Raw genomic sequence first — 115,343 nt, forward strand, 5'->3', positions numbered from 1 at the left:
TAGGCCATAAAATTTGTCCGGTTATAAAGTTAACCGGACAACAGTGAAATAAATTCAGKMTKANGMTYRMTWWAGYWGARYGYTTWTWAAAAAAAGAGAGTGAGATTATTGTTTTAATCTCACTCTCTTTCTTTTATAAGCACTCAACTTTATTACTTTTCTTAAAAATGCTAAACAATTCATTTATTCCCCATAAATTTTGTTTAACATTTTCGTTATTTTCATAAATAAAATAAAAAAACAACAGAACATTCCTCTCTAACTATTGTTATACAAGCAACAACTCTTGTGTAATTATGAAAATTGCTTATATATCTTCCTATCCACCCCGTGAATGTGGCATTGCTACTTTCAACAACAATCTACTTAAAGCGATCGGTTCCAATAAAAAAACAGTATCGGAAGACAGCTTTGTGGTAGCGATGAATGATTCAGATTCTTTAGATGAATATGAATACCCTAAAGACGTTAAATATGTAATAAGACAAGAAAACCAGAAAGATTATATCCGTGCCGCTGATTACATAAACACCAGTATTGCTGACGTTTGTATTTTAGAGCATGAATATGGCATTTACGGGGGGGAAAGTGGAGTTTATATTCTGCCACTCATCGCAAGGCTTCAAAAACCGCTTATCACTATTTTCCACACCATATTAAAAGACCCTAATTATATGCAGCTTACTGTTTTGCGCGAGATCGCAAAACACTCTTCCAGAATTATAGTAATGAGCCATAGAGCTGTAGGCTTTTTAACCAGCATTTACGGAATTCCTTTTGATAAAATTCAATTAATTGAGCATGGTGTTCCTGATTTGGAACCTAAAGATGTTAATCCTGTAAAAAATACCCTGGCATTTAAAAACAAAAAGGTTCTATTCACTTTCGGCTTGATCAGCAGAAATAAAGGTTTGGAAACGGTTATTGAAGCATTACCAAAAATAGTAGCTAAAAATCCGGATGTGATGTATGTTATTTTAGGAACAACCCATCCTGGCGTGATACGTAACTCTGGAGAAGAATATCGTGATGGGCTAAAAAAACTCGCGAGAAAGCTTAATGTTGAAGACAACCTTACCTTCATTAACAAATTTGTATCAGAAGAAGAGCTGTTCGACTATCTAACGGCCTGTGACATGTATATTACGCCCTATTTAAATGAAGCACAAATTACCAGCGGAACACTTTCATATGCTGTTGGAGCAGGTACAGCTGTACTATCAACTCCTTACTGGCATGCACAGGAATTACTTGCTGATCACCGTGGAAGATTGTTCGACTTTAAAGATACCGATGGCCTTGCAGAAATTGTAAATGAATTATTTGAAAGTGATGAAAAACTCAATCAGTTAAGGGCTAACGCATATGAATACGGCTTACACCTACGCTGGCCTACAACGGGGGAAGTTTTTGTTGATGTGCTCACAGAAGCCATTTCTAAATTTCTTTCAGACAAAGAAACTGGCAACAAACCTATTATAGATCCAGACATGATGCCTGCTTTTAGCTTGGCACACGTACAACGTTTAACGGATGATACTGGAATTGTGCAGCATGCCAAATATGGAATACCAAATCTTAAAGAAGGGTATTGTTTAGATGACAACTCCAGGGCTTTGATTTTAACCATCCTGGCCTATCAGCAAAACAAGAGTAAGGCTGCTTTAGATTTATTGCCTATTTATTTGAGCTACATTCAATACATGCAATGCGATGATGGAAACTTCAGAAATTTTTTAAGTTTTAAAAGGGAATACCTGGATGAAGTTGGTACAGAAGATTCGTTTGGACGAACAATTTGGTCCTTAGGATATTTAATTAACAATGCACCTAACAATTCCTACCGTGAATTTGCGAAAGAATTATTCCTGAAATCTATTCCTCATTTTAAAAATCTGACGCATTTAAGAGGAATTGCCAACACGATGATTGGCTTAACTCATTTTATAAATGCCCATCCTTATGATGAGCACATTAAAAGTCAGTTAGATCAGCTTGCGGAACCTTTGAAAGCTGCCTACCGTGCGAATAAGGAAGGTCATTGGAATTGGTTTGAGAGCAAATTAACCTACGACAATGCCATACTTCCACTTGCCTTGATGTATCATTACGAGATCAGCAAAGATCCTGAATCAAGGGAAATTGCTTTTGAAAGCTTGGAATATCTGACCCAAAAAACGCTGATAAAAGGTTATTTAAATCCGGTTGGGAACGATGGCTGGCTTTATAAGGATGGCGGAGAAATGGCCATATATGATCAGCAGGCCATCGAAACTATGGGGATGGTAATGGTATATTTTAAAGCTTACGAGATTACCCGAGACTTAACCTATATTAAACAGATGTACTTAAGTTACCAGTGGTTTTTGGGAGAAAACTCCTTACACATTCCATTGTATGACTATGAAACCAAGGGTTGCGCAGATGGTTTGCAAACTTATGGTGTAAATAGGAATCAGGGTGCTGAAAGTACATTGGCTTATTGGATTTCACATCTCATTGTACTTAAAGCATTGGAATCGGAATACGAGTTTATTCAAAGCAGCGACCTTACTGCGGCTCAAAAACAAACTTTTTAAGTTATGAGGATAGCGGTTCTGGCACCCGTAGCCTGGAGGACTCCGCCCAGGCACTACGGGCCATGGGAACAAATGGCATCTAATTTAACAGAAGGATTGGTAAAATCCGGCATAGAAGTAACCTTGTTTGCTACTGCCGACTCAATTACTGCCGCTAAGTTAGATGCTGTAATTAACGAAGGATATGAGGAAGATAAAACCTTAGATGCTAAGGTTACCGAGTGCCTGCATATCAGCAACCTTATGGAAAAGGCCGATCAGTTTGACCTTATTCATAATCATTTTGATTTTTTGCCCCTTACCTATTCGGGGCTCATAAAAACACCTTTAATTACTACTATTCATGGCTTCTCTTCGGAGAAGATCTTGTCTGTATATAAAAAGTATAATGCTTCGGGTCATTATGTTTCTATAAGCAACGCCAACAGGCATGTTTCTTTAAAATACCTGGCTACCGTATACAATGGCATTCAAACTGATAATTTTGATTTCAATGCCAATCCAGAGGACTACTTATTATTTTTCGGGCGAATACATCCCGACAAAGGGCTCTCCGAAGCTATACAAATTGCAATAAAGACAAAGCGCAGGTTAATTATTGCAGGCATTATACAAGACCAGAATTATTACAAAGAAAAGATTGAACCTTTTTTAAGCGACAATATTAAATTCATTGGCTCTGCCGGTCCGGAAAAAAGAAATAATTTGTTACGAAAAGCATATGCACTTCTGCATCCAATTAGCTTTGAAGAACCTTTTGGCCTGAGTGTTGCAGAGGCTATGCTTTGTGGAACGCCAGTTATTGCTTTTCGTAGAGGAGCAATGCCTGAATTGATAAAAGATCGGGAGACAGGTTTCCTGGTAAAAAATATTGATGAAGCAATTGAAGCTGTTTCAGAATTATCCATCATTGATCGCACAAAATGCCATAACTGGGCCATTGAAAACTTTTCTCAGGAAAAGATGGTGGCCGATTACATCAGCCTTTACCATCAGATTTTATAACACTCTACTATTATTTAGAGCCCTTAAGTTTGTTTAGTAAAATATCTATTTTGACGCCCGCAAATGAAGAACAATAGTCGGACAAACCATAAGGAATGATCAGCTCTCCATTATGGATGATAGAACCGCACGAATAAAGTACATTGGGCACATAGCCTTCGCGCTCGTCATTATTAGGAATTACCAACGGTTCTTTCAGCCTTCCAATTTCTATAGATGGATCGTCTAAATCGAAAAGACTTGCCCCTAAGCAATACCTGCGCATCGGGCCAACACCATGTGTAATGACTAACCAGCCTGCTTCAGTCTCAATTGGGGAGCCGCAATTCCCTATCTGTATAAATTCCCAGGAGAATTTAGGCTCCTGAAGTTTAACGGGGTTATCCCAAACGGTAAGTCTGTCAGAATACATTAAATAGTTATTGAAACCATCAATACGCGACATCATGGCATATTTACCATTGATCTTTCTAGGAAACAAGGCAAGGTTTTTATTCTGTGCGCCTATTCCGTGCAACGGACTGATTTTAAAATCGTAAAAATCTGTAGTTTGCAGCAGCTTAGGCATAATCATAGCTCCATCAAATGCAGTGTATGTTGCGTAATATATTACTGTGCCATCATCCTTAACAAAGCGAACAAACCTTGCATCTTCTATGCCTTTACGTTCAAATTCAGAAATCGGGAAAATTACACGATCAGAAATATCAGTATCTCTTGAAAAACTAATTTCATGATAGGTATCAGACAACCAAAGCACCTTATCATATTCCAGTTTTTTTAAGTCGGTTTCCTGCAGACTTTTAGAATCCAGAATAATTCTGCGCAGTGTAGCATAATCAAACTTATCCTCTAGTTTTAAACCTACCTCATCCAACACTTCAAGATCTATCTTGGAATCGGCTGCTTTTTTAAGAAAAAGCTTTTTATTATAGATGGCATTTTTTACCACTTCTGCCTCATCAATATAGTTTCCTGCCGGGATCACAGTTACGTCGTGATTGCGATCAATCAGTGCTCTTCTAAATACCACAGAGGAAATATGTCCCTCCCCTACAGCCCTAAAACTAATAATCACCCTTTTTTCACCTTCTACCAAATCAGACTGATCAGGATCTTCAACTACTGATGGATTAAAAAAAGCAGCAGACTCTATAGAATATTCATGAGTAAAATAAGAACCAATGAGTAGCTTGTGGTATTTATCAAGTTCCTCGTAATCGAAGCCAGCGCTCTCGATACAGTCTTTTACCTTTTTACAATGCCTGTTTAGAATTTTGGTAATGCTTCTATGTCTCTTAGAATACTCCTGAAGCAAGGGTGATATAATATCAAAAACTTCAGTTTCTGTAAGCTCCATTACCTTTTTGATAACTTCTATTGCTCGTTCATCACCATTAAAAAAGAATCGTGCAATTACACGTTTTGGATCCGGGTATACTTTTATAGGCTTTCGTTCTATTAATAATCTCATAGTGTTATAACACTTTAGTAGGTACAATGATTTTATGAATATAATTTTTTTTAACGAAAGCGCCATTATGGTTTGGCACATTTAAAAAAAACTGATGTAAATTCTGCCAGAATGCCCTTATAATTACTGACAATTATACAATAATAGTCAAATTGACTATATATTTACATGTTAATTAAATGACAATTAATAGTTAATTGTCACCCTAAAATAATATTGAAATCTACCATTAATTTTATTTCACTATCAATTAGTGAGTTACAAAAAAATACGATTCCAGCAAAATAAGGCAGATTATATTTGGCACAGCTGTTGACTATAGAACGTAAATGGTCAGAGTATAAAAACTAACGAATGACCAGATTATAAATTAAAAAATAAGAAAATGAAAAAATTATTATTATCATTAGTTGCAGTTTCTGCATTAGCATTTACTACTCAAGCACAAACTGAAAAAGGAAAAATTATTGTTGGTGGTAACGTAGCATTTGACACAAAGAAATCTGATGCAGATGGTGCTAAATCAAATACAAGTTTTGCGATTGTGCCAAGCGTAGGTTACTTTGTGAGCGATAACATTGCAGTTGGTACTGGCGTTGGTTATAGCTACGATAAACAAGTTAGTGAGTTCGAAAAACAAGCTTTTGTAGTTAGTCCTTTTGGTCGTTATTATGCTAACTTATCTGAGTCATTCAAATTCTTCGGTCAGTTATCTGTACCAATGGAATTCGGAACTGCTAAAGCTGTAGATGCGGCTGGTAAAGTAGGCGAAAAAGTTGGTTCTACTACCGAAATTGGTGTTGCATTATCTCCAGGTTTTGCTTTCTTCCCTACTAAAAAAATCGGTATTGAGTTTGCGGTTAATGGATTAAGCTACAACAACTACCGTGTAGAGAACGGTGATGGCGATAAAGTAAAAGGTGCTGGTTCTGATTCATTCAGCTTTGGAGCTAACTTTTTCCAACCAAAATTAGGTATCCAATTCCACTTTTAATAGACTTTACATTTGGTTAGATAAAGAGCCCTTCGCATTAGCGAGGGCTTTTTTTATGATTTCTTTTTTATTAAAAACTCATAATGGTTTCCTATTTTTGGAAAACTAGCTTAACAAAATGAAAAAAACTATATTATTTGCAATCGGGTTCGGATTTGTTTTATCCGCACACGCACAGAATAGTGCATTAAAACCCTTAAAAGAAAATGCGGCAACTTCGGTTAAAAACCAAGGTCAGTCTGGCACGTGCTGGAATTACTCTACAACCTCCCTGATTGAATCTGAAGGGCTACGCAAAGGTTTAGGAGAACTGAATCTATCAGAAATGTTTACTGCACGCAACGTTTACATAGAAAAAGCTAAGAATTATATTCTTCGTCAGGGAAAGGCACAGTTTGGCGAGGGTGGCCTTGGCCACGATCTAGTAAATTCTATATCTCTTTATGGTGCAATGCCTCAGGAAGCTTTCCAGGGTGTTAGCGGCGAAATCCCTGATCACACCGGATTGGAAACTGCATTAAAAACATACCTTGACGGCGTACTTAAAAAACGCCCCCTGGATACTGACTGGCTAAAAGGTTATGAACAAATCCTTGATCAGAAAGTTGGAGTTCCGGCAGCTAATTTTGATTACAAAGGAAAGAGTTATACCGCAAAAACCTTTGCTAAAGAAGTATTAAAATTTGATGCTAACGATTATGTAAACATCACTTCTTTTACTCATCATCCTTTTTACAGCCAGTTTATTCTGGAAGCACCAGACAATTTCGCAAACGGATCGTTCTACAACCTTCCATTGGCTGAAATGGTAAGTATGACAACTACCGCAGTAAAAAATGGATATACCATTATGTGGGATGCCGATGTGAGCAGCAGAAACTTTCAACAGAAAAAAGGATATGCTATGTTATTCGCTGATACAGCGGATGCGAAACAAGCTGATTTAAACCCTGATATGAAAGAGATAGCATATACACCGGAACTGCGTCAGCAATTATACGAGAACTTAACCACTCAGGATGATCACCTGATGCATTTAATTGGTCTTGAGCAATCAGCAAACGGGAAACTGTTCTTTAAGGTAAAAAACTCATGGGGAGATGTTGGGCCTTTTAAAGGTTACATAGAGGTATCTGAACCTTATTTTGCGATTAATACAGTAAGTCTTGTAATACCTAAAGCCGCCCTTACAAAGGAATTAAAAAACAAATTAGGCTTAAAATAAGGTTAATTTATAAAATAAAAGGGGCTGAAAATTCAGCCCCTTTTATTTTATTTTTTCTGCTCTACTTCTCTATCTATCTCCAGTACATTTACCTGGTCAGATTGAGAAAAGTCGCCAATCAAATATTTATTAAAGTGATCAGCAAGCTTCCAGAAAGCATACTCTGTTAAATCACCAAATGCGTGGCGTTGTCCCGGTACGATAACAAATTCAAATCTTTTGCCGGCTTTCATTAAGGCATTAGCTACTCTAATGGTATTTGCCGGATGCACATTATTATCAACATCGCCTGTCATCAACATTAAATGACCTTTCAGGTTTTTAGCAAGGTCAGGATTTTTATCAATGCTATATTTAAATGTGGTATCGCCTTTAGCTGAAACAATTTCTTTTACACCATGATGCTTTTCACTCCACCATCTGTTATAAATACTGTTGTCGTGGTTTCCTGCATTTGATACCGCAGCTTTAAAGAAGTCAGGATAAACAAGCATTGCGGCTGTAGACATAAAACCACCACCTGAGTGACCGGTAATGCCAACTTTAGTTGCATCTATATACGAGTACCTATCTGCCAGTTGTTCTACAGCAGCCTTTTTGTCAGCCAAACCATAGTCGCGTAAGTTTCCATAACCATAAGTATGATACCATTTAGATCTTGCAGGGTTTCCTCCTCTATTGCCTACAGTAATTACCACATAACCAAACTGAGCCAAGCGATCAGTTCTATCCATGCTTTTACTAAAGGACTTGTTTACAGCCTCGGTTTGAGGACCGGGATATACATATTCTATGATCGGATACTTTTTGCTCGGGTCAAAATCAAAAGGTTTATACATTACCCCGTAAATATCTGTAACACCATCATCAGCCTTTACTTTAAAAGGTTCCGGAAACTTATAACCGGTAGCCATCAATAAAGAAAGATCAGCCGTTTCAAGATCCATCACCTTTTTACCGGTATTATCCATCAATACTGATTTAGGAACCGTATTAACTTTAGAGAAGTTATTTATAAAAAACTTGTTTTCATCGTTCATATTTACTGCATGATCAAAATCTCCCGGATTTAGAAGCTTCATTCCAGATCCATCAAAATTAATGCGGTATAAATGCAGGTAGTAAGGATCTTCTTTAGCCTCTCGGCCATTTGCTGTAAAATACAAAACCCTGTTTTTTTCGTCGATGTTCACTATGCCTTCGCAATGGAAAGCACCTTTTGTAATTTGGTTCTTTAACTTGCCATTACCATCAAACAGATAAAAATGTGCCCACCCGTCTCTTTCAGACCAATGGATAATTTCTTTTCCGTCGTTTACCAAACCCGGACGGTTGATTTCAACATAAGTGTTAAAACGTTCATCAATTACCGGAGTTACTACATCTGTATTGATATCGACAGTACATACATCAACTCGTTTTAAATCTCTGCTGGTACGCGAAAGATAAATTTTGCTGTCATTACCCAGCCATATGGAAGGTCTGAACTCATTATCACGATCTTTGTTTAAAGGAGGTGCTTCCCAAACAGACACGCTCTGATCTTTAAAAGCCGCGATATTTAGCTTCTTAAAGGTTTTGCTGGCAAAATTGAATAAAAGAAGTTCATCAATTGGTGCATCAGGCTCTCCTGGCATTTGGTACTTATAGGTTTCTAGTGTAGGCCGGCCTGCAGCAATATTATTTACCACCCAAAGGTCTTTTACTTTACGGGAATCTGTTCTGTCGAGCACAAAATATTTTGCATTTGGCGACCATAACACGTAAGCTCTGCGTCTCTTCTTATTGTTTTTCTCCTGTTCTTCGTTATTTTCGCCATCTCCATCACTACCATAAGAGTAAAACTTAACCCCATCCTTTGTTAGCTGATGCTCTACAATGGTGCTATCCTCTTCATTCTTTACTGCCTTTTTATAGTTTTCCTTATCCATCCAGTACAAGTTGTAATTTCTACTGAAGATAATTACCGAGGAATCAGGCGCTACCGAGCCCCAGGATGGTTTTGCTTTCGGTTTTGTATAATTTGGCACCTCGCTAAGCTTTGCATTTGCAATATCATAATTAAAGTAGAATACCTTTTTCTGCATAGAATCTGCATCTTTCTTATCCTTACGGTCTTTTTTTAATTCATCAATACTACTTTTTATTTCAAAACTGATTTGTTTCTCATCACTTGAAAACTTAAGATTCTCTAAAGGCAGGTGCTCGGCATCAAAAGGATCACGAATAACTGTAGTAATTTCCGCAGCGAGCTTTGCATTATCAAAAATCTTCTTTTTGCTTTTAGCTGCCGGATCAACAAGATACCAAAGCTTACCGTTTGGTGTTTCGTACTCATACCAAAAACGATTGCTTAATTTCAACCAGTGCGGATCAACAGCTGTTGAATAAATGATTTTTTTAAGTTTGTTGGGCGAAAACCTGGAGGCAAGCTGATAATTTGCCTTCGGTGCCTGAGTTGTGGTTTCTGTTATTGTAAAAGTTTTGGTTTGCGAAACCGCACTAAAACCTGCACTAATAAGCAATAAAAATACAATGTAAAGTTTCTTCATTTGAATTGTTAATTAAAACGGCTAAATTATTGATTAATACTAAAGAAGGATGAATCTTTATTTGTAATAAATGTGATAGTTAATGCAATAAAATAGCGGTTGATTTCATAGTTTTGCCACAAATAATCATAAATGAAACAGCATCTTCTACCTTTATTAGCTGCAGCGGCAATTTTTACGGCCAGTTGCCAGTCTAAATCACAAACTAACACCGATAACACAGATGTTAAAGATACTTTAACACAAACCTCATCAAAGGAAGAAGTACAGGCCGCTAAAATTGATGTAAGCAAAATTAAAGTTGCTGATGCTAAAACCATACTTGCCCGCAAACAGGTACCTGTTTTATGCTACCACCAGGTTCGTAATTGGAAGCCAACAGATGGCAAGGTAGGTAAAGACTACATTGTTGAAATACAAAACTTTAAAGATCAGGTTAAAATGCTTGCCGATAGTGGTTATCACTCTATATTACCTGATCAGTTATATGCCTATTTAAATACGGGCGCTCCATTACCGAGCAAACCGATCATGTTTACTTTTGATGATACTGACATGGATCAGTTTACAATTGCTGCTCCAACACTAAAAAAATACGGTTTTAAAGCAGTCTACTTTATCATGACAGTATCTATTGGCCGTAAGGGTAAGTTTGTTGATTATATGACTAAAGAGCAGATAAAACAACTTTCTGATGATGGCAATATAATTGGCAGTCACACTTATGATCATAAGAATTTCAAGAAATATCAAGGAAAAGATTGGGAAGAACAACTAGATAAGCCTACCAAAAAACTGGAAGAGATTACCGGCAAAAAGATGACAGAATTTGCTTATCCTTTTGGCTTATGGAATGCTGAAGGATTCCCCGAACTAAAAAAACGTGGATTTAGGATGGCATTTTCTCTTGCTGATAAACGCGATCAGAATTATCCATTGTACACGGTAAGAAGAATTATTGCGAGTGGTTACTGGAGTCCTAAAACACTACATAACAGCATAGTAAAAAGTTTCTAATGAAAATACTTTTAAGTCTGGGTGCTGGCTTAATGATATTAGCTTCAGCATGCACAAATGCCAGTCAAAGTCAAACTAGTTCCGCTTCAGGTAATCCTGATAAAGACACAGTCCAAACTAGTAATGCACCTAAAAAGGAAGCTACCGCGGCCGAGATTTTAAGCAAAAAGGAAGTCCCTGTTCTTTGTTATCATCAAATTAGAGATTGGAAAGCAAGTGATTCGAAACGGGCACATGACGACATTATCCCTCCTGCAAATTTTAAACAGCATATTAAAATGCTTGCAGATAGTGGGTACCATACCATTATGCCAGACCAGCTTTATGATTATCTGAATTATGGAGCTAAACTTCCTGAAAAACCAATCATCATTAGCTTTGACGATACGGATTTGGATCAGTTTACTGTTGCAGCACCCGAGTTAAAAAAATATGGTTTTAAGGGCGTATTTTTTATCATGACGGTATCTATAGGAAGACCGAGATACATGAGTAAAGCACAAATAAAGGCCCTTGCAGATGAGGGCCATGTTATTGCAAGCCACACCTGGAATCATAAAAATTTCACTGAATTTACTGATGAAGATTGGGAAGTACAAATAGATAAACCGACCAAAACATTAGAAACAATTACAGGCAAAAAGGTTGAATATTTTGCCTATCCTTATGGATTATGGAAACCACAAACCTTACATAAATTGAAAGAGCACGGGTTTAAAGCGGCATTCATCCTATCAACAAAGAGAGATGAGATTAATCCGCTTTTTACCATCCGACGTATTATTGACCCAGGAACTTATACGGCTAAGAACCTTTATCATAGTATAAATAAAAGTTTTAAATAATTTAAGCTACGGCCTCAACAACAAATTTCTTATCGTTAAAGCTAAACGCATCCCCTTTTTTCTTATCCAAAAGCAATTTGCCTATTGGAGATGAGGGGGAAATGGCAAAAATAGCCTTACCGTCAAGAGTTAGCTGACCTGCACTAACACTAATGTAAAAGCTCCCATTGTTGGTATATACTAAACTGCCATGTCTTACGATTTCGGACTCGGGATTTATCTCGATACTTTTTAGCAATCTTAAATTATCCTGAGCGTCTATTAGAAGACGCTTGTTTCTATCAATATCCTGCTGCATCATTTCTCTGCTGGTTTCATACTTATCTCCCGCACTGCTTTTAGTATCATCATTACTAGCTTCGCGCGCCTGTTGCAATGCAACTTCGGCAGTCTGAATTCTTTGCTCTATAAAGTTTAAACAAAGTCGATATAGTGTTTCTTTAATATCCTGCATAAATTATGATTCTATCCATTTAATCTTTTCTTCAATAGGAGTTCGCATTGCGTCCCGGGGTTCTTCGTTATGGTATCCCATATAAAAAAGCCCAAAACATTTTTCATGTTCCCCTAAGTTAAGATAATCCTTCAGATCTGCAATCATTCCTGGTGAACTCCAGTAGGCGCCCACATTTAAGGCCTCGGCAGTAAGTGCCATGTTCTGCACTGCACAGGCAAGGGCTGCAAGTTCCTCCCATTCGGGCACCTTGTCTGAATGCAATTCGGCATTTAATGTAATTATGCAGCTGGCTTGTTCTGCCTTTTCCAAAATGCTATCGTATTTTTTTTGCAAAAACTGATGAACTGGTGTAGTTTCCTTATACAAGCGGGCAAGCTCTTTACCAAGCTTAATTTTCCCCTCGTTTCTGAAAACGATGAAGCGCCAGGGTTGTGTTAGTTTATGTGTAGGTGCATAATTTGCGCTTTCCAAAATTTGCTGTATAACCTTAACCGGCACCTCCTGATTAGTATAACTAACCGGAAAAATGCTTCGTCTACGTTTAATAATCCTGCTTAAAATTTCTATTTCTTGTTCCATTCCTATATCTCTTCCAAATGTTATGTTAATTTTTTAATTATAGCACGTAAATGGCAAAAATAGAACTTATGCGCAATGGAAATGTTTGTGCCGTGTAATAGTTTTAGCATTAAACTTTCTTCTGAATCTTCTTTAATTGCCTTCTAATTTGCTTGGCTCTGCCAAAAAAGGCAACACTTTCGATATCAACCAGATAATCTATGGTTTCAAGCAACTCGTCTTTAATCCAATCGTAACGGGGTGACAGATTTGCCAGGGTTTGCATACAGTGCACTTTGGTAGCTACAAGAACCTCTGTATCAACAAGCCAGGTAAACAAAATATCAATAACAGGCTCAAAGTCAGTTGTTGCAGCTTTATCTTTATATACATTATGAGCCTTTCTATCAGTTAGCAAAGCAATAATCTTAGCGTAATGCCTCATCGCCGAAGGGTTCTTCTGTTTGGCCAATAATGATATAAGCTCTGGCATATAACCAACAAACAGATCAGGCTTATGTGTCATCAAATACTCTAACATCCAGGCAGCCCTAAAAGCGACTTCTTTTTTCTTATGAAAACTAATATCCAGCAGGTCAGCTATTTTTAGATCATTACTTTCAATAATGCCGGTTAAATTAGACACCATCTGAAACTCCATTGATGTACTAAGTCTTGTTATTAACTCTTCTTTATTCACATTCATTACTTTAAAACAGTATCTTATTTTCTAATTTAGAAATTTTGAACTTTAAACTTATATAAAACCATCTGGCATCTGGCAGATCGCTAAAAATCTTAATGATTTTATAAATAATGCCTACCTTTGCAACTTATTTTTCAGCAATATGATTTCAGTTTCAAATTTATCACTCCGCTACGGAAAACGCACTTTATTCGAAGATGTTAACCTAAAATTTAATCATGGCAACTGCTATGGTGTAATTGGCGCCAACGGGGCGGGTAAATCAACATTTCTTAAAATTCTTTCTGGCGAAGTAAACCAAACTACTGGCAGTGTGGCTTTTACTCCTGGAGAACGAATGGCCGTTTTAAAACAAAATCACTATGAGTTTGATGAATTTAGTGTAATTGAAACTGTAATGATGGGTCACAAGGAATTGTACGAAATCATGAAGGAAAAAGATGCAATTTATTTAAAAGAGGACTTCTCTGATAAAGATGGTGAGCGTGCAGGTGAGCTGGAAAATAGATTTGCCGAGATGGATGGATGGAATATGGAAAGTAATGCCGCCACCATGCTTAGCAACTTAGGTATTAAAGAAGAACACCATTATAAACAGTTAAAAGAACTTGATGGTAATCAAAAAGTACGTGTGTTATTGGCACAAGCTTTATTTGGAAATCCCGACATTTTATTACTGGATGAGCCTACCAACGATTTGGATATCGACACCATTGCATGGTTGGAGAACTTCCTTGCTGATTACCAGAACATTGTGTTAGTTGTATCTCACGACAGGCACTTTTTAGATGCAGTTTGTACACACATCGTTGATATCGATTTCAGCAAAATGAGTATTTACTCTGGTAACTATACTTTCTGGTACGAATCAAGTCAGCTTGCTTTAAAACAACGCAGTGATCAGAATAAAAAACTGGAAGAGAAGGTTAAGGAGCTTCAGGAATTTATTCAGCGTTTTAGCGCCAATGCCTCTAAGTCAAAACAAGCAACTTCACGTAAAAAAGCTTTAGATAAAATCGACATCTCTGAGATTAAAGCTTCAAGCAGAAAATACCCTGCTATTCTATTCAATAATCTTGGCAGAGAAGCTGGAGATCAGATTTTACAGGTAGAAAACCTTTCGTGTACTTTAAACGGTGACGTAATGTTTAAAAACATTAACTTCATGGTGAATAAAGGTGATAAGATCGCCGTTCTTTCTCAAAACAGTCTTGCTACAACGGCATTTTACAATGTATTAACCGGGCGCGAGAAAAACTATACCGGTGAATTTAAATTTGGGGTAACCATTAACGTTGCTGATATCCCAAATGACAATACGCCATATTTTGCAGGTAAGGATGAGAATCTGGTTGACTGGCTTCGAGAATATTCAGGAACAGATCAGGATGAGCAGTTTGTAAGAAGTTTCCTTGGTAGAATGCTCTTCTCTGGTGAAGAAGTGCTTAAAAATGTAAAGGTATTATCAGGTGGTGAGAAAATGCGTTGTATGTTCTCACAAATGATGTTAAGACATGCGAATCTGTTGTTATTCGATGAGCCCACCAATCACCTTGACCTTGAATCTATTACTGCATTAAACAATGGTTTAAAAGATTTTAAAGGAACCGCGTTATTTACCTCGCGAGATCATGCATTAACAGAATCAGTAGCAACACGTATCATTGAATTAACTCCTAACGGAACGATTGATAAGATGATGACCTATGATGAATATATTTCAAGTGAAGATGTAGCAGCTTTGCGTGCTTCATTATATAAAACAAAATAGAGAAAAATCTATTTCATTTCGAACAAGAAAGGCCATTTTATATAACAAAATGGCCTTTCTTGTTCGAAATGAGTATCTTCACGTTTTGCGAATTATGAATATGAAACTGGAAGAACAGCTACTTGAAAGAAGTGAGAATAAATGTGAATTATGTGGATCTGAGGACAATCTTAGCATCTATGAAGTTCCCCCTCAAACTCAAAATACAGCAGAAGAATGTGTTGTGACATGCGGAAGGTGCTTAGCACAGATTGAAAAAAAAGAGGTATTAGACAGCAAACACTGGCAGTGCCTTAGTGGAAGTATGTGGAGTGAAGTTCCGGGGATACAGGTAGTGAGCTGGCGCATGTTAAACAGATTAAGACAGGAAAGCTGGGCAATTGACAATCTGGATATGATGTATCTTGATGATGAAACATTAGCTTGGGCTAAAGCTACCGGTGATCATGAAAATGATTCGGCAGTTGAATTCCATAAGGATTCTAACAATAATGTGCTGGAAAACGGAGATACAGTAGTGATTATAAAAACACTTGATGTTAAAGGATCCAGTCTAAGCGCAAAACTTGGAACAGTAGTGAAAAACATTAAATTAGTTGATGATAATAAGGAGCAAATAGAAGGCCGTGTTGAAGGTCAGCTGATTGTTATTCTTACCAAATATGTACGGAAGCAAAGCTAATTTGCTGCTATAAAATAAAAACAGTAAAATTGATCTAATTATGGAATTAATTGAGGTTAAGTATTTTAAAGATTCTTTAAGTAGCGGAGAGATACCTTCAGGTTTGCCGGCACATTTGCAAGCGCTTTGGTATGAAGGAAAAGGAGATTGGAAAACAGCACACGATCTGATAGATCACCTAAGCGATAAACAGTCTGCTCACATTCACGCCTATCTACACAGAAAAGAGGGAGATGTATGGAATGCTGATTACTGGTATAACCGGGCGGGGCAATCGAGACCGAACGTTACCCTGGAAAAAGAATGGGAAGATCTGGTTTCATTGTATTTGTCATTATTACCAAATTCTACCGGTAATTAAAATGAATATGTATATTTAAATTCCTTAAATCATTTCATTATTAATTAATTACTATGAGATACACTTACGCTCTTTTTTTGCTATTTGTTGGCTTTTTGCCTAAAACTTTCGCCCAAACTCAACCAAATGGTGGCTCTGTCGCAGATGTAACATTTATTCAAGGCCATTGGAAAGCTACTACCCCTGAAGGCCAATCTATTGAAGGAGTTTGGTTACGACCAGAAGGCGAAAACATACTAGGTTTTATGCGGATGATGAAATCCGGCAAAGCTGAGCTTTATGAAATATTAGCGTATGAGCAAACCGAAAAAGGACTAGTCTCTATGGTAAAACATTTTAAACCAGGTCTTCTGGGTTTAGAGGAGAAAGACAAACACGATCGTTACAACTTTGTAGAAGCAAGTAAAGACCGTGCTATCTTTCAAAAAGAGGGCGAAAGCTTACGCATTCTATACGAAAAACGTTCCGCCAATCAATTTGTAATTGCCAGAGGCAATCTCCAAGACGGCAAATGGGCATTCAAAGACCTGTTTGTATTTAACCGTACTAAACCCTAAAGCGCGATCCTTTCATTTACTCCAATTTCATTGATGAAATACTCGTCGTGTGAGATCACCAGCAAAGTTCCTTTGTAATGTTTTATTGATGAGGTTATAACTTCTAGACTCTGAACATCCAGATTATTAGTAGGTTCATCTAAAATAATGAGCTCAGGGGAACTATTGCCGACAACCAGGCAGCAAAATATTAATTTAATCTTTTCGCCTCCACTAAGTTGACCACACGTCTTATCCCACATGTCAATTTTGAAGAGGAATTGGTGTAGCAATGTTTTAAGTCGGTGTTCTGGCAAGTGCTGTGAATTAAATTCCTGTACCTGTTCAAACACAGTTAGTTCATTATCTAATACTGAATACTCCTGATCAATGTATAGATGCTTGAAATCAGCTATTGTTAATGTACCCTCGGATGGTTTTACTTTACCCATTATCAATTTTAAAAGTGTAGTTTTCCCGGAGCCATTTTTACCAGAAATGGCAATCCTTTCGCCACTCCTAATCTGGAAGTTCAATGTGTTTTGCCATAAATATCCAGAACTGTAACCAAAATTCAAATCATGTGCGGTTATCAATATTTTGCCTTTGTGCAGATTTGAATTTTCAAAAGTCATTTTAAATTCCTTTACCTCAGGAAATTGTTGTTTAAGCTGCTGAAGGTTCTGCAAAATGCCTTTTACCTTATCAGAATGTACTTCCTGTAATTTGGATGTACTCTGCTCAGATCTGTTTTTAATCGTATTCATAAAAATCCTGGGAACGCCCTTATTTATCTGTTTTTGACTCCCTCTTGAATTTTCTTTTTGCTTGCGTTCGGATGCTTCTCTGGCAATTTGCTTAGCCTGCCGTAAGGCCTTCTCTTTATGATCTGCCTGAGCCTCTAAAGCCATCAACTTCTCCTCCTTTTGCATTTTAAAGAACTCATAATTACCTCCATAGGCCTCTAACCCATTTTGATTCAATTCAAAAGTAATATCAAGAAGATTAAGTAAAGCTCTATCATGGCTCACCACGATAGTTGTTGCCTTACTGATCTGTATAAGGTGGTGCAATTGCTTTCGGCTCTTTATATCAAGATGATTTGAAGGTTCATCAAAAAATATAATGGATGGAGAATGAATGGCAATACCTGACAGAAAAACTTTCGTTTTCTCTCCTCCACTAATCGTTTTCATTGGCTGAAATAGATCAATGTGTTGTATATCCCACAAGCTAAGCGCTGCTAAAGCCCTCTCTTCAACATTCCAGTCATCATCTAATTGCGTAAAGTTTTCCAAAGAAGCATCGCCATTAAGTATTGCATGCAATGCTTCCATTTTGTGGTCAATACCCAAGGCCTCGGCAACAGTTAAATCGTCGTACTGACCGAAATGTTGAGGAATATAAAAAGGTTTGCTTGTTAATGCAACATTTCCGGAAGCAGGTGCAAGACGGCCTGCAAGAATCTCCAACAGAGTAGATTTTCCAGAGCCATTATCGCCTATCAAGGCGATCTTTTGTCCTTTAGAAATAGAAAAATTTATATCGCGAAACATACACTCCCCATTGGAATGTACATATGAAATTTGTTTAACTACAATACTCATAAAGCATTATTGATAAAAAGTAAAAAAATAAGATTTAAATTGTGCTTAAGCACGGGACGGCCAGACAAGTACAAGTGTATTGTTTAGCGTTTGAGCAAAAAAGAAAAAATACTGCTCTGTTTATAAGATCTTACATGTTTCTAAGCGGTGTGAATCAACACAGATAAAATGTTATTGACTAAATTGATAATTTTATAATTATTCTACTTAGATATTCTCATTGGAGTAATTATTCGTTTACACGACAAAGATAGATATTTTTTAAGAAACGAGTACAGTCTGAGCTAATCAAATAACCAGATTCTTATGAACCTGATGAAGAATCTGATCATAATAGTCTACCAGTTTTGAAAAATCTTTTAGAGGGTCTGGGGGATACATCAATGCATTAAAGAATGTTTCGATATCCCTTTCAGTAGTCAGAATCACTTCGTCTTTTATCATTTCAACCGGCTCACTTAGAGCAGTTACATCCTGCTTTTTCATAAAAAACTTTTGATATACTAATATACTAAATAAACAGATTATTTGCTAAAATTTTAGCTACTTATAATTACGTCTGGCCCATTTAATACATGGGTCGATCCATTCTGGCATAGGCTTAAATAAAAAACCATGTTTCAGACCTGTGTTTAGCTCTATTTCTTTAAAATTTGAAACCTTTAAATTAGATGTTTCTTTCCTTTTAATGGCAGAAACTCCATATTCGTCCGATCGCTCATAGATGGTTAAAATATTTCCACAAAAATTAATTCCAGGGAAAGAGGTTAAATCCTTATCTCTGTAACAACCAATAAATACAAAATTAAGATTTGGATTTTTTAAAGTACTGGATACATATTGCGCAATATACCCTCCTTTTGAAGTACCAATAACTGTAATATGATCTGATTTAATACCTAATTTCAATAAACTATCTACTTGCTGGACAACTTTTTTTGTATAGATCCCTACATCTGTATTGGGAGCCCTTTTTTCACTAATCACTTGAAATCCTGCTTGTTTAAATTTATTTAAAACCTCCAGATATTCCGTTTTTCCATATTCAGGATGTACTTCTGTAAGCGGGTGGTCTTCAGCGAATTTATTGTGAAGAAAGAATATATAATCCTGAGCAGCACAAAATAGAGAGCAAGCTGATAAGAGCAACAGAAGCACAAATTTTTTGAAATTCATTCTATGTGGTTTATACTTTTAACAATTCATCAATCTGCTTAGCAAGGTTCCTATCCTTTTCAGTAATAGTATCACCTGCATCATGAGTACTTAGCCAAAATTCCAATTTATTCCATTCATTACACCATTTGGGATGATGATTATTCTTCTCTGCTACAAATGCTACCTTAACCATAAAAGCGAAAGCTTCTCTAAAATCTTTGAATATTAATATTTTGTGCAGTTTATTTTCAACAATATCCCACTCCTTTTGAATTACATTTTCCATATATCATAAACAAGCAATGACCGCTTATGTTTAGACTCTACTTATAATTAATTCTATTCCCTTCGGTGTCCTTTAAATAAGCAACAACTCCTGCCGGAAGCTCTTCACTTTCTATTGGAAAACTTATAGAGTCCGCCACGTAGTTTTTTGTACTAGATACTTTTTGAAAAATTTCAAATAAGGCAATCGGCTCCTGATTGAAACTAATGCAGGTACTGATAAAATGCATTTCCTCTATCCTATAGTTCGGTTGCTTTAATTTCTCATTAATATCTTTCAAGCGTGAAATAAAGTGTCGCTGTCTGATAAAAGTATTACTGTTCATGATAATGAAAATGTAATCTGCATAAGAAGTTACTTTTCCATAATACTTATGATTATCTCCCCCACTTCTCTCTATCAGGTATTCGCCCGAAGATTCAGATTTATAAATTTCAACTGACGAACGCCAGATTCTTTCTTCATTAATTTCTTCCGGGTTATCAGGTAAGTTACGGTTAAAAGAATACCATAATCCTACCAACTCGTCCAATAACTTGTAGTTAACCATAACCTTAGGGATATCAATTTTTAAATCGTTAAAACTAAATGCCTCGTTGTGCGAATTAATAAAATCGATGTAGTTATCATAGCCTAATACCTGCACTATCCGACTTAGTTTACTAAGGTTCGGTTTACTGGATCCTGTGAGGTCTTTCCGATTTTCATATGCTTTTAGTTTATTAATAATAAGATGTTCATACAAATAATTTGCTCCAAATAAATCGGTTCCTTTTTTTACTTTCTGTTTTCTGTTACGGTTCTGTAACAACCCATTCAATTCTTCTACAATGTAAGTCCATTCAGACTTAGAGACATCTTTCCATGTCTTCTTCTTTAGAAAATTACTGGCTAAAAAATTCATTAGCTTCTCCAGATGTAGCAGATCTTCTTTATTCATAATACGAATATAAGATAAAAATAATACCAAATAACACGTATATAAGACTTTTATATTTTCATATATAGAGAAGTTTGTTTTAAATGAAGTCAATGAATTATATGATAAATATCAAATTATATCTCACACCTAAAACTAATTGATCATGGACTATTCTCAAATCTTTTTCATCTACTGGTGGGTCTTCGCTATCCTGTTCACCCTCCTATTTTACAAATTCATACTAAGGGTTTTCCTGGGTATGGTCATCGTACCTGAAAACAAGGTAGGTCTTGTTACCAAGAAATTTGTGCTTTTCGGCAGCAATAAAGAATTACCTGACGGACGTATTATTGCGACCAAGGGGGAAGCAGGTTTTCAGGCAAAAGCACTGGCTCCCGGACTTTACTGGGGCATGTGGCCTTGGCAATACAATGTGAACATGCATGGGTTCACCATTATACCCGAAGGTAAAATAGGACTAATCCTCGCCAATGATGGTGCTGAAATACCAACAGGCGCAATCCTTGCCCGAAGAGTAGAATCGGATAATTTTCAGGATGCAGAGAAATTTTTAAACAACAATGGACAAAAAGGTCGACAAACCTCTTATATCACCGCAGGTACTTATCGTATCAACTTGTTTGCCTTTACTGTTACAATTGCCGACATGGTTATCATTCATGAAAATATGGTAGGTATCGTAACCACACTTGACGGGCATCCAATTGAAAGCGGACAAATTGCGGGAAAGCAAATTACTGGTCACAATAATTTTCAGGATATTGATGTTTTTCTGAAAAATGATGGTAACCGTGGTTTGCAGCCATCAATTATTTTAGCAGGTAGTTACAATATTAATCCCTGGGCCATTCAGATAGAAGAAATACCAATGACCGACGTGCCTATTGGTTTCGTTGGCGTTGTGATCAGCTACATCGGTGAAGACGGTAAAGATTTAACCGGAGAGAGTTTCAAGCATGGTAATATTGTAAGCAAAGGCCAGCGTGGGGTATGGATGGAAGCTTATGGTCCTGGTAAATACCCATTCAACAAATACATTATGAAGGTGGAACTAGTGCCTACCACTAATCTGGTATTGAACTGGGCTAACGCCAGGAACGAATCTCATGAGTTAGATAAAAACCTCAGTACTATCACTGTCCGCTCCAGAGATGGCTTCCCTTTCAATTTAGATGTATCTCAGATCATTCATATTCCCGCAACCGAGGCACCCAAAGTAATAGCCCGTTTCGGTAGCATGAGTAATTTAGTCAGTCAGGTACTAGAGCCTACTATTGGCAATTATTTTCGAAATTCTGCACAAGACAGCGATGTTATCAGCTTTCTGATTACCCGTAAAGAAAGACAACAATCGGCAAAGGAACACATTAAAGCTGTATTGGACGATTACAATGTGAATGCTGTAGATACTTTAATAGGAGATATTCATCCACCGGAAGCATTGATGAAAACCCTTACCGACCGTAAGATTGCAGAAGAGGAACAAAAAACTTATCAGACACAGAAAATGGCGCAGGAACAGCGCCAGGGCATGGAGAAAGAAACTGCAATTGCAGATATGCAAAAGGAAATTGTAAAAGCACAGCAAAGTGTTGAAATTGCTCAGCGCACAGCTGATGCAACGGTAAAAAAGGCAGAAGGTGATGCCAATAGTTTAAAACTACAGGTTGATGCTGAAGCTACTGCAACTAAAATGCGTGCAAACGCAGAAGCTGAAGCAACTAAAGCCCGTGCTGGTGCACAAGCCGAAGCTACCAAACTTAATGCTACTGCCGATGCAGAGAAAATAGCCAAAACAGGATTGGCCGAAGCAGAAAAAATTATGGCCATAGGTAAATCTACAGCTGATGCTTACGACTTGCAGGTAAAAGCCATGGGAGGCGACAACTTTACCAAATTTAAAATAACCGAAGAAATTGGAAAAGGAAAAATTAAAATCATCCCAGATTTAATTGTAAGTGGTGGCAATGGCAGCGATGGCAGCCTAAGCGGCTTAATGGGTCTGCAATTGATGCAAATGATACAGCAAGAAAAAGGGAAAGCCAGCGAATAATAAACCTTAATCACTTGAACTTATGGATACCAATATAAATTACAAGGCTGAAATGACTCCGGATATTGCCTTACAATTWYTNWMRGWTNNMYWTKAAAKKTKKWTTAATGGACGCAGTAAACATCGAAACTTGCTACAGAAAGTACAGGAAACAAAAGATAATCCAAAGCCGTTTGCAGCAATATTGAGCTGCATGGATTCCAGGGTTCCAACTGAATTGATTCTTGACCAGAGTATTGGTGATATTTTTAACATTCGCATTGCAGGCAATGTCATATCTCCACATGTGTTAGGATCGTTGGAATATACAATAGCTACGGCAGGTTCAAAACTGATTGTAGTAATGGGTCACACCAATTGTGGGGCGGTAAGGAGTGCTTGCGACGATGTGATGATGGAAAATCTTTCAGGCTTGCTAAGGGAAGTAAAAGTCTGTATCTCACAAGAATTTACAGAAATAAGCAACAGAACAGGCCATAATGAATCTTTTGTGAATAAGGTTTCTTTACTTAATGTTTACCGTTCTGTACAGCAAATACTTGAACAGAGCAGCATTATACGACAACGCGTGGACAGCAGAGAAATAAAGATCATACCTGCTATGTACGATATCTCTGCAGGTAATTTGACCTTTTATAATGAAACACTGCTAGCATGTTGAAATAGTAAGAATGTAAAACTCAGACTTTCTCCATAATTTAGCCACTACAATAAGTTTGTTATGGAAAAGAAAAGATACCAGGGAGCATTAAACGATAAGGATAGATCAAAGCAGAAATTGATCCAGGCTGTTGGAATTGTAATCCAAGACAAAGGATATACCGGATTAACCGTTACAAACATTTCAAAAACTGCAGGATTGGACCGTAAACTAATTACACTTTATTTTGGTTCTGTTGATAACCTGATTGAAATTTATGTAAAAAGTAAGGACTATTGGGTAGCAGCAGCGGGCAATGCAGGTAACATGATCGAAAATAACCAAGGGAAAGACACGAAACAAATACTGGAAAACCTACTAATCAATCAATTAGACTACTTCTATAGGAATGAAGAAATGCAGAAGATTGTACTTTGGCAAATTAGCCAAAGAAGCCAGATCATGTATCAGGTATGCGAAGAAAGAGAACAGCTTAGTTCTACATTCTTTGCATTGACCGACAAGGAGCTGAAAGGAAATAATGTTGATCTTAGGGCAATTGCAGGTTTATTGGTAGCAGGCATTTATTATATGGTACTTCACGCCAAAACTACCGACAGCCTTTTTTGTGAAATTGACATCAATAAACCAGAAGGAATGAAAAGAATCAAAGAAGCAATAAGCCTGGTTTTAGAATACGCTTACAGTAATAAGATTCAGTCATAGATAATAGAAAACCTTTATCAGAACTTATACCCGAGTGAAATACTAAATCCGGTATTTTTCATTTTACCTTTCCGTTTTATCCCGCTATACGTTGTTTGCAAATTTGCCAGTCCTATTTCACTATTGAATTGGACAGAATATTTATTAAAAAGCTCGTAACCAGCTAAAAAAATAGCCCCGTAATCCAGGGGCTTTCCATACAAATAAGATCCAAATTCACCCTTCTCTGCATCGTTTTTGAAGAWMWMCTYKSCRYTATCTCCAATTTGGATATCCCCAATTAAAACACCAGATGCGGACCTCCACTTCCCTCCTGTTCCATATCCCAAATAACCTCCTGCGCCAAGTATTAAATTCCCCGTTCCCAACTTGGGTTTATAAAGTAAATTAACAGGTACTTCTATATAAGAAACGGTAACTTTAAAATCATCACTATAGCCGAAGCCCTCTCCCTTTTGTCTAAACCCTTTAGAGGAGTACAAGACAGCAGACTGAACATAAAAATAACCAGCTATAGGAACGTCAACTGTAAGCCCTAAGTGAAAACCTGGAATTGATTCGGTTTCACCCTTATTTCCCTGTTCATCTTTCATAATTGCGTTTGAAAAATTCACACCAGTTCTTACGCCTATTTTCGTTTGTGCATTGGCGAGATTAAAGGTGGTGATCAGGAGAAATAGAAATAGCGGAGCATATAATTTATTGTTTGTCATAAGTTTGGTTACCTTTTTGGTTTCTATATAACCAAATGTATTAATTATCCCGACAACGGGAAAATTAAATTTTGATTATTTCAAATAAGCACACGGCACGTTTACCGGCATATAGTCAATTCCAAAAGCCGTCTTCATTAACTTGGATATAACAACTGTGATGGTTCTCTCATCCCTATGCATTTGAGGTAAAAGCCCCATCATACCGTAACTGATTGGGTTTACTGCTGGAATAAGTGTCTCCCATGGATAACCTTTACCCCAAATCAACCCTTTCACAGTAGTGTTAAGATCCGCAGATTCCGATAGCAAATAGTCCAATAGCGAAGCGGAATGGTTGGAATTTTGATTTACGGTATGAAAAATAGGGCTTTGTCCGCCAAAACCATGTTCATCAGTCCCTGCTTTTGCATTTACGTCTGCTCCATTGCTCACCAGAACTTCTGCACAGGAAAGATGATTAAACTCAGCACAGACATGAAGCAGGCTGACCTCATGTAAAGGCGTGTAAGCACACTGTAAATTAACTGGTCGGTTAAGTGCGCCGGGGTCTGTGGTCAAATGTTGAGCTAAAGCCTGGGCATCATCTGAGAGGACGGCTAGAAGCGACGGATCATTAAACTCCAGTCCATAATCGATAAATACTTTAACACATGTTTTAAAGCGATCTGTTCTGGTGTATTCGCTGGTAAGTTCATAGATTAAGGGATAACCTTTAAAGATATCGTTGGGATGAACTCCATGTTGAAAACATGATCTGATCCCTTCCACATCATGGCATTCAATATCACCGATTATTTTCTGCAGGTAGTCCATACCTACTAATTTAAGAAATATCGTTTACTTCTCGGCCCTGAATGTATTCGATACTAATTTTCTAGGGCGCTTATTTTTAAACTGCTCTCCACTACTTGCATTACTTTGTCCTTCTTCAGAGTGGAATCTATTGGGTTTAAAAGTTCTTGGCTTCTCTGCTCTATTCTCATCAGCCAGTTTAACACTTATCTTTCTGCCTTTTAAAACCATACCATTTATGGCTGCAATTGCCCTATCGGCACCTGCCTGATCTACCATTTCTATAAAGCCAAAGCCTTTATGTCTGTGGGTTACTTTATCGGTCAATAAATGCACACTGTGCAACATTCCGTGGATGCTGAATATCTCAATCAGTTCAGCTTCCTGTATATCAAGTGGATAACCCACTACGAATAATTTAATCATGAATCTATTTAAAGCTGCAAATTTAAGCTTTAATATTCTACTTATAGCTGTTTTCAGCTATTTTTGAGATTATCTTAATAACAGGCAGGCATTCTAGCTACATTAGCTTAATTATCTACGCTACAATGAAAAAATACGGTTACACCTTGTTTTTGATATTTTCCTTTTTTAGTGCGCTTTCGCAGATGCCATTAAATAGAGCGCATTATGCCGATAGCCTTGCTCAGCAGTTAAAAAAAGAGCTGACGAATACAACAAAAGCAAAAAGTAGTTTTCTACTTTCAGAATTTTACTTAAGAACAGATACGGCAAAAGCTGAGCAGTATTTGCAACAAGGATTAGCATACAGCGAAGGAAATAGCTTTATGGAAGCAGTCTCTTTCTATTATAAAGCTTTGCAGATGATGGCTAAAAATCCGGAACTTGCTGAAAAAATGCTTTTGCAATCAGATGCCTCACTAAAAAATTTCAAAACAAAGGATGCTCTTCTGGTTAGAGCAATGTGCTGGCACAGTTATGCATTTCGCCATCATCTTAGAAACGAAATCAAAGAATCTATAGAAATTATACTGCATAAGGCAATTCCATTGGCTATACAATCAGGCGATCTGGGTGTCTTAGGAAAAAACTATTTTCTCCTTTCTGCGGGATTCAAAAATCTAGGTCAGCACACTAAAGAAAAAATCTATTTAACAAAAGCAGTTTCAATACTTAAAAAAGCCAATACGCTACAATATCTTGCCATGATTTATCAATCTATTGGAGAAAATTATATTTCATTAGGCAAGTTAGAAGAGGCCAAATCAAATTTAGACAGCATGATGACCTTGCTTAAGCCGTATCCACAGTCCGAGATGTGGTTAGAATATTATGCCGGCGAAGCTTTACGCCTTAATACTGCTTTGCAGTTCGACAGCGCACTGGCTATAGTAGAAAAGGGAGTAGTCTTGTCAAAAAGATTCAAAAACACTTATGCCGMWANAAMGTWNTNACYANTTGYAARMAYTTTNNGCTYWTYWTWSWWRMSMWSATWTCCCTGGAGCAACGAATGTAGCACTAGCTTTAGTTAAGGACAAACAATTTATGGCGTGGGAAACAAACAAGTTGCAGATTTACTATGGACTGGCAACTAGTTATGAGGGCATGAAAAATAAGCAAAGTGCTTACAAATGGTTAAAACTTTATAGCGGGTTGAGTGACAGTTTGAGTAACAGCAAACTAAAAGAAACTGCAAACCTCCTTGAAATAAAATATAGAACGGCAGAAAACCAAAAGAAAATTGTGGCGCTTAACGCCGAGAATGAAAAAGCAAAACTTGCCACAAAAAATAGTCGATTAGTGAATTGGTTATTAGGGCTGGCCAGTATATTTTTACTTATTGTTGCCTTTTTTGGCTGGTTGTTTTACCGCAATAGCAAAAAATTAGCTTTACAAAAAGATCTGAACCACCAGCAAGAACTTAAAGATATTGACAGGCAACAGCAGATAAAACTAGTGCAGGTAATGCTGAATGCCAAGGAAGATGAGCAAAACAGGCTTGCTCGCGACTTGCATGATGGACTGGGCTGTATGCTCGCAATAGTTAAATTAAACCTGACAGATTATATACAGGAACAGGGCAGCAATAACACTCTTGAACTGCAAAATATCATTACGCAATTGGATACTTCCATAGGTGAACTTAGACGTATATCCCACAACATGATGCCTGAAATGCTATTAAAACTTGGGCTTAAGGCATTGTTAAAAGACTTATGTGAATCCGCGGCTTCTGCAGCGCTAAAAGTGGATTTTCAATATCTTGGCATCAAAAGCAGCCTGCTTGCTCAAGAACAAATAAACATTTATCGCATTATACAAGAAGCCATTACCAACGCAACGAAACATGCCCAGGCACAAAATCTCTTGCTGCAATGCTCACAAAATGAAGATGTGTTTTTTATAACTGTTGAAGATGATGGAAAAGGTTTTGATGCAACACATTTGGATAAGGTTGAGGGTATAGGCCTTAGCAACATCAAAAGCCGGGTTGAATACCTTAAAGGCAAAATTGAAATTCTATCAGAGAGAAATAAAAGAGGCACCTCCATCAATATAGAACTTAATGTTACAGCGTAAAAACACCATTGCCATTGTTGATGATCATCCAATAGTAATAGAGGGATTGATTAGGCTTTTAAGTAAAAAACCAGAATATGAAATTGTTGGTGGCTTTACTCGAGGCGAGGAATTTATTTCTTTTTTAAAAAAAGCGAAGGCAAAAATTGTTTTGCTCGACATTATGCTTCCTGATATAAATGGAATGGATCTGTGCAAAACAATAAAAACCATATCTCCGGATACGGTTGTATTAGCATTTAGCAATTACCAGGAGCGCAGCGCAATTTTGCAAATGTTAGCCAATGGCGCCAGTGGATATTTACTTAAGGAATCATCTATAGAAGAAATTGTTATCTGTATCAATGAAGCTTTAAATGGTCAGATAACTTTTAGTAAAATTGTTAAAGAAATTATCGCCCGACCGCAATTAAGCGAGTCTCAAGATTTTGCTCAACTTACGGTACGTGAAAAAGAAATTTTAAAGTTAATTGCCGATGGCAAAACCACCAATGACATTGCTGAAATGTTGTTTTTAAGCAAGTTTACTGTAGAAAACCACAGAAAAAACTTGCTGCAAAAGCTAAAAGCCAAAAATGTTGCCGACTTAATTAGGCATGCCACACTACAAAATCTGATTTAACTATTATATTATCTCTGGTATTATCTTTCTCCTCCGCATTTCATCAAACAAATCGTAAAACATTTTTTCGGTATCAATAAACTCATGAAAACCCATTCTTCTTGCCTTTGTTCCATCAGCAAAAAAATCATAGTCCCAGGAGAACACAAAGTCACCAAATGCCCATGAGGATAAATCTTTATAACTATAATTCAATCCATGTTCCTCCTGTAATGACTTCCAGAGTTCTTCTTTGTCCGCCATAACTGTTTGTAGGGGCATAGGTAATGGCGCCGCAACTTCCATATCAAAGTAAGCAGCAATTTTAGGCCAAAGCTCATTCCACCTAAACAGGTCGCCATTATTGATATTGAATGCCTGATTTGCACATTGTGGATTTGTAGCCGCCCATACCGTAGCTTTGGCCAAAAGTCCTGCATCTGTCATTTCCATCAGTTTATCATAAGCGCCTTGTTTACCGGGAAAACGTAACGGAATCCCAAGTTTCTTAGAAATAGTCGCAAACACCGCAATTACCATTGCAAGATTCATTGGATTACCAGTTGACGTTCCACCAACCACTGAAGGTCTAATGGCAGACCACGTCCAACGTTTGTTCTTCTGTTGTTTTTCAAGGAAGTTCTGTTGATCTACATTAAATTCAGGAGGCATATGGCCTGCATCACTTTCTTTTGCCGGAGTTTTAAAAGGGCCTAGATGCGCACCATAAACCTTGTATCCTTGCATCAGACTAACATGTTCCAAATTGGCTGCCACAGGTTCAATTGCTGTCAATACATTTACCAACATAGCCAGGTTAGGTTCAACMMGCTCTKCCNNNCNNAGCTGGCTCTATCCTGATAGGCTGCATAAAATATGTGGGTAACTTCAGACAATGAACTGAGCTGTGTGATACACGATGCCGGATCGAGCAAATCAACAGCTATATATCGAATTTTCTTGCTGTTTGTCCCTCCCCTTCTAGACAAACCAATAATGTCCCAGGTTCCCAATTCTTCCAGGTAAGTTATTAAATTGGTTCCAATTACTCCATTGGCTCCAACTACTAGTGCTGTTTTTCTATTCGCTTTCATATTAAGTTATCTATTATTTAAGTTTAATCAACTGCTAGTCAAAGTTCAGCCTATTATGCCGGAAAAAACGGTATAATTCTGGTATAATATTGTATATTTCCGACATGAAACATTACAGGCAATTTGAACCTTTACTGATTTCTGATTTTGAAGTTTCCAGTTGGCGACATCCAGAGCATAATCATAATCATTACGAAATAATCTATATTAAAAAGGGATCAGGAACACATGTGATTAATCAGGTAACAATCCCCTACAAGGATGGGGACATCTTTTTACTGGGACCAGAGGAAGCTCATTACTTTGAAATTGATATACTCAGTCATTTCGTCTATTTAAAGTTTACAGATTTATACCTCCACCAGGATGTAAGTAATACTAATAATTACGTACAGAACCTGGAATACTTAATAAAAAGCAGAGAAACACATCTGGCAGGCTTTAAATTGTCAGACAATGACCGACGTACCGTAGCTCTTCTATTTGATGTTATGATCACATTAAAAAGCGAACCGCTTCATAACGAAGAGCTGACCTGGATGCAGATTCTCGCATTATCACATATTTTAAAAAGAAATATGCCAGAACTAATGCCCTTTGGTAACCGCAGTAAGGATATGCAAGCGATTTTTTGCTATATACATAAATACATCTATTCACCTGATCAGCTTAGGGCTCCCATTATGGCTGAGCATTTTAATATAACAGCAGACTATATGGGGCCATATTTTAAAAGGAATACCGGTACAACCTTACGGGAGTATATTCAGAATTACCGGAGAACACTGATCAAACAAAGAATGATAAGTGGAAGGTACAGTTTAAAGCAAATTGCGGCCGAATTCGGATTAACAGATGAAAGCCATGTTAGTAAGATAATTCAGACTTGATTTTTATCAGTTCACCCAATAAGACTGTAACAGGAACATTGACTTTACCTGATCTACTGGCGGCTTTGGCTACCGCAAAATTCAATGCTTCTATTTCGGTTTCTCGCTTATTTAGTATATCCTGATACGTCGATATTTTCTGTCCGTCAGACATTTTACTTATGGAAAGGACGTTTTGCAACACATCTTCTGTAGTTAATAGAATACCATATTCTTTCGCAACGGCTAAACACTCTTCAATTACTGTTTTCGCAATTTGCAATACAGCATCGTTCCTGTGAAACACTCCATTGTCTACTTCTAATAAAGGACAAATGGAATTAAACACACAGTTACTGATCACTTTTTTCCAGATAACAGTTTGTATATCAGCTTCGGAACGGAAAGAAAAAACAGCGGTATTTAGCATTTCGACAATGCTATTTAGCTCTTCAGTAGAGCCCTTAATTACCCCTACTGGTGATGGAGCCACTGGCCTGAGTCTTACCTTATTTTTTGTGATGGACTGACTGGTCGCCAACAATACACATCTATATAGTGCTGTAAAACCCAGATCAACAAAGCGCTTTTCTATGTTCAACCCGTTTTGAAGAAATATTATTGGCGATTGTTTTGCTTTTAATTTTAACTTTTCGGCCAGTTTTTCGTTTCCAAAGGATTTGTTGGTCAATAATAATATTCCGTCAAACTCAGTGTAATTGCTTATAGCGCTTATCATTATATCAGCCTGTAATGTGGCATCCTGCATTTCTACCTCAATATTCTCCACATAAGCTGGCTGCTCATCAGTACTACCTCTTAAAATCGTCACTTTTCTTCCATTACTAGCCAAAGCCACTGCCAAAGCTTTTGCAATAACACCGTTACCTATGATGTATAAATGTTTTGTAAGTTCCATATTTAAGTTAATTCTGATATGTTATTTCAGTTGTAATTCCATTTGAATATTGCATCGCTCATAAGGTGTTGCTCGGCCTATTACTTTCTTGAATCCCAACTTATGATATAGGTTAATAGCAGGTTTCAATATAGTATTACTTTCTAGATAAACTTTCGATGCCCCCAATTCCCTTGCGGCATTCATAACCGTTTGACCAAGCAACCAGCCAATACTTTTCCCCTGGATCTTAGGCGAAACTGCCATTTTTGCGAGTTCAAAATCGTAATCCGGATCGTTCATTTTGATAAGTGCACAAACACCCACAGGTTCATTTTCATATAGAGCCACAAATATCTTTCCGCCCTTATCCAAAATGTATTCCTTTGGATTATCTAAGGCCTTATAATCTGCCTCTTCCATTTGGAAATATGTAGAGATCCATTCTTTGTTAAGGGATCTAAAGGCAGCTTGATACTGGTCTTCATAGGACACAATCTGTACATCTTTACTTTCACGAAGTTTCTTTTGTTCCTGCACTCTTCTAAGCAATGATTTTTGCTCCAACAAGAATTCCCATTCTTCTATCGCTTCCCACAGGTTGTGCCTGGCTTCCAAAATAACACTTTCAATGGCGGCATCTACATCTATACACTGAACTTTTATCTTATCCGAAAGCGCCATCCCTTTCGTGGTTAATGCGACAAGGTTTCTGCGTTTATCAGACGACGCTCTATTTTCCTGAACAATTCCGGCAACTGTCATCTCCTGAATTATTTTACTAACCGAAGGTTGTGAATGACTTATCTCCGTTGCGATTTCAGTTATGGTTTTTTCTCCCTCTTCTGAAAGAACAAAAAACACCGGGAACCACTTTGGAGAAAATTCTACTTTATATAATTCATAAATCTGCGCTGCGTCTTCAGTTACTTTTGAAGTCAGTAATCTTAGCCGACTGCCCAGAGCCATTTTCCCCGTTTTCTCAAATAGTTTCATATATATAATCAATTACATAATCAGTTATGCAAATGTAAGTAATATAAATTATGTCACAAATACTTCTTTAAATGGGGAAGCGATTAACTTTTAAAAAATTCACCAAAGTGCCAGAGAATTCCGGAGGGATCATGCAAAAAACATTCTTTGCCCCAATGATCAACACGTATTGGAACGAGCTTTGCATTTTTATATTTAGTACTAAGGTTAAGAGCTAAAAGCTCTTGCCAATATTTGTCAACATCTTCAACCTCTAAAAAAATCATAGTATTATCTACCCAATCCTTTACATAGGCGTTCTGAAGGTAAAACGCTATACGCTCTGTTTTAAAAACAGACATATCAGGTGTAAGAACTGTTTCATCAAAACCAAGGTCTCTGTAGAAACTCCTTGAAAGTTCAAAATCTTTGGCCCCGATAAATGGCCTGATGGATATTGCTTTATGTTCCATTGGTTTAACTGCTTATTTCAATAGTAAACTTAATAAATAATTCTAAAACCTATAGAATCTAAAACAATTGCGCTAAGGCGTTAATGTTTCCCATTTTAAAATTTAGATCCATTTCAAAATATTTCTTTTCTTTACTTGTGTTAATCGCTTTTATACGAATCATGTCCAATGACTTTGTATACTTTTCCAATAATGGAAATTGGCGCAATCCATTAAGGTGATTAAAATCCATTTCGAAGTAGAAAAAGTATGGAGATTTTTCACTTAATGTGCTCACCTTAATATTCCTATCTGTACTGAGCGTAAAAAATCCAGTATCATTTTTACCATACAAAGTATACAAGGGAAACACCTGTCTACTGATTACACCACAAGTATCTAGTAATCCTTCCTTAACCAGATAATTGATTAAAGGTTTAGATTGCGCACGGGTAGTACCTATTATACCTGGCACCTGGGCAGCACGTAAACTCCTTACCTCTTCCTTCTCAAAATCATCATTATACTCATAGGTAACCACAGTATCAATCTGATTAACAACACCCGCAAATTCTAAATCCAGATAGCCCTGATAATATTTCAATAAGCTATCGGGATAAATTCTGTGGCCTTTAATTTGAATTTCTGAGTAAGGTTTACCATTCAAAAGACGGGCATTAAGCCACATTTTTATTGAGGCATGCTTATCAAACACCCTATGAGTAAATACCTTGCCTTGAATATCAAGATCATCGAAATTAAAATAGCCATTCAAATGAATTACCCCATCCTTAAATTCTCCTGCTCCAGTATACCCTTTAAAAGCATAAGTCAAATGTGTGTTTGCATTTTTTAAGCTTGCAATTTTCTGATCTTTATCAGATAATAGATTTTTCTTGTCTAACAGATCGATAAGTATATCTACTACATTTTCATTTTTGAGTGTATATGCAACTGCAAATGTTTTCAAATTAAAAGCAGCGGTAAGTTTTCCATCTTTTGAAGTTGCCAATGTAATGCCATGTCCTGCGTTTTTAAACGTATTTACACCGAGCCTTTGCTTAATAAATTGTTTCAGTAAAGTTAAATCTGCTATAGGCAAAGAGCAGAAATAGGTTTTGTAAGATTTGGAACCAACAGTATAAATAAAAACATTCCCTGGTATGGCTAAACCAGTTTTAAGTTCATCATCATTTTTTCCCATATAATACGATGGGTTATTAAGATAATCCAAAACCATTGTTTTATAGATCTTATCAACATCTATCTTAACAATAAGAGAGGCGTCAGCATGAATAACTTCCTGATAGGATTTATATTCCCTGAATTTGAAATACCCATAAACAGACGCCAGTATTAAAACAACTCCCGCTAGTATCAGTATTATACCACCACTAAGTAATTTATTTTTGCGCGTCTTCAACAAGTGAGAATAAGTACTTTAAAGCATTTTGTTGATTGGAAGGAATATCCATGCTAATTTCACCCGAATATATATTACCCTTAATCGGATTCGATTTCAAATAAATGTCGCCCATTGAATCCAATACATTATTAAGTTTTTCAAGTTTTTTTGTGCTGGCAAACTCTTCAACAGAAATCTTTCCGAATAGCTTCTTAGCGCTGAAATAGCCTGCATAATTGGTATTCATTAATACTTTCCTGTGCTTGCGGGAAACATTGGCAACATATCTGTTTCCCGCAATATCCTGCATATCTTTTTTATTGGTCCCAAAGAAAATAATTCCTTCTTTAATCATAAAATAAAGTGCAAGGGGACTTTTAGGAACCGACAGTTCATAATATCCTGAGCTGTTTTTAACCAGTTCTTTTTTTACACCATAAGCAATAAGTTTGTCAATCAAACGAGTGTCCTCACTTGACATCATAAATAAAAAGTCCGGCAATGTTTCCTTCTTGATCTTTGTTATTTCTTTGCTTTCAAAGTTTTCTTCATTATAATCCATTGATTTATAAGTAACTTCCTTTTGCGACAAGCCGTTAAAAAGGAAGAGTCCATCTCCCTTTACTACTTTACTTATCGCCCCTTCATCAAGCAAAAGAGAAAACAGATCAGCAGCCATTCCTATTTCATCGGCGTAAACTGACCCATAAATTTTTGACATCAGTTTAGGATATTGCTCAAGATAGGCCTTAGTATCCATAGCATAGGCCAGATAACCAATTGCTTTATCTTCATTTATGTATTTTAAGAACCGTTTGTTCAGTTTCCTTTTAAGTACTTTCTTAAAAACCCCTGCAATTTCATCACTAAAGGCCATGCTTGTATTAATCCTAATCGATTTATCTTCAAGAAAAAGCTTAGCATTAGCACTTCCATAGCCATTTAAGAAGCTCATACCTTTTAAATAGGTTGATGGCATATAGGTATTAAAAAGCTTATCAGCTCCAGCAATCCAAATTGTTGCCTCAGCTTGTTGATCTATGCTTTTTATGAAATCTTTATTATTTAATATCGATGTTGTATTTGGGCCGGCAAAGAAATCATCAACCATAAGTTGTATCCAACCAGCAACAACAGCTTTCTTTTTCTGCTCATCCTTAAAAAAAGTATTACCATAGTCATACCCAATGGTATCTGGAACAGCCACAACCTCTTCTAATGAATCTACAACCATGGTGCTATCAACAGCAATCTCATCCTGTGCCGGCACCGCTATCGACAATGAGTCTGCGGCTTGTCCAACAGAAGCCGCTTGAGATAACTTGAAGCGTTCAGCAACCTCTGGTCTTGCAAAATAACCGCTTTTACCCGTGCCTATAACAAACAGCAGGAACTTGTCGTTCCAATGAGCCACTTCTGTAGAGTCGGAATTATAATAGGATCTAATCCCGTTTTTAACTATAAACTTTTGATTTGCCTGCGTATATAGAGCTTCCAATTGTTCGGCATTTTTAACAGGCACCAGGAAACAGTTATAGGATATACTGTCGTTGCTCAGATTATAGTAATACAATGATGAAGATAAATCAAACCCCAGGTCTTCAACACTATTAACCGCTTTATCCGTTCCTTTTGAGAGCTTTGATAAAATTTCTTTTCCGATAAAAGTGCTATTAAATTCTTTTAAAGACATCAGATCGGTAAAGTTCTTTCCTTTAATTGTGGCCACAGCAAGGGCATCAGCAGGTATTTTATTTACCAGGTCTTGAGCAGAAGATGACAAGGTTATACTTGCGAAAACTAATGCCACCAGGCATTTGTAAAGAGAGTTCATAGATAGAGTGATTATTTAGATAGTGTAATTCTGTTCGATATATCAGTTTTGCCGTTGATTAAACCTAATATACCTGTATTGATCATTATAGCTTTTTTTGATTTAGAGATCTTTGCCAGTGGATTGTTACTGCTGGTTATTAATTGTTCAAATCTGTATATACTCGTGTATGAGGCATCTTTAAATACATTTTTCACTTCAGGTTTAAGCTTATTGTATTCTAATACGGTAGCCTTTGTATACTGATAACTGCGCTGAAAAGTCTGGGTTTTCGGTTCATAAGCATAAGAAGCATTACTAAGCCCTTTTATCTTTAACTTCTTTAACACATTTTGATTTACAGTATTGATATTGGCAACATCCTTAAATGCAAAAGAGACACTCACTATGAAATTATCGAAATCCATTTTCTTTTGGACGTTCGTAATGCCTTCTGATTTTTTCAGGTAACTAACAATTTCTTCGAGTTCTTTCTGGATAGTTTGTTTAGACGGAACTCTATATCCCTGGATACTATCCATAAGCATAAGAGATGCCACCTTGGCTTTACTCGCACTCAGATTGAGGGTTAAATTTACTGTTCCAGACCCTGTTTTATTGACATTAATTTCTTCAACAACCTGGAAGCAAGACGAAAAAAAAAGTACGAATACTATTAAGAAAAGATATCTATACGTTGTAACGAGCATTATTTAGGATGTTTTGCAAAGATAGACTGCAAAGATATCATTTTTAGAAACAGAATGAACTAAAGATCTATGCCGTACATTGATTAGATTTACTAATAAGTTCGCTTTTGCGCTCCAGCAAAGTCCTCCATATAATCATTAAAAAAGCCAAAATTCCAAAGGCCATACCCACCCATGGGCTCTGAGAAACCCCAACAGAGGCAATAAACCAACCACTTACAACAGTTCCCGCCGTTACGCCAAGATTTCCAAATGAGATAGCCAAACTATTAGCAAACTCAGGGGCATGCGGGGCGGCAGAAGTCATGTAAGCAAACCCACTCAGAAAACAAGGAGCATATAAAAAACCCCATAATGCAATAACCGACACAGTAGACCAGGTATTGGCACCCGAATAAAACAACATCACAGGAATCAATACCGTTCCACTTAGAAACAAAGCAATAGTAACCGGAATATTTTTACTCATCATTTTACCCGCTAACCAATTAGATATTATCCCTGTAATACCAAAAAGAAACATCATGTAACTAATAGTTTGAGTATCCATCTCTTTAACCTTACCCAAATAATCTGCAAAATAACTGTAAGTAGAAAACCAGGCCGCGATCATAAAAAAGTTCATTGCAGAGCTGATCAAAAAACGACTATTGGTTAGCACCTTCAATTGTGTTCCATACGATTTCTTTTCCTGCGGATGCATAGGAGGCAAAATCTTGTAAATACCCAATAAAGCAATGGCAGTTACTATCGCCTGAACGCCAAAAGATGCCTGCCAGTTAAAAATACTTGCCATATAGGTAGCAAACGGAACAGTAGTCACCATTGCTATTGCAATCCCCCCTACAACGATCCCTGCTAGCCGATATTCTTGTGATTTATCCGCATTTGCAACAGCTGCTGCTATAGCATTCGAAATAAATACAGGTTGCAAAAATGCAGGCAATATCCTCACAATAATCAGCAACCAAAAAGGTGGAGCAAAAGAAGATACTACCCCAGTAAGCAAAAACATCGCAATACTGATCATCATGATCTTTTTCCGGTCGAAGCCAGAAGTAAACAGGGTCATAAAAGGACCTGTTAATGCAATTACAAGGGCAAATGCACTTAATAACAAACCTGCTTTATCGATGGAAATATGGTAATGGTCTGCAATCTGAGGCAAAATACCAATAACCCCAAATTCGGTTGTAATAATTCCAATTAACCCCAAACATCCTACAAATGCAATTTTCTTCATTATTGATTTTATTTTCGGTCAAAAATAAATCTTAACTAATAGATTTGCCTTTTTTACAACCCAATGTAGGGAACTAACAAAAATGTAAGCCATGGCATTAAGGAAAGAAAATTCAACAAATAGTATCAATTACAAAATCATCAGCGATTGTTCCGATCTTGTATATGCCATAGCAATATTTGGAGGTCGATGGAAAGTACTTATCCTGCGAGAACTTGAGGAGGGAAAGATGCGATTTACTGAACTTAAAAATGCAATGCCAAAAATTACCGAACGGATTTTAAGCTTACAACTAAAAGAACTGGAATATCATGGACTCATATCCAGGACACTCCATTCCTCAGTTCCACCCAAAGTAGAATACGAATTAACCGAAATAGGTATTGAACTTATTCCAATATGGGAAACTTTGAGCAGTTGGGGCTCAAAACACAGAAAGTTAAATCAACTAACCTAATTTCCATTCAGGTCTTTCAAAGTGGCAGGTATATCCGTATGGCTGCTTCTGCAAGTAATTTTGGTGTTCTTCTTCCGCATTCCAAAAATCGGTTACAGGAACAATTTCCGTTATAATTAGCCCGGGCCATTTACCAGAAGCTTCCATGTCTGCGATTAAAGCCTTAGCGGTTTCCCTTTGTGTTTCATCCATAAAAAAAATGGCTGACCGATAAGAGGTTCCTATGTCGTTTCCCTGTCTGTTCCGTGTTGTTGGATCATGGATCTGGAAGAAGTATTCAAGGAGTGAACGATAGGATAAAAGTGCTGGATCAAATATGATTTCAATGGCTTCAGCATGTGTTCCATGATTCCGGTAAGTTGCATTGGGAACATCGCCTCCAGTGTATCCAACCACCGTTGAAATAACACCCGGCTGGTGTCTGATAAGTTCTTCTACCCCCCAAAAACAACCGCCCGCCAGAATGGCTTTTTCTGTATTCATATAGCTTTTCTTTTTAATTGAATAAAGGTACGATGCTGATGCACTATTTATATAATAGAAATCCCATTTTCATCAAAAACCTCTAATACCGACGAAATGATTCCTAATCGTGCCATTCCCTTGACCAATTCCCGGCCAATATCCTCGTTGCAAACAACTCGGAGAATCTTATCACAGTCGTCAAGATCAACAGACCACTCTGAGATATCAGAAAAAGTATCGATAACCTCAAAAACATGCCGTAAATCAATTGGCGTATTAATTACAGGGGATAGAATAATGACGTATCTGGACATGGGAACCAACTAATTGTGGGGACAAATGTATAAAATAATTTGAAAACAAACCAATCGTTCGGTATCTTTGAAGAATGGAAAATCCATATAAAAGAAAGAAAGATCCGGAAGCGAGTAAGCAGTTGATCCTTAATATAGCGGCCGAAATAGGTGCCACAGCTAGCTGGCATCAGGTTACTTTTCAAGCTATTTCCGATCAAACCGGATTGAGTAAGGGTGGCATTATCCATCATTTTCGCAATAAAGAAGAGCTACTGGAAGAACTGGTACGCCAAAGCCTCGTTGAACTGACAGATTGGACCATTGAAGAAAAAAAGGCCTCAGGAAATGACATTGCCCCCATTGCCTTTCTTCGCTTCGTTATCAAAAAGAGCAGTGATTTACATTACAGGAGAACCATGAAAGTCATTTTACAAGCGGCACTTATTAATGAGCACTATAAGGAAATGTGGGATGAATGGCTTACCAAGCATATTGCCGGTGGATCAGTTGCGAATCTGAATGTAAACGGCCTGATCATTATCCTCGTCGCAGATGGACTTTGGTACGCTGATAACCTTGGCCTTTATGGCATCAGCGACGAAAAGAAAGAGCAGATCGTAAACAAATTACTCAACTTAAACTAATTTCATGAACAATTCCAACGAGACTACAATCCACGAAGGCAAGACATTTAATAGCATCAATTATGCAGAAAAGAGACTGGAGAACCGGGAATTTATCAAATGCGAATTTGTAAACTGTGATTTCTCCAAGAGTGATTTAAGCCACAATGATTTTATGGATTGTCATTTTAAACAATGCAATTTCTCACTTACGGTGGTTACAGGTACCGGGTTTAGGGATGTTACTTTTACCGGCTGTAAAATACTGGGAATTGACTTTTCGAAATGCAACAAGTTTTTATTTTCTTTCCATTTCGACAGGAGCCATCTGGATTATTCAACTTTTTATGGCACAAAACTTAAGAAAACAAACTTCACGGAATGTTCACTTAAAGAAACTGATTTTGAAGAATGCGATTTAACCTCAAGCGTATTCCATAACTGTGATCTTTCAGGCGCAACATTTGTTAGGTCTGTTTTAGAGAAAACAGACTTCCGTACGGCAAAGAACTTTAGCCTTGATCCGGCTGTCAATAAAGTAAAGCAGGCGAAATTTTCTGCATTGAATCTTTCGGGCCTGCTTTACCAATACAACCTGGATATTGATTATCCTGGTGAATAAAATGGAACTGAAACTATTTAATGGCAACAATATGATTAAGCTTGTTGTAACCTGTTGAAGCTTCCCATACATCTTCATTCGCCAAACGGATGCAGTACTCGGGCCTATCTGCAATACTTGCATACTCATCTGGCAGGTGAAGCAGCATTTCATATTCACCGGTTGCAAATTCGGAAGGTATTTTTATACTTTCCTCTACCTTAAAACTTCCCGAATGCCATCTCCTTACATCGGTAGCAAGAGCAAAGGATTGTAGGCTCCCATTTGCCTTATTCCTTAGAACCAGTTTTATTGTTCTTTTATTGTAAGGCGATGCATACCCAACATTTTTAACATTGAGCACTATATTTAAGCTTGTGCCTTTCACAGCATTATCAGGTAAAACTGCAGATTGCAAGACAAAGCGATAGCCCAGGTTTTTCTTAATATTATCCATACAACCTCCTGTTTGCCAGTCATTATTTACTGCAGTATTATAATGAGCATTCAGATAGCTAAAGTGCATGGCTGCAAGTTCTTCCTGGGCTTTACCGGCTGGCTCACAATCGTTAAGACTATAATCATCCGAACAGGTTTCTCCACCAACAACAACATATCGGCTGTCGACCTTCATATAATCCCTTAAAGTATTTAAAACCATACCGTCTGATGTTCTTGGCGTACTGCTATTTCCATAATCCTCATAGGTCCCAAAGTCATTAGCGCTGGCAAGGAAACAATCATTATGAAAACCGATACGAGATTCGTCTGACATCGTGAATGCCATAAGCTCAGCAAGTGGTGCTGAAGAAAGTGCTGAGTTTACGCCGAACAAAAAACGTTGCTTAAATTGTGGGTAGCGAACCTGAACCATTCGATCGGCTGGCATCGCAGCAAGTAAAGCCTTCAATACCTCTACCCTGTCTCGCCAATTCTGATCTGTTAATTTACTATCCTGTCCACCATTCATAGAGGCATCACCAAAGAAATCAGTATAATAATTCTCTCCCCAGGTGCCAATAAATCCGAGCTGCACACAAGCAATCACATCTGCATTCTCTGTAAGCACAGGTTTAAGTTGTGCAATGTGGCTCAATACAACAGATTTAGCGGCATCACCATAAGTTGGGCAAATAAATCCTTCCGGACAGTTACCCGGACGCGCAGTAGCAGTATACACAAAACGCGGAATCAGTTTCACTCCTGCCGTTCTTGCAGCAGCCATATCTTTTTTAATGTTACTCAGAAAAGATTCTGAGATGCTCGTGGTGGTTACATTATCTAAGATGTAATATCTGAAAACGAGTGTACTATATACTTTGTAATTTGCGGTAGAAATATCCTGTAACGAGCGATAAGCTTTAAGTGTTTCTGCGTCAAGCACGGTATAGCTACTTGCAGCGGTTTCTGAGTAGCGGTAAAATCCCCGTTCAGGATTAGGGAAAATCTTCGGTACTTTCCGAGTAGGTTACATTCACCTTCTCTACCTTAACCAACCTTTCGTTTTCCTCTTTACAGGAACTAACAAACAAAAGGATAACCGTAGAAAAAATTAAAAAGGTAAGGGTCAATTTTATATTCATGATGATTTTCTTTCTAAATGAATTTGTTTAAAGCTTGAAAAAGATATTACGCTTGTACAACCAGTAACAAAGTGCCCATTCAACCAGTAGTGTAACTAAAGCGGTCACTACAGCACTAACATTAGTCCGTAATCCAAACAACATTGCTAAAATATCTCCTGTAAAAATTCCGACTACACCATTCAGCCATTGCACACCAATGGTTTCGAAAAATATATAGATAAATATGGCATTCATTCCCATTACAGTGCATATCCAAACGTATTTTACACATTGCTTTACGTCAACTAACCAGTACACCACAGCCAGGATAATTAACACCCAACCACCTGATGCAAACACAAAAGAGCTAGTGCTTATTCTTTTTATAATTGGGGTAATCTGTAAAGCGTCTAGCCCGAATCCAATCAGTAGAGCAAGCAAGCCAAACCCGATCAGCACCTTTATTTTATAAGATGCTGATCGCGCTGAAATTAAAAGTTTTCCTGCAAGCACGCCCCAAATTGTATGCGCAGCAGTCGGTATTGCATTTATGGCCACCCAACCATCTGGATTGATCTTACCCATGAGTAGTGTATCTACATACGATCCAAAATTATGGCCTTCTACAAATGGCTGATCGAAACCTGGCATCAGTATCAAACGGTACATTGTTTCCGTAAGCAGCAGTAACCCAACTGAACTGATGATTTGCCAGTTGTACGATTTGCCAATCATCAGGTAGGCAAGCAAAGTGGTAAAAGCCAACTGAGTAAGCACATTCCAGAGTTCCCAAACTGGCTTCCCTGCATACACACAGTGAAGTCCAACACCAAAAAGGAAAAGCTTAAAACTCCTGATTATGATATGACCCCAGTTCTTTTCCCAGCTACTGCCCTTCTCCAGTTTGCGGCTATAAGAGATATACATGGCCGCTCCTGCCATAAACATAAATGCCGGTTGTACCAAATCCCAAAATCGCAATCCATGCCATGGATGATGAAAAAACTGCTCAATAAGTATTGCTGCCGGCTGTACCAGATTAAGACCTTTAAGGGCTCCATATAAATGGCAACTCTCTGCACAAAGTAACAACATGATTAATCCCCTCATCACATCAAGGGATACCACACGTCCGGCAACAAATTGATTTGCTATATTTTTAGCCATAAGAAATTATTTTAAAAACTACTCACTCATATCAAGCAGGAATGCCGAAGCTCCGGCATCAGGAATACTCCCAAGGGTTACCGACCAATCACTTTTTGTGGCCATAATTCCTATTCGCATTCCAGTGCCTGTTAGTCCCTTCAGTTTTCCACGGGCAATGCGCATTTCAAATTTCAAAGTATCAGCCGTTTCAGCAATAGCACCTACACTATAAGCCTCTGAAATGGACTGTTGAGCAAAGCTAAAGCTATTTTGMGCACCATTATGATAGAAGATATCTACACCTGAGCTCAACAATTGCCCCTCCAACAGAATATCAAACCCACCATCCGCATAAGCACTTAATAAACCGGTGCCGGCACTATTGTCTGAGTCAATATAGAAATCGAAGATATCGCCATTGGCTTTTTTAGAATTCATCTCCACATATATGTAAATAAAATTGCCATCGTAATCAAATTTAGCTGATCGGAAAATACCACCCTCCGGACCGGCAGTAAGGATATTGGTAGTTACTTTATCCCAGTCACTCAAGGTATTGTCATCAAGCTTAACAGGTGAAGTTTTAGCAATTCTGATAACGGTAGAGGCCTCCGTTACACTTCCATTTATTGTTGCATAAAGTGTTGTTACATATTTACCTTTACCTGCATACTCATGTACGGGATTGGCATCGGTAGAGGAACCTCCATCGCCAAAGTCCCACCTGTATGATGAAATACCTGTTGTTATTGTTTTAAAGGCAACCTGATTACCCTCCACTGTAAGGTCATACAGCAAATCGGTCAGTTTTGGGGTAGTATCCTTTTTACAGGAATATAATATGGTAACCGCTGTGATCATGATCAGCAACCGGAATATGTTATTTTTTAAATTCTTCATATCAATAAAATATTTATAATCGACATTTTAACATTGGATTATTGATTTTGAGTAGCAAGCGTATTACTCAGCACTTCATCTATCGGCACAAAATAAATGACCCTTGGGTTAGTGTAGTTCACCGATAGATTAGCATAACCAGTTGGTGTCTTACTCAAATCAATATCAGTTTCTTTTAATCCGGCCAGATGATATCCCCAGTAAGCTTTACTCATCGCTCTCTTATTGCGATAAATATCGTAGGCTCTATGCCCTTCAAAAGCCATTTCTATACGTTTCTCTTCCAGAACAACGTCTAATGCCGAGTACCCTGATGGCAATATTTTATTGTATAAAGAATTTTCCAGTCCACGATTTTTACGGATCAGGTCTACGTCGTCAAGAGCGGCGCCAGTATTACTTAACTTAGCTTCTGCCTCTGCTCTATTCAAATACATTTCTGATAAACGGAACATGATTGGGGAGCTTAGATTTGGAAGGCCACCCTGGAAAGAAAACTTGCTTATATAATATACTTCGATGCCATTTTTCTTCTGAATAATTCCATTGCCATCTTTCAGCGGGACGATGTAAGACCAACGAACATCTTCAKKRKGYWTTGWYATCACNAKTSMWCWWAGAAGAAGAAGCATACTCCTCGCCCCATCCCGAATTCCCATCAGAATAGATCATCGATGCAATAGATCCAAATTTACCATAATCGTCAACTGGGGTAAAGGCTATACAAAAAATCGTTTCCGTACTTGTTTGCGCATTGGCAAATAAGGAAGGATAAGCCGCAGCAGTCGCAAGACTGAACCGTTTAGAATTGATCACCAAATTGGCATATTCAATGGCTTTCTGATTATCTTCTTTGTATAAGTTCACTCGTGATAACAATGCCCAAGCTGCTTCTTTTGATGCATATTGCACCGTTCTCGGCTGGGTCATTAAAGAGGCAGCCTTCTCCGCATCGGCAATAACAGCAGCATATACTTCTGCAACCGTAGACCTCTTCTTTTTAGATGGATCAGTAAGGTTTGTACGCAGGATAACCCCATCAGCATTAGGATCAACGCTATAAGGTTTACCAAACAACCTGACTAGGTTAAAATGACAAAATGCTCTTAGAAAATAACACTCTCCCAGCAGTTGTAGTTTTGCTGGATCCTGTGTTCCCGACTTCTCTACAGCTTCAATTACTGTATTGACACCCGTAATTATTTTGTAAGACACATACCAGAAATACCTTGTATTGCCTTGTGAAGGTGAATGACCCAGACTAAAGCTATAAAACAGGGGATCGGTAGTTACTTGTCCGCATACAATATCATCACTGGCAAAGTCAGACAAATGATAAAACTGACGCAAATACATATTGTTCTGGTCTATTGTACCGTTAAATGCAATATGATCCTTAAATAAAGCATAAGCACCATTTAAGGCATTGGTCAAACCGTCAGTAGTAGTAATCAATGTTTCCGTACTAATGGCATCACTTGGTGCAACATCAAGATTTTTGCAGCTGTTCCCAAAGATGAGCAGGAGAACAATTATGGATAATAAATACTTTTTCATATGCTTAAAAGTTGAAGTTTGCGGTAAATAAATATTGCCTGTTATTTGGATATTTGAAGTCTGACACCCCTGGTGTTATAAAACTTCCCGAACTAATCGTTGTTTGCGGATCCTGGCCTAAGAAATTCGAAAATGTAGCCACATTATCAGCTGTAACTCCTAAGGTGATTGCCTTAAAGTGCAATTTCTTCACCAACGACGTAGGCAATGCATAGCTAAATGAAATATTTCTGATCGTAAAATAACTGCCGTCTTTAAGATATCGGGTAGATGTTTCTGTAGAATTTGCTGAATTCTGAGGGCTTGGTTCAGTAGCATCAGTATCACTAGGGCCGGACCAGATCTTAGCGCCATCGGGCAGTCTGATCTGGTTATAATAAGGTTCATGTCCATCGTTCATCATAAAACGAAGGTTGTTGCTAAACACCTTATTGCCATAGTTAAAGTAAGTACTTACACGTAAATTGAAGCCTTTATAACTCAAACTATTATTAAAACCACCCTGATATTTGGGCAGTGCCGATCCTGATTCCTGAGTAGTAGCTTCAGCATAATTTAGCGTTTTTTCACTTGCAACCGCTTTGCCCTCTTCATTATAAATCACTTTCTCCCAGACAGGTGCTCCAGTCTGACTATCTATTCCAAGCCATTTAGGCATATAAAATTCGTAAAGGTCACCTCCGTTGCGATAAATCTGGGAAATGCTCCACGATCCTGTCTTCACAATGTCGGCCGGTAAACCGTATAATTTATTGCTGTTAAAGTTTATTGTAAAATCTGTCGTCCATTCGAAATCCGTTGTTTTTATGTTTGTAGTATTAATCCCTAATTCAATCCCTTTGTTAATTACATTTCCGGCATTTTCCCATTTCGTTTCAAAGCCAACTGACAAAGGCTGCGAAACTTGCAGAAGCAGATCTTTAGTATTGTTACGATACACATCAACTGTAAGGTTAACTCTTTTAAATAAGCCGATATCAATACCCGCATTAATTTGATGCTTACTTTCCCAGGTTAAATTAGGACTAGCGAGCTGATAAGGTACAGCTCCGGTTAATGAATTGTATTGCGTGGTTAAAGAATACAGACCGAGATACCTTGATGAACCAATATCCTGCGTTCCCGTAATACCATAACTTAACCTTAGCTTTAAATTATCAATGAGGGTACTGTTTTTCAAGAAATCTTCATTACTTGCTAACCAGGCCCCTGACACCGAAGGGAAGGAAGCGTACCTATTTCCTTCCGGAAAAGCAGAGGATCCATCTATACGAAATGAGCCCGATAAAAAGTAGCGGCTTTTATAATTATAGTTAACCTGCGATAATCCAGACTGCAGGTAACTTTTATCGGTAAATCCATTTACAAGTTGGTTGTTAGATACAACATTAAGTACCTTCAGCCCTTCTGGCAAACCTTTACCCGAAGCTCCAGAGTATTCTGTTTGTCCAGCTTCCAGGGCTATCCCCGCCAATCCTGTAATAGAGTGATCACCAAATTGAAAATTAAACTTAAACAGATTATTGGAGATAACACCATAATTCAGCGTATTCAGCTCATCAATAAAGCCAGTGCCATGGTAAGTGCCTGCTACAATTGGAGAGAAATAATTTTTCCCTTTATTAAAACCTGCAGAGCCCCTGTTCGTACTAGAGAAAGTCAACCAACTGTTAATGTTATAGTTTAATCCAAAGTCATAATTTACATCAAACCCTTTGTAAGGATGTTCAGAATTTTTCACCGTATGGATTGGATTGATTTTATCCCGCGACCACCATTTAAAGGTAGAATTCCCATCTACATATATAGGAGTTCCATTCTCATCATATGGATTGTCCCATGGCAGATTTAAAAAGGAATAATACACATCGTTGTAATCATAACTTTTACCCATTGATGCACTCAGGTTGATGTTATTGGTAATACTTAATTTCTTAGAGAATGTGTAGGTTGAATTGGCACGAAGGTTAATGCGTTGAAAACCTGTGTTCAGAAAAGTTCCTTTTTCATTATAGTAAGATGCACCTACATAATAATTATTTTTTTCTGTACTCCCACTGGCCGACAGATAAAATGCGTTTACCGGCGCAGGTTTAAAGGATTCTTTTGACCAGTCATAATCCTGATTCAAGAGTGATAATGGGCGCTCACTATAAAATTTAATCAGATCTATCTTATATGAATTATCTGTGGCACCAACAATATAATCCCGGTAAAATTCTTTTTGGGAGTCATATAGTTCAGCGCTGTTCATCACATCTAGTTTACCAAAATCAGCTGTTCTAAATCCGGATGTAGCCTTAAACTCAAAGTTGGTTTCTCCGGATGTAGCCCGTTTTGTATTTATAATAATAACCCCTGCATTTGCCTGAGAGCCATACAAAGCCGTAGCTCCGGCATCTTTAAGCACCGTAATTGATGCAACATCATTAGGATCATAATTCCCTCCAATAATCCCATCTACAACTGTAAGCGGACTTTGGTTGGCATTCACAGAAGATACCCCTCTTAATCTTATTTCAGGAACAGYRSYYGRTRNCACCGGAACTGTTTACTACTTGCAAACCTGCCACTTTACCCTGGAGCATCGTGCCTATATTATTAGCCGTTACATCTTTTAATTTCACTGATGAGACAACAGCAACAGCACTTGTCAGTTCATTCTGCTTCTTACTATCATAACCAACAACGATGACATTGTTTAGCTGACCAACATCCTCCATTAGTGTTATAACTAATTGTTGGTTTTTAACAACCTCTACTTCTTTGCGGATGTAACCTATAAATGAAACAATCAATGTTGCAGGCTCCTGTACATCCTTTAAAAGAAATATGCCTTCGTCGTTTGTACTTACAACCTTACCTTGTCCTTTTACACTTACTGATGCTCCGGGAAGAGGCTTTCCGCTATTATCGACCACTTTTCCGCTGATATCAACTCTTGCTGGCAAAGGTGCTATTTGTTGAAACGCGGGCTTTGCCAACGATTTGATAAGAATTACTTTCTGATCTATCTTGTATGTCAATTGCAAGTCCTTCAACAAAGATTGCAGTACAGTTTCTAACTCTGCATTATTAAATTCAGCATTAATTAAAAGATTTCCGTTGACGTTCTGATCCGAATACAGCACTTTATATCCGGTCTGTTTTTTGATTTCTTGAAAAACCTGACGTAGTGCAACCTGTCGTTTATTATAACTAAATCGCTGCGCAAAACTGGATGCACTGACTTGCAGTAAACAGCTGGTCATTATAATTATGATCAAGTTAATTCTCATTAGTAATTTTCTTTTATCGGCTGCAGCAAATGGCCGGACAACCGAATTCATAACTGATAAAAATTCTGGAGGTAGCCATTGGCATGGCACACCTAGGTTAAAAGTATATAATTTCATACCTTTGAAGCTTGGGTTAATACGTTAAACTGATCTGGAATTTGTTTTTTATGGTTAACTCAGATATTGCTATGGAAGTGCTGAAACACTTTCATAGCTTTTTTCTTAAAAACCTGCGCGGAAATATCAGCTTGCTTTGCCTTTGATTCTTTTCATTTTGGTTTTGTTTAGTTGTTGATTGTTGGTTAGGTTATTTTACTTTTATAGTCTTGCCTTCGATAGCAAAACGCACATTACTGGTTTCTTCAAGCATCCTCAATATGACGGATACATTTTCAAATCGGGAGACGGAGCCACTAAAAGTAGGGACATCCAGTGGCGAACCGAGATTGCGTACATAGACAATATCTACATTATACCATCTCGATACCTTTCTTAAAATATCGGTTAGCGGGTCTTTATTAAAAACAAACTCGCCATTTTTCCAGTCTATCGCATCACCGGCATTTACAGCTTTTACATTGAGCTTGCCTCCTATTAAAACAGATTGCTCCCCTGGAATCAGAACAACATCATTATTCACCTTTACAGATCCTTCTAACAATGTAGTTTTAACTCCATTCTCGTCGTCATATGCATTTACGTTAAAATGAGTACCAAGAACTTTAACTTCCTGACCTGCACTACGTACCAGGAATGGATGGTTTTTATCTTTTGCTACTTCAAAATAAGCTTCCCCGGTTAATTCAACAATTCGTTCTTCCTTTGAAGAGAAATTAACAAGGTATTTTAAAGAGGAGGCTGAGTTGAGCCAGACCTTAGTTCCATCAGGAAGTTTTAACTGATATTGTCCGCCTTTGGGTGTTTCAATACGATTATAATAGTCGTTTTTTCCTATTGCTTGTTGATTGGCAATCGTATACACAAGTTGTCCACTCGATGTTTTGGTAATTTGTATACCTGCCTGTGTAGCTATTGCACCACTAGATGCATCGGTTAAACTAATTTTTTTGCCATTCGCAAGGGTTAAATAAGCTTTATTTCCTCCCGCAGGAATATCCTGAAATAATACTTGTGCCATTTTATTGCCATCTGATGTACCATTGTGATAAAAATACAGTACAGTACAGAAAGCTAAAATCAGACAGGCAGCCGCAGCAACTGCTGGCCATAAAAAGCGTCTTCCTGGGCTTTCTGCTTTTCTTTTCTTCTGAATTTCGTGCCACATTTCAGAGCTAAGCGCATCTAGATCCGTTTCAGAAAACTCGGAATCATCATCCTGGTGAAGTTGGTGCAACCAGTATTTGGCAATCTGCTGTTCTTCATCCGTTCCATTTCCTGAACTCACTTTATCTAATATGGCCTGTATGTCTTTTTGCATGGTCTTTTATTCCCGGTTTAACCCTTATTAAAGACTAAGACGATTCAAAAGAAGCCATTAGGTACAATGACAAAAAAAAGATTTAAAATAAATCAAAAACCGACAGTTACAAATAAAACTATAATACCAAGTTTAACTTTAAGATGTTTAAGTGCACGCTTCATTTGGGTTGAAACGGTATGTTCAGAAAGGCTGAGTTCCGTAGCAATTTCTTTTGTACTTAGAAAGTATTTCCTCTTCAGAGTATAGATCTCACGCATTTTTGGGGGCATTGTTAATATTTCCTTTTCGATTAGCAGTGTAATATCTTTTTCACGGATTAAATAATCTGTATCCTCATTACTTATCTCAACATAATGTTTTCCGCTATCCACATATTTTCTAATGATACCCTTATGCTTAACGACATCGAAGATTCGATTAAGTACAGATTTATATAGATAACCCGACAGGGTTGTGTTTAAAGAGAAATCTTTGCGGCTATTCCACAACCAGGTAAATACATCCTGAACAAGGTCTTTTGCTTCTTCCCTATTGCGCAATTTCTTATAAGCATAGATCAAAAGAAGTTTATCATAGCGTAGATAGATCTCCTTAAAAGCAGCATCATCGTCATCTTTTAATAAAAGGACAAGCTCCTGGTCAAAGCATGTGCTGTAATTGATCATAAATCCTTATCCCCCTTTCGAATCCAAGTTCGTTTTAAACTCAATATTAATAAATTAATTTGAAAAGAATTGGTAAGCGACGAAAAATCCGGCTTACCAATTCGGTGGACGCTAAGGAGAGCAAAATTTAATTTGGCACTTTCCTCTTTTATTTCTGAAGAGAATTATAGTTATAAGGAATATAATTTTGCCATTTCCATGGAGTATATTTATCGGCAATGGCTATTTCAAGTATATCCTTAAAAATGCTTTCTCCATTATCACTATTGGTCATTATTACTATGCCGGTACCGGTTTCAGGAAAAACAATACAATAATGCTGAAATCCATCACCATGACCTTCCTTAAAGGCACCCCAGCCATAAGGCGATTTAAGTAAACCCCAACCTAGTCCATAGCTTAAGGATATCCCATCGTTAGCACTGGTGTCTTTTTGAGACAATGGCCCAAATTGGGTAACAGACCGCAAACGGAACTGTGGGCGGAACATCTCTTGTCGTGATTGCTTCTTAAGTGCCTGGCCCTGCAGCAAGACTTCAACAAATTTAGAATAGTCATCAAGTGTTGTTTCAAGAGTACTTGGAGAACGTGCCTCATTATCTTTGTCTTTATCATAGGCTTTGCCCTCCTGGTTATATCCAAGTGCATAATCGGCTTCAAATCTCGGTAACCAGGTATAAGCGGAATTCTTCATATTAAAAGGGGTAAATATTTTTTCCGTCATAAGTTGCGCTAAAGACTTTTGGGTAATTTTCTCAATTATCGTTTGCAAATAAACCATTCCTTCGCCCGAATAACTATATCTGCTGCCAGGCATAAACGCAACCCTTAACTTCTGGTCGGAATTGTCCCATCGCCAATTTGGAAATCCAGTGGTATGATCCAAACACATTCTAGCAGTGATCCGTTTATAAAGTGCATCTGTTTTAAGATCGTTATAATTATCCTGCCATTTGGTTTTTTGAGGATATTCGTAGATCGGTTTTGGTAAATAATCCTGTAGTGGCCTGTCCAGATCGATTATTCCTTCTTCTACCAGTTTTAACACCAATACTGTAAATACGGTTTTACTTAAAGATGCTCCGTAAATGCTCATAGAAGGATGTAACTTCACCCCCGCATCATTTCCAATACCAAACCCCTCCTTATAAACTACTTTATTTTTATTGAAAATTGCCAGCTCAAGTCCTTTAACTTTGGCCTTGTCCATTAAGAACAAAATTTTGTTGCGAAGAGAATCAGTACTGATGGAGGTTCCATCAATCTTTTTAATCTGCTGAGCCTTTAAAACTGGACTGCTAATAAAAAGCAGAAAGGCTATCATTGCCGGATATGACTTATTCATAAGCTACTATTTATTCAAAAGTATATGTTCTATGCTTCCTTTTGTCTCCTAACAATGGCATTTGTTACAATTTTATTTTTTAATGTTCATGTTCCCCTTCATGCACTGGGTGCAATTCGAATTTTAAATCCAAATCGTTAGCCCCCGCAAACTTTGAGGCAAAATTGATGTCATTCCAGTTCGCTGCCGTGATGCTGGCCTTTACTCCCGGATTAAGATGGCGAAGTACATAACGGAAGGTGAAGCCTGTTTCTGTGTGCTCATCAACCGTTAAATATCCTGTTACTCCAACACTTATTTTCTTATTCTCCTTATCCCTATCGGCATAAACATAAGTTAAAATCCCATCGGGTGCACCTAATATAAATGCCTGATGGATGTCGTGTTTTTCAAGGAATTCCTGCTGCATTTCGCGGTTCGCAAAATCAAACGATTTAAGTGTTAGTTTGTAAGTTTTACCTTCTGTAAGGTGGAGGTGCGTACCTACAGGAGGTAAGCCTTTACTATCAAAGGTTATAATGGCTGGCTTTGCTTCGGCAATAGGGTTATAATGATAATGATCACCATGTTCCTCGCGTTCAACTTCAAGAAAAGTAAGTTCTGCTTTGCCAATCTCTTCTTCTGGCACTTCGGGCTTGGGATCCTTCTTACAGGCATTAAATGTGAGTGCGATAAGCGCTACTAAAATTGCTAATGAGTAATTGCGTAATTTGTTCATAATTGTAAATTATTATATGTAATTGATAAGATTTATTCGATTAAAAATTATAGTTAAGTCGTATGGTGATATTCCTTCCCATATCATGAGTATAGTATCTGTAGCGGTTCATATACTCTTTATAAAGGGTGTTAAATAAATTGTCTACACTAAGATTTAAGCCCAGCTCTTGCTCTCCAACCTTAATCGTTGTTCCGCCCGAAAGTTGAAAAAGATGATAAGCTCCAGGAGGAGCGGCATAGTCGCTTTCGGGCTCATAACGGGTCTGCCGACGAACGAAGCTATGTCCTGCCTGTATCCAGGCGTTATTTAAGTTTTTAAATTGAAAATCTAGATGAATATGCTGATCTACCCTGTCCGAAGAGATGTAAGGCAGATATTTACGATTGTCAAGATCTCGCGCTCTGATTAGTGCAGCATTGAATTTATAGGACAGCAACTCAGAAAAGTGATAAGTCCCTGAAAGGTTTGTACCAAAAAATGATGCATTAGTTTGTTTATATCTGAATATTGGATAGGTACCACTTACAGTTTGTCTGAAAATTTTATCAGGTTCAGAATAGATGTAATTATTGATATACTGAGCATAGGCATCAAGTGTAAAATCTATTTTTTCTCCGTAATATTTTAAAGTGTTTATCCATTTGTACCCTTGTTCCGTTTTAATATTAGGGTCGCCTATTTCATATAATCCGGCACCATGATGTAATCCGTTGCTAAACAATTCATTGGCGGTAGGTGCTCTCCAGGCTAAACCTAAATTGCTACCTAATTGCCAGTATCGGTTAATTTTCAAAAGCATACCGAACGACCCGGTAACATTATGAAACCTGCTCTGCCCTCCGTAGTATTGTTCTGTAATCTCTGAACTTTCATCACCATTATTAGCGTATCTGTATCCCGCAGCGTCAAATAGTTTAAAGTCGTATCGCAATCCAGCTTCAAATTCAAAATCGTTTTTTAACCAGTGCTGAATCAGAAAAATACCTCCGGTAAAACTATCATAGTTTGGGATAAATGTATTTGCCAATGTTCCGGGAATGTTATTGTTCACCTGAAAAATCCCATTGAGGCCATATAAGCGTTTTGCTCCTTTCAGGTTTTGCTTTTCAAAAACCAGGTCCAACGTATGGGTATTCAAAATCAGATCTGTAATAGGCAACGCTTCCCTATCGCCCCTCCTGAAATCATACTCTTTACGCTGATTCTTTTGAAAACCATACGTTATATCTAAAGACTGTCGATCAATAAAGTCATAGTGAGCTTTAGCTTTGAATAAATCATGTACAACTTTTTGGCGTGGAGCAGAAATGTTATACGTAAATTCATAGTTCTCCAGTGGCCTGCCTATTGCTATTCTGGCATCAATATCTTCCCTTGTGCCTACATGCGCGCTATATAAAATACCTAACTCAGTACCAAAGCGACTATAATAAACTTCATATAAAGCCTTGGCTGTATGATACCCTGCTGCTGCTGAATAATTTAACTCCTGAACTCCGGTATTACCAAGATAATACTCGGCTGAGCGTACATTACCCGATTTTTTAAGTGTTCCCTGTAATCGCCAGCCAAAGCCTGGTAATGATTTTAATCCACCACTAAGCATTCCTGATGTGGTACCTGATCTGCCATTTGATGCGCCTATAAGATTAAGTCCTCCTGATATACCAGCTGAACTGGGTAAAGAAGGAGGCTCTACTATAATCACTCCACCAATTGCTTCAGCTCCATACCTTACTGACTCTGCTCCTTTTATCACATGAATCCTGCTGGCAAGAAAGGGATCTATTTCGGGAGCATGTTCCAGGCCCCATTGTTGAGCTTCAAGCCTTATTCCGTTATTTAGGATTAGTATTCTGTTGCCGTGCAGTCCTTCTATTACAGGCTTGGAAATGGTTGAGCCTGTTTTTAATATACTTACACCCGGAACCTCTTTAATGGTTTCGGCCAGTCCGGAGCCCTTAGTTTGCTGAAGCTGCTTTTCAGATAGGGTTACAGAAATACTGGTTCTGCTTACAGGCTTCGGCTTATCAACAATACTTACCTCTTTCAGTTTAATAGAATCAATTAGGACTTGAGCTTGTGTATATCCGGAAAATAGAAAGATAAAGCCAGGAATTAAAAGTAATCTTCTCAGCATAAAAAACAGGCTTTAAAGGACCCTTTCAAAGGGATTTTCAAATTTCTCTCCCTGCCAGAAGCAAATCAGCTCTTTATGGTTCAATAAACACGAGGTTAGTTCATTATTCAATTGGTCTTTATCCATATCTTGTCCAATAAGAACAAGCTCGTTTAAACGATCTCCAAAACCCATGTCCCATCTGCTTTCTATGTCTTGCCGGTTTTCCAGGTAATCTGTATAGCGGAGTCTTTCCTGCAAAGACATACTTGCCCACCAATTTCCTGCATTTTCGATTTTAAGAGAACCACCTGCCTGAGAGAAATTAAGTGCATAATCTGGCAGAGCCGCAATCCAAAACAAGCCTTTGGTTCTTAGAATGTTATTCGGAAAATCTACATTTAGGTAGTTCCATAGACGCTGTGGATGAAACGGTCTTGATGAGCGAAACACAGTGCTACTTATACCATATTCTTCTGTTTCAGTCTCGTGAATTGTATTTAATTCCTTAATCCAACCCGCGCCTTGTGAAGAAGTTTCAAAATCAAACAATCCTGTATTGAGAATTTCTTTGAGATCAATTTTACTATATACACTCTCTATTTGTTTTGCAGAGGGATTAAGCTTTTTGATCAAGGCCCTTATCAGCTTCAAATCTTCTTCACTAACCAGATCGGTTTTATTAAGGATAATCACATTTGCAAACTCGATCTGATCGGTTAGCAAGTTTACAATAGTTCTGCGGTCTACCTGTTCATCAATCCAGTCTCTATCCAGCAAAAGCTCATCAGTCCCAAAATCCTTTTTAAAATTATAGCAGTCTACCACCGTTACCATTGTATCTAGTCTGCTAAACTTACTGAGGTCTATCCCCAGATTTTCATCCACATAATTAAAGGTCTGGGCAACCGGAATTGGTTCAGAAATGCCTGTGCTTTCAATAATCAGGTAATCAAATCTGTCCTCTTTGGCCAGTTTTTCAACTTCGGTAATCAGGTCTTCTCTTAGCGTGCAGCAGATACATCCATTACTCATTTCCACAAGCCGCTCTTCTGTTCTCGATAGCTTATGTTCGTTCTGAACAGTTCTCGCATCAATGTTGATCTCGCTCATGTCATTCACTATCAGTGCAACTTTTAAATCCTGTTTATTATTAAGGATATGATTTAATAAAGTGGTTTTACCGCTACCAAGAAAGCCACTAAGTACGGTTACGGGTAATTTTCTCTGTTTCATAAATGCAATTGTGTTGCAAATATATTTCATTTATTATTACAAATGCAACAAAATTGCGTTTATATTTGTAATCACAATTCAAAACCAGTTGGAACTGGCACAAAAAATATATTTAAACAACATGAAGCACTTTATCAAATCCGAAAAATTAGATCAGTTGGGAATGACCGCCTCTTTAGCCTGTGCAATTCATTGTGCAGTGCTGCCCTTTGTGCTTACTGCATTACCATTGTTTGGCCTTAGTTTTTTAGCCCATAGCTGGGTAGAGATGAGCATGATAGGCTTATCGCTCGTTATTGGTGTGTATTCACTGAGTACCTCATATCCTAAACATAAAAGACTATTACCTATTATAATTCTAGTAATGGGCTTTGCAATGATAGCAACAGGGCATTACCTAATAGAAAACCTGGAGGCTGTATTAATCCCAATAGGAGGTTTTACCATTGCCTTTGCCCATTATGTAAACTGGAAATACAGCCGCAGCTGCGCGCATAAATAAAATTGCATTTGCTAACTTTACAAACCACAGAAGTGATGAACAGAAAATTAATATTTGGTGCGTTTTTGCTTTTTATAAGCATGATAAACCCAGGTTGCAAACATGATAAAGTAAATGGCAAGCAGCTTTACATGAACTATGTAAAAAGCCACATTAAAAATTAGGATTAAGTATGATTGCATTAAATGCGGTAGCTCATAACTATGAGAATGGCCATAGAATAGGCTTTGAAGACTGGCAGGTAGAAGATGGATCTCAATGGCTATTGCTTGGCGCATCCGGAAGTGGTAAAACTACGCTGCTTCATATTTTAACAGGAATTTTAAAGCCCCTGCAAGGTAGTGTTGTTATTAATGGCACATCTATTTATGATCTGTCTTCAAAACACCTGGATCAGTTTAGGGGCAGAAACGTTGGGATCATTTTCCAGCGTCCACACCTTATAAAAAGTCTTACGATAAAGGAAAACCTTGTCATGGCGCAGAGTTTTGCAAATCTCCCAACCGACTTAAACAGAGTACAGGAAGTTTTAGCTTCTTTAGGCATAGCCGATAAAAAGGATGATTATCCGAGTGAGCTGAGTCAGGGACAGTTGCAGCGTGTATCTATTGCAAGGGCGGTAATTAACAGGCCAACATTACTGATCGCAGATGAACCAACGTCAAGTTTGGATGACAAAAATGCAGCAGCAGTGCTGGAGCTTTTAATAGATCAATCGGGCATTAACCAGGCTACACTTATTGTGGCTACGCACGACAAAAGAGTTAAAGACGCGTTTACAAACACCTACGAATTATCATGAGCCCTTTAAAGATAAGCTGGAAAAGCATCTGGTCTAAACCATTATCATCAGTATTAAACATTATCTTGATTGCTTTTGGAACTGGTATATTAACCATACTACTGCTTGCCTCAAAGCAAATTAGTGATAAGCTGGAAAACAACTCTAAGGATATCGACCTGGTAGTAGGAGCCAAAGGCAGCCCTTTGCAGCTTATACTGAGCAGCATTTATTACATCGATTTCCCCACAGGCAACATCCCTTTAAAAGAGGCTCAGGAACTGGCCAGAAGTCCTTTTGTTAAAAACGCAGTGCCATTAGCCCTTGGAGATAATTATAATGGTGTCCGTATTGTGGGCACCGACAGCAATTTTGTTGGTATTTATAAGCTTGAGGTTAAAGAAGGTAAATTCTGGCAAAGCGATTTTGAAACCACTATTGGAAGCTCCGTAGCTAAAAATCAAAGGCTTAAAATAGGTGATACTTTTTATGGTGCACATGGTCTTACCGGAAGTACTGATGTGCATAAAACCCAAGCCTATAAAGTTGCCGGCATTTTAACACCACAAGGAAATGTAACAGACAATCTGATATTAACGAACATTTCAAGCGTCTGGAAGATGCACGATCACGAGGAAGAAGAAGAACATGATCATGATTCAAAACACAAAGAAAAGGAAGCACCAGAAATTCAGAATAAAGAAATTACTTCCTTACTGATCCAGTACCGTTCACCAATGTCGGTGGTTATGTTTCCTCGTATGGTAAATGAATCTACAAATATGCAGGCTGCCTCTCCCGCTCAGGAAAGCACCAGATTGTTTTCTTTAATAGGCGTTGGGGTGGATACGTTGCAATGGTTTGCCTTACTTATTATGTTCATTGCAGCAGTAAGTGTATTTGTAAATCTGTACAACTCATTAAAAGAAAGAAGTTATGATTTGGCCATTATGCGTACACTGGGAGCATCCAGAGGTAAGCTGTTTCTGATTGTAATTGCAGAAGGGATTATGCTTACTTTAGCAGGTACAATAATTGGAATAGCATTAGGGCATTTGGCTTTAGAATTTATTGGAAGCAATCAGGAAAGTAGTCAGGCCCGATTAACCGGGTTGATTTTACTTGGTGATGAGGCATATTTATTTGCAGCCGGACTTGCTATTGGTATATTTGCGGCTATAATACCTGCTGTACAAGCGTATAGATCAAATATCTCTAAAATATTATCAAAGAATTAAAACACACTTTTATGATAAAAAATATTGTTCTCTTCTTATTACTTTTTACTGGTCTCGCTGTTAAGGCACAGCACAATCCTGATGATCAGATAATGTCTGATAACTGGGATGTTATTGGCAGTGTAGATTTCAAAATAGTTAAGGATACAGAGATGTTTGCCGTTTACAACAACAACATAAAGAAATTCGCAAATAAACCATTTGAGCTCGAAGGCTATATTGTTCCTATTAAAGACGGGATGAAACAAACTAAGTTTATGCTTTCTACCTTACCCATTAATCAATGTTATTTCTGCGGTAAAAACGGAGTACCTATTATGGTGTTGGTAGAGCTAACAGAACCTATAAAATTCACTTATCAAACCATAACTGTAAAGGGAACCTTAAAGTTAAATACCGGCAATGCAATGGATAACCCACCTATTGTACTAGCTGCAGCCAAACCTATTTAAACCGACCAACATGATAGATCCAGCCAACATATTAAGAACGCACGATTTAAAGCATACCAAACAAAGGGTTCGCGTGCTCGAAGAAATTGCTTTGGATACAGCTGCTGTTTCGCAACCGGAGCTCGAAAAAAAGCTCGGTAAAGAAATAGATAGGGTTACGCTATACAGGATATTGAATACTTATGAAGATAAAGGCATACTTCATAGGATAATGGATATGAATGGAACTGCCAATTACGCAATCTGCTCGGCCTCCTGTACAGAACACCATCATCATGATGAACATGTACACTTTAATTGTACAAACTGCTTTAAGATTTATTGTTTGGAGGTTAATGTCCCAAGAATTAAAATGCCTCAAGGTTTTACAGCCACAACCGTAACCTCAACAGCTTTTGGAGTTTGCGAAAAATGCAACAGCAGCGCGGTTCACTGATAAAACCCCCTGATCTTCTTTTCGAAAACCAAGGGGTTTTAAGTAATTAGTTATTAATGACCTGAATGACCATCAGCACCGTGCGCATGACCATGGCTCAATTCATCTTGAGTAGCCTCACGTACGGTTAAAATTTTACCAGCAAATATTAAATTTTTACCAGCCATCGGGTGGTTCAAATCTACTGAAATAACATCCTCATGAACAGCTGTAACGCCAGCTCTGAAGTGGTTACCTTGATTGTCTTGTAAAGGGATAACATCACCTACTGAAGGCAATTCAACATCTTTAAACATGTCTTTAGGCAAGTCTGCAAAAGCTCCCGGATCTAATTCACCATAACCATCAGCTGCGGTAAGTTCAAAGCTATATTCATCTCCAACATTCAGACCATCTAAATGTTCTTCAAATTTTGGCAACATCATTCCTGTACCATAAAGAAATACTAATGCATTTTGCTCATCGGCTTTCTCTACAAAAACTTGTTGTCCTTCTTCATTAGTCGTATGCAATTCGTACGTTAATGATACTACTGTATTGGGTTTAATACTCATTATGATGTTATTTAGTTATCAATTGTAATGCTTCATCAACGGTCGCTACCGGCAACTGGCACGCTTTATTTCGGCAAATATAGATTTTTGTTTCAATGCTTTGCTTATCTTTTAACAAAGGTAAGCTCGAATTTGTTCCGGCCAATGTAATTTTATTAGGGATGTAATGCATATTCAGTTCCCTTTTTATCTCTGATACCTTATCACCGGTTATAGCAATCTCATTAATTCCGAATACTTCATTAAGCAATTGAATAGCCCAGTTAGAATATGCTGAACCGTATGTTTTTATTTGAGGATGGACGGATGTAAGCATCGCTGCAGCCTTGTTCAAATATTGCTCATTATCGAATAACAATCCCAAAACATGTAAATTCTGCGCCATTGTTGAGTTTGAAGATGGAATCACATTATCCATTATTTCATGTTTACGAGCAATCAGAGTTTCGCCACTAGCAGAGGTATAAAACAGCATCGGACTATCTGGATCTTCAAAGTTTGCCAACACATAATCAGTTAACTGCTTTGCTTCAGTAAGCCAGCGCTCATCAGAATCTGATTGATAAAGCGCAATCAAAGCTTCAATAAAAAAAGCATAATCATCTAAAAACCCCGGAATGGTTACCTTTCCGCTTTTAAAGTTACGATACAAGCCACCATCAGGGGTACGTAAATTTGCCAGAATAAAATCGGTAGCTTTTTTTGCCAATTCATAATAATGTGAAATACCAAGTATACCAGCACTTTCAGCTAAGCCTTTAATAGCCATTGCATTCCATGCAGTAAGACATTTGTCGTCTAATCCCGGGCGTACTCTTTTGCTACGTGCCTGTAATAGTTTAGCCTTCGCCTCTCTTATCTTTTCTTGAAGCTCCATTACCGTTATTCCTTTTACATCTGCATATTCCTCTTCTTCAAACTTCCTTAAAAGTATATTGGTTTTTTCTTCTTCCCAATTCCCATCATCCGTAACCTTATAATAATTTGCCAGCAGATGGGCATCCTCTCCTACTACGGCATCAAATTCTTCCTTGTTCCAAACATAAAACTTACCTTCCATACCTTCGCTATCTGCATCCAAAGCGGAGTAAAATAGACCCTCGGGCGAAGTCATTTCTCTTTCAAGCCAATCAATAGTTTCTACTACTACATCTCTAAACAGGAGAGATTTAGAATATTGGTAAGCTTCAGCATAAAGGCTTATCAGCTGTCCGTTATCATAAAGCATTTTCTCGAAATGAGGAACATGCCAATTACCATCTACAGAGTATCTGGCAAATCCTCCTCCAACATGATCATAAATACCGCCAAGCGCCATTTTCTCTAAAGTAAGTAAAGCCGATACGTGAGTCGCATCATCTTCCATCAGGTGACTATATCTTAGCATAAACTGCCAGTTATTTGGTAATGGAAATTTTGGGGCACGGTTGTAACCACCCTCGGCCATATCAAAATATCTTTTCCAGGGCTCTATAATTTCTGTTAAGTGGGCTTTGGTATATTCATCAACCTTAACATTAGGAATCACCTTTTCAGAGTTACGAATTCCATCGGTAAGCCTGTCGGCGTACTGCTTTGCTTTATCAGGTTCATTGGCCCATAAGTTAGCAACGCTCAATAAAACGCTGATCCAATCGTCCTTTTTAAAATAAGTACCACCATAAATTGGTCTTTGATCTGGTAGGCAAATACAATTTAAAGGCCAGCCGCCACTACCTGTCATTAACTGTATGGCCATCATGTAAATCTGATCAATATCAGGCCGCTCTTCTCTATCCACTTTAATACATACAAAGTGCTGATTCATTACTTCGGCAACTTCGTGTTTTTCAAAACTCTCGCGCTCCATAACATGGCACCAATGGCATGCCGAATATCCTATACTAACCAATATTAACTTATTTTCCTCCTTCGCCTTTTGTAAAGCTTCTTCTCCCCATTCATACCAATTTACGGGGTTATGGGCATGTTGCAATAAGTAAGGTGATGAGGCTTTAATTAAATTATTGGGTTCTAAATTCATGCTATAAAGGTAAAAAGATAAGTTGTACTTTTACAGTATAGCTCTGATAACATGAAGATTACATATATCGAAATTTATCGTTTCAGCATACCAACAGAACCATTTGCAATTGCTACTGGCACTATGTATTTCGCTCAGAATGTGCTCATTAAAATTTACACCAACAATAATATTTATGGGATTGGGGAATGCTCAGCGTTTCCTATGATTGTTGGAGAAAGTCAGGAAACCTGCCTGGCAATGGCAAAAGAGTTTGCCAGGATTCTTATTGGAAAAGATCCTCTTGACATACCTGAAAGAATGAACGAGCTGCTGGGCTATGCCGCACACAACAGCACCATCAAAAGTGCATTCGACATGGCCCTGTTTGACATTGCGGCAAAACATGATAAACAGCCTCTTTACAAATATTTAGGCGGCGAGAAACGTGTTGTAGAAACCGACATGACCATAGGTATCGATAGCCCTGAAAACATGGCAACTGCTGCAATAGGGTTTAAAGCCAATGGCTGCCATATCATCAAAATAAAACTTGGTAAAGATGTGCATAGCGATATAGAAAGGGTGAGCTTAATCAGGCAGGCAGTTGGAACCGACATGATTCTGAGGCTCGATGCAAATCAAGGCTGGAGTTTTGATGATGCACTATATGCACTGGGGGCACTGGAGAATTTCAACATTCAATTTTGCGAACAACCTATGCGTACCTGGTTTGATGATAAACTGCCAGAACTAAGAGCAAACTCTCCTATTAAAATTATGGCAGATGAAAGTTGCTACAACCATCACGACGCGCGAAAGCTGATAAACAGTGGCTCGGTTGATTACCTTAATATTAAGTTTTCAAAATCAGGAGGAATACTTGAGGCACAAAAGATTCATGAAATTGCTTTACAAACCGGCACAAAATGTATGATAGGCGGAATGCTTGAAAGTAGAATAGCGATCAGTGCAAATATGCATTTTGCTTTGGCAAGTCCTAATGTGATTTTCTTCGATTTGGATTCCTGTTTACTTGGGCATCTCGTTGACCCCGTAACTGGTGGCATTACATACAACGGATATTTTGTGGATATCCCTGATACTCCAGGAATTGGAGCTGATGTAGATCCTAAATTCCTGAAAACATGTGAAAAATGGATGATCTAAAAATAGCTATTGGCTTTTCTTCTTAAACAGGCCATTTAGCTTATCAGCAATCACATTTTTAGCTTTTTCTGTTGCTTGCGCTTTAATGGTATCAACTTTAGCCTGAGCAACCGCTTTAATCTCCTCTTTTTTCTCGGCAACTATCTGGCTAACGGCTTCCTTAGCTCCTGCCTTTGCATCTCCTGCGCCGTATTTTAAATTAATAGTAGGTTTTAGAATTGTACCACCTAACACCGCATTTACTTTTATAGTTTCACTCATGGTTACATTAGTCCCAGCCTTGTTATTCAGCTTCGCAATAAAGGCATTTGCCGTCTCATTTGCTTTTGCTCCAAGCATAGCTCTCGGGACATTTAACCCAAGCTGATAATCCATACTCTGATCCAAACCATTTGAACCTTGAACATTCATCAAAATGCCTTCTTTTTTAATGTCAAAAGGCGCAACATTTAAACGACCGTCTTTAATCTTGAACTTAGTAAGAACATTGTTTAATTCCAGCTTTTTAAATTTATCGGAACTTAAAGCAGAAGCCAGTTTATTTAATGGCTCAAATCCATCAAGTACTGCCTGAATAATGTTGGTTAAACCCTCAGCATTTATAGAAGAGTAAACAGGCATCATATTTTGATCCAGATCAGAATTGAACTTTAAATTAGTAGAGAATACTCCCTTTGCAAATTTGGCAACCGGGGCCAATAACTTTACCGTATTGAAAGCAGTAAATGCTTTTTGGATATCCATTTTTTCGATGCCGAAATCAACATCAACCTTTGGTTTTTTAGGGTCTATTGTGGCGTACGATCCATTCATCTTCACCGTACCATCAAGCATGTTCATCCCCATATCTTTAAAGTATATGGTCTTGTTTTTAACTTCTAAAGCTCCCTTTGCATTAGTGATATCATAATTATCATATAACACACGTCCTGCTTTTGCGGTCATATCAAAATCGATATTTCCGGGCACTTCAAATACAGTTAATTTCGAATCACCCTTTTTCGCTGTTTCCTCCGTACTTTTTGGTCCCATCAACTCATTAACATCAATTAAGTTCGAGGCCACGTTGAATGTTCCTTGTAAGGCTTGGTTCTTTTTAAAGAAGTAGCTCAGGTAGTTATTTACCGTACCATTTGCGGCGAAATCACTTTTACCAACTTTAGCGGTAAGATTGCCTAAAGTGATATTCTTAGGACTAAAAGACATTTTTGCCGAGGGAACGCTAACAGGCATTGGCACATTTTTACCTGAATAATTGAAATTACTTGCCAGCATTTGTCCTGATGCTTTGAATGCTTCATACTGCCCTTTATCAATAGATGATTTACGTCCTGCCGCCTGCACATCTGCATCCAGAATACCACTTAAGGTCATATCCTTCATCGGGAAAATTGTAGTCAGCTGTTTTAAATCCAGCTTTCCTTTAAGTGCCATATCCACAAATGGATCAGTTGTCGGATTTTTCAACAATAATCTTCCATCAATTGGTGCATTACCAAACTCCATGTGAAATGCAGGTACATTTACAACGGTATGATCCATTACACCATCGGGATTACTGATTTGCGATTTCACTTGTATATTATTAATGGCAGAAGGCAAAGAAGGATATTTTATCTTACCATTTTCTATAGAAAGATTAACATTAAAAGCAGGTAATGATTTATCATTGTATATACCTTTCGCACTTCCGTCCATTGCAAATTTACCTGTAGCATCCATGTCCTTAAAATTGCTGGCATAAATTGCGGGTATTAAAGAAAGGAAATTTTTAAGTTCAGATTGCTTTGCATCAAACTTAAAATCCATAACTATATCCTTATCATTTGGCATGGCAAGGTATCCAACGGCCGACAATAACAATTCATTAAGTTTAATCTTGTTCTCGGCAAAAGTGAACTTCATATTCTTTATATCGATATCAATAGGAAGATCAGCACCAAGCTTTACCTTGTTCAAATAAGGAATACCACCATATTTAACTGTTAGTTTTTCTATATCAGACTGAGTTTTAAGGGTAAACAAATCTTGCGTAAAATCACCTGTACCTGTATGGTTTAAATTATCCATCTCCATGAAAAAACCTAAAGAGGCATCATCATAAACAACTTTACCTTTTTCAATTGCATACTTTTGTAAGGCTACTTTAAAAGCAGTTTTAGCAGTATCTGTTCCCTCAGTGGCAGAACTATCTTTCTTTGCAATATCCCAATTGGCCTGACCACTTTTCAATACTTTAGCCAGAATCTTTGGCTCTTCAACATTAATTGATTTTATCTCATACTTTTCACCCTTAATCACACTCATTAAGTTCACATTCAATTGAAGTTGCTTAATGGTCGCTAATGTGTCTTTAGCAAAGCTATCAATACCCAAAACGGTTAGGTTGTTGATCTTTATCCCCAGGTTAGGAAACGAACGGATTAAAGTTAAATCCAGATCTTTAAAATCCACTTTAGCATTCACACTCTCATTTATAGACGATTTAATCTTTGCATCAATCTCCTTTTTAAAGAACAAGGGAATTGCAGCCGCAGCGGCGAATAAAACAACAAATAAACCGATTACAACAATTGATATCTTTTTAAGCATGTATTTAATATATAAAATCTTTTAAAACCTCTGCATAGCAATAAACACACCAAATTACTTTTATTGATTAAACCATTCCTATCTTTATCCCTCTATAACTCTAGAATAACAAAAATTGTATATGAAAAGATTAATCTTCACAGCGATATTATTCATTAGTATGGGTACTATGGCATTTGCACAAACTGACAAAAAGGTAAAAAAAACGCCTGAACAAAAGGCTCAGTATGCAACAGAGGAGCTGACTAAAAAGCTATCGCTAACTGCCGATCAAAAATCAAAAATTGAGGCAATAAACATCGAAAGCTTTAAAAAAGTAAAGGATAGCAATCCTAAAGGCGAAAAGAAAGACAAAGCTGCTATTAAAGCCGCTAAAGATGAAAGAGACAATAAAATAAACGCAGTCTTGAATGACACTCAGCGCAAAGCTTACAAAGAGTTTAAAGCAGAAAAGAAAACTGAGAAGAAAGCAAACAAAAAAGACGCTCCAAAAAAAGCTGAATAATAACAAAACAGCTTTCAAACAACAAGAGGATACCTAAAAAGGTAAGGTCGTCATCCTGAATTCATTTCACTGTTGTCCGGTTATAAAGTTAACCGGACAACAGTGAAATGAATTCAGGATGACGATGAGCATAATCAAACAGCAAAGACACCTTTTTAGATATCCTCTTGTTTATACTCATCGTCATTAACGATGAGCTCTTTTAAAATTCTTAACTTTGTTTCATGAATAAAGAAATTGCTGTCATTTTTGACATGGACGGTGTGATCTGCCATACCAATCCTTACCATTCCCTTGCCTTCCGTGAGTTTTTTTCGACAAGAAACCTGACTCCTACAGATGAAGAGTTCGCCCAACACATGTTTGGCAAATCAAATAGTTATATCCTCAGCCACTTCTTAAAAAGAAAAATTGAAGGCGAAGAACTACTGCAATTAGAACAGGAAAAAGAAGGTCTTTTCAGAAAAATATACGAACCCAATGTACAACCCATTTCAGGTTTAGTTGAGTTCATAAACAACCTAAAAAACAATGGCGCAAAATTAGGTGTGGCTACTTCGGCTCCATACGCCAATCTGGAACTGATACTCAACAAAGTACCCATTAGAGAAATACTAGGTTCTATAATGGCAAGCGAAGATGTGAAAAAACATAAACCTGACCCTGAGGTCTACCTTACGTCAGCCAAAAACCTTGGGATGTTACCTGATCAATGCATCGTGTTTGAGGATTCGTTTTCTGGAGTCTCGGCCGCTTTAAATGCAGGGATGAAAGTAGTTGGGGTGCTTACCTCTCATACTAAAGAGGAGCTTCCTCCTTGCAATTTATACATAGATGATTATAAAGATCTATCTTATGATACCATAAGTCGGTTAATCGATAAATAGAATTTACTTCTTTACGGTAATGCTTCTCCCTGTTACAAGAATAAACTTGTAAATCCGGTATAAGCCATCATCAGTAATTTCTATTTTCTCAACCAAGCCGGTTTTACTAAATGTATCGGTAACCAGATTACCAATTTTTACATCTTGTAATACATTCGATGGTGTTTCGTTATTTAATCTAATCATGACAGCAATGCGAAATTAAGAACCAAAGGTAGTTTTAAAATGTTATTTTAACGTTAATCAATATATAGAGAAAAACTTGTCGCAAACAGCCCCTAAAATTGACCTTTTCGCACCTCAATGCACCCATGTCTAATCTATAAATTTGTTTAACAACAATTTTTAAACTTACATAACTTAGAAAACATGGCTAAAATGAATCCTTACTTAAACTTCAACGGCAAAGCCGAAGAAGCTTTTAATTTTTACAAATCTGTTTTTGGGGGCGAATTTAGTGCCGTCCATAGAATGACCGAAGCACCTGAATCTTCGCAACTTCCTGAAAATGAAAGAAACGGAATAATGCATATTGCATTGCCAATTGACGGACATACTACACTAATGGCTTCAGATATACTTCCTTCTTGCGGACATATTTTAAATGAAGGGAACAATGTTCAAATATCTCTTCACCCAGAAAGCAGAGAAGAAACAGAACATCTTTTTAACGGGCTATCAGCAGGCGGAACTATTGAAATGCCCCTCGAAGATACTTTCTGGGGCGCTTATTTTGGAAGTTTTAAAGACAAATTTGGCGTGCAATGGCTGGTGAATTTTGAACAAAGCCAAAAATAAAGAAATCTCAATGCGGTAGTTAGAAAAAATGCCTGATGAATAATTTCATCAGGCATTTTTTAATTTAAGTTCATAAATTTCGAAAAAATTAGCTGTTGCCCCTTAATAAGCGCAAGATCTGCATCAATTTCCTTATTAATCGTTAAGCCAAGTTCATCACAGGCTAATTTATACAAAGAAGCGTGTACTGCCCCACCCACCAAATAAATTGGCACATCTGGTTTTAATCCACCCAACTCAGTCCCAATCAGTAGACCACTTAAATAGTGTAAGTTTTGCTGAGAAGGGATATTTTTAAGCACCTGATTGGTTCTCACCATAAAACCGGCATGTAAGAGATTTGAGTGCTGGCTTGCTCTAACTCCTTCCTTAAAGCGTTCCTGATTTTGAGGATCACCAAAATCCCCTCCTTCCTCTACCGAAGCCGATAATATGCTATTCACAGAAAGAAGATTAAAAAATTCACCGGTCATATAGGTCTTAAAGCTAACGGCCTGGTTGCTTTTTACTACAATGTGCTTGGGATGTGTACCCGGCAGAATTAACAATTGCTCCTGATCTTTATTATCCAAAAAAGCATCGCAGCCCACAACTTTAGTCTCCTCCCCACGCATTACATCACAATCAGTCATAGCTCCAGATATAATTACGAATGAGTTAGCTCCCGTACTATCAGCCATAAACTCTGTTTTCAGATCAGAACCATCAAGGTTAAATGGCAATTTCTTGTAAGGCAAGTCTATCATTCCAATTGTTGATGAGGCCATCCCAGAAAATAGTACAGGGATACCATCTGTAACCATATTTAAATTCTGCTGTAATGATCTTATTTCATCTTTTACGATAGATGCATAAAAATTTGCCCGCGACAAAAGAGTCCCTCCTTTTTGCTGCCAAAGTTTATACGTATCCGAAATTCCGTGGCTACTCTTTGTTTCAGCAAGAATGGCAAGGTCTTTCGCCTGAATCAAACGAAGTCTGAAGGAACTTGTCCCCCAATCACAGCTAAAAAAATAATCCATCAATTCTTCGATTTAATACGCTCCACGTTCCCAACCAGAAAGATGTATGAGCATGCCCCCATAAATCCTAAAACTGCGATAAAGATTAATGCCGGGGCAAAATTCCCGCCACTGGCCAGAAAACCGATAACAATGGGCACAACTATCCCCGAAAGCTGCCCTATAAAATTGAATACCCCACCCGTTATATTAATAAGGTGCTTTGGTGCAAGACTGGAAACAAAGATCCAGGTAATCGATGCAAAGCCTACTCCAAAAAAGGATAAAGCCATAAAGAAAATAATTAGCCCCGGTGTATCAACAAAGTTGGCTCCCAGAATAAACACAGAAATTAACAGTCCTATAATGATTGGTCTTTTACGTGCTTTTGCGGCAGACACTCCTTTTTTCATTAAATAATCAGACAAAAAACCAGAGCAGAGCACACCGGCAAAAGCTGCAAGGTAAGGTATTGATGCCCAGTATCCAGATTTGATAAAATCCAGTCCCCTATAATCAACCAGGTATTTCGGAAACCAGGTAAGGAAAAACCACAAAGTGGAATTGACCGCAAACTGACCTATATATATCCCCCATAATTTTCGGTGCGACAATACTTCTTTCAAATCAGCCCACTCAAACTTCTTTTTTGAATCTGCGTCGGAAATAGATTTTCCATCCATTAAACCGCCTCCGCTCTCTATGAGTTTTAGCTCTGCCTCATTTACTTTTGAATGTTTTAAAGGATCACGGTAAAAAACATACCATACAATTCCCCACAATACACCTATTAAACCGGTTACCACAAATAAACCCTTCCAACCCACATAAAATTGAATTTTCGAAAGTACTGGCATTAAAAAAGCCAGCCCCAGGAATTGCCCTGAAGTATAAACTGCAATTGCCGATGCCCTTTCATTATCAGGAAACCAATTACTCACTACCCTGTTATTAATTGGAAATGCAGGGGCCTCAAATGCTCCGGTTGCCATTCTAAGGCCAAATAGCGTAACAAACCCTCTGGCAAAGCCCTGCACAATGGTGGCAAACGACCAAGTGATGAGGCTAACCGCATATAGGATACGTGGACTAAAGCGATTCACCAATATCCCACCTGGAATTTGAAACAACAGATATGTCCAGCTGAAAGCAGAAAAGATCAGTCCCATCTGCACAGACGAGAATTTAAACTCTTTGCCAATATCAGAGGCTGCAACTGCCAGATTGCTCCTGTCCATGTAATTGATAACTACATTAACAAAAATCAAAAAAAGAATCTGGTAGCGAATTTTTGTTGGCTTCATATTCTATAATTTACCATTCAGCAACACTACCATCCTCATGTCTCCAAACAGGATTCCTCCAGTTATGCCCAATTGCGGCCATTTTTCTTACATGCTCTTCATTAATTTCAATTCCTAAACCAGGCTTATCTGGAATCTTCACATACCCATTTTCATACTCAAAAACCGTTTTATCGGTTAAATAATCCAGCAGATCGCTTCCCTGGTTATAATGTATCCCCAAACTTTGCTCCTGAATAAAGGCATTATGACAAGTTGCATCAACCTGCAGACATGCAGCCAAAGCAATCGGCCCTAACGGGCAGTGTGGTGCAGCGGCAACATCAAAAGCCTCTGCCATAGAGATTATCTTTTTACACTCCGTTATTCCCCCAGCATGTGAAACATCTGGCTGAATAATATCAACATATCCTTCCTTCAGTAGCGTTTTAAACTGCCACTTCGAAAACATCCTTTCACCTGTAGCAATAGGAATAGAAACATGATTGGCTATCTCCCTAAGGTCTTCATTATTTTCAGGCAATACCGGTTCTTCAATGAACATTGGACGATACTGTTCTAACTCCTTAGCCAGAATTTTAGCCATGGGTTTGTGCACACGACCATGAAAATCTATTCCAATTCCAAATGCAGGTCCAACTGCCTCTCTTACCGCAGCGATACGTTTTATAGCCTCATCAATTTTATCATAACTATCTACATATTGAAGTTCCTCAGTGGCATTCATTTTTACCGCTAAAAAACCTTGCTCAGCCATTTTCTTTGCGGCCAGTCCCACATCAGCTGGACGATCTCCGCCAATCCAGGAATATACCTTCATCTTATCCCTGGCTTTTCCACCTAACAACTGATAAACCGGAGCATTAAAAAACTTTCCTTTAATATCCCATAGTGCCTGATCTATACCCGCTATCGCGCTCATCAGAATTGGACCACCACGATAAAAACCAGCCCTATACATCACATTCCAATGATCTTCGATATTCATAGGATCCTTACCTATAAGATATTCCATTAATTCATCAACCGCAGCCTTTACCGTTGCCGCTTTCCCCTCAATAACAGGTTCACCCCATCCAACAATCCCCTCATCAGTTTCAATTTTTAAAAACAGCCATCTTGGTGGCACCTGGAACAATTCGTAGCTTCTAATTTTCATTTTGGGATATTTATAGGTTAACTGCCTGAACAAACGCTTGAGCTTTAGCAGTAAGTTTGGAAAGATATTCTAGTGTAACTTCTTGTTTGGTATTAACCAGTGCGCTGCCGATTCCAAATCCAACAGCACCCGCATTTTTAAAGTCTTTAATATTTTCGAGCGTGACACCTCCTGTAGGCAATAGTGGGATTTGAGGCAATGGTCCGGCAATATCTTTTAGATAAGAAGGAGAAGTGGCCGGAAATACTTTCACAATATCAGCCCCATTTTTATAAGCATAGTAGATTTCAGTAGCCGTATATGCACCTGGAATATTCACTACACCAAGGCTTTTTGCTATTTTAATCACCTCTATATCCACTATTGGCGAAAGGATAAAGCTTGCTCCTGCGGCAACAGCCTTTTTTGCCGAGTCAACATCAAGAACAGTACCTGCACCAATGATCATCTTGCTACCGAATTTATCGTTAAGCTCTTTTATAACAGTAAGTGGCTGCGCCGAGTTCATTGTAATTTCGAGTATACGAATCCCTCCTGCATATAATGCTTCGGCTATTTTTATCACGTCGGCAGGATTCGCACCGCGAATAATGGCAATAATTTTATGTTCTAAGATTTGAGATAATGTGGACATAGGAATATAATTAGTGACCTGCTTTTTTTGCCAGGTCAACTTTTAATAAATAGTTATCGGCAGTAATGAAAAGTGTTTTATAATTATCTGCAAAGGCACAATTAGACGTGCTACCTTCAATCTTTATTTTTCCAAGCAGCGTACCCCTCTTATTGTATATCCAAACTCCACCCTGGCCCGTTGTAAAAACATTGCCTTGCTTATCAATCTTAATACCATCAGTACCTCTGTCATTTTGAAAAATCCTTCCATTTATCAATAATCMNTTCWKNATKSWGATCATAAAGGTATAAATAGGGCTTTTCACCATCTGAATTTGCTATTAATAAGCTTTTTTCGCCCGGGAAGAAAGCGATTCCATTTGGCCTTGAAATCGAGTCTACTAATAAGGTTACTTCTCCATTTTTAGAAATCTTATATACTCCCTGATACGGAGCTGCTTTTGATGGATTATTAACACCTTTTTCTAACCCATAAGGTGGGTCTGTAAAATAAATATCACCATTACTTTTAACAATCAGATCGTTCGGGTTATCGAATTTTTTACCTTTATACTCATTGGCCAGTGTAATATAATCTGCCTTAGGATGATCCAGTGAAGCATTCATAAGTGCTACTCTCCTATCGCCATGTTGGCATAACAGTAGTTGTCCTTTATGATTAAGCGTTAACCCGTTCGATCCCAGTTCTTCTGTTCTGGGCTGAGTTCCGGTGTAGCCTGAGTGTTCGAGATAAACCTCCTTACCTTTTTCGGGTGTCCATTTGTAAACGGTATTTTTTAAAACATCTGAAACCAATAGCATCCTTTTACTTTCTATCCATAAAGGTCCTTCTACCCAACCGAAACCATCGGCAATCACTTCAACCTTAGCATCATGATTTATGATGGCATCCAATTCTTTACTTAATTTTTCTATTTTCCCATCGGGTTCTTTTTTTGTTGGCTGTGCAAACAAAACAGATATGTTCAAAAAGATGATTAAAAARSWKKMKRYKGSRYTACAGGACTTGATTTGGTTTATCATTTGGCATAAAAAAAGCATGAACAATAACGTAAGATAAAAATAAAAATATTTATCCTCGTAAAGTCATGCTTCTTTATTCTGATTTGCGATCTCTTGCGAATCAGATAACACTATTCCTGCCTATTCTTTTACAGGTTCTTTAGCTTGTTCTGGAGCTTTACCAATTAACTCCATAAACTGATCTAATTTGGGTGTTATAATAATCTGTGTACGTCTGTTTCTTGCTTTGCCATCTGGCGTATCGTTTCCTGCAATCGGGTTATATTCACCTCTACCTCCTGCGGTTAAGCGCTTCGGTTCTACTCCATAATTATTCTGTAATGACTGAACTACTGACGACGCCCTTAAAGCACTTAAATCCCAATTGTTACGAATATTTGTCTGCGAAATCGGCACGTTATCCGTATTACCTTCAATCAATACATCGTATCCCTGGTAATCCTTAATAATTTTAGCAATTTTGCTTAGTGTTTCACCCGCTTTATCAGAGATCTCGTAGCTTCCAGATTTATAAAGCATGTTATCCGACAAAGAGATATAAACTACTCCTTTAAGCACTTTCACATCCACATCCCTCATTTCTTCTCTACTTAATGAACGTGTAAGGTTATTGGTTAACACCAAATTAAGTGAATCACTTTTGTTTTTAGTATTTACAAGGTGTTGGATGTATTTATTTGAGGCATTAATCTCATCAACCAATTTTGAGATATTTACATTACCCTGGCTGGTAGAGCTCAAGCATTTATCAAGTGCAGCCTGCAAAGAGGCTGAGTTTGCTTTTTCAGAGGCAATCTGTTCCTCTAGGCTCTTTACTCGTGATGTTGTTCCGGAGAGCTCCTGTTGACCGGACTGATACTTCTGATTCAAATCCTTAGTCTTTTCTTTTAATTGATCGTAACTAGATTGGAGATCGTTATACTTTTTGTTGCTAACACAACCCTGGGTTACCACAGCTGCTATCAGTACTACCGGTATTAAACTGGAAAATTTCATAATCCTATTAAATTTATTAGTCAAAATAATAGAACTGCAATCTCTATGCCATGCTGTGCCGGATCTATAATTAAAGGGGGTGTTCAAAAAGGATAAGGTCATTAAAATGATGACCTTATCCTTTTTGAACACCCCTATAAGAACTTTACAAAATCTTTCGGGTATTCAACAAAACCTTGTCTTAAATAAAACCGATGTGCGTCAGTCCGCCTTGCATTGCTGTGAACCATAATCCGCTTGCACTTCCTTTCAATGGCCAACGCAGTACCATGTTCTTCCAACGCTTTACCAATTCCCAGGCTCCGGGAATCATCATCAACCACAAAATAGCTAATTACCGCATAGTCCACTTCAAATGCTATTTGAGGAATGAAATGAAGAGATATAAAGCCTAATACTTTTCCTTCCAATTCATAAACAAGGTCCTTATGATCTGATCTATCCGAAAAAGAATCTAGTTTTTTCGCTATAAACCCTTCTTCGGTTGGATAACCAAGTTGTTCCATTAAAATCCGAATAGCGCTCGCATCCTTAAGTTCTGCTTTCCTGATGTTCATAACCTTATTAGAAATAAAAATCTAATCTATAACTTTTAGGTCATACTTAAATTTTAATATAGATCTTCTTTTTGTCCATTATATACCCAACCAGCCAGCAAAGCATCATAAAACTCAGCGCAAAAACCAGCGTTCCAAAAGCTCCTGGAAATAAAGGCTGATAAAAAACATTGTTTATCCAGTTGTAAAAGCTCAGTCCCGGTTTTACCCATATTAACTGAAAAACGACCAGTAAGAGTTCCGACAAAAGATAAATAGCCAGAGAATTCCTCCCAAATACAAGAAAAAAACTATTTCCCCAATTGATCCTCTTTATCTCTATAAAATAAATAAGAACCCCTATGATCACCAGATCCAAACCCACTGTGAGCAATACAAATGAACTGGTCCAAAGCTTTTTTGCTATTGGAAAAAATTGTCCCCAAAACAATGAAAGAAAGATAAGCAAGGCACCAACTAACAGTAGCTTAGCCACAGACTCATAATTTCTTCCTTTTTCCTGAATATAGGCTCCTGCCAAATATCCACCGATCACATTAACAATACCTGTTAACGTGCTTAGCAGGCCCTCAGGGTCAAATGCAATTGGCCCTCCTTTATCATGATACAAATGAGCATCACCCAAAATAAAAATATCCAAACGAGTACCTGCATTGCCCAGCATGGTATATTCCTGACCTTGTTCCCCAAATAACAATAAAAATCCCCAGTAACCTAAAAGCAGGGCTATTGAAATGATCAAGGCAGATTTTTTTGAGCAGTAATGAACAATTAGTGCCCCAAACAAATAACAAAGTGCTATGCGCTGTAATACCCCCATTATTCTGGTGTTACTAATCGCGTTAAACACCCAGCTACCATCCTCTCTATGCATAAATGGGAACCAGTACATTAAATAACCCAGTAAAAAGATGACAGCAGATCTTTTAAAGATCTTCATTAAAAAACTGCTGTCACTTTCAAATTTCTTTTTCGAAAAACTCAATGCATTACCAACTGCAAAAAGAAACGATGGAAAAACCAGGTCAGTTGGTGTAAAACCAAACCATGCGGCATGATCTAAAGGAGCCCACTGTGTGGCTCCCGAACCTGGAGAATTTACGATGATCATAAAACAAATGGTCATTCCTCTAAAAATATCCAGCGTGGTAAATCTTTCTTGCATAAATGAGTTTAGTAATTCGGATTTTGTTTTAACACACCATTACTTTTATCTATTTCAACCTGAGGTATTGGATAATAATAATGCTTAGGCCGTACAAAAGTCACTGTTTTACCCTGGTCTACCGGAGCTTTTGATTTTGCCAGATTATATATCGCAGCTATATCAACTAAGTTCTTTTTATCCCATCTCATCAAATCCTGATGTCTTTCGCCTTCTCCTGCCAATTCAACACGTCTTTCATGGATCAATTCTTTCATTCCTGCATTTACAACAGGGGTTAATAACACTGAAGCCCTGCGTCTAACCTGGTTAATCAACGCATCGCCAGCTCCAGCTCCCTGAGTACGGATTTTTGCTTCGGCAACTAAAAGATAAATATCAGATGATCGCATTAAAGGAACTGCATAATTATGGTCTACACCATTTCCTTCTGAAGAACCAGCTGGGAAAAACACTGCATATTTACGGAAGCTAAACCCAGTTGATGACAGGTCTGAGGTAAATTCTGTATCACCTTTGCCATCCCCTAAATCTATCTTATCTCCTACACTTAATAATGTGGCAGATTTACGTGGGTCATTTAATTCAAATTCATCTGCGAGTCCTTTTAATGGCTGGCTAAATCCGTATCCTCCCCAAGCTCTAGGAATATAATAAATCGTATAATCATTAGACATTACATTTTGTAATCCCTGTACAGACATCAGAAGCTCAGTACTGTTTTTATTAGCCCTCGTAAAGTTCTCTGCATAAGTAGCTGCCAATGCATATTTACTGTTGTTTATTAATTTTTCGCCGGTTGTAATTGCTTCAGGCAGCTTTTCCCAATACATATACAACTTAGTTAACAACCCTAAAGCTGTTCCCTTACTTACCCTTCCAAAGTCTGCGGCACCATAGTTTTCCGGTAAAAGGTCTACAGCTTTCAAAAGATCTACTTCTATTTGTTTACGAACCTCCTCAATTGAAGATTTTGGTATATTGAAGTTACTCTTAGCGTAATCCTCTTCAGTAACAATAGGTACGTCACCATAGATCACCATTAATCTCCAATAGCCAAACGCTCTGAAGAAATAAGCTTCTCCCATACTACGGTCTTTTATGGCAGGAGTAATATCAGTGATTTTTGGGATGTTGATAATCGCATTTGTTGAACGGTTCACCGTCTCATATTTATAGGTCCAGCTAAAATTTATCTGTGCATTTGATGCATTGTAAGTCAAATTCTCTATTGCCTCATCCTCAGCATGATCTCCTGAACGCCAGTAATCATCTGATGCTACATCAAATGTAGTTTCAGCATGAGAGATATAATCTTCCTGCGCTAATAAGTTATAAATACCAGAAATTGTATTTACAGCATCTGTTTCATTTCTGAAATAGTTATCCGTATTATAAACCCCTTTCTGAGTAAGGTCCAGATTTTTCTTACATGCAGTGGAAAAAGCCACTACAAATAGACATGTATATATGATATATTTTGTTTTCATGGTGATTAGATTTTAAGAGTTAAACCAAATGTGAACGAGCGTACAGATGGATATTGAGCAACATCAACGCCTCTTTGTCTATTGCCATTTGTATATCCCAGTTCAGGAGTATAACCCGAATAATTGGTGATCATGAATAAATTCTGACCAGTCACATATAGCCTTAAGCTACTAAAAGTGGCTTTTTTCACAATAAAATCAGGCAGTGTATAGCCTATTGTTAAATTCTTTAAGCTAACGTAGTTACCATTTTCAACAAACAGATCTGAAGTACGATAGTTCTCATTTGCACGATCAAGTGACATCCTTGGTATTGAATTACTTGTTCCTGGACCTGTCCATCTATTTAATGTTTCGGCATAAAGGTTAAAAGAATAGGTTGGATCCATGCCTTGCATCCTGTCTGCATTATACAAACTCACTCCAAATACGCCGGTTAGGTTTGCCGATAAATCAAATCCTTTGTACGACAAGCTGGTTTGAAAGCCCAAAGTTGCTTTTGGATTAGGGTTTCCCAGATAGGTTCTATCTCCTCCATCAATCATCCCATCTCCATTAATATCAACAAAACGCACATCTCCTGGCTTTATAGAACCTTTTCTTGAATCATTCTTCAAATAAGGATCATTGTCAACATCAGCCTGAGTTTGATACAACCCTGCTGTTTTCCACCCATAAAATGAAGCTATAGACTGGCCTTCATAGGTTCTTGAAATTTCCTGACTTGAGCGGCCATACACTGTAGAAGGAATAAAGGCGCTTACGCCATAAAGCTTGGTTACTTCATTTTTGATGAATGAGCCATTAAATCCAAAAGAGTATTTAAAGCTATCACCCGATTGGTAATTCACCTCTGCTTCTATACCTCGGTTGTTCATATCCCCAATATTAATGTCAGGAGCAGTTACTCTTCCTGCTGTCCCTATCAATAAAGCAGGGACAAGCATTTTATTGGTATTTTTATCAAAATAGGTAATTGTAGTGCTTAGCTTATTGTTTAAAAAGCCTGCCTCCAAACTCACATTGGTCATAGCTGCACGTTCCCACGTAATATCCGGATTAGCAGTTATTGTCACTGCAGAACCATTAACACCAAAGCCCCCAAAAGTATAACCATTTGTGCCATAAGTATTACCAACAACTATCGAACTTGCATACTGGAAACCACGAATATTCTGGTTACCCAGCTCACCCCATCCTCCTGTGATCTTTAAATTGCTTATCCAACTAATGTCCTTCATGAATTTCTCATTAGACACTCTCCATCCTAAAGAGAATGCAGGAAAGTAACCCCAGCGGTTTCCATCTGCAAATTTTGATGAACCGTCTGCTCTAAAGGTCAGGGTTGCTAAAAATCTGCCATCATAATCATAAAATCCCCTGGCAAAAACAGATTCCAAGCCCGATGGATCATCATAACTACCATCGGCAGTTAAAAAGGCATTTCCTTTTCTTAAAGTCCTTTGATCTTTAGAAGTATCATCATACCCCACTCTACCAGCAGAGAAATAGCTTCCTCTAAAACTTTGTGAAGAATATCCACCAGTGAAAGTAATATGGCTTTTGCTGATCACTTTATCATAGGTAAGTACAAGATCCAGTAAATGCGAATAATTCTCCGCCTCTGCCTGTGTTAATGTTGAACTTGTTGTTTCTCTTGTTTGGATTCTGTCTTCTATGTTAAAAGAATAACTGCGGCCAATTGTACCATCGAAACCATAGTTGGCGCGGAATTTTAAGTCTTTATAAATAGGCACCTCTGCAAACACATTGGCAATAGCCCTGTATTTACGGTTATAAGCATCAGCCTGTTGAATGGTTGAATAAGGGTTATTAATATCACCTAACTGGTTGGCAAAAGCTTTTGAGGTTCCATATGTTCCATCATCATTCATTGTAGGAATTGCAGGATTAAACCTTAACGCAGAAAAGAGAAGGCCTGTCTGAGAATCATTATTATTAAAACCATTTKKTWCNYMCMTAWGWTNAMSTGNNCAGSTTTTGCCCTAACTTTAACCAGGGTTTGATCTTATGCTCCGAATTGATGCGGGTACTAAAGCGTTTAAAGTAGGACTTGTCAATAATCCCTTTTTCATCATAAAAAGAGGTAGAAAAATAATAGGTAGAAACCTCATTGCCTCCCTGCAGATTAAGATCAAGATTATTTACTTTTCCGCTTCCCAGGATGGCTTTCTGCCAGTCTGTACGCTGGGTCGAATAATACGCATCATTCCATGGTGCTTCAATAGCAGCCCCATCGTTAGTAAATCTTTCTCTTTTAAGTGTATAAAGATCAGGAGCCGTAAGCAAGTCAATATACTTGGTAGATTTAGAAACACCTGTATATGCGTTTATAGAAGTAGCCAATTTCTGACTGTAACTACCTCTTTTAGTAGTCACCAAAACTACTCCATTCGCAGCTCTTGTACCATATATAGCGCTTGACGATGCATCCTTTAATATCTCTATTGAAGCAATATCGTTAGGATTCACATCACTTAAGGCGTCAGGATTACCTGAAGGTACTCCATCAATTACTACCAAAGGGTTAGCATCATTTATAGTACCGGTACCACGGATACGGATACTTGGCGCAGCACCGGGAGTTCCATCATTACGAACAATATTAACACCAGTAGCTCTGCCTTCCAATGCCTGGGCAACTGTACTTACAGGCAGGTTCTGAATATCACTGCCTTTAATACTGGCTATTGATCCTGTAACATCTATTTTTTTAGAGGTACCATAACCTACTACTACAATCTCATCCAAATTGGAATTCGTTTCAACCATAGTAATGGTCAAGTTAGTTTGTCCGGCTATATTAACTATCTGTTTTTCATAGCCAACATAACTAAACTCTAAAACCCCGTTTTCAGGAGCATTAATTACAAACTCGCCGTTAACATTGGTTGTAGCCCCAATATTGGTTCCTTGCAATTTAACACTAACCCCAATAAGTGTTTCTCCTTTTGAATCAACAACTTTACCTTTTATGGCAATTTGGGCTTCTGGCGCACCAATGATTACCACATGATCATCAGCTATTTTATATGGCAATTTACTGCCCATTAATGCATCCATAATGGCGTGGATGCCCGCATCTTTTACCTGCAGATCTACTTTACCTAGCTTCTTTAAGCTGGCATAATTGTAAAAAAAGCGGTAGTTACTTTGTTTTTGAATCTTTGTGAGAATGTTGCTTACTTCCGTCTGTTTTAAATCAAGTGAGAACTTTTCCTGAGAATAAACATTCGCCGAAACCTGTAAACAGGTGAACATAATTAGTAATAATGCTCCTTTCATTAGCAAAATTATTTTAAAAGGTGGTTGCATATAAAGCCACGCAAAAGCTTTTGTAATCTTTTTCATTACATTTGTTTTTGAAAATTAAGGAATAGAGTAAGTCCATTACAACGCTTACTCTTGTGAATTAAATCCGGATTTTTAAGGGGAAGAACTGCAATTCTTCCCTTATTTATTTGTGGATTTTCAGGAATCGGTTAGATAAAATTTCTTCATTTTTTTTAGTTTAATTTGGTTTTTATTATCGGTTAATTATTTTCTTATGGTGCAGAGAGGTGAACTACTCCTTTATCCCTTCTGAACTTAAATGGAGTGGTCATTTTTATTAATGAGAGCGCTTGTTCCAACGATTCTTCTTCAAATACACCGCTAATTTCTTCCTTTTTCAAGGTTTCATTATCAAATACCATTTTTACATCGAATCGTCTCTCAATCTGTTTACCTACCTCTTCAAAACTTTCATTTGTAAAAATCATTTTATTGCTCAGCCAGGCAATCTCTTTAACATCCTGTGTATTGGCTTCAGATAGCCTCTCCAGCTGATACTCCAATACTGCTGCTTTTTTATCAGCATTTCTGCCCTGCTCCAGATCATTAGCTACAGTAAGCTTTTCATTGGGTAGCATCACAATCTTCTTTTCTGGCTTATCATTTAATTCAACCAGGATTTTTCCGCTAAGTAATGTAGTTTCAACTTTTTTATCTGTTGCATACGCCTTAACATTAAATACAGTTCCCAATACCTTTACAATGAATTTCTCGGTATGAACTAGAAAAGGTCTTTTAGGATTTTTTTCTACCTGAAAAAAACCTTCACCCTTCAGGCTCACCTCTCTGCTTGTAGCAGAAAACACTTCCGGATAAGTAAACGTACTCCCTGCATTCAATTTAACTTTTGTGCCATCAGACAATTTCAAGTCCCTGGTTTTCCCAAAAGGAACATAGATCCGGTGCATTTCTAAACCTGCAAACTGATCCGGAACAGCTGGTTTCCTTCCAAAGAAAAAAAACACAGTTAAAATGCCCATAATCAATGCTGCTGCTATCCACTTCCAATATATTAATGAACTTATCTTAGCCTCCTTAACAGGTGTAATCGTATTTTCCTCTGTTCTGATTTTATCCCAAAGCCCATCAATCTTTTGATTAATGTCTTTTTGCTTTATTAAAGTGTCTGATTGTTTTTCCTCTGTGGTTAACGCATTTGTAAAAGCCTGCATTTTTCTATATTCCGGAAAATGAATAAAAAACTCCTCCAGCTCAGCTAATTCTTCTGTTGTGGAAGATTTAGATATACTTTTGGCCATTAATTCAATAAACCTGGATTTTATCATATATATAAATAGTGTCTAAGTTAAAGACACGCGAGGGTATCGATATTCCTAAAAGAAATAAAAATATTTTTGAAATTCTTAGGAATGGCTTTTAGCATCCCTTAAGCCGTTATGTCTGCTATCGTCTAGATGACGAATGCCAGTGCAATTCTACCTACTATGAATTGCCGAATCGAGCTTTTTGAGTGCAATGGATAGCTGCGCAAATACAGTTTTATCAGAAAGCCCAAGAATACTTGCTACTTCTTTACAAGACAAATCATCTTCCTTTACCATTTTAAAGATAAGCTTGCACCGGGCAGGTAAGTCATTAATAGCCCTCAGCATATTATCTGACAATTCCTTACTGATCAAAATCTGGGATGGATCAACTGACAAATGAAAATAATACGCTTCAGTTACCTTTATTTCATTATTCTTTTTAGAGGTAATGCTACGCAAATGATTTAAGCATGCATTCTTTATCGATGTATAAAGGTAAATCTGCATATTGTTGATGCGCAAGTTTTCCTTACGCTCAATCCAGAGCCTTACCAACACATCATTTACAATTTCTTCTGCAATCTCACGCTCTCCCACAAATGATTGTGCGAACCGGAAAAACTTATTTGCATATCCCTCGTAAAGCTCATTAAATGCAGATTCGTCCTCATTTTCCCGAATGCGAATGACCAGCTCCTGCATACCCCAATATTTAAAAATAATTTTTAGTAATATTAGAAATAATGATTCATTATATATTTATAACTGTAGTTATTTTTCTTTTAAATAACTTAAGCTAACCATTAACAGAAAGGATTTTATTTAATCAACATTTGTGAAAAGGTTGTACTATCACCTTTAAAAACATTAAAATCTACTGCATGATTAATACCTGAGATTCTTGCCTTATCGGAGTGTTGCCAAAAGAACCATTTGGTAGCCTCATTAACTTTAAGCTTTGGCTGATGATAATGAGCAATCCATAAAGGATAATTATCAAAATACCCTTTCAAATAGTCATTATAGAACGACAGCCCAGTATAAATAATTGGTTTTACCTGCTCTCTTTTCTCTATATAAGAGACAAACTCTTTCAGTTGCGCCCGCATATTTGCAGGCGAAGTACCATTTAATTGTTCTATATCTACAACAGGAGGAAGATCGCCAGCCTCGAATTTTACAGTTTGCAGGAAGAACTTAGCTTGCCWKYWYYMCGNYYTMTNAKKWYTAANRRRWWTRMTWYRMYMYRSASANSRMTCMMKRMTTTGGCAGCCTCGCGCCAATTTCGCTGAAAATAAGGATCAACACTAAGCATCCCCTCTGTTGCCTTTATAAACGCAAAATGTACGCGCACATCATCTTCTTCCATCGCCTTAACCCTTTTCCAGTCTATTTTACCCTGGTAATAAGAAACATCTATACCATGTATATTGTAATCCTTTGGTATCCGGATATTAAAGCTGCGATAGGTACGATATGCAGGATCCTCACCCAAATCCTTTAGCCATCTCCATGTTGAAGTAAACCCCTTAATAATATAGGCGTAATAAAAAGGAGATAAAAGAACCAACAACACAGCAACAAGCATGAACTTAACTTGCAATGACCAGGGCTTCTTCTTTATTTGCTTTTTTCGGGGAACGGCCTTTTTACGTGGTACGGTAGTTTTTCGCGGAATAGAAGTCTTTTGCGAAACGGGTGTTTTTCTTTGTGCTGGCGGCATGATGCGACAAAAATACATTATATCGCCAGTTTTGAAGGATTGCAAAAAAAATATTTGACGAAACTAATATTTTAGTTGCTAAACTAAAATATTAGTTCTATATTAGATTTACATTCTAAACAACTCTAAATTAAGATTTTGAATTAGAATTGAAATTAAACATTAACCATATATAATATACGACACCCTATCATGAAAGAATTGACCAAGGCAGAAGAACAGATCATGCAAGTATTATGGGAACTGAAACAAGCTTTTGTAAAGGATGTAATTGAACAACTTCCAGATCCGAAACCCGCAACTACAACAGTATCTACAATCATCAGAATATTAGAGGGTAAGGGTTTTGTAAATCATGAGGCTTTTGGCACCACTCACCGCTACTTCCCTATTATCAATATAGATGATTATAAGGGCTTTGCTGCCGGAAAATTATTGAATAACTATTTCGGTAATTCTGTTGAAAAAATGTTTTCCTTTTTTCTGAAACAGGAAAAGGTGGACTTAAAGGAAGCTGATGAAATACTAAAACTAATTGAGAACCTTAAAAAAGATCAAAAATGAATGCCCTAACCTATCTTTTGCAGGTAAACCTATACCTGCTTCTCTTTTACCTTTTTTATCTTGTATTACTTCGCTATGAGACTTTCTTTAGGTTGAATCGATTCTATTTAGTGGGCTCAGGGATACTCGCACTTTTTATTCCACTTCTGCGGGCAGATTGGATAAAGGAGCTATTTGTTACAGAACAAATAAAACAACTGGCTCAAATAGTGAATACTCCAATTCCACAAATAGACAACATTACATATACAGTTATAAAAGCTCAAGAACAACCTTTATTAACCTCCATTGAATGGTTTTGGCTCGTTTACGGACTAGTAACGCTGGTATTTCTAATCAATTTTTTAAGAAAACTCTATCTGTTGAATAAAGTTCTAAAGAAAGGGAACAAGGGTCGGGCATTTAGCTTTTTCAATAAAATTTTTGTAGATAATGAATTAGAAGGTCAGGAAACCATCATGAAGCATGAGTTGGTGCACGCAAAACAATGGCACTCTGCCGATGTGATCTTCTTTGAGCTTTTTACTGCCATGAACTGGTTTAATCCGGTTACTTACCTCTATAAAAATGCAATTAAAAACATACATGAATTTATTGCAGATGAAACTGCCGCCTCAACATTGGAAAATAAATCAGCATATGCCCTCTTGCTGGTCTCCAATGCTTTTGATACCCAACCTGAGCAATTAACAAACAGTTTTTATAATCAATCATTATTAAAAAGGAGAATCATTATGTTACACAAAACAAAATCTCGCAAGGTTGCCATACTGAAGTATGGGCTCTCAGTACCTCTTTTTGCAGGTATGGTTATTTTTTCATCGGCCAGCGGAGCTGAAGCAAAAATCATCAATAAGATTACAGAGAAGGTAGTTCCTGTTATTGCAAACTACCCAAACGCTGACTTGAAGTCAAGAGGATACCTAAAACGGAAAACAGAACCAATCTATGCCTCTAAAGTGAAAAACAGCAAGAAAAAAAGCAATATTTCCCTAATTATGGAGTCAGGATCCCTTAGCCAGGATGTTCCGATTAATTTGAGCGATTATGCCCATAATTTCAAAGACGAAGGCGGTACCCAAAACTTCAAAGAGGGCATGATCTTTATATCCTTTGAGGTTAATGAGCGTAAGAAACCTGGCAATTTTAAAATATCAAAATCTGATAATTTTGAATGGCAGGATGATTATTTGACTTATCTCAACAAATTTAACGATACAGTCTCACTGACAAAAGGTACTTATCACTTCTACAAAGGCTATATATATGCTGGTAACGAAGAAAAATATCCGAGCGACAAAGAATTATTAAATGGCAAAACAAAGATGCTATTTGGTGGATACATCAAACAGATGCCAACATTTATCACCCATGATGAAACTAAAGAAGAAGCAGGAAAAATTGTGAATTATCTAACTAAAACTCCGCTGACAGACCCTATAGTATTTGTTGACGGTAAGAAAGCAACCTATAAAAAAACAAAAATGGGATTTAAACTTGATGAGCCGATATACCCAAGAGGTCTAAAATCAATTCGCGTATTTAAAGATGACAAGGCTGTTGCAGAATATAATGAAAGTGCAAGAAAAGGATTAATTGTTATAGTCACAAAAGACACTAACTAAACCAGAAAAAAACACGGTTAAGTTAAATAGTGGTTTCTAGATAAATCGCTATAAATAAAAACACCAATGTTCCTGATCGACACGCGGATTTTATTTCTAAATCCGAGGAGAGAAGGAACATTGGTGTTTTTATTAAATAGGCAGACCGAAGTCAAAAGCTAGTTACCCTTTGCTCAATTCCGCAAAATATTTATGAAACAAAGGCAATGTTTCAATTCCCTTATAGTAATTATAGATATCATACTTTTCGTTTGGCGAGTGTAGCGCATCGCTGTCCAAACCAAAGCCAAAAAGCACAGATTTAATACCTAAAGCACTTTCAAACAAAGCAACGATAGGAATACTTCCACCACCACGTGTAGGAATAGGTTTTTTACCAAAAGAATCAACAATGGCTTGCTCCGCAGCGCGGTAAGCTATACTATCAGTAGGTGTAACTACCGGCTCACCACCATGATGTGCAGTAACTTTAACCTTAACATAGTCTGGTGCTATACTTTCAAAATGTTTGGTAAATATCTCTGCAATTTCATCTGAACTTTGATGAGGCACTAAACGCATAGAAATTTTAGCATTTGCCTTTGAAGGAAGTACAGTTTTAGCACCCTCTCCAATATAACCACCCCAAATTCCATTTACCTCCAAAGTAGGTCTAGTTCCGGTACGTTCAAGTGTCGAATAACCTTTCTCACCCCATTCAGCAGCAATTTCAAGATCTTCTTTATATTCCTTCAAATCAAATGGCGCTGCATTTAAAGCAGTTTTCTCTGCATCTGTAAGTTCAATTACTTTATCATAAAAAGCAGGTATGGTAATGTGATTATTTTCATCATGTAAGGAAGCAATCATTTTACACAATATGGTAATTGGGTTTGCTACTGCACCACCATACACACCAGAGTGCAAATCGCGGTTCGGACCAACAACTTCAACTTCCATATAAGCTAAACCACGCAAGCCTGTTTCAATTGAAGGATGCTCCATGCTGATCATTGAGGTATCAGAAATCAATACCACATCAGCTTTTAAACGCTCTTTATTCGCATTTACAAAGATGCCAAGGTTTGCTGAGCCAACTTCTTCCTCACCCTCAATCATAAATTTCACATTACATGCCAGCGTGTTGGTTTTCATCATCAACTCAAAAGCCTTTACATGCATGTAAAACTGGCCTTTGTCATCGCAAGCACCACGGGCATAAATCTTTCCATCGCGCACGGTAGGCTCAAACGGAGGCGTTTTCCATAGTTCCAACGGATCTGCAGGTTGCACATCATAATGGCCGTAAATTAATACAGTAGGAAGACTTTCGTCAACAATTTTTTCTCCGTAAACAATTGGATAGCCGGCAGTTTCACAGATTTCGACTTTATCGGCACCTGCATCTTTAAGTTTTTGGGCAACATAATCAGCAGTTTTCAGTACATCCCCCTTGTATTTTGGGTCGGCACTAACCGATGGGAAGCGTAACAATTCAAACAACTCATCTAAAAAGCGTTGCTTGTTTTCTTCAACATATTTTTTGATTTCTTGCATAACAAATTAGTTTTTACGAATTTATTTTAAGTTAGTTTAAAGGCACCTGTATGTCAGGTTTTTTACAATTTTCTACAGAAAAAAAGTCCTTAGTTAGTGGTAGCAAAACTAATTAAATTATACCAGTTGGTAGTATTTACAGATGCTAATTTATACTTGGCTGGAATACTTTTTTCAGAATGATATTAAAAAGAAAAGGGATAAACATTTCTGCTTACCCCCTTAAATTAACGCTCTCACAATAAAGGTAACTATTCTGTTACATACTCGCAACTATTATTTCAAATTTATTTAGTTTAGAATACTTCGACTGTTTTGTGTGATGGCTATTGTTGACAAGAAGAATAATTCCCTAACTTCGTTTAGTACATCATCAAAAAAGCAGGAATGACGGAATTCACTAATGAAACCATAGATACAGATTCATTACCCAAATGTGAAGAAGTACAGCTAACCCCACTAAACAGCAAGTACTGGAATGTAATGCTCATCAATATCTTTATATTCTTATTCATCTTAGCAGCTGGTTTAACTACACTACTAATACTTAATGCCAATGCAAGAGCTTACCTGTATGTATTACCTGGCATTTATATCGTGTTTGCAGTCCTGTTATTCATTTTGTATAGAGCCAGTTTTAAAAAACGAGGATTTGCCGTTCGAGAAAAAGACATTCTATACACCAGCGGAATTATTGCCTTATCAACCACTATAGTTCCCTTTTCCAGAATACAACACATTGCTTTAGACGAAGGTTTATTTTCAAGAATATACGGCTTAGGCGAATTAAAAATTTTCACTGCCGGAGGTAGTTCGGGTAGTTTACATATTCCAGGAATTGAAATTGACAATGCAAAAAGCATTAAAGAATTGCTCATGAAACAAATAAATGAGGCCGATTAACGATGTCTGAAGCACCAAATATAACATACGATTTCTCCGAGCCCCGAAAACAATCGGCTTCAGGCATTATTATCATGTTTGCCAATAGTTTTCAAAAGGTAGTTAGGGCTTTGGCACTTCCGCTTATCCTGATTATAGTTAAATCAAAAGATTCGGGCAACCTGGCACTGATACTGATTGCTTTTTTATGCTTGTTAACAATAATTCTGGCACTATTTGCTTATTTTAGCTACCAAAAATTCACCTTTTTTCTAGACGAGAAGAAGCAAGAATTCATTATCAATAGTGGCATTTTCAGTAAAACCTCACTCACTATCCAACTCAATAAAATACAGCAGGTAAATATAAATCAGAACCTGTTACAGCAAGTTGTTGGGGTGTATAGCCTGGAAATTGATACCGCCGGAAGCGAAAAGAAAGAAGCAAGCATTAAAGCTATAGATCATGCTACGGCCACTATTCTTAAACAAAAGCTGTTGAGTCGTGACCTGTCAGAAAGCGAAACTATTGATTTACAAGCAGATAACCAGGATATAGAATCCGCTCCTCCTCTTCTTAAACTAAGCACCAATACCCTACTTAAAATAGGCATAACCACTAACTATGGAGCCAGTTTATTATTATTAACAGGTTTTATTTTTGGAGCTTTCCAATTATTTAAAGACTATACAGAGGCACTGGAAATAGAAAGGGAACAATTTACTCAGATGCTCAGCAAAGGCATCACCGTTTTCTCCTTATGTTTTGTGGTGGTATTTGCTTTAATTATCATTCTGGCAACAAACATCATCAGAACGTTTGTAAAGTATTTCAACTTTAAAATCATTAAGCAAAAAGGGGCACTCGCAGTCAGTTCCGGCTTATTTACGCACAAAAATGTATTGCTAACCCCTAATAAAGTTCAGTTAAGTGCATACAGCCAGAATTATTTCCAGAAAAAATTCGATCTGCTGAACATGAAAATTAAGCAGGCTTCATTTGATTCTGCTGATAAGGAAGACAGTAAAAAATCGGACATAGAAATACCGGGTTGCAGCGAAACAGAGCGCAATGAAGTTTTAAAGATGATTCTTAGTAGGGCACCAACAAAAGGTGCAGAACTAAAACCAAACTACCGCTTCATCTTTCTGCAAACAATGATCTGGATTGTATTTCCAATATCAGTATTTGCATTGTTAAGCATCTATACCCTCCCCCTACTAAGAAGCTATTTATTTATGATTGCACCTTATATAATAGTGGTTGGCACAATGCTGTATTTCGAATTTAAGCACCACAGATTATATGTTGATGAGCATTTCATCGTTAAAAAAACTGGGATCTGGGATGTAGAGCACGAGATCATTGAGCCCCATAAAATACAGGCAATAACAGCCAAACAATATTTTTGGCATAAAGCTGCAGATGTAGGTCATTTGATCATCCACACCGCAGCCGGTGTAATTCACTTCAAATATGGAAACTACACCCACATTAAAAGTCTTGTAAACTATTGGACCTATAAGATTGAAGTTTCCAAAAAAGATTGGATGTAATTAACCGCTATACATTGATAAATGCTTAAATTTTACTCGTTTTAGTAAAAAAATAATGAAAATTTTTCTTTGATTCCATCCGGCTGACAGCATTTCTGGGTGATTTTAACCGAGGGTACGGCACCTCCCCGGCACTGCCATATTATATTTCTTCTGTTTAACTTTGAAAGTAAATGATTTGGGGGTGTGTTAAGCGTCTGGCCGGAGATTGGTGTGGCCTTAGTCAGCCGGATAAAATAGCTGACTTTCAGACGACTACTCAACGACTTTGGAACGACTTGGCACGACCATTATCATTTGCAAAGCTTTTTTAAGTGAACTAAAAATTGCGAAACAAACTAAGGTGTATTAGAGTAAAGCATAATAAGATAATTAAATAAGTGTTCATCATTAAAAACAGTAAAATGGCAAAAATTACAAAGGAATCTTAGGCGCAGGATCTGGTAAGATAGGCCCTGTAATTGGAGGAACATGAGAACGTACCCCTTTCAGACTTCCGGTTTCCAAAACGATTAAGAAATCAAATACACTGCTCAAATAGAAAGCAGGCAAAAACTAAGGTTCATAAATGAACTGCTGGTACCTTTCCAGCCCTATGTTTCAATAGGCTTTATCCATCATGCACAGGATGGAACGGAGATTAGCGCAACTTTTTCTGAAAATTATCATAAAGCTGTTGTAGGCACACACCCCAATTACACAGTAGTTTACCATGAATGTGTGATCAGTAAGTGTAATTTACCTATGATTGAAGAAATAGATATGGAACTGCAAACACCTGATATTTTAAAACTTAGCTGGTTAGAGAACGGGATTAAGATTACATCCTTTGATGATCAGGCTATGCTGATAGTCTATTGTCCTGAACTTCATAGAACAGATGTTTTTTCTGGTGGTGTAAAATGTTCCGATGCGCAATGTACTTTTAAATTTAATCCAAAAATGGCAGGTAAAAGACTTAAAATTTATGATCAGTTCATTAAACAGGAAAAAATAGGAAATAGCCGATACCTGGGAAGTATTTAGCCTATTTTTAAAGCGATCGTCTTAAAGCAGTCATCCAGGCAGCCGTCCGACGATAGGAGAGATCCCTTGAATAGCACAGGCAAGAGATCTCTCTTATCGTCGAGATGACGAGATCGCTTATGCTACAAATTTTCCTCTGCAAGAATTGGAAACAGTACCAGATACTTTTTGAAACAACTCCTAAAAAATGTAGCTTTGTAACCTAAAAAGATTATATCTTAAGTATTATACCCTAAAGCAGAAACAGGAACGGATTTTGGATTATTTAGCAGGTTTAAACCCCCAACAACGCGCAGCAGTAGAAAACACACAAGGCCCGGCAATGATAGTTGCAGGTGCTGGTTCCGGTAAAACACGTGTAATTACATATAGAGTAGCCCACCTCATTCAAAAAGGTGTGGATCCTTTTAATATCCTTGTACTTACCTTTACCAATAAGGCGTCTAAAGACATGCGCGAGAGGATTATGAAAGTAGTTGGCCCAGAAGCAAAAAACATCTGGATGGGTACTTTTCACTCTGTATTTTCCAAGATATTAAGGGTTGAAGCTGAAAAAATTGGATATCCATCTAACTTTACAATATATGATACAGACGACAGTAAAAGTCTGATCAGATCTATATTAAAAGAGATGCAGCTTGACGACAAGTTGTATAACGCCAACTTTGTTTACAACAGGATTTCATCTGCTAAAAACAACCTGGTTTCATATTCAGAGTATCTTCAAAGCGCTGAAATTCAGGCTGAAGATGTCAGCAATAAACGCCCTTTAATGGGTTCTATTTATGAAACGTATACCAAACGGTGTTTTAAAGCCGGAGCAATGGATTTTGATGATTTACTTTTCAAAACCAATGTCCTGCTTAAAAACCATCCGGATGTATTAAATAAATACCAGCAGAAATTTAAATACCTGATGGTTGATGAGTATCAGGATACTAACTTTTCGCAATACACAATTGTGAAAAAACTGGCTGCTGCATACCAAAATATATGCGTTGTAGGTGATGATGCCCAAAGTATCTATGCCTTTAGGGGTGCAAACATCCAGAATATATTAAACTTTGAGCGTGATTATCCTGAGTTGCAGGTCTACAAATTAGAGCAGAATTACCGTTCTACACAAAATATTGTTGAGGTTGCCAACAGCATCATCGCAAATAACAAAAACCAGCTGGAGAAGAATGTATTTTCTGACAATGAGGCCGGCGATAGAATTAAAGTTCAGCGCGCATTTACAGATAACGAAGAAGGTAAACTGGTTGCCGAAGCCATTGTTCAGGATCGTAGTTCAAAAGGACTTAAGTTTAGTGATTTCGCTATTCTTTATAGAACAAATGCACAATCAAGGGCTATGGAGGAGGCTTTAAGGAAAATAAATGTTCCTTATAAAATATACGGAGGCCTCTCCTTCTATCAACGTAAGGAGATAAAGGATTTAATTGCCTATTTCCGTTTAACCTTTAATCCTAGTGACGAAGAGGCGATAAAAAGAGTAATCAACTACCCTCGTCGCGGACTCGGTGATACTACGGTTGAGAAGATCATAGTTGCTGCCGATAAGCATGACATCACCATGTGGCAGGTAATATGCAGTCCGCAACAGTATATAGAAGGAAGAATAGCAAACCAATTGAATGATTTTGCCATGCTGATACAAAGCTTTGCTGCAGAATCTAAGAAATTGGATGCTTACGAAACCGCACTCTATATTGCACAGCACTCGGGCATATTAAAAGAATTACATACCGACGACAGTATTGAAGGGCGCAGCAGATACGAAAACATTCAGGAGTTACTAAATGGTATCAAAGAATTTGCTGAGCGTGAAGATATTGAAGATAGAAGTCTTGCTATTTTTATGCAGGATATCGCATTGTTAACCAATGACGATAGACAGGATGAAAAAGATAAAGAGACTGTTTCGTTAATGACCATACACTCCGCAAAAGGATTGGAGTTTAAAAACGTATTTGTAGTAGGATTAGAAGAAAACCTGTTCCCCTCGCAAATGAGTTTAAACTCGCGTACCGATCTGGAGGAAGAACGACGTTTATTTTATGTTGCCATAACAAGGGCAGAGAAAAAGCTGACTTTAACTTATGCTACTTCCAGATACCGTTGGGGAACTTTAACCAATTGTGAACCAAGCAGATTCATAAATGAAATTAATGCGCGCTATTTAGAAATTGAAGTGGTAAAACCAGCTAAAAGTAATTTAGGACAAGACAGTTTTGATGGCGAACGCAGAAGCTGGACACAGCAAAGGGATAGCTTTAGCAAACCAAAACCTGCAATGTCAAGCTCAGGTGCAGGTACAGCTACAGGAACAAGCTCCCCTGCTCCTCGTCCAAAAACTACTTCATTGCTTCCAAAGGCACACGTACCAACACCTGGTTTCGCTCCTGATGCTGCCAATCTATTCCAAAATGGAATGGATGTAGAGCATGAAAAGTTCGGTTTTGGTAAAATAGTTGCCTTAGAAGGTACATTACCTGATGTAAAAGCCACTGTTTTTTTTCAGGGACTGGGTAATAAGCAGTTATTATTAAAATTTGCTAAATTGCGAATTGTTAAATAAGATATATATTTGCTAAATCTGTATTAACTTAGACAGAGAATCGTAAGGCTTATAAATAATCTACAACGAGAATTATATAAAAATTGAAATTTAGCCGTTATTCCTGAACGACTACTTCATAGAAATAAATTAAATGAATTTCGACTATAATACCACTAGAAACGAATTAATTCTGGCCGAATATGGCCGTAATGTACAAAACATGGTTAAGTACATTATTGAATTACCCGATCGTGAAGAACGCAATAAATATGCACAGGCAGTAATCGACTTAATGGGATTCTTAAATCCTCATTTGCGTGATGTTGCCGATTTTAAACATAAACTTTGGGACCACTTACACATTATATCTGGATATCAAATAGATGTGGACAGTCCTTATCCTAAGCCTACTCCTGAGGCAGCGTTAATAAAACCTGACCATATTGGATATCCTCAGCAAAAAATCAAATACAAGCATTACGGAAAAACAGTTGAAGTAATGATTGAAAAGGCTAAAGCTGTTGATGAACCAGAACGCAGAGCTGCTATGGTACAAGGCATAGCAAACTTCATGAAAATGGCTTATGTTACCTGGAATAAAGATAGCGTAGCTGACGAAACAATCTTCAAAAATTTACGTGAACTATCTGGTGGTCAGCTTGAACTGGATGACAATGTTAATCTAAACAAAGTTGAATTTAAGCCTGTTGTAAGCAGACCTACAAATAACAACAACCGCGGTAGAAACAACAATAACAATAAAGGCAGACAAAATAATAACAACCGTCAGCAACGCAACAATAACCCTAAGCAGAGACATTAATTCTTACCAATTTTAATATTTAGATCCTTAACAGTAGTATGAACGCATTTGAAATAATTGGTGGAAAGAAGTTAAAAGGTGAAATTCATCCTCAGGGAGCAAAAAATGAGGCTTTACAGATCATTGCTGCTGTTTTATTAACAGATCAGAAAATTACCATCAGTAATATTCCAGATATCAAAGATGTAAACAAGCTTATTGAATTGTTAGGCGATATGGGGGTAACCATAGAGCGCTTATCTAAAGACACGTACACCTTTGAAGCTAAAAACATTGACCTTAAATTCTTCTTATCCGATGCTTTTAAAGCTAAAGGCGGTGGTTTAAGAGGTTCTATCATGATAGTTGGCCCTCTTTTAGGCCGTTTTGGTACCGCTGCAATTCCTAAGCCGGGAGGCGATAAAATAGGCAGAAGAAGATTAGATACTCACTTTTTAGGCTTTGAAAAATTAGGTGCTAAGTTTGTGTACGACTCTAAAAAAGAGTTTTTTAATGTAGATGCTACAAACCTTAAAGGCGCATATATATTATTAGACGAGGCTTCGGTAACAGGAACTGCCAATATTGTTATGGCAGCCGTACTTGCCAAAGGTACTACTACCATATATAATGCGGCATGCGAACCTTACCTGCAACAGCTTTGTAAAATGCTGAACCGCATGGGTGCAAAAATCACCGGTGTTGGTTCTAACCTGCTTACTATTGAAGGAGTGGAAAAACTAGGTGGCACTGAACACAGAATGCTTCCTGATATGATTGAAATTGGTTCATTCATAGGCTTAGCAGCAATGACCGAATCTGAAATCACGATTAAAAATGTGTGCTATTCTGAGCTTGGTGTAATTCCCGATGTATTCAGAAAGCTGGGTATCAAATTTGAATTGCGAGGAGATGACATCTATATTCCTTCTCAAAAACATTATGTAATTGAGTCATTTATAGATGGTTCAATGCTTACTATTGCCGATTCTCCATGGCCGGGCTTTACTCCGGATCTTTTAAGCATTGTGTTGGTTATTGCTACACAAGCAAGAGGAAACGTGCTTATTCACCAGAAAATGTTCGAAAGCAGATTGTTTTTTGTTGACAAGTTGATTGATATGGGTGCCCAGATCATTCTTTGTGACCCACATAGAGCAACAGTTAACGGTATTGACAAGAAATATAAACTTAGGGGTATCAGCATGACATCTCCTGATATACGCGCCGGGGTTTCTTTATTAATTGCGGCCCTATCTGCCGAAGGAAAATCTACGATCTTTAATATTGAGCAGATTGAGCGTGGTTATCAAGACATTGACATTCGCTTACGTGCATTAGGTGCACAAATTAAACGTATCGAGGCTTCTGCTCCATCTCACTAAAAAACATTATTATACTATACAATAAAAAAGCCCCAATTGGGGCTTTTTTATTGTATAGTGGTTTTTGTCTCGGTTGCTTATTTAAGCAGAAATAGCATTAATAATATCATACTGAGTGATAATCTCGATCTTACCCCCTTCTGTCTCAACCAGTACCGCACTGTTTTCTATGTTTATTAACGCAGAAATCCTGTCAATTGATGTATTGAGGTCAACAAAAGGAAATCCGGATGACATAATCTCCTGAACCTTAGCTGATTTAAGTGAAGGATTTTCCATCAAAGCCTTTAAAATATCTCCTTCGGCCAGTTTACCAACAACCATTTCTTTTTGGGTAACCGGAATCTGCGAGATATTTAGCATATGCATAGTATTAATTGCTTCAAGAATAGTCTTTTCACAATCAATAGTTACAATTTCTGTTTTGTCTTTTTTATCGATAATAGTAGCAGCTGTAAGCTTTTCGTCTTTTAAAAAGCCACGCTCTCTCAACCAATCCTCGTTGTACATTTTACCCATATATCTACTGCCATGGTCATGAAATATGATCACTACAACATCTTCAGGTTTCAGTTTATCTTTTAATTGCAACAGTCCGGCAACTGCAGAACCTGCTGAATTACCAACAAAAATTCCTTCTTTGCGTGCTATATCACGCGTCATCAAGGCTGCATCTTTATCTGTTACCTTTTCAAAAAGGTCAATGATATCAAAATCAACATTTTTAGGAAGAAAATCTTCTCCAATACCCTCAGTTATATAAGGATAGACCTCATTTTTATCAAATATTCCGGTCTCTTTATATTTCTTAAAAACCGATCCGTAAGTATCAATGCCCCAAACTTTAATATTAGGATTCTGTTCTTTAAGGTATTTCCCGGTACCAGAAATAGTGCCTCCCGTACCAACACCTACTATCAGGTGAGTGATCTTTCCTTCTGTTTGTGCCCATATTTCAGGACCAGTTTGCTCATAATGGGCCTGCGAGTTAGATAAATTATCATACTGGTTGGGCTTCCATGAGTTTGGAACCTCACGCTCTAAACGTGTAGATACTGAATAATAAGACCTTGGATCTTCTGGTTCAACGTTAGTTGGACATACTATTACCTCAGCACCAAACGCACGCAAAGCATCTACCTTTTCTTTTGATTGCTTGTCGGTAGTAGTAAAAATACACTTGTAACCTTTTATAATTGCAGCCATAGCTAATCCCATACCGGTATTTCCGGATGTTCCTTCTATTATGGTGCCACCTGGTTTCAGTTTACCACTTTTTTCAGCGTCTTCTATCATCTTAACCGCCATACGATCTTTTATTGAGTTACCAGGATTGGTTGTCTCAATTTTAGCCAATATCGTAGCCGGAATATCCTTTGTAATGTTATTCAATTTTACCAATGGTGTATTACCAATGGTTTCTAAAATATTGTTGTACCACATGACACAAAAATACAGATTGAAGATTGGAATTTTATTTATAAATAAATATTCGTAATTTAATATTGAAAAAATGCAAAATATAGAATATTATTTTAATCTAGTACTCCAATAGACTTACAAACAATGCAATATATAGGTAAATAAAAAATTTCATTATGGATCTCAACTGAGTTAACCGCTCAATTTATACGTTTTACCCGGTAAAGAAATCAGAATCCCTTGCATTTCAAGGTTTAACAAATGCATGGCGAGCTTGCTTTGAGGAATTTCCGACCGTATGGACAGTTCATCGATCCTCAAATCCGATACCTGTAAAAGGTCAACAATTTTCTGTTCTTCAGTGGAGAGCCCTATTAACAATTGAGTTTGCTCAGTCTTTTTTGTCTTTATTTCATCCCATCCCAGGTAATAAGTCAGGTCCTTTGCATGATTAATCAACGCTGCCCTATTCGTTTTAATCAGGAAATTACATCCCTCAGAGCTCACATCAGTTGTTCTGCCGGGGAAAGCATAAACATCCTGATTATATGAATTCGCAATATAAGCTGTAATTAAAGCACCTCCTTTACCAGTAGCCTCTACAACTATTGTGGCATCTGCAAGCCCTGCAATAATGCGGTTTCGCTTAGGAAGATTCTCTTTATCTGGATTGGTGTGCAACGGGAATTCGGTAAGCAAACCACCGTTTAGCATCATTTTTTTGGGCAATTGACTGATGTAATTGAGGGTAAACCCGATCAAGCCCATGCGCAAGAATGCCAATGGTAAGTATTTCCTAATACAAGCTTTCTTTATGAGCAGCTATATCAATACCATATGCCAGGCCGCTAACTATAACAACATCATAATCAGCCAAAGTTATAGCCAGTTGTTTGCACAGTTGCCTACCATATTCTGTTGCCTTTCTGGTGCCAACAACGCTTACAATTCTACTATGGTTAAGGTTAGCAGTGCCTTTATAGTATAGTAAAACGGGTGCATCAAAGCAGTTTTTTAACCGTTTAGGATAGTTATCATCGGTATAAAACAAAACATCAACCTTGTGCTTTTTAATAAATTTTAGTTGCTCTTCAGCAATTTTTAGGGCATCATTGGTCAGGATTTGATCTGCGGTTGCAGGCCCAATCCCTGGAATTTGTAATAATTCTTTTCTACTTGCTTTAAATACAGCCTCTGCATTACCAAAATGCTCCAGCAAACTTTTGGCTGTTACATGCCCCACACTCTTAATTAATGTGAGGCCTATTTTGTGGATTAAACTCATGGCTAAATTATATCTTATTTACCTACCCACCAATACTCTAAAATATATAGCTGTAAATCAGGAAATTAAAAACAAACTACAAAAATAGTTTGTAAACTATAAAAATAGTAGTAACTTTAATTAACAACAATATTTAATACATGATGAGAGAACTTACAAAGGCGGAAGAACAGGTAATGCTAATTTTATGGGAAATAAAAGAGGGGTTGGTAAAGGATGTTATAGATAAAATGACCCCACCAAAACCAGCATACAATACAGTATCAACGGTAATCAGGGTATTAGAAGGCAAGGGATTTATTGATCATAAAGCAATTGGAAATACTCATATCTACTTCCCTATAATAACTGAAGACGAATACAAACACTTTGCATTTGATAAAGTAATGAATAATTACTTCGAAAATTCTTACCAGAGCCTGGTATCCTTCCTTGTAAAAGAGAAAAACATGGACATGGATGAGCTTGACGAATTGATCCAACTTGCTGAAAAACTTAAAAACAAGAAATGATGAACTGGTTGTACTATCTGCTGGAGGCTAACCTATACTTAGCTGCGTTTTACGGCTTCTACCGTTTGCTTTTACATAAGGAAACTTTCTATTCCTTAAATAGGTATTACCTTATTATAACGAGTATTATAGCTTTTATTATTCCATTTTTGCAGGTAGGCTACCTAAATAATCTATTAAACACTCAACAAAATGATAACGCTTCTGCCGCTCTATTTACAATAAAGTTATCAGGAGCGGATACTAAAAGCGGCTTAGACTGGCTATTTACTGACAACAACCTCCTTATAGTAGGTTATTTGGTTATTGTTGCGTTGTTTATCATTCGACTCCTTATCAATATTTATAGAATAATTTCATTATCATTCAAGGGATCAAAAAAACGCATGGGAAACATCATATATGTAGAACTCCCCAATTCATCTACTGCTTTTTCTTTTTTCAACCTATTGTTTATAAACCCCTCAACAGATAAAAAAAATGCCATTCTTAAACATGAAATGGTACATATACAGCAAAAACATAGCTTTGACATTGTTTTTTTCGAAATCATCCAAATTCTGGCTTGGTTCAATCCTATTACCTATTTCATTAAAAAAGATATCAAATTATTGCACGAGTACATTGCCGATGGAATAACAACAGATACAGAAATTCAGAAACATGAATACGCTATGTTTCTGATACAGAACTCCTTCGGTATGATTCCCAATCAACTTACCAATCAAATATTCAATCAATCAATATTAAAAAGGAGAATTAACATGTTAAACAAAGAAAAATCAACGGGAAGAGCAAGGCTCAAACTCCTGTTTGCATTGCCAATTGCCGGAGGGATGCTCTGCGCATCCACCATGGCGTTTACTAAAGATTATACGATGATAGACTTGTATCCGGAGAAATACGAGTCCAATCAATCTGTAAAGCAGGAAACGCCTAAGAAAAAAGCAACTGAAGTAAAAGAGGTACAAATCAAATCAGGTGCAAAATCTAAAACCACTAAAGAAGCTCAGATTATAAAGGTTAAAATTGCACCACCTCCTCCTCCCGTGGTTAAACAGGTCAAATTCCCACCACCAATAGTAAAACCTGATGAAGTCAGAGCTCCTAAAAAAGCTGTATCGGTTAAGAAAATAAAATTTCCGCCGCCGATTGTAGTTCCGGATAAACCGGTACCGCCTCCACCNAMSAYCRGWWGARCSWSKTCAAATCTCAGGGAATGAGCAAACTACTACAGTTTCTGGGAGAGGTCTATATAGGGTGACGGAAGATATAGGACCAAATCCTTTAATTATTAATGATGGAGAAATAGTAAAGCAGCAAAAAGACAAGATAATGAATTATACCGCTAAAACAGTTTCAGTAATTCCAAAAAACAACGCCGCGGCAATTACACAATATGGCGAAGCAGCAAGAAATGGCGTCATTAAATTAGTAGGAGCCACAATTACTTTCGAGGCAAAACCAGCTGATTAAACCTTACTGCGGTATGTAAACCACGTATTTGGTTTCAAAAAACTCTTCTTCAAAGTAAGCTGAAAGCGGATATAATTCCGCTTTCAGTCGTGATTCAGAAATCTCTTCTTTTAAATCACCACCTTTTAAATATAATATACCATTAGGAATGGCATTTTTAGAGTCTTTATTAAACTTGCCTTTTACCCAGGGATAAAAATCAATAAGTCTGGTAACCGCTCTGGAAACCACAAAATCGTACTTGTCAGCAATCTGCTCTGCTCTTAGGTGACTGGCTTTAACATTCTTTAAACCCAATGCCGCAGCTACTTCAGTAACCACTTTAATCTTTTTACCAATAGAATCAACCAGATGGAACTGAGTTTCTGGAAAAAGAATAGCTAGCGGAATACCAGGAAACCCACCTCCGGTACCAACATCCAATACCCGCTCTCCTGCATTGAAAGTGCAAAATTTGGCAATTCCCAGCGAATGAAGGATATGGCGTTCATATAACTCATCAATATCTTTTCTTGAAATTACATTGATCTGGGAATTCCAGAAACTGTACAATTCGTACAATTGATCGAACTGAGCTATCTGCTGATCAGTCAGCTCCTTAAAATATTTCTGTATTAGAGTAGACTTTATTTCCACTGTACTTTTTTAACAAATATAGACAGAATGCCGTTAAACACTAGAAAAATGAACAATAGAATATCCAAAATAGGAAACCAAATGCTCAAATTACCATAACTTAACCGCTTTAAAAGGCGTGGGTAAACAAAACACCTTATTATAATACTCAATACAAAAACACCAAGTGATATATATAAGGTAGCTTTAAAGAACAACAAAGCGACAAACAAAGCATAAAACAGGAATTGAATAATAATCTGCGACGAGAGGATGAACTTATGTTTTCCTTTATACATTTTACCTGCTCCAAAATGTCTTTTCTTCTGTCTCAGATAAGCACCAAAGCTTGTATTCGGCTCGCTCCAAACATGAGCATCCTTATTAATAGAAATTGCTGTATTACTCTTGGTTGCATGGGCGTTCACAAAAAGATCATCATCGCCCGAAGGGATATGCATGTGTGCAGCAAAACCCTTTTTCTTAAAAAACAATGATTTCTTATACGCCATATTGCGGCCAACCCCCATATAAGGCATACCTTTTAATGCAAATGAAAGGTAATTTACTGCAGTAAAAAATGTCTCGAAACGAATTAAGGCATTCAATATCCCTCTCTTTTTTATGTAAGGTGAGTAACCTAAAAGAATATCCACATGCTCATCTGCAGGTTGCTGCATACCCAGTAACCAATCTTGTGAGGCAGGCAAACAATCGGCATCTGTAAAAACAAGCCATTCGTTTGTGGATGCTTTAATACCCATCGTWWCKRSAMATTTYTTACNNNNTRYARWMWWTTMYCYTTCATTTACGTGAACAACCTTAAGGTGTTTATACTGTTTTTCAAAGGTTTCCAATAATTCTCGTGTACCATCCCACGATCTGTCGTTAACAACAACAACCTCATAATCAGGATAATTCTGTTCCAAAACTGAGGGCAAGTATTCTGTAAGGTTATTCACTTCATTGCGTGCGCAAATCACAACACTTAGTGGCTTTGTACCTGTTTCCGGGATAGGATCAACTTTTACCAGAGCAAGTTTTAAGTGAACAAAGAGGCTAAAATATAGCTGTATTAAGAAGCAAAAGATTAAAGCGCCGAGCAGGCAGCTCTCAATTAAGGTTAATTCCACGATGTATTTTTGTAACTGGCAAATTTCTCATTTTTAATCAGTAATGCACATTTATGTTGATAAAAATTTTAGCCCGTAAATAGCTGGTTTTTTGCTACTTTTGCCCTGATTTTTGTAGAGGAAGATTACACACTAACTTACTCTAATCAAAAAACAATAAACATACACAGATGAAGTTTAGTTTAGAGGCAAAAGATATACATTCAAAAGCAAGAGCAGGAACAATTACAACGGATCACGGAGAGATACAAACTCCTATTTTCATGCCCGTAGGCACTGCAGGAACGGTTAAAGCAGTACATCAAAGAGAGCTTAAAAATGATATCGATGCCAAAATAATTCTTGGGAACACCTACCATTTATATCTTAGACCAGGATTAGACGTCCTGGAACAAGCCGGTGGATTACACAAATTTATTGGCTGGGACCGTCCTATTTTAACCGACAGTGGCGGCTATCAGGTGTATTCTTTGAGCAAAGTAAGAAAGATCAAAGAAGAAGGAGTTACATTTAATTCACATATCGACGGTTCAAAGCATCTATTTACACCTGAATATGCAATGGATATACAACGTACCATTGGGGCCGACATTATCATGGCCTTTGATGAATGTACACCATATCCATGCGATTATAAGTATGCAGCGTCTTCTATTAACATGACCCATCGCTGGTTAAAACGCTGCTGTGCACGATTTGACTCAACAGAGCCAAAATATGGCTTTAACCAAACCCTTTTCCCTATTGTACAGGGTTCAGTCTATAAAGATCTGAGGAAAAAATCTGCTGAATTTATTGCTTCTATGGACCGTGAGGGCAATGCAATAGGCGGCCTTTCTGTTGGTGAACCTGCTGAAGAAATGTACGGGATGACTGAAATAGTATGTGATATTTTACCATACGAAAAGCCTCGTTATTTAATGGGTGTGGGCACTCCTATCAATATTTTAGAGAATATTGCGTTAGGTGTAGATATGTTTGACTGTGTAATGCCTACAAGAAATGCCAGAAATGGTATGCTTTTCACTAAAAATGGTATCATTAATATAGGCAACAAGAAGTGGGCAAATGATTTCTCGCCAATTGAAGCCGACAGTGACCTGCACGCAGACCAGGTGTACTCTAAGGCATATTTAAGGCACTTAATGCACTCAAAAGAGATTTTGGGTGCACAAATAGCTACCTTGCACAACCTACATTTCTATCTTTGGTTGGTTAAACAAGCCCGTGAAAAAATCATTGCAGGTGAGTTTTATGCATGGAAAAACAAAATGGTAACTATCTTAGGGAATAAATTATAAATGAGTTTCTTAAAAGACAGGGTTAAAATCATCGATTGGTACATTATCAGTAAGTATCTGGGCACGTTTCTATACACCCTGACCTTATTTGTAGTGATCATCGTTATTTTTGACTTGTCGGAAAAGCTAGACGATTTTCTAAGCGCAAACCTTACCTTTTGGCAAGTTGTAACCCTGTATTATGCTGGTTCAATCCCTTTCTACGTTAACATGCTCTCGCCATTGATCAATTTTATTGCGGTAATCTTCTTTACTGCAAAGATGGCTGATCAAACCGAAATTGTACCCATCCTAAGTGGCGGAGTAAGCTTTAATCGCTTCCTTTTACCCTATTTTATATCAGCATTCGTCATATTTTCACTAAATCTGGCTTCCAATCTGTTCATTCTGCCTTATACAAATCAGCTTAAAAATAGCTTTGAGAACACCTATGTAAAGAAGAATGCATCGCCGAGCAAGAACAATATCCACATGAAATTAGATGCAAATACGTACATCTACATGGATAGTTTTGACAATAAAACTAAGAAGGGAAGCAGGTTCTCATTAGATAATTTCAAAGGGGATGTATTGACAAAAAAGCTTGTTGCAGAAGAAATATCGTACGATTCTTTAAAGAGATCATGGAAACTAACCAACTACTCTGTAAGGTATATTAATGGCCTTAAAGAGACTTTTGTAAGGGAATTAGTAAAACCTAAAGATACTGTACTGGACATGAGACCGGATGATTTCTCGGCCTACGACAATATATTTGAGAACCTGAGTAACAAAGAGTTATCAGATAAAATCAGAAAAGAAAAGATAAGAGGTACAGGCATTTGGAATGATCTGCTATTTGAGCAATATAAACGCTACCTACACCCCCTTTCTGCGTTTGTTTTAACCCTCATAGGTGTTGCATTATCTTCCAGAAAGGTTCGTGGAGGTGTTGGTTTACCCCTTGGAATAGGCATACTATTAAGCTTTGGTTATATTGTAATGAACCAATTTGCCAAAATGTTCTCTCTAAAAGGAGGCACTTCTCCACTATTTGCAGTGCTGGCACCTACAATATTCTTTGGTCTGCTTGGTTATTATTTACTGAGAAAAGCACCTAAATAATGACCCCGGTTACATCAGAAACATCTGTAACCAGAAATCTATTAATCCTGCATTTTACTGTGTTCATATGGGGCTTTACGGGCATCCTGGGGGCATTAATATCAATAGATGCTGTACAAATGGTATGGTATAGAGTAATGATAGCCAGCATCACGCTGTTCATCTACTTCATGGCTACTAAAACCAGCATCAGAGTAACCAAAAAGCAGTTTATGCAGTTCTTTTTTACGGGCAGTATAGTGGCAATACACTGGATATTATTCTTTCATGCCATCAAGGTTTCTACAGTATCTGTAACGCTGGTATGCCTCTCTTCTTTTACCCTTTTTACGGCTATTTTAGAGCCCCTAATAAAGAAACAGCGCATTCTGATACCCGATGTTATAGTAGGCTTAATCATCATTACAGGCATATATCTGATCTTTAAATTCGAATCAAAATATACTTTGGGCATCATTTTCGGGCTTACTTCGGCCCTTGCATCTAGCTTATTTGCCACCATAAATTCTACTTTAGTCCAAAAAAGCGACCATAAAATCATTGGATTTTATGAGATTACAGGTGCCTTTTTCTGGATCACTTTGTATCGTTTTGCCGATCACAGCTTGCTTACCGAGGCCTTCAATTTAAGTGTTACCGACTGGATTTACCTTACCGTTTTGGGTACCATTTGCACCGCACTTGCCTACGTTGCCGGCGTCTCTGTGATGCGAACTTTGTCGGCTTTTAGGGTAGCACTCATCACCAATCTTGAACCTGTTTACGGCATCCTTTTAGCCTTCATTTTCTTTGGAACTAAAGAGGCAATGTCGACCGGATTTTACTTCGGAGCCGCACTCATTTTAGGCTCAGTTTTCCTTTATCCCATCTACAAAAAAAGAAAGAATTTACAGTAGTAATCGTCTTCTAAAACAAAGGATAGGAGTGCCGTTTTTGCACGCCAGATCTAAGTCAGTTTTCCCTCAAAATAGGACTCATTTGCCAAGCATTTTATACCGGAATATTTTTCATTTCTGTATACATCACGAAATTTTAACAAAGAAATTTTGTTGGATTTTAAGCTTAATTAGTGTACCTTAACAGCAGATTCCGACAACCTGAAATTAATTAGCTCCAGAAATAACAAAACCTTCATTTCTACGCTAAAAATTCACAAAAATCAGAATTATCAGTTCTTTACTTGATTAGTATATTAATTTGAAAATCAATAAATTAAATACATATACATAAATTAAAAAATCATAAAAATTAACCAACAAAAATTTACAAATACTAATTATTTTAGTAAATCAGAAAAATGACATCAAATAAAGAGATCAACCAACTGATAATCAAATTTATAATAACATTAACATTAAGTATAATTTCACATACTGCTTTTGCACAGCTTTTTGGCGGAGAACAAAACCCACTTAGTGTAAAATGGCGACAAATAAATGCATCTGGCTTCAGGATCATCTTTCCGGACGAGCTGGAAAAAGAAGCCCAAAGAATGGCCAATACCCTGGGCTATATTTACCCCCATGTTGGTGGTAGTCTTGGGAGGCAAAAAACCACCCTCCCACTGGTCCTTCAAAACCGTGGAGTGATCGCAAATGGCTTCGTTCAACTTGCTCCAAAAAAGTCGGAATTTTACACCACTCCTCCTCAGCAATTCGATAGTCAGGATTGGCTAAATAACCTTGCCGTTCATGAGCTCAGACACGTGGCTCAATACGACAAATTAACCGGCGGAAAAGCCTACCCTTTTCCTGAGTATGTTTACTTCGCCTGGTTCGGAGTTAGCATACCGCTTTGGTTTTTTGAAGGTGATGCCGTGACCATCGAAACCTCACTCACAAATGCCGGTCGCGGAAGACAGCCTTCATGGATTATGCCTTACCGAACAAGTTTGCTCGAAGGCAAAAATTTCTCATACAGCAAAGTCAGCTTCGGATCTGAAAAAGACATCACCCCCGGCTACTACCAACTCGGCTACCTGATGGCATCGAACATTAGAAAGGAATTTGGAAAAAATATTTTCGACAGCTTGCTTACAGATATCCGCAAAAGACCCGTGAGACCATACCCCTTTTCAAACAGTCTGAAAAAGTTCACAAAGAGCGGATCAAAAAAATGGTTTACCCAAACAACCGAAACTTTAAAAAAAGAATGGACCACGCAATCTGAAAAAACCAAAACAGAAAACTACCCTATACTAAACAACGATTCAAAGTTTGCAACCAACTACTTCCTCCCTGTAAAAATTAAAGACGGCAGAATTCTAACTCTGAAACAAAGCAAGGCAGAGACAGCACACTTCACAATAATCGACAGCGCAAAAAAAGAAACAAAACTGCTAAGCATCGGCTACCAGGAGCAGCCATGGTTTAGTTACGCAAACGACATTGTGGTTTGGGATGAGATCCGTTACGACCCAAGATATAGACAACGCAGTTACAGCGTAATTTGCAGCTACAACCTAAAAACAGGTCGGCAAAAAAAATTGACTACCAGAAGCCGGATCTTCTCACCTGCTCTTTCTGCCGACGGAAAAAAAATAATTGCAGTAAAATTTGACCTGAGCAACAAATGCAACCTGGTAGAACTTGACGCAGAAACCGGTGCGATCCTAAACACCATTGCTAATCCCGAAAATCTGATACTGCAAACTCCCGCGTACAACGCCGCCGGAAACCTGATCACCTACATTAGCGTTGGCGAAAAAGGAAAAGCCTTGTGGGTAACTGACAAGGAAGAAAAAACAGAGGAGTTGATAAAGGAAACGCAGCAGCAGATAAGCAGACCGATATACATTAACCGAGGAATAGCTTTTAACGCACACTACAACGGAATCGATAACATTTACAACATAGATACCATTTCAAAAAAGATAAGCGCTCTGAGCGCCTCTAAATACGGCGCCTTTAATCCGACACAAGCCGACAGCACTGCTCCCATTATTTTCAACAACTACACCCTAAGCGGCTATGGAATTTCAGAGATGCCGCTACAACCAAAACCGCCAGGCGATAACAATTTCGTTTATTTCGGTAACGCCGTCCAAAAACAAGAGAACGCAACAAATGTTTTCGACAACATTCCTGATAGCAGTTATACTTCAAAACCATACCATGCCTTAACAAACCTGTTCAATGTACACAGCATAATTCCGGTTATCGAAAACGAGTACCGCGGCGGCCTGCAACTAAATTCCGACAACCTGCTTAACACTTTCGGTTTTTTTGCAGGAGTAGATTATTACCGTGACCTGAAAAAATTCGAGTACAATGCAGGCTTTACTTTAAAAAGTTTTTATCCGATCATAAGAGCCACCTATAGGAACCGCCCCCGAAGAACTTTCTATAACACAAAATCAGGCGTTCTGCAGGGCGATTGGAGAGAAAACAATGTCCAGCTCCAAGCATCAGTTCCAATAAGCTTAAACGCGCTAAACGAGAGTTACAATTTTTCGTTTAATGCGCTAACCAGTTACACCCAGAGGTACCAGCCCGAAAACCTTCCCAAAAATTTCATCAGCAAGTTAATTTTCCCGATGGAATATAATTTCACCTTTAACCACAGCACGGCACAGGCTGCAAGAGACATTGCACCAAAATGGGCCCAGATATTAAGAATTTCTTACATGCACCAACCATTTGACGACAATCTTGCCGGTCGATTGTTCGCTGTTGAAGGATTTATGTATTTCCCTGGTCTGCTAAAGAATCACTCTTTCCTTGCCAATTTCAATTATCAAAATACATCAGGCATAAGACTGTACGACCAGGAAATAAACACTGTTTATGGCTACAGTAACATCAGGGCAAAAAGTGTTCTTAGAAATACCCTTCTTTTCAACTACCGATTCCCTATCGTTTTCCCCGATGCAGAAATCGGTCCGCTTGCCTATATCAGAAACCTGAGAGCAGGTATGTTTTGCCACTATGAAAACGTTGGTACAGAAACAAATTTAGCAGAACCTAAAACTTTTGGTTTCGAATTACGTAGTAGTATGAACCTGCTGCGTTATCAGCCGATAGTGGATGTGGGCGCCAGGTGTGTTTTTGTAAACAAAGTGTATAACCAAAATCCTATATTAGAATTAATTTTAAACTATAGCTTTTAAGTCATGAAGACCAAAACCATTTTCATAATCGCATTTACAGCAATCATTACCATTTTTTTAATGATAAATACAGACGCCGTAGAATTTAACTTCATTTTTGTAAAGAAAGAAATTTCTAAACTGCTGGTAGTGGGTGTATGTACTTTTGTTGGATTTATACTGGGCTATTGGGCCGGTAGACCCAGAACTACTCTAAGCACCTATGACAGGGTTGATACGCCGATAAAACCCGAAGACCGTAAAAAAGCGTTGAGCGATGAGGATCGCGATTACATCAGTTAAGAGGCAGGAGGCAGTATACATAACACCCGTCATGCTGAATTTATTTCAGCATCTCACACTAACAAATCGGACTTTCAATTGAGTTATGCCGGTCTGCACCGGCATAACGATCCTTTTAACAAATCTCTTATTGATTACTGATGAATTTCGTATGTAAAATTCAGCGTAGCTGAACGCTCCAAAATATTAGATACTGAGCAATATTTTTCGAAAGTTAAAGCAAGTGCTCTTTCTACTTTTTGAACATTTAATGGACCATAAAGATCAAAATGTATGTTTATCACATCAAATATTGGCGGCATCTCTTCATCTTTACGGGTAGCCTTAATATTGATTTTAACATCATTTAATGGCTCTTTTTGTTTTGTTAGCACATTCACTACATCAATTCCACTGCAACCTCCAAGGCCCACCAACAACATCTCCATCGGTCTGAAACCTTTACCTTCTCCGCCAATTTCAGGCTTAGCATCCAGTTCTACAGTTTGACCGCTTGGGTTCTGAGCTTCAAAATTAAATTTATTGTTTTTACGTATCAGGTTAATTTCCATTTGTAAATATCTTTATGCTTGTAATATGTTCTTTGGTACTAAATGTTATAAAACACCTTATTATTCTTTTCTAGTTCGGGTAATCTAACATGATCCTCAAATATTGCAAAAACTGACGAACCACTCCCACTCATGGCAGCAAATATTGCTCCCTCGTGATAAAGTGCTTGTTTTACCGCTTCTATTTCCGGGTACTTCAAAAACACAGTACTTTCAAAATCATTCTTCAGGTTCGGTTTCCAGTCTTTTAACGGCAATTGGATTAACTCCTTTAATGACACACCGGATTTATGAGGCACAATTCCACTATAAGCATCGGCAGTAGCCACATGCACCGGAGGTTTAACCAGTACAATTTGATAGCCCGAAAGATCAACCCCAACCCCGCTAAACTCGTCGCCCTTCCCCTCTGCAAAAACGGGTTTATTGTTAATGAAAAACGCACAATCGGCACCTAACTGCTTTGCATAATCTTCCATTTGATGGGTATTTAAGCCCAATTGAAATTTATCGTTCAGTAACTTGATTAGAAATGCAGCATCAGATGAGCCACCACCTAAGCCGGCCCCAACAGGAATATTTTTAAGCAAGGTGATTTGTTGCGCTGGCAAATCGAAGTCCTTTTTAAGCAATTCAAATGCTTTTAGGCAGATGTTATCCTCAGTACTTCCAGGGATATCGATACCCTTTATCTGACAAGTGGTCTCCTTAGCATCTGTAATTTCTATAACATCATTTATTTTTACCGGATAAAATACCGTTTCCAGGTTGTGGTATCCGTCAGCTCTTTTTTCAGTTACATACAGACCAAGGTTTATCTTGGCATTAGCAAATGCAAGCATTGATTTTGCGTTTATTGTTAAGCCTGCAAACTTACAAAAAATTCATTTCCAGATTTAATGTACTTCATTGACTTAGATTCACTCTTATCGGAAAAAAAACCCGAACCGGAACTTTTCGGTTTTTGCATTTCCCCGGCTTCCATTTAGGCATTGATCGAACATTTTTGAGTACCTGCTTATCCGTTAACGTATACTCATAAGGTTCCTTATCAATAATCTTTTCATCGAGAACAGCGCCATCAACATCAATAATCATCTCAAATCTAATTGTTGCCTGGATGCCGCCATCATCATTAATAAAACCTACATTTTTCAAGGCATGCCTTGACATTTCCCGCAAACCTCCAGGAAATTCAGGCATTTCATCTACAAAGAGATAAATATTTCTTTTTAGTTTAGAATGGTACTTCTTTGAGCAAGATTCATTTTCTGTTATAGGAGTATAACCAGTACGAGCACAGCCTAGTAAGAAAAATACAATTACAAATAGAAACGTTATTTTCATCTACATCTACTTAATGAGCAGAAATCACGCACTTATTTCCAGTCGGATAAACACCAAAACTTAAAATTAATATTTTTGCCCGCAATTTCAATACAAGTCTTAAAAAACAGGACCTTAACAATTTGGCAAATTTTGTTTTTTTGAGTATATTTATAGTCGCGGAATCATCGGCAGCTCAACTCCCTTTGAGTGCACTTAGGTCCACAGTGAGTCCACGTTAACTCCAGGTTTCACCTAGAACAAGGTGGACACAATATGTAATCGCAGTTTAGCCATAATGGATACAGCAATAAAGATCCGGGCAACAAACTGAAAACTAACCAAACAATAAACTTAAAGAATGGGAAAATTTGATGGGAAACAAATAGTTGGCCTTGTGGGCCCTATAATTTTTAAAAAGGGAAAAAGCGGGACTATCGTACAAACAAAAGCAACAAAGGTAAATCAGTCGGCAGCCACTAAAGAAAGTGCCAGCATATTCGGAATAGCCAGTGCGTTTTCAAAAAACTTACGCGTAGATCTGACAAATATTACACAGAAGTTTTATGATAGAGGGATGGTTAATCGCTTAAACGCACAAAACCGCGCCATCTTTGAACAATGTTATAATAAAGACACCAAAAAATTCACTTTTAATGAGACAAGCCTTAGTCGCCTGGCCGGGTTCGAATTTAACCTCGAATCGCCGTTAATAAACAGTCTGTGGGTTACGCCACAAATAAACATTTCAGAAAACAGCTTAACCCTAAACCTGCCCGCTTTTGAAGTACCTGCAGAGCTAAAATTCCCGAATAATGCGAATACGTGTGGGCTCACAGTTTTCCTTAGTTTGTATATGCCAGATCAGGAGTTTCACGACCCTCCTGCTTATCAAAGTTTAGAAATTAATAACGATCAAAAAAATATACCGGCGCAAGAATTTACTTTTGAAGTTCCGGATGGTTGCTTATGTATTGTGGGCATAAAAATTGCCTATTTCTGGCGCTCACAAAACATTAAAACCGTAATTAATCACAAAAATTTTAACCCGGCTGGAATATGTGGGGCCATCGTCACACCGTGAACATTTGTTGCTTTAGAATCCATAAACATTCTATATAATATGTACTTTTGTAACAAATAGCCTTTTTAAATTAATCAGATGAAACAGTATTTAGATTTGATGCAACATGTGCTTGATCATGGCACACAAAAACATGACCGTACCGGAACCGGCACCATCAGTGTATTTGGATATCAGATGCGGTTTAATTTGCAGGAAGGCTTCCCTATGGTTACCACAAAAAAACTGCACTTAAAATCAATCATCCATGAGTTGATCTGGTTTTTAACCGGCGATACCAATATTAAGTATTTAAAAGATAATGGTGTAAGGATATGGGATGAATGGGCTGATGCCGATGGCAATTTGGGCCCTGTATACGGATCGCAATGGCGCTCATGGCCTAAACCTGATGGCGGACATATTGACCAGATAGAGCAGATCATCAATACCATTAAAAACAACCCGGATTCCAGACGTATCATTGTATCGGCATGGAACGTTGCCGAGGTAGAACATATGGCGCTTCCACCCTGCCATGCATTTTTCCAATTCTATGTTGCAGATGGAAAATTAAGCTGCCAGCTATATCAGCGTAGTGCCGATATATTTTTAGGAGTTCCTTTTAATATTGCTTCTTATGCGCTGCTAACCATGATGGTTGCTCAGGTGTGCGGTTTGGAGTATGGTGACCTTATTCATACCCTTGGCGATGCCCATTTATACAACAATCATATTGAACAGGCAAAATTGCAATTGAGCAGAGACCCTAAGAAATTGCCTGTAATGGAAATAAACCCTGAGGTTAAAAACATCTTCGATTTTAAATTTGAAGACTTTACGTTGAAAGATTATGAAGCTCATCCGCATATTAAAGGAGTAGTAGCAGTATGATCGTATCAATTGTAGTAGCTATTGACCAAAATAATGCCATCGGTAAAAACAATCAGTTATTGTGGCATTTACCAGCAGATCTAAAGCATTTTAAACAAATAACCAGCGGACATACCATTATTATGGGCCGAAAAACCTATGATTCTATTGGCAGACCACTACCCAACAGACGTAACATCGTGATTACAAGAAATACTGACCTCGCCATTGAAGGCGTTGAGGTAGTAACTACTCTTTATGATGCTTTAGCACTTTGCGATAAGGACGAAGAGGTGTTTATTGTAGGTGGTGCGCAAATCTATGAACATGCACTCGGCAAAACTGATCGCATCTATCTGACCACCGTACACCATACTTATGATGCAGATACATTCTTTCCTGAAATAGATAAACAGACCTGGAAAGTAATAAATTCTGAAGATCATGAGCCTGATGAAAAAAATGTGGTAGCTTACACATTTTCGACACTTGAGCGGTATTAAACAATCTTAAAAGCAAATAGTTGGAGGCCTATAATAAAAACTTTCATAACGTGGCCTATTAATTAAAAAAATAATTAGATTTGCCGACTTGTTAAAAAAATATATAGCATATAGACTAATAATTACAAACAAATGCAGGGTAAAGGTTTTATAAAATTTATGGCGATACTTTTAGGTATCGTCTGTGTGTATTCTCTCTCATTCAACTTTGTTACTTCTAAAGTTGAAAAAGACGCAAAAGCTTATGCTAAAGGAGACCTGGATAAGGAAAAAGCTTATTTAGATTCGATGGCAACAGTACCGGTGTATCCTCTTTTTGGATTTAATTACCAGTTCTGTAAAGAAAAAGAAATAAACCTTGGTTTAGACTTAAAAGGTGGTATGAACGTAACGATGGAAATATCGTTATCAGAACTGGTTAAATCTTTAGCCGGAAATACTGATGACGCTAATTTCAACAAAGCGTTGGTTACTGCTCAAACTCAATTGAACGCTGGCGGAAAAGATTTCATTAACTTATTTGTTAACGAATTTGAAAAACTTTCTCCTAACGTAAAATTAGCTGACTTCTTTTCTAATCAAGACAACTCTAAACTTCTTAAACCTGATGCCAGCAATTCGGAAGTAAAAAACTTCTTATCTAAAGAAGCTACTAGTGCTATTGACCGTTCATTCGTGATCATCAGAAGTCGTATCGATGGTTTTGGAGTAGTAAGTCCAAACATGCAAAAACAAGAAGGTACTAACCGTATCCTTATTGAGATGCCAGGCGTTCAGGACAAAGAAAGGGTTCACAAATTATTACAAGGTTCTGCAGAATTACAATTCTGGCAAGTATATAACAACGAAGAGGTGTATCCGGTTATGGAGAACATCAATAAAACACTTGCCTCAACTTTAAAAGTTGCTGATACAAGTGCCGCTTCAAAAACTTCAACAGATACTACTGCTGMTNRATCNSGAAWGWAMRKTMRMTRGNWYTAGYARAAAATAAAGACACTAAAGATTCGGCCGGAGTTAAAAACTCTGAACTGGCAAAATCTAATCCTTTGTTTTCTGTATTAAACGTACCTACTTACCAAGGTCAGAACGGCCAGCCTTCGTTACGTCCGGGACCGGTTGTTGGTTGGGTTGCTCAAAAAGATACTGCTAAAGTAAACGCTTACTTTAAAAGACCTGAAATTGCTTCTATCATTCCTCAGAGTTACAAATTCATGTGGAGCGTTAAACCGATGGACATTGCTCAATCTGGTGGCGCTAAGATTTTCGAATTATACGCAATCAAATCTCTGTCTTCTGATGGCAAGCCTGATTTAGGTGGTGAAGCGATTAGTGATGCCCGCCATGATTATGATCAAAAAGGTCGTCCTGAGGTAACCATGTATATGACTGGTGAGGGTGCTGCAAAATGGAAAAAAATTACTGCTGAAGCTTCTGCTGATCCAAACAATAAAAAATCTATCGCTATTGTACTAGACAATACTGTTTACTCTGCTCCTACTGTACAAAATGAGATCCCTAACGGTATTTCTTCTATCACTGGTAGTTTCAC

Annotated in this window: 102 protein-coding genes and 12 pseudogenes (1 of these 114 running past the window's edge); 48 read left to right on the forward strand and 66 right to left on the reverse strand. The window is 37.6% G+C overall.

Annotated elements, in window-relative coordinates; all coding sequences use genetic code 11:
* Positions 1–296: 296 nt before the first annotated feature.
* Positions 297–2,579: a glycosyltransferase family 4 protein gene (locus N824_RS19465; protein ID WP_048906826.1), complete on the forward strand. Its 2,283-nt coding sequence runs from the start codon at positions 297–299 to the stop codon at positions 2,577–2,579.
* Between the two features lie 3 nt (positions 2,580–2,582).
* On the forward strand, positions 2,583–3,584 hold the full coding sequence (locus N824_RS19470; protein ID WP_048906827.1) for a glycosyltransferase family 4 protein: 1,002 nt from the start codon (positions 2,583–2,585) through the stop codon (positions 3,582–3,584).
* A 10-nt stretch (positions 3,585–3,594) separates the two neighbouring features.
* Here N824_RS19470 and N824_RS19475 read toward each other — a convergent pair whose 3' ends face one another.
* Positions 3,595–5,058 carry a glycoside hydrolase family 130 protein gene (locus tag N824_RS19475; protein WP_048906828.1) on the reverse strand — a complete coding sequence of 488 codons (1,464 nt, stop codon included), beginning with the start codon at positions 5,056–5,058 and terminating at the stop codon, positions 3,595–3,597.
* Positions 5,059–5,443: 385 nt separating this feature from the next.
* On the opposite strand from N824_RS19475, the gene N824_RS19480 reads away from it, so the two are divergent.
* Positions 5,444–6,052 (forward strand): outer membrane beta-barrel protein, encoded by a 609-nt coding sequence (locus tag N824_RS19480; RefSeq protein ID WP_048906829.1) that lies wholly within the window; start codon positions 5,444–5,446, stop codon positions 6,050–6,052.
* A 118-nt stretch (positions 6,053–6,170) separates the two neighbouring features.
* Positions 6,171–7,277 carry a C1 family peptidase gene (locus N824_RS19485; protein ID WP_048906830.1) on the forward strand — a complete coding sequence of 369 codons (1,107 nt, stop codon included), beginning with the start codon at positions 6,171–6,173 and terminating at the stop codon, positions 7,275–7,277.
* A gap of 47 nt (positions 7,278–7,324) precedes the next feature.
* On the opposite strand, the gene N824_RS19490 is transcribed toward N824_RS19485, so the two are convergent.
* Positions 7,325–9,829, reverse strand: a complete 2,505-nt coding sequence (locus tag N824_RS19490) for a DPP IV N-terminal domain-containing protein (protein ID WP_052334222.1) — start codon at positions 9,827–9,829, stop codon at positions 7,325–7,327.
* Between the two features lie 132 nt (positions 9,830–9,961).
* On the opposite strand from N824_RS19490, the gene N824_RS19495 reads away from it, so the two are divergent.
* Positions 9,962–10,846, forward strand: a complete 885-nt coding sequence (locus N824_RS19495; protein WP_048906831.1) for a polysaccharide deacetylase family protein — start codon at positions 9,962–9,964, stop codon at positions 10,844–10,846.
* Complete coding sequence (locus N824_RS19500; protein ID WP_048906832.1) at positions 10,846–11,691, forward strand: polysaccharide deacetylase family protein; 846 nt, start codon at positions 10,846–10,848, stop codon at positions 11,689–11,691. Before N824_RS19495 ends, N824_RS19500 begins: the two co-directional genes overlap by 1 nt.
* 1 nt (position 11,692) lies before the next feature.
* On the opposite strand, the gene N824_RS19505 is transcribed toward N824_RS19500, so the two are convergent.
* The 3 genes from N824_RS19505 to N824_RS19515 form a co-directional block, all read right to left on the reverse strand.
* The gene (locus N824_RS19505; RefSeq protein ID WP_048906833.1) at positions 11,693–12,145 is read right to left on the reverse strand and encodes a 3-oxoacyl-ACP synthase; all 453 of its coding nucleotides are present in this window, start codon (positions 12,143–12,145) and stop codon (positions 11,693–11,695) included.
* Positions 12,146–12,148: 3 nt separating this feature from the next.
* Complete coding sequence (locus N824_RS19510) at positions 12,149–12,727, reverse strand: nitroreductase (protein WP_048906834.1); 579 nt, start codon at positions 12,725–12,727, stop codon at positions 12,149–12,151.
* Positions 12,728–12,836: 109 nt separating this feature from the next.
* Positions 12,837–13,412 (reverse strand): hypothetical protein, encoded by a 576-nt coding sequence (locus N824_RS19515; RefSeq protein ID WP_048906835.1) that lies wholly within the window; start codon positions 13,410–13,412, stop codon positions 12,837–12,839.
* 142 nt (positions 13,413–13,554) lie between these two features.
* On the opposite strand from N824_RS19515, the gene N824_RS19520 reads away from it, so the two are divergent.
* The 4 genes from N824_RS19520 to N824_RS19535 all read left to right on the forward strand — a co-directional run bounded on the left by N824_RS19520 (position 13,555) and on the right by N824_RS19535 (position 16,783).
* On the forward strand, positions 13,555–15,183 hold the full coding sequence (locus N824_RS19520) for an ABC-F family ATP-binding cassette domain-containing protein (RefSeq protein WP_048906836.1): 1,629 nt from the start codon (positions 13,555–13,557) through the stop codon (positions 15,181–15,183).
* A gap of 100 nt (positions 15,184–15,283) precedes the next feature.
* Positions 15,284–15,865 carry an alkylphosphonate utilization protein gene (locus tag N824_RS19525; RefSeq protein ID WP_048906936.1) on the forward strand — a complete coding sequence of 194 codons (582 nt, stop codon included), beginning with the start codon at positions 15,284–15,286 and terminating at the stop codon, positions 15,863–15,865.
* 40 nt (positions 15,866–15,905) lie between these two features.
* Complete coding sequence (locus tag N824_RS19530; protein ID WP_084498403.1) at positions 15,906–16,226, forward strand: hypothetical protein; 321 nt, start codon at positions 15,906–15,908, stop codon at positions 16,224–16,226.
* A 53-nt stretch (positions 16,227–16,279) separates the two neighbouring features.
* Positions 16,280–16,783 (forward strand): DUF6265 family protein, encoded by a 504-nt coding sequence (locus tag N824_RS19535; protein WP_048906837.1) that lies wholly within the window; start codon positions 16,280–16,282, stop codon positions 16,781–16,783.
* Here the strand turns inward: N824_RS19535 and N824_RS19540 are convergent.
* The 5 genes from N824_RS19540 to N824_RS19560 form a co-directional block, all read right to left on the reverse strand.
* Entirely contained in the window at positions 16,780–18,318 is a 1,539-nt protein-coding gene (locus N824_RS19540; protein WP_235207215.1) for an ABC-F family ATP-binding cassette domain-containing protein, read from the reverse strand. The two genes, N824_RS19535 and N824_RS19540, sit on opposite strands and share 4 nt — an antisense overlap.
* 339 nt (positions 18,319–18,657) lie before the next feature.
* Entirely contained in the window at positions 18,658–18,855 is a 198-nt protein-coding gene (locus N824_RS19545) for a hypothetical protein (protein ID WP_048906839.1), read from the reverse strand.
* A 57-nt stretch (positions 18,856–18,912) separates the two neighbouring features.
* Positions 18,913–19,545, reverse strand: coding sequence for a hypothetical protein (locus N824_RS19550; protein ID WP_052334223.1), 633 nt, complete (start codon positions 19,543–19,545; stop codon positions 18,913–18,915).
* A gap of 10 nt (positions 19,546–19,555) precedes the next feature.
* Entirely contained in the window at positions 19,556–19,813 is a 258-nt protein-coding gene (locus tag N824_RS19555) for a 4a-hydroxytetrahydrobiopterin dehydratase (protein WP_048906840.1), read from the reverse strand.
* A gap of 37 nt (positions 19,814–19,850) precedes the next feature.
* Complete coding sequence (locus N824_RS19560) at positions 19,851–20,753, reverse strand: hypothetical protein (protein ID WP_048906841.1); 903 nt, start codon at positions 20,751–20,753, stop codon at positions 19,851–19,853.
* Positions 20,754–20,898: 145 nt separating this feature from the next.
* Between N824_RS19560 and N824_RS19565 the strand changes: the two genes are divergently transcribed.
* The 3 genes from N824_RS19565 to N824_RS19575 all read left to right on the forward strand — a co-directional run bounded on the left by N824_RS19565 (position 20,899) and on the right by N824_RS19575 (position 24,175).
* Positions 20,899–22,809 (forward strand): SPFH domain-containing protein, encoded by a 1,911-nt coding sequence (locus tag N824_RS19565; RefSeq protein ID WP_048906842.1) that lies wholly within the window; start codon positions 20,899–20,901, stop codon positions 22,807–22,809.
* 130 nt (positions 22,810–22,939) lie between these two features.
* Entirely contained in the window at positions 22,940–23,470 is a 531-nt protein-coding gene (locus tag N824_RS19570) for a carbonic anhydrase (RefSeq protein WP_161662340.1), read from the forward strand.
* A 60-nt stretch (positions 23,471–23,530) separates the two neighbouring features.
* A complete protein-coding gene (locus N824_RS19575) occupies positions 23,531–24,175 on the forward strand; it encodes a TetR/AcrR family transcriptional regulator (protein ID WP_048906843.1) in 645 nt (214 codons plus the stop codon).
* A gap of 17 nt (positions 24,176–24,192) precedes the next feature.
* Here N824_RS19575 and N824_RS19580 read toward each other — a convergent pair.
* The 3 genes and pseudogenes from N824_RS19580 to N824_RS19590 all read right to left on the reverse strand — a co-directional run bounded on the left by N824_RS19580 (position 24,193) and on the right by N824_RS19590 (position 26,109).
* Positions 24,193–24,888, reverse strand: a pseudogene (locus tag N824_RS19580) (outer membrane beta-barrel protein).
* A gap of 75 nt (positions 24,889–24,963) precedes the next feature.
* Positions 24,964–25,704: an ankyrin repeat domain-containing protein gene (locus N824_RS19585; RefSeq protein ID WP_048906845.1), complete on the reverse strand. Its 741-nt coding sequence runs from the start codon at positions 25,702–25,704 to the stop codon at positions 24,964–24,966.
* 24 nt (positions 25,705–25,728) lie between these two features.
* Positions 25,729–26,109 carry a hypothetical protein gene (locus N824_RS19590; RefSeq protein ID WP_048906846.1) on the reverse strand — a complete coding sequence of 127 codons (381 nt, stop codon included), beginning with the start codon at positions 26,107–26,109 and terminating at the stop codon, positions 25,729–25,731.
* A gap of 1,083 nt (positions 26,110–27,192) precedes the next feature.
* Between N824_RS19590 and N824_RS19600 the strand changes: the two genes are divergently transcribed.
* The gene (locus N824_RS19600; RefSeq protein WP_161662341.1) at positions 27,193–28,227 is read left to right on the forward strand and encodes a sensor histidine kinase; all 1,035 of its coding nucleotides are present in this window, start codon (positions 27,193–27,195) and stop codon (positions 28,225–28,227) included.
* Positions 28,214–28,849: a response regulator transcription factor gene (locus tag N824_RS19605; RefSeq protein ID WP_048906849.1), complete on the forward strand. Its 636-nt coding sequence runs from the start codon at positions 28,214–28,216 to the stop codon at positions 28,847–28,849. Before N824_RS19600 ends, N824_RS19605 begins: the two co-directional genes overlap by 14 nt.
* A gap of 3 nt (positions 28,850–28,852) precedes the next feature.
* Here N824_RS19605 and N824_RS19610 read toward each other — a convergent pair whose 3' ends face one another.
* Positions 28,853–29,638 (reverse strand): SDR family oxidoreductase, encoded by a 786-nt coding sequence (locus tag N824_RS19610; protein ID WP_200869915.1) that lies wholly within the window; start codon positions 29,636–29,638, stop codon positions 28,853–28,855.
* Positions 29,629–29,922, reverse strand: a pseudogene (locus tag N824_RS33195) (NAD-dependent epimerase/dehydratase family protein). Before N824_RS33195 ends, N824_RS19610 begins: the two are co-directional and overlap by 10 nt.
* Before the next feature lie 104 nt (positions 29,923–30,026).
* On the opposite strand from N824_RS33195, the gene N824_RS19615 reads away from it, so the two are divergent.
* The gene (locus N824_RS19615; protein ID WP_048906850.1) at positions 30,027–30,812 is read left to right on the forward strand and encodes an AraC family transcriptional regulator; all 786 of its coding nucleotides are present in this window, start codon (positions 30,027–30,029) and stop codon (positions 30,810–30,812) included.
* On the opposite strand, the gene N824_RS19620 is transcribed toward N824_RS19615, so the two are convergent.
* The 7 genes from N824_RS19620 to N824_RS19650 form a co-directional block, all read right to left on the reverse strand.
* Positions 30,790–31,710: a ketopantoate reductase family protein gene (locus tag N824_RS19620; RefSeq protein WP_048906851.1), complete on the reverse strand. Its 921-nt coding sequence runs from the start codon at positions 31,708–31,710 to the stop codon at positions 30,790–30,792. The genes N824_RS19615 and N824_RS19620 overlap by 23 nt on opposite strands.
* 21 nt (positions 31,711–31,731) lie before the next feature.
* The gene (locus tag N824_RS19625) at positions 31,732–32,685 is read right to left on the reverse strand and encodes a bifunctional helix-turn-helix transcriptional regulator/GNAT family N-acetyltransferase (RefSeq protein ID WP_048906852.1); all 954 of its coding nucleotides are present in this window, start codon (positions 32,683–32,685) and stop codon (positions 31,732–31,734) included.
* Positions 32,686–32,768: 83 nt separating this feature from the next.
* Positions 32,769–33,137, reverse strand: a complete 369-nt coding sequence (locus N824_RS19630) for a glyoxalase (protein ID WP_048906853.1) — start codon at positions 33,135–33,137, stop codon at positions 32,769–32,771.
* A 58-nt stretch (positions 33,138–33,195) separates the two neighbouring features.
* Complete coding sequence (locus N824_RS19635; protein WP_048906854.1) at positions 33,196–34,539, reverse strand: hypothetical protein; 1,344 nt, start codon at positions 34,537–34,539, stop codon at positions 33,196–33,198.
* Complete coding sequence (locus N824_RS19640; RefSeq protein ID WP_048906855.1) at positions 34,520–36,355, reverse strand: hypothetical protein; 1,836 nt, start codon at positions 36,353–36,355, stop codon at positions 34,520–34,522. The genes N824_RS19635 and N824_RS19640 overlap by 20 nt, the downstream gene beginning before the upstream one ends.
* Before the next feature lie 11 nt (positions 36,356–36,366).
* Entirely contained in the window at positions 36,367–37,044 is a 678-nt protein-coding gene (locus N824_RS19645) for a hypothetical protein (RefSeq protein WP_048906856.1), read from the reverse strand.
* A gap of 67 nt (positions 37,045–37,111) precedes the next feature.
* Positions 37,112–38,287, reverse strand: coding sequence for an MFS transporter (locus tag N824_RS19650; protein ID WP_048906857.1), 1,176 nt, complete (start codon positions 38,285–38,287; stop codon positions 37,112–37,114).
* Between the two features lie 91 nt (positions 38,288–38,378).
* On the opposite strand from N824_RS19650, the gene N824_RS19655 reads away from it, so the two are divergent.
* Positions 38,379–38,744, forward strand: coding sequence for a helix-turn-helix domain-containing protein (locus tag N824_RS19655; protein WP_048906858.1), 366 nt, complete (start codon positions 38,379–38,381; stop codon positions 38,742–38,744).
* Here the strand turns inward: N824_RS19655 and msrA are convergent.
* Positions 38,736–39,227 carry a peptide-methionine (S)-S-oxide reductase MsrA gene (gene msrA, locus N824_RS19660; RefSeq protein ID WP_048906859.1) on the reverse strand — a complete coding sequence of 164 codons (492 nt, stop codon included), beginning with the start codon at positions 39,225–39,227 and terminating at the stop codon, positions 38,736–38,738. The two genes, N824_RS19655 and msrA, sit on opposite strands and share 9 nt — an antisense overlap.
* Before the next feature lie 47 nt (positions 39,228–39,274).
* Positions 39,275–39,523 (reverse strand): hypothetical protein, encoded by a 249-nt coding sequence (locus N824_RS19665; RefSeq protein ID WP_048906860.1) that lies wholly within the window; start codon positions 39,521–39,523, stop codon positions 39,275–39,277.
* Positions 39,524–39,597: 74 nt separating this feature from the next.
* On the opposite strand from N824_RS19665, the gene N824_RS19670 reads away from it, so the two are divergent.
* Positions 39,598–40,149 (forward strand): TetR/AcrR family transcriptional regulator, encoded by a 552-nt coding sequence (locus tag N824_RS19670; protein ID WP_048906861.1) that lies wholly within the window; start codon positions 39,598–39,600, stop codon positions 40,147–40,149.
* Between the two features lie 4 nt (positions 40,150–40,153).
* Complete coding sequence (locus tag N824_RS19675; protein ID WP_048906862.1) at positions 40,154–40,750, forward strand: pentapeptide repeat-containing protein; 597 nt, start codon at positions 40,154–40,156, stop codon at positions 40,748–40,750.
* 13 nt (positions 40,751–40,763) lie between these two features.
* Here the strand turns inward: N824_RS19675 and N824_RS19680 are convergent, their stop codons facing one another.
* The 13 genes and pseudogenes from N824_RS19680 to N824_RS19730 form a co-directional block, all read right to left on the reverse strand.
* Positions 40,764–42,113: a DUF4832 domain-containing protein gene (locus N824_RS19680; RefSeq protein ID WP_152542410.1), complete on the reverse strand. Its 1,350-nt coding sequence runs from the start codon at positions 42,111–42,113 to the stop codon at positions 40,764–40,766.
* A 226-nt stretch (positions 42,114–42,339) separates the two neighbouring features.
* Positions 42,340–43,461, reverse strand: a complete 1,122-nt coding sequence (locus N824_RS19685) for an acyltransferase family protein (protein WP_048906863.1) — start codon at positions 43,459–43,461, stop codon at positions 42,340–42,342.
* An 18-nt stretch (positions 43,462–43,479) separates the two neighbouring features.
* Positions 43,480–44,343 (reverse strand): PKD domain-containing protein, encoded by an 864-nt coding sequence (locus N824_RS19690; protein WP_048906864.1) that lies wholly within the window; start codon positions 44,341–44,343, stop codon positions 43,480–43,482.
* Positions 44,344–44,381: 38 nt separating this feature from the next.
* Entirely contained in the window at positions 44,382–44,798 is a 417-nt protein-coding gene (locus tag N824_RS34445) for a RagB/SusD family nutrient uptake outer membrane protein (RefSeq protein WP_235207216.1), read from the reverse strand.
* Between the two features lie 133 nt (positions 44,799–44,931).
* A pseudogene (locus tag N824_RS34450) lies at positions 44,932–45,900 on the reverse strand (RagB/SusD family nutrient uptake outer membrane protein).
* A 4-nt stretch (positions 45,901–45,904) separates the two neighbouring features.
* Positions 45,905–48,394 carry a SusC/RagA family TonB-linked outer membrane protein gene (locus tag N824_RS19700; RefSeq protein WP_200869916.1) on the reverse strand — a complete coding sequence of 830 codons (2,490 nt, stop codon included), beginning with the start codon at positions 48,392–48,394 and terminating at the stop codon, positions 45,905–45,907.
* Between the two features lie 25 nt (positions 48,395–48,419).
* Positions 48,420–49,151: pseudogene (locus N824_RS33200) on the reverse strand (carboxypeptidase-like regulatory domain-containing protein).
* 334 nt (positions 49,152–49,485) lie between these two features.
* Positions 49,486–50,616, reverse strand: a complete 1,131-nt coding sequence (locus tag N824_RS19705) for a FecR family protein (RefSeq protein ID WP_052334225.1) — start codon at positions 50,614–50,616, stop codon at positions 49,486–49,488.
* Between the two features lie 92 nt (positions 50,617–50,708).
* Complete coding sequence (locus N824_RS19710) at positions 50,709–51,284, reverse strand: RNA polymerase sigma-70 factor (RefSeq protein WP_048906865.1); 576 nt, start codon at positions 51,282–51,284, stop codon at positions 50,709–50,711.
* Positions 51,285–51,432: 148 nt separating this feature from the next.
* Positions 51,433–52,629, reverse strand: a complete 1,197-nt coding sequence (locus tag N824_RS19715) for a serine hydrolase (RefSeq protein ID WP_048906866.1) — start codon at positions 52,627–52,629, stop codon at positions 51,433–51,435.
* 79 nt (positions 52,630–52,708) lie between these two features.
* A complete protein-coding gene (locus N824_RS19720) occupies positions 52,709–53,347 on the reverse strand; it encodes a hypothetical protein (protein ID WP_048906867.1) in 639 nt (212 codons plus the stop codon).
* A gap of 40 nt (positions 53,348–53,387) precedes the next feature.
* A complete protein-coding gene (locus tag N824_RS19725) occupies positions 53,388–55,490 on the reverse strand; it encodes a TonB-dependent receptor (protein ID WP_048906868.1) in 2,103 nt (700 codons plus the stop codon).
* Between the two features lie 12 nt (positions 55,491–55,502).
* Positions 55,503–56,705 (reverse strand): GTP-binding protein, encoded by a 1,203-nt coding sequence (locus tag N824_RS19730; protein WP_048906941.1) that lies wholly within the window; start codon positions 56,703–56,705, stop codon positions 55,503–55,505.
* Between the two features lie 121 nt (positions 56,706–56,826).
* On the opposite strand from N824_RS19730, the gene N824_RS19735 reads away from it, so the two are divergent.
* The 5 genes from N824_RS19735 (at position 56,827) to N824_RS19755 (ending at position 60,114) form a co-directional block, all read left to right on the forward strand.
* A complete protein-coding gene (locus N824_RS19735) occupies positions 56,827–57,207 on the forward strand; it encodes a MerC domain-containing protein (protein WP_048906942.1) in 381 nt (126 codons plus the stop codon).
* A 172-nt stretch (positions 57,208–57,379) separates the two neighbouring features.
* Positions 57,380–58,009, forward strand: a complete 630-nt coding sequence (locus N824_RS19740; RefSeq protein ID WP_048906869.1) for an ABC transporter ATP-binding protein — start codon at positions 57,380–57,382, stop codon at positions 58,007–58,009.
* Positions 58,006–59,226 carry an FtsX-like permease family protein gene (locus tag N824_RS19745; protein ID WP_048906870.1) on the forward strand — a complete coding sequence of 407 codons (1,221 nt, stop codon included), beginning with the start codon at positions 58,006–58,008 and terminating at the stop codon, positions 59,224–59,226. The genes N824_RS19740 and N824_RS19745 overlap by 4 nt, the downstream gene beginning before the upstream one ends.
* Positions 59,227–59,237: 11 nt before the next feature.
* Positions 59,238–59,678, forward strand: a complete 441-nt coding sequence (locus N824_RS19750; RefSeq protein ID WP_048906871.1) for a hypothetical protein — start codon at positions 59,238–59,240, stop codon at positions 59,676–59,678.
* Between the two features lie 10 nt (positions 59,679–59,688).
* The gene (locus N824_RS19755) at positions 59,689–60,114 is read left to right on the forward strand and encodes a Fur family transcriptional regulator (protein WP_048906872.1); all 426 of its coding nucleotides are present in this window, start codon (positions 59,689–59,691) and stop codon (positions 60,112–60,114) included.
* Positions 60,115–60,167: 53 nt separating this feature from the next.
* Here the strand turns inward: N824_RS19755 and N824_RS19760 are convergent, their stop codons facing one another.
* Both N824_RS19760 and N824_RS19765 read right to left on the reverse strand, forming a co-directional pair.
* A complete protein-coding gene (locus N824_RS19760) occupies positions 60,168–60,668 on the reverse strand; it encodes a peptidylprolyl isomerase (RefSeq protein ID WP_048906873.1) in 501 nt (166 codons plus the stop codon).
* Between the two features lie 7 nt (positions 60,669–60,675).
* The gene (locus tag N824_RS19765) at positions 60,676–62,691 is read right to left on the reverse strand and encodes a thioredoxin domain-containing protein (protein ID WP_048906874.1); all 2,016 of its coding nucleotides are present in this window, start codon (positions 62,689–62,691) and stop codon (positions 60,676–60,678) included.
* Between the two features lie 51 nt (positions 62,692–62,742).
* On the opposite strand from N824_RS19765, the gene N824_RS19770 reads away from it, so the two are divergent.
* A complete protein-coding gene (locus N824_RS19770) occupies positions 62,743–63,840 on the forward strand; it encodes a mandelate racemase/muconate lactonizing enzyme family protein (RefSeq protein WP_048906875.1) in 1,098 nt (365 codons plus the stop codon).
* Between the two features lie 6 nt (positions 63,841–63,846).
* On the opposite strand, the gene N824_RS19775 is transcribed toward N824_RS19770, so the two are convergent.
* The gene (locus N824_RS19775) at positions 63,847–66,432 is read right to left on the reverse strand and encodes an AsmA-like C-terminal region-containing protein (protein ID WP_048906876.1); all 2,586 of its coding nucleotides are present in this window, start codon (positions 66,430–66,432) and stop codon (positions 63,847–63,849) included.
* Positions 66,433–66,553: 121 nt separating this feature from the next.
* Between N824_RS19775 and N824_RS19780 the strand changes: the two genes are divergently transcribed.
* Both N824_RS19780 and N824_RS19785 read left to right on the forward strand, forming a co-directional pair.
* Complete coding sequence (locus N824_RS19780; protein ID WP_048906877.1) at positions 66,554–66,937, forward strand: hypothetical protein; 384 nt, start codon at positions 66,554–66,556, stop codon at positions 66,935–66,937.
* 224 nt (positions 66,938–67,161) lie between these two features.
* The gene (locus N824_RS19785; protein ID WP_048906878.1) at positions 67,162–67,824 is read left to right on the forward strand and encodes an HAD family phosphatase; all 663 of its coding nucleotides are present in this window, start codon (positions 67,162–67,164) and stop codon (positions 67,822–67,824) included.
* A 3-nt stretch (positions 67,825–67,827) separates the two neighbouring features.
* Here the strand turns inward: N824_RS19785 and N824_RS19790 are convergent, their stop codons facing one another.
* On the reverse strand, positions 67,828–68,010 hold the full coding sequence (locus N824_RS19790) for a hypothetical protein (protein ID WP_048906879.1): 183 nt from the start codon (positions 68,008–68,010) through the stop codon (positions 67,828–67,830).
* Between the two features lie 192 nt (positions 68,011–68,202).
* Between N824_RS19790 and N824_RS19795 the strand changes: the two genes are divergently transcribed.
* Positions 68,203–68,622 carry a VOC family protein gene (locus tag N824_RS19795; RefSeq protein ID WP_306413912.1) on the forward strand — a complete coding sequence of 140 codons (420 nt, stop codon included), beginning with the start codon at positions 68,203–68,205 and terminating at the stop codon, positions 68,620–68,622.
* Positions 68,623–68,681: 59 nt separating this feature from the next.
* Here the strand turns inward: N824_RS19795 and N824_RS19800 are convergent, their stop codons facing one another.
* The 16 genes and pseudogenes from N824_RS19800 to N824_RS37380 all read right to left on the reverse strand — a co-directional run bounded on the left by N824_RS19800 (position 68,682) and on the right by N824_RS37380 (position 84,316).
* Positions 68,682–69,644: a 2-dehydro-3-deoxygalactonokinase gene (locus N824_RS19800; protein WP_048906881.1), complete on the reverse strand. Its 963-nt coding sequence runs from the start codon at positions 69,642–69,644 to the stop codon at positions 68,682–68,684.
* Positions 69,644–70,927 carry an MFS transporter gene (locus N824_RS19805; RefSeq protein WP_048906882.1) on the reverse strand — a complete coding sequence of 428 codons (1,284 nt, stop codon included), beginning with the start codon at positions 70,925–70,927 and terminating at the stop codon, positions 69,644–69,646. The genes N824_RS19800 and N824_RS19805 overlap by 1 nt, the downstream gene beginning before the upstream one ends.
* Positions 70,928–70,937: 10 nt before the next feature.
* Positions 70,938–72,086 carry a galactonate dehydratase gene (gene dgoD / locus N824_RS19810; protein ID WP_048906883.1) on the reverse strand — a complete coding sequence of 383 codons (1,149 nt, stop codon included), beginning with the start codon at positions 72,084–72,086 and terminating at the stop codon, positions 70,938–70,940.
* A gap of 10 nt (positions 72,087–72,096) precedes the next feature.
* A complete protein-coding gene (locus N824_RS19815; RefSeq protein ID WP_048906884.1) occupies positions 72,097–72,720 on the reverse strand; it encodes a bifunctional 4-hydroxy-2-oxoglutarate aldolase/2-dehydro-3-deoxy-phosphogluconate aldolase in 624 nt (207 codons plus the stop codon).
* Between the two features lie 10 nt (positions 72,721–72,730).
* Positions 72,731–73,030 (reverse strand): annotated as a pseudogene (locus tag N824_RS38595) (SMP-30/gluconolactonase/LRE family protein).
* A complete protein-coding gene (locus tag N824_RS35610) occupies positions 72,951–73,691 on the reverse strand; it encodes an SMP-30/gluconolactonase/LRE family protein (RefSeq protein ID WP_161662343.1) in 741 nt (246 codons plus the stop codon). Before N824_RS35610 ends, N824_RS38595 begins: the two are co-directional and overlap by 80 nt.
* Before the next feature lie 174 nt (positions 73,692–73,865).
* Positions 73,866–74,741: an OmpA family protein gene (locus N824_RS19830; protein ID WP_048906887.1), complete on the reverse strand. Its 876-nt coding sequence runs from the start codon at positions 74,739–74,741 to the stop codon at positions 73,866–73,868.
* Positions 74,742–74,875: 134 nt separating this feature from the next.
* Positions 74,876–75,298 (reverse strand): GNAT family N-acetyltransferase, encoded by a 423-nt coding sequence (locus tag N824_RS19835; RefSeq protein ID WP_048906888.1) that lies wholly within the window; start codon positions 75,296–75,298, stop codon positions 74,876–74,878.
* Positions 75,299–75,344: 46 nt separating this feature from the next.
* Complete coding sequence (locus tag N824_RS19840) at positions 75,345–76,463, reverse strand: acyltransferase family protein (protein ID WP_048906889.1); 1,119 nt, start codon at positions 76,461–76,463, stop codon at positions 75,345–75,347.
* Between the two features lie 8 nt (positions 76,464–76,471).
* Positions 76,472–77,953 (reverse strand): RagB/SusD family nutrient uptake outer membrane protein, encoded by a 1,482-nt coding sequence (locus tag N824_RS19845; protein ID WP_152542412.1) that lies wholly within the window; start codon positions 77,951–77,953, stop codon positions 76,472–76,474.
* Positions 77,954–77,958: 5 nt separating this feature from the next.
* Positions 77,959–79,887, reverse strand: a pseudogene (locus N824_RS35615) (SusC/RagA family TonB-linked outer membrane protein); the annotation flags it as partial.
* A gap of 25 nt (positions 79,888–79,912) precedes the next feature.
* A pseudogene (locus N824_RS35620) lies at positions 79,913–81,325 on the reverse strand (SusC/RagA family TonB-linked outer membrane protein).
* Between the two features lie 194 nt (positions 81,326–81,519).
* Positions 81,520–82,593 carry a FecR family protein gene (locus N824_RS19860; protein ID WP_048906893.1) on the reverse strand — a complete coding sequence of 358 codons (1,074 nt, stop codon included), beginning with the start codon at positions 82,591–82,593 and terminating at the stop codon, positions 81,520–81,522.
* Positions 82,594–82,743: 150 nt separating this feature from the next.
* Positions 82,744–83,277: an RNA polymerase sigma-70 factor gene (locus tag N824_RS19865; RefSeq protein WP_048906894.1), complete on the reverse strand. Its 534-nt coding sequence runs from the start codon at positions 83,275–83,277 to the stop codon at positions 82,744–82,746.
* Between the two features lie 116 nt (positions 83,278–83,393).
* Positions 83,394–83,858, reverse strand: a pseudogene (locus N824_RS34460) (GH25 family lysozyme).
* Positions 83,753–84,316: pseudogene (locus tag N824_RS37380) on the reverse strand (GH25 family lysozyme). The pseudogenes N824_RS34460 and N824_RS37380 overlap by 106 nt, the downstream one beginning before the upstream one ends.
* Positions 84,317–84,490: 174 nt before the next feature.
* On the opposite strand from N824_RS37380, the gene N824_RS19875 reads away from it, so the two are divergent.
* Both N824_RS19875 and N824_RS19880 read left to right on the forward strand, forming a co-directional pair.
* Entirely contained in the window at positions 84,491–84,862 is a 372-nt protein-coding gene (locus N824_RS19875; protein ID WP_048906895.1) for a BlaI/MecI/CopY family transcriptional regulator, read from the forward strand.
* A complete protein-coding gene (locus tag N824_RS19880; protein WP_048906896.1) occupies positions 84,859–86,487 on the forward strand; it encodes a M56 family metallopeptidase in 1,629 nt (542 codons plus the stop codon). The genes N824_RS19875 and N824_RS19880 overlap by 4 nt, the downstream gene beginning before the upstream one ends.
* Before the next feature lie 162 nt (positions 86,488–86,649).
* On the opposite strand, the gene N824_RS19885 is transcribed toward N824_RS19880, so the two are convergent.
* Positions 86,650–88,023, reverse strand: a complete 1,374-nt coding sequence (locus N824_RS19885; RefSeq protein WP_048906897.1) for a dipeptidase — start codon at positions 88,021–88,023, stop codon at positions 86,650–86,652.
* A 387-nt stretch (positions 88,024–88,410) separates the two neighbouring features.
* Here N824_RS19885 and N824_RS19890 point away from each other — a divergent pair, with 387 nt between their 5' ends.
* From N824_RS19890 to murA, 6 genes are all read left to right on the forward strand, one after another.
* On the forward strand, positions 88,411–88,926 hold the full coding sequence (locus N824_RS19890) for a PH domain-containing protein (RefSeq protein ID WP_048906898.1): 516 nt from the start codon (positions 88,411–88,413) through the stop codon (positions 88,924–88,926).
* A 2-nt stretch (positions 88,927–88,928) separates the two neighbouring features.
* Complete coding sequence (locus N824_RS19895; protein WP_048906899.1) at positions 88,929–90,461, forward strand: PH domain-containing protein; 1,533 nt, start codon at positions 88,929–88,931, stop codon at positions 90,459–90,461.
* A 537-nt stretch (positions 90,462–90,998) separates the two neighbouring features.
* A complete protein-coding gene (locus N824_RS34465; RefSeq protein WP_255327464.1) occupies positions 90,999–91,487 on the forward strand; it encodes a DUF6266 family protein in 489 nt (162 codons plus the stop codon).
* Between the two features lie 256 nt (positions 91,488–91,743).
* On the forward strand, positions 91,744–94,068 hold the full coding sequence (locus tag N824_RS19905; protein WP_048906901.1) for an ATP-dependent helicase: 2,325 nt from the start codon (positions 91,744–91,746) through the stop codon (positions 94,066–94,068).
* 133 nt (positions 94,069–94,201) lie between these two features.
* Positions 94,202–94,873: a DUF4290 domain-containing protein gene (locus tag N824_RS19910; RefSeq protein WP_048906902.1), complete on the forward strand. Its 672-nt coding sequence runs from the start codon at positions 94,202–94,204 to the stop codon at positions 94,871–94,873.
* A 38-nt stretch (positions 94,874–94,911) separates the two neighbouring features.
* Entirely contained in the window at positions 94,912–96,237 is a 1,326-nt protein-coding gene (murA, locus tag N824_RS19915; protein ID WP_048906903.1) for a UDP-N-acetylglucosamine 1-carboxyvinyltransferase, read from the forward strand.
* A gap of 81 nt (positions 96,238–96,318) precedes the next feature.
* Here murA and N824_RS19920 read toward each other — a convergent pair whose 3' ends face one another.
* From N824_RS19920 to N824_RS37390, 3 genes are all read right to left on the reverse strand, one after another.
* Positions 96,319–97,680, reverse strand: coding sequence for a pyridoxal-phosphate dependent enzyme (locus tag N824_RS19920; protein ID WP_048906904.1), 1,362 nt, complete (start codon positions 97,678–97,680; stop codon positions 96,319–96,321).
* Positions 97,681–97,851: 171 nt separating this feature from the next.
* Entirely contained in the window at positions 97,852–98,442 is a 591-nt protein-coding gene (locus N824_RS37385) for a DNA-processing protein DprA (RefSeq protein ID WP_306413913.1), read from the reverse strand.
* 13 nt (positions 98,443–98,455) lie between these two features.
* A complete protein-coding gene (locus N824_RS37390; RefSeq protein ID WP_306413914.1) occupies positions 98,456–98,944 on the reverse strand; it encodes a DNA-processing protein DprA in 489 nt (162 codons plus the stop codon).
* A gap of 176 nt (positions 98,945–99,120) precedes the next feature.
* Between N824_RS37390 and N824_RS19930 the strand changes: the two genes are divergently transcribed.
* From N824_RS19930 to N824_RS19940, 3 genes and pseudogenes are all read left to right on the forward strand, one after another.
* Positions 99,121–99,456, forward strand: coding sequence for a BlaI/MecI/CopY family transcriptional regulator (locus tag N824_RS19930; protein ID WP_373419292.1), 336 nt, complete (start codon positions 99,121–99,123; stop codon positions 99,454–99,456).
* A pseudogene (locus tag N824_RS19935) lies at positions 99,453–100,679 on the forward strand (M56 family metallopeptidase). Before N824_RS19930 ends, N824_RS19935 begins: the two are co-directional and overlap by 4 nt.
* Positions 100,680–100,716: 37 nt before the next feature.
* A complete protein-coding gene (locus N824_RS19940) occupies positions 100,717–100,932 on the forward strand; it encodes a hypothetical protein (RefSeq protein WP_048906907.1) in 216 nt (71 codons plus the stop codon).
* A 3-nt stretch (positions 100,933–100,935) separates the two neighbouring features.
* Here the strand turns inward: N824_RS19940 and rsmG are convergent, their stop codons facing one another.
* Positions 100,936–101,568 carry a 16S rRNA (guanine(527)-N(7))-methyltransferase RsmG gene (gene rsmG / locus N824_RS19945; protein ID WP_048906908.1) on the reverse strand — a complete coding sequence of 211 codons (633 nt, stop codon included), beginning with the start codon at positions 101,566–101,568 and terminating at the stop codon, positions 100,936–100,938.
* A pseudogene (locus N824_RS19950) lies at positions 101,559–102,680 on the reverse strand (glycosyltransferase). Before N824_RS19950 ends, rsmG begins: the two are co-directional and overlap by 10 nt.
* A gap of 170 nt (positions 102,681–102,850) precedes the next feature.
* Here N824_RS19950 and tgt point away from each other — a divergent pair.
* From tgt to N824_RS19975, 5 genes are all read left to right on the forward strand, one after another.
* Complete coding sequence (gene tgt, locus N824_RS19955; RefSeq protein WP_048906910.1) at positions 102,851–103,981, forward strand: tRNA guanosine(34) transglycosylase Tgt; 1,131 nt, start codon at positions 102,851–102,853, stop codon at positions 103,979–103,981.
* Positions 103,982–105,085: an LptF/LptG family permease gene (locus N824_RS19960; protein WP_048906911.1), complete on the forward strand. Its 1,104-nt coding sequence runs from the start codon at positions 103,982–103,984 to the stop codon at positions 105,083–105,085.
* Positions 105,085–105,981: a DMT family transporter gene (locus N824_RS19965; protein ID WP_048906912.1), complete on the forward strand. Its 897-nt coding sequence runs from the start codon at positions 105,085–105,087 to the stop codon at positions 105,979–105,981. Before N824_RS19960 ends, N824_RS19965 begins: the two co-directional genes overlap by 1 nt.
* A 401-nt stretch (positions 105,982–106,382) precedes the next feature.
* A complete protein-coding gene (locus N824_RS19970; protein WP_048906913.1) occupies positions 106,383–109,193 on the forward strand; it encodes a hypothetical protein in 2,811 nt (936 codons plus the stop codon).
* 3 nt (positions 109,194–109,196) lie between these two features.
* Complete coding sequence (locus N824_RS19975) at positions 109,197–109,475, forward strand: LapA family protein (protein ID WP_048906914.1); 279 nt, start codon at positions 109,197–109,199, stop codon at positions 109,473–109,475.
* A 134-nt stretch (positions 109,476–109,609) separates the two neighbouring features.
* Here N824_RS19975 and N824_RS19980 read toward each other — a convergent pair whose 3' ends face one another.
* From N824_RS19980 to N824_RS19990, 3 genes are all read right to left on the reverse strand, one after another.
* Positions 109,610–110,026, reverse strand: coding sequence for an OsmC family protein (locus tag N824_RS19980; protein ID WP_048906915.1), 417 nt, complete (start codon positions 110,024–110,026; stop codon positions 109,610–109,612).
* Positions 110,027–110,064: 38 nt separating this feature from the next.
* Entirely contained in the window at positions 110,065–110,868 is an 804-nt protein-coding gene (ispE, locus tag N824_RS19985; RefSeq protein WP_048906916.1) for a 4-(cytidine 5'-diphospho)-2-C-methyl-D-erythritol kinase, read from the reverse strand.
* Between the two features lie 64 nt (positions 110,869–110,932).
* Positions 110,933–111,373 (reverse strand): energy transducer TonB, encoded by a 441-nt coding sequence (locus N824_RS19990; RefSeq protein WP_048906917.1) that lies wholly within the window; start codon positions 111,371–111,373, stop codon positions 110,933–110,935.
* Between the two features lie 340 nt (positions 111,374–111,713).
* On the opposite strand from N824_RS19990, the gene N824_RS19995 reads away from it, so the two are divergent.
* The 4 genes and pseudogenes from N824_RS19995 to secDF all read left to right on the forward strand — a co-directional run.
* Positions 111,714–112,436 carry a hypothetical protein gene (locus N824_RS19995; RefSeq protein WP_048906918.1) on the forward strand — a complete coding sequence of 241 codons (723 nt, stop codon included), beginning with the start codon at positions 111,714–111,716 and terminating at the stop codon, positions 112,434–112,436.
* Between the two features lie 78 nt (positions 112,437–112,514).
* Entirely contained in the window at positions 112,515–113,309 is a 795-nt protein-coding gene (locus N824_RS20000) for a thymidylate synthase (RefSeq protein ID WP_048906919.1), read from the forward strand.
* A complete protein-coding gene (locus tag N824_RS20005) occupies positions 113,306–113,791 on the forward strand; it encodes a dihydrofolate reductase (RefSeq protein WP_048906920.1) in 486 nt (161 codons plus the stop codon). Before N824_RS20000 ends, N824_RS20005 begins: the two co-directional genes overlap by 4 nt.
* 132 nt (positions 113,792–113,923) lie before the next feature.
* Positions 113,924–115,343, forward strand: a pseudogene (gene secDF, locus N824_RS20010) (protein translocase subunit SecDF) (it continues 1,549 nt past the right edge of the window).

This window comes from Pedobacter sp. V48, from assembly GCF_000523515.1.
Lineage (GTDB): Bacteria > Bacteroidota > Bacteroidia > Sphingobacteriales > Sphingobacteriaceae > Pedobacter.

Bases quoted from the DNA above. Each gene is read 5' to 3' on its own strand.
- N824_RS19575 (WP_048906843.1), top strand. From the start codon at position 23,531: ATGGAAAAGAAAAGATACCAGGGAGCATTAAACGATAAGGATAGATCA.
- N824_RS19995 (WP_048906918.1), top strand. From the start codon at position 111,714: ATGGGAAAATTTGATGGGAAACAAATAGTTGGCCTTGTGGGCCCTATA.
- N824_RS19615 (WP_048906850.1), top strand. From the start codon at position 30,027: ATGAAACATTACAGGCAATTTGAACCTTTACTGATTTCTGATTTTGAA.
- N824_RS37390 (WP_306413914.1), bottom strand. From the start codon at position 98,944: ATGAGTTTAATCCACAAAATAGGCCTCACATTAATTAAGAGTGTGGGG.
- N824_RS19795 (WP_306413912.1), top strand. From the start codon at position 68,203: ATGAATCCTTACTTAAACTTCAACGGCAAAGCCGAAGAAGCTTTTAAT.
- N824_RS19505 (WP_048906833.1), bottom strand. From the start codon at position 12,145: ATGCAGGATATTAAAGAAACACTATATCGACTTTGTTTAAACTTTATA.
- N824_RS19520 (WP_048906836.1), top strand. From the start codon at position 13,555: ATGATTTCAGTTTCAAATTTATCACTCCGCTACGGAAAACGCACTTTA.
- N824_RS19645 (WP_048906856.1), bottom strand. From the start codon at position 37,044: ATGCTCGTTACAACGTATAGATATCTTTTCTTAATAGTATTCGTACTT.
- N824_RS19540 (WP_235207215.1), bottom strand. From the start codon at position 18,318: ATGTTTCGCGATATAAATTTTTCTATTTCTAAAGGACAAAAGATCGCC.
- N824_RS19835 (WP_048906888.1), bottom strand. From the start codon at position 75,298: ATGAACATCAGGAAAGCAGAACTTAAGGATGCGAGCGCTATTCGGATT.
- N824_RS19535 (WP_048906837.1), top strand. From the start codon at position 16,280: ATGAGATACACTTACGCTCTTTTTTTGCTATTTGTTGGCTTTTTGCCT.
- N824_RS19725 (WP_048906868.1), bottom strand. From the start codon at position 55,490: ATGCTGAGAAGATTACTTTTAATTCCTGGCTTTATCTTTCTATTTTCC.
- N824_RS19965 (WP_048906912.1), top strand. From the start codon at position 105,085: ATGACCCCGGTTACATCAGAAACATCTGTAACCAGAAATCTATTAATC.
- N824_RS19970 (WP_048906913.1), top strand. From the start codon at position 106,383: ATGACATCAAATAAAGAGATCAACCAACTGATAATCAAATTTATAATA.
- N824_RS19620 (WP_048906851.1), bottom strand. From the start codon at position 31,710: ATGGAACTTACAAAACATTTATACATCATAGGTAACGGTGTTATTGCA.
- N824_RS19665 (WP_048906860.1), bottom strand. From the start codon at position 39,523: ATGTCCAGATACGTCATTATTCTATCCCCTGTAATTAATACGCCAATT.
- N824_RS20000 (WP_048906919.1), top strand. From the start codon at position 112,515: ATGAAACAGTATTTAGATTTGATGCAACATGTGCTTGATCATGGCACA.
- N824_RS19930 (WP_373419292.1), top strand. From the start codon at position 99,121: ATGCTAATTTTATGGGAAATAAAAGAGGGGTTGGTAAAGGATGTTATA.
- tgt (WP_048906910.1), top strand. From the start codon at position 102,851: ATGAAGTTTAGTTTAGAGGCAAAAGATATACATTCAAAAGCAAGAGCA.
- N824_RS19960 (WP_048906911.1), top strand. From the start codon at position 103,982: ATGAGTTTCTTAAAAGACAGGGTTAAAATCATCGATTGGTACATTATC.
- N824_RS19805 (WP_048906882.1), bottom strand. From the start codon at position 70,927: ATGAAGCCAACAAAAATTCGCTACCAGATTCTTTTTTTGATTTTTGTT.
- N824_RS19880 (WP_048906896.1), top strand. From the start codon at position 84,859: ATGAATGCCCTAACCTATCTTTTGCAGGTAAACCTATACCTGCTTCTC.
- N824_RS19650 (WP_048906857.1), bottom strand. From the start codon at position 38,287: ATGAAGAAAATTGCATTTGTAGGATGTTTGGGGTTAATTGGAATTATT.
- N824_RS19485 (WP_048906830.1), top strand. From the start codon at position 6,171: ATGAAAAAAACTATATTATTTGCAATCGGGTTCGGATTTGTTTTATCC.
- N824_RS19765 (WP_048906874.1), bottom strand. From the start codon at position 62,691: ATGAATTTAGAACCCAATAATTTAATTAAAGCCTCATCACCTTACTTA.
- N824_RS19630 (WP_048906853.1), bottom strand. From the start codon at position 33,137: ATGGAACATAAAGCAATATCCATCAGGCCATTTATCGGGGCCAAAGAT.
- N824_RS19715 (WP_048906866.1), bottom strand. From the start codon at position 52,629: ATGAATAAGTCATATCCGGCAATGATAGCCTTTCTGCTTTTTATTAGC.
- N824_RS19990 (WP_048906917.1), bottom strand. From the start codon at position 111,373: ATGAAAATAACGTTTCTATTTGTAATTGTATTTTTCTTACTAGGCTGT.
- N824_RS19475 (WP_048906828.1), bottom strand. From the start codon at position 5,058: ATGAGATTATTAATAGAACGAAAGCCTATAAAAGTATACCCGGATCCA.
- N824_RS19555 (WP_048906840.1), bottom strand. From the start codon at position 19,813: ATGGAAAATGTAATTCAAAAGGAGTGGGATATTGTTGAAAATAAACTG.
- N824_RS19745 (WP_048906870.1), top strand. From the start codon at position 58,006: ATGAGCCCTTTAAAGATAAGCTGGAAAAGCATCTGGTCTAAACCATTA.
- ispE (WP_048906916.1), bottom strand. From the start codon at position 110,868: ATGCTTGCATTTGCTAATGCCAAGATAAACCTTGGTCTGTATGTAACT.
- murA (WP_048906903.1), top strand. From the start codon at position 94,912: ATGAACGCATTTGAAATAATTGGTGGAAAGAAGTTAAAAGGTGAAATT.
- N824_RS19920 (WP_048906904.1), bottom strand. From the start codon at position 97,680: ATGTGGTACAACAATATTTTAGAAACCATTGGTAATACACCATTGGTA.
- N824_RS19980 (WP_048906915.1), bottom strand. From the start codon at position 110,026: ATGGAAATTAACCTGATACGTAAAAACAATAAATTTAATTTTGAAGCT.
- N824_RS19780 (WP_048906877.1), top strand. From the start codon at position 66,554: ATGAAAAGATTAATCTTCACAGCGATATTATTCATTAGTATGGGTACT.
- N824_RS19670 (WP_048906861.1), top strand. From the start codon at position 39,598: ATGGAAAATCCATATAAAAGAAAGAAAGATCCGGAAGCGAGTAAGCAG.
- N824_RS19565 (WP_048906842.1), top strand. From the start codon at position 20,899: ATGGACTATTCTCAAATCTTTTTCATCTACTGGTGGGTCTTCGCTATC.
- N824_RS19600 (WP_161662341.1), top strand. From the start codon at position 27,193: ATGGCGTGGGAAACAAACAAGTTGCAGATTTACTATGGACTGGCAACT.
- N824_RS20005 (WP_048906920.1), top strand. From the start codon at position 113,306: ATGATCGTATCAATTGTAGTAGCTATTGACCAAAATAATGCCATCGGT.
- N824_RS19875 (WP_048906895.1), top strand. From the start codon at position 84,491: ATGAAAGAATTGACCAAGGCAGAAGAACAGATCATGCAAGTATTATGG.
- N824_RS19590 (WP_048906846.1), bottom strand. From the start codon at position 26,109: ATGATTAAATTATTCGTAGTGGGTTATCCACTTGATATACAGGAAGCT.
- N824_RS19730 (WP_048906941.1), bottom strand. From the start codon at position 56,705: ATGAAACAGAGAAAATTACCCGTAACCGTACTTAGTGGCTTTCTTGGT.
- N824_RS19785 (WP_048906878.1), top strand. From the start codon at position 67,162: ATGAATAAAGAAATTGCTGTCATTTTTGACATGGACGGTGTGATCTGC.
- N824_RS19885 (WP_048906897.1), bottom strand. From the start codon at position 88,023: ATGCAAGAAATCAAAAAATATGTTGAAGAAAACAAGCAACGCTTTTTA.
- N824_RS19740 (WP_048906869.1), top strand. From the start codon at position 57,380: ATGATTGCATTAAATGCGGTAGCTCATAACTATGAGAATGGCCATAGA.
- N824_RS19640 (WP_048906855.1), bottom strand. From the start codon at position 36,355: ATGAACTCTCTTTACAAATGCCTGGTGGCATTAGTTTTCGCAAGTATA.
- N824_RS19560 (WP_048906841.1), bottom strand. From the start codon at position 20,753: ATGAATAAAGAAGATCTGCTACATCTGGAGAAGCTAATGAATTTTTTA.
- N824_RS19860 (WP_048906893.1), bottom strand. From the start codon at position 82,593: ATGATAAAATCCAGGTTTATTGAATTAATGGCCAAAAGTATATCTAAA.
- N824_RS19770 (WP_048906875.1), top strand. From the start codon at position 62,743: ATGAAGATTACATATATCGAAATTTATCGTTTCAGCATACCAACAGAA.
- N824_RS19975 (WP_048906914.1), top strand. From the start codon at position 109,197: ATGAAGACCAAAACCATTTTCATAATCGCATTTACAGCAATCATTACC.
- N824_RS19495 (WP_048906831.1), top strand. From the start codon at position 9,962: ATGAAACAGCATCTTCTACCTTTATTAGCTGCAGCGGCAATTTTTACG.
- N824_RS19515 (WP_048906835.1), bottom strand. From the start codon at position 13,412: ATGAATGTGAATAAAGAAGAGTTAATAACAAGACTTAGTACATCAATG.
- N824_RS19735 (WP_048906942.1), top strand. From the start codon at position 56,827: ATGAAGCACTTTATCAAATCCGAAAAATTAGATCAGTTGGGAATGACC.
- N824_RS19720 (WP_048906867.1), bottom strand. From the start codon at position 53,347: ATGAACAAATTACGCAATTACTCATTAGCAATTTTAGTAGCGCTTATC.
- N824_RS19685 (WP_048906863.1), bottom strand. From the start codon at position 43,461: ATGGCTAAAAATATAGCAAATCAATTTGTTGCCGGACGTGTGGTATCC.
- msrA (WP_048906859.1), bottom strand. From the start codon at position 39,227: ATGAATACAGAAAAAGCCATTCTGGCGGGCGGTTGTTTTTGGGGGGTA.
- N824_RS19755 (WP_048906872.1), top strand. From the start codon at position 59,689: ATGATAGATCCAGCCAACATATTAAGAACGCACGATTTAAAGCATACC.
- N824_RS19550 (WP_052334223.1), bottom strand. From the start codon at position 19,545: ATGAATTTCAAAAAATTTGTGCTTCTGTTGCTCTTATCAGCTTGCTCT.
- N824_RS19525 (WP_048906936.1), top strand. From the start codon at position 15,284: ATGAAACTGGAAGAACAGCTACTTGAAAGAAGTGAGAATAAATGTGAA.
- N824_RS19845 (WP_152542412.1), bottom strand. From the start codon at position 77,953: ATGAAAACAAAATATATCATATATACATGTCTATTTGTAGTGGCTTTT.
- N824_RS19800 (WP_048906881.1), bottom strand. From the start codon at position 69,644: ATGGATTATTTTTTTAGCTGTGATTGGGGGACAAGTTCCTTCAGACTT.
- N824_RS19865 (WP_048906894.1), bottom strand. From the start codon at position 83,277: ATGCAGGAGCTGGTCATTCGCATTCGGGAAAATGAGGACGAATCTGCA.
- N824_RS34445 (WP_235207216.1), bottom strand. From the start codon at position 44,798: ATGTTCCGTTTATCAGAAATGTATTTGAATAGAGCAGAGGCAGAAGCT.
- N824_RS19830 (WP_048906887.1), bottom strand. From the start codon at position 74,741: ATGAAATTTTCCAGTTTAATACCGGTAGTACTGATAGCAGCTGTGGTA.
- N824_RS19585 (WP_048906845.1), bottom strand. From the start codon at position 25,704: ATGGACTACCTGCAGAAAATAATCGGTGATATTGAATGCCATGATGTG.
- N824_RS19490 (WP_052334222.1), bottom strand. From the start codon at position 9,829: ATGAAGAAACTTTACATTGTATTTTTATTGCTTATTAGTGCAGGTTTT.
- N824_RS19545 (WP_048906839.1), bottom strand. From the start codon at position 18,855: ATGAAAAAGCAGGATGTAACTGCTCTAAGTGAGCCGGTTGAAATGATA.
- N824_RS19470 (WP_048906827.1), top strand. From the start codon at position 2,583: ATGAGGATAGCGGTTCTGGCACCCGTAGCCTGGAGGACTCCGCCCAGG.
- N824_RS19750 (WP_048906871.1), top strand. From the start codon at position 59,238: ATGATAAAAAATATTGTTCTCTTCTTATTACTTTTTACTGGTCTCGCT.
- N824_RS19705 (WP_052334225.1), bottom strand. From the start codon at position 50,616: ATGCAAAAAGACATACAGGCCATATTAGATAAAGTGAGTTCAGGAAAT.
- N824_RS19840 (WP_048906889.1), bottom strand. From the start codon at position 76,463: ATGCAAGAAAGATTTACCACGCTGGATATTTTTAGAGGAATGACCATT.
- N824_RS19625 (WP_048906852.1), bottom strand. From the start codon at position 32,685: ATGAAACTATTTGAGAAAACGGGGAAAATGGCTCTGGGCAGTCGGCTA.
- N824_RS19895 (WP_048906899.1), top strand. From the start codon at position 88,929: ATGTCTGAAGCACCAAATATAACATACGATTTCTCCGAGCCCCGAAAA.
- dgoD (WP_048906883.1), bottom strand. From the start codon at position 72,086: ATGAAAATTAGAAGCTACGAATTGTTCCAGGTGCCACCAAGATGGCTG.
- N824_RS19655 (WP_048906858.1), top strand. From the start codon at position 38,379: ATGGCATTAAGGAAAGAAAATTCAACAAATAGTATCAATTACAAAATC.
- N824_RS19530 (WP_084498403.1), top strand. From the start codon at position 15,906: ATGGAATTAATTGAGGTTAAGTATTTTAAAGATTCTTTAAGTAGCGGA.
- N824_RS19775 (WP_048906876.1), bottom strand. From the start codon at position 66,432: ATGCTTAAAAAGATATCAATTGTTGTAATCGGTTTATTTGTTGTTTTA.
- N824_RS19500 (WP_048906832.1), top strand. From the start codon at position 10,846: ATGAAAATACTTTTAAGTCTGGGTGCTGGCTTAATGATATTAGCTTCA.
- N824_RS19465 (WP_048906826.1), top strand. From the start codon at position 297: ATGAAAATTGCTTATATATCTTCCTATCCACCCCGTGAATGTGGCATT.
- N824_RS19815 (WP_048906884.1), bottom strand. From the start codon at position 72,720: ATGTCCACATTATCTCAAATCTTAGAACATAAAATTATTGCCATTATT.
- N824_RS19610 (WP_200869915.1), bottom strand. From the start codon at position 29,638: ATGTTGGTAAATGTATTGACAGCAATTGAACCTGTGGCAGCCAATTTG.
- N824_RS19760 (WP_048906873.1), bottom strand. From the start codon at position 60,668: ATGAGTATTAAACCCAATACAGTAGTATCATTAACGTACGAATTGCAT.
- N824_RS19910 (WP_048906902.1), top strand. From the start codon at position 94,202: ATGAATTTCGACTATAATACCACTAGAAACGAATTAATTCTGGCCGAA.
- N824_RS19510 (WP_048906834.1), bottom strand. From the start codon at position 12,727: ATGGAACAAGAAATAGAAATTTTAAGCAGGATTATTAAACGTAGACGA.
- N824_RS19605 (WP_048906849.1), top strand. From the start codon at position 28,214: ATGTTACAGCGTAAAAACACCATTGCCATTGTTGATGATCATCCAATA.
- N824_RS19710 (WP_048906865.1), bottom strand. From the start codon at position 51,284: ATGATCAATTACAGCACATGCTTTGACCAGGAGCTTGTCCTTTTATTA.
- N824_RS19675 (WP_048906862.1), top strand. From the start codon at position 40,154: ATGAACAATTCCAACGAGACTACAATCCACGAAGGCAAGACATTTAAT.
- N824_RS19790 (WP_048906879.1), bottom strand. From the start codon at position 68,010: ATGATTAGATTAAATAACGAAACACCATCGAATGTATTACAAGATGTA.
- N824_RS19890 (WP_048906898.1), top strand. From the start codon at position 88,411: ATGACGGAATTCACTAATGAAACCATAGATACAGATTCATTACCCAAA.
- N824_RS19480 (WP_048906829.1), top strand. From the start codon at position 5,444: ATGAAAAAATTATTATTATCATTAGTTGCAGTTTCTGCATTAGCATTT.